The sequence below is a fragment of the Tenacibaculum sediminilitoris genome (genome assembly GCF_964513795.1).
Lineage (GTDB): Bacteria > Bacteroidota > Bacteroidia > Flavobacteriales > Flavobacteriaceae > Polaribacter > Polaribacter sediminilitoris.
The window spans coordinates 230,686-346,028 of record NZ_CAZEQR010000011.1; the positions used below are offsets into that span (position 1 = coordinate 230,686).

Here is a 115,343-nt window from a genome sequence, read left to right on the forward strand (position 1 = left end):
GCTTTTTAACTTTCACATTTAATTGCTCCCATTCGTGTGGTTCTAAGTTACCTTTACGCAACTTTTCAGAAGTTAACCCTGTCTCCGAAGAAATCATACGGGTAATTAACTGTACCGACGACATCTCTAAAGAAAATATTGCTACAGCATGGTTAAAATCAATCGCCATATTTTTAGCCATCGAAATTACAAATGCGGTTTTACCCATACCAGGACGTGCAGCTATAATAATTAAATCGGAAGGTTGCCAACCTGAGGTTAAGGCATCTAACTTGCTAAATCCAGTGGCCAAACCACTCATACCTTCTTTGGTAGAAATTTCTTGAATTTTAGTAATCGATTGTTGTACTAACGAATCGGCTCTTTCTGCTCCTTTTTTAAGATTCCCTTGCGTTACCTCAAATAATTTTCCTTCGGCGTCATCTAATAAATCAAAAACATCAACCGTTTCATCGTATGCGTTTTCAATAATTTCCGAAGAAATAGTTATTAGCTTACGCTGAATGAATTTTTCTAGAATAATTCTAGAGTGAAATTCAATATGTGCAGATGAGGCTACTTTTTGTGTTAAACCAATTAAATAAAAGTCTCCACCTGCCAAATCTAATTTGCCATTTTTCTTTAATTGATTTGATACCGAAAGTAGGTCTATAGGTTCAGAGTTTTGGAAAAGAGCATAAATTGCGGCATAGATTTCTTGATGTCTCTTATCATAAAAAGCATCAGGATGTAAAATGTCAATTACTTCATCAATCCCCTTTTTATCAATCATCATAGCTCCCAAAACAGCTTCTTCTAACTCTAAAGCCTGTGGTGGTAACTTCCCTTTTTCTAAGCTTATAATTCTAGCTTTATCTATTTTTGTTCCTCTGAGAGATTGGGTTCTTTCCATGACAGCAAATGTAATTTTTTAAGATGATATTTGTAGGTACTACACTCAATTTTCTTTATACACATTTTTTGTAAATAAACTGTTATTAACTTGTTGATAACGTTACAACTTTCTTATTTTTGGTGGCATGCATAATCATAAGAAAAATATTTTTATAGCTTTATCATTGCCTGTCCAAATAATTTTAGCGCAATTTTTAAGCCAAAAATCTCTGTGGATTGAATATTATTATAGTAATGGTATTTACCCACACATTTCTAAATTCTTTAGAATTCTTCTTGGTTGGATTCCTTTTTCAGTAGGAGATCTAATTGGTTTTTATTTATTGTTTCTTTTAGTAAAGTCTATCTTTTTTCTAATTAAAAGAAAATTTCAAAATTTCCTTCCTAAGTTAGTAAAATTTATCGCAATACTATCTATTATTTATTTTTGTTTTTATGCTTTTTGGGGATTAAATTACTTTAGAGAACCTTTAGCTAAAAATCTTAAACTAAAGCAAGCTGCTTATACAACTGAAGAACTAATTTCAACTACTAAACAGATTGTTATAGAACTAAACAAAATTCATGTACAAATAACAAAAAATGATTCACTCCCTGTAATAGTTCCATATTCTCAAAGAGAAATTTATAATTTGGCTCCTAACGGATTCCAAGAACTTTCGAAAAGGTATCCCCAACTTACCTATCAAACTTCCTCGGTTAAAAGCTCATTAGTTAGTTTATTTCAATCATACAATGGAACATCAGGATATTTAAATCCAATAACAGGAGAAGCGCAAGTAAATAATATGATTCCTAAAACGGGGTATCCAGCAACTACATGTCATGAAATGGCACATCAGATTGGTTGGGCAGCTGAAAATGATGCCAATTTTGTGAGTTTCTTAGCCTCAATAGCTAATAAGGACCTGTATTTTAAGTATTCTGGGTACCGAATGGCTTATAACTATTGTATTGGTCAAGTTTACAAAAGAGATAAAGCATTAGGTAAAGAAATTGCTAAAACAGTAAATAAAGGTATCTATAAAGACTACAAGGCTACTTATTTACATTGGAAACAGTTTAAAAACCCTATTGAACCTTATTTAAAAAAAGGATACAACTCTTACCTTAAAGCTAATAATCAATCTAAAGGAATTCAATCATATAGTTATGTTGTTGATTTATTAATTGCTTATTTTAAAAAGAAAGACTCCTGAAAATTTCATTGTTGTTCAATTGACATAATACATTTGAAATAGCTATTTTTGATGCTTTAAAAATACTACGATGAACAAACAACATATAATCGACCGATTTATAAAGTATGTAACTATTGATACTGAAAGTGACCCTAATAACCCTGCGTTTCCTAGTACTGAAAAACAATGGGATTTAGCCAAGGTTCTTGAAAAGGAACTAAAGGAAATAGGAATGGAAGATGTTGAGTTAGATGAGAACTGCTATTTAATGGCAACCTTGCCTAGTAATTTGGATTACGAAGTACCAACTATTGGTTTTGTTGCTCATATTGATACTAGTCCAGATTTTACTGGTGCTAATGTAAAACCTCAAATTCATGAGAATTACGACGGAAAAGACATCTTGCTAAATAAAGAAGAGAACATCGTTTTATCTCCTGATTATTTTGAAGATTTACTACAATATAAAGGACAAACAATCATTACTACCGATGGCACTACTTTATTAGGTGCTGATGATAAAGCGGGAGTTACTGAGATTGTTTCTGCAATGGAATATTTAATACAAAATCCAGAAATTAAACATGGAGAAATCCGAATTTGTTTTACTCCTGATGAAGAAGTGGGTAAAGGTGCTCATATGTTTGATGTAGAAAAATTTGGAGCTGAATGGGCTTATACCATGGATGGAAGCCAAATAGGTGAATTAGAATATGAAAACTTTAACGCCGCTGGCGCTACAGTTACTATTAATGGTAAAATTGTACATCCAGGATATGCAAAAGGTAAAATGATTAATTCAATGCTTATTGCTAGTGAATTTATCAATGCCTTACCTGAAGATGAAGTTCCAGAAAGAACAACTGGTTATGAAGGTTTCTTTCACTTACACCATATGGAAGGAAAAGTTGAACAAACTACGTTGAACTATATTATTAGAGATCATGATATGGATCAGTTTAACAACCGTAAAAAAGCAATATTAGATTTAGCAGAAGTATTAAACGCTAAGCGTGGACAAAAATTAGTTTCTGTTGAAATTAAAGATCAATATTTTAATATGAAGGAAAAGGTAACTCCTGTAATGCATATTGTTGATATTGCTGAAGAAGTGATGAAAGATATGGGAATTACTCCTTTAATTAAACCTATTCGAGGTGGAACTGATGGTTCTCAATTATCATATAAAGGCTTACCATGCCCTAACATTTTTGCTGGTGGACACAACTTCCATGGACGTTATGAATACGTTCCTGCTGAAAGTATAGTAAGGGCTAGTGAAGTAATTGTTGGTATTACACAAAAAGTTGCGGTAAAATTTAAGTAACCTTATACGCCCTTTTATAAAATCAAAAACTCTAGCAAAAGCTAGAGTTTTTTTCTGATATTTTACCCCTTAAAAAATATCATTCTGTTTGAAATAAATCCCCTTAACTTTATTTCGTCGCAAATATGACTCTTTTTAAAAGATTATGTTATAGGAAAATTCCCTTTTACCTAGACGTAAAACCCCTAATTTTACAAAAAAACACAAATTTGTGAATTTCTTTCATTTTATTTTTTGTAATCATTCACCTCTATACTTTTGCCTGCAAATATTAAAGTAAATGAATAGACAAGACCTTTTAAAGCTAGCTGATAAGTATCAGTCACCTTTGTATGTTTACGACACTGAAAAAATTATATCTCAGTATAAAAAAATAACATCTGCTTTTTCTAAAGTTAAAAATGTAAAAATTAATTACGCAGTTAAAGCATTATCAAACATTAATATATTAAAGGTTTTCAATAAGCTTAACAGTGGTTTGGATACGGTTTCTATTCAAGAGGTTAAACTTGGATTATTAGCAGGTTTTGAGCCTCATGAGATTATATATACACCCAACGGAGTTTCTCTACAGGAAATTGAAAAGGTAGCTAAGTTAGGTGTTCAAATTAATATTGATAACTTATCAATTTTAGAGTTGTTTGGACAAAAGCATCCTAAAATCCCTGTTTGTATTCGTATTAATCCACATGTAATGGCAGGCGGAAATAGTAAAATTTCTGTTGGTCACATAGATTCTAAATTTGGAATTTCAATTCATCAAGTACCGCATATAAAAAGGGTGGTTGAAAATACAGGAATGCATATTAACGGAATACATATGCATACAGGTTCTGATATTTTAGATATTGATACTTTTATAAGAGCTACAGAAATTTTATTTGATGTTGCAAGACAATTTAAAAATATTGATTTTATTGATTTTGGTAGTGGATTTAAAGTTCCTTACAAAAAAGATGATATTTCAACAGACATCAATGAATTAGGTAAGAAGTTAACTACACGATTTAATGAATTTTGTAAAAATTATGGAAAGGAAGTTACTCTTATGTTTGAGCCTGGAAAGTTTTTAGTGAGTGAAGCGGGTTATTTTTTGGCAAAAGTAAATGTAATAAAACAAACAACATCTACTGTTTTTGCAGGTATTGATAGTGGTTTAAATCATTTAATACGTCCTATGTTTTACAATTCGTATCATTATATTGAAAACCTGTCTAACCCTAAAGGTAGGGAGCGATTTTATAGCATCGTTGGTTATATTTGTGAAAATGATACTTTTGGTTCTAATAGGCGAATTAGTGAAATATCTGAAGAAGACATTTTATGTTTCCATAATGCAGGTGCTTATTGCTTCTCTATGGCTTCGAATTATAATTCAAGGTTTAGACCTGCAGAAGTTATGATTTACAAAGGAAAAGATTACTTAATTAGAAAGAGAGAAACAATGGAAGACCTTGTTAAAAATCAAATGAACATTACCTTATAGTAGTACACATACAATTATCACTCGTTTATTTTAAAGAAACATAGGAAAATTACCTTTTCTCTAAGTATATTTAACTACAAAAAAACCGTTCAATATTGAACGGTTTTTAAGTTTTTTATTTACACTTTTATTTAAAATATATAACGCAAACCTACTTGCATCTGCCAACGAGAAAGTAAACTTGAATCGAAACCAAACGTTTTTGTTGAGTTTGGAGTGAATGAATATGTAGGTGCCTGAGAATAATCTGGCACATAATTCGCTGGGTTAGTGTTTGCAGGATCTACATCAGGGAATCTAATACCTAAAGGTTGTAAATTATTAGGTTGTTGTACTACTCCCCAATCAGAATTGATTAAGTTTCCTACATTTAGAATATCAAGACTTAACTGTATTGTATTTTGCTTTTCAGCAGATACATTAAAATTAAAATCTTGTAATATTTTTAAATCCCATTTTCCTCTCCATGGTGCTAAAGCTCCATAACGATCTACATATTGTCCTCTTCTTTCACTCAAATAATCATCTTGTTGTATATAGCTTTCAAAAGCAGCTGTATGAGCAGGATCACTAAATTGCATTTGATTAAGTTCTGAACTAGTTGGAACGTATAATAAATCATTTACAGCTGATCCATCATTATTTATATCACCTCCATAAGTGTAGTTAAAACGTCCACCTTGTGCATATTCAAAAAATGTAGAAATAGTAGTGGCAAACTTATCTCCTCCATAAGTAAATTTCTTAGACGCTATACCAATAATTCTATGAGTATCTCCATATTTAGAATATGATAAAACATCATTATTAGCATTTCCAACTACTGGATTAAAAGCAAAAGCATCTCCAGTAATTTCTGCTTCAATAGAGTTTACATCTTTAGCGTTTAAGTAATTATAAGCAACACTTGTATATAATCCATTATCAAAAGTTTTTTGAAGCTTTAAAGAAGCATTCAATACACGACCTTTGTCTGAATTTGTAAACACATAAGCATTATTTCCTTTATCACTTCCGTCATATATTTCTCTAGTATCAAATGGTGTATTTAAAGTAGCACTAGGCTCTCTTAATCCCCAGTTTTGTACATGGGCTCCATTAATGTCTTTTGTGTACGAAACATCTGTAGTTGCTATAATTCCATTTTCAAATTTCCAGTCTAAACCTAAGTTTGTTCTCCATACTTGAGGAAATTTAAAATCTGGGTCAACTAATTGGAAGAAACCATCATCAGCTCCACTTACCTGATTTCCAATCCATACGAAAGGTAAACGTCCTGTAAATACACCTGAACCTCCACGAAGTTGCATTGTATTATTTCCTTTTACATCCCAGTTAAAACCTACTCTTGGTGAAATTAACCATTGGTTTGTAGGCATCTTGGTTGAAAGTAATTGCTGTTCTTCACCTGTGTTTGGATTGTAGTATAATACAGAATTATCTCTGGTTGCTCCATTATCAGTATCTATAAATTTCTGAATCAAACTAGAAGTATTAAAATACAATGGTTTATCAAAACGAACTCCATACGTTAGTTTAAACTTATCATTCATTTCCCATTCATCTTGTACATAAAATGCTAATTGTCCTACATTTAATTCAGATAACTTCCATCCACCATCTTTACCATCTCCATTTGCATTAAATGAATTGTAAGCATTTTGAGTAGCTGCTAAATACTGTTCTACCACCCCACCTGGTTGTGCAGCAGATAAAAAAGTTGCAACATCTGGGTACGGACTAAACAATCCATAGTATGGGAAAATTCCAAAATTAAAGGACTCGTAATTTGTTAAATTGAATGAATTTTCAAATTCAAATTGTTCAAATGAAAAACCAACAGTAAATGTATGATCTCCTTTATAAAAGTTCATATTATTTGTTAACTGAAAAACTCGTTGATCTAACTTGTTATTAATAGAAAAGGGTTCATGACCTGCTATAATATAGTTACTACCACTACCATCTTGTATAGCAATAACCGGAGCTGGTGTAGATAACGGGTTTCTAAAATCGTCAAAATGTGTATAACCTATTTGTAATTTATTAGTTGTCGTTTCTGACAAATTAGAATTTAACTCTAATTGAAAAGAGTTTAAGTTATTATTAATTTCGTATCCAGAGTTTTCAAATTGTAATGTAGAAAAACTTGGTCCTCTATTACCTAAAGCTGTTGGGTGTGCCGGTGTTTCTTTTGACGCTCTTAAAAAATTATAAATTAACGCTAATCTATTTTTATCATTAATATTCCAGTCTAGTTTAAAAATTCCTTTAGTAGACTCAGAACCATAGGTAAAACCTTCATATGCTCCTGTATTGTACCCCAAAACATCTAAAGCATTACGAACAGCTATCATATCAGATTCTAATACTCTTGACTCATTAACTGCTCCGCTACCTGTATTTGGCACCCAACCTGCTGTACCTAAATCTTCTCTATCATCTTTTTCAAAATTCGCAAAGAAAAATAACTTATCTTTAATTAAAGGACCTCCTAAACTTACACCATATTGGTTTTGACTTAACTTAGGTTTTACAACTTTTTGACCTTTGATTGTACCTCCAGTCATATCTTGATTTCTGTAAAAACCATAAACTGTTCCAGTAAATTCATTAGTCCCACTTTTTGTTACAGCATTTACAGATGCTCCTGTAAACCCTGATAAAGTAACATCATAAGGTGCGGTAGAAACTGAAATTTGTTCAATTGCATCTAATGAAATTGGCTGAGAGCCTGTTTGTCCTCCTGGTGTTGGAGAATCTAATCCGAATGGATTGTTAAAAATAGATCCGTCTAAAGAGAAATTATTAAACTGGTCATTTCTTCCTCCAAAAGAGTTTCCACTTGCTGTTGGTTCTAAACGTGTAAAATCTGCAGCTGAACGTGAAATAGTTGGTAAAGTTTTTAATTGAACAGCACTCACACTAGTTTGTGCCCCTGTTCTATCATTATTAAAAACTTTACTTCTTGTTGTTGATATAACAACTTCTTCTAGTTGCTCTCCATCCTCAGACAAAACTCCATCAATATTAGTTGTTTTACCTAAAGTTAAATAGACATTGGTTACTTCTTGTGATTCAAACCCAATATAGCTAAACGTTACTTTATAAGGCCCTCCTACTCTTAAGTTAGGTATGGTATATCTTCCATTATCTTGAGCTACGGCTCCAGATATGGTACCTGTTGGCTCGTGTAAAACGACAATGTTAGCACCAAACAAAGGTTCTCCCTGATTGTCTGTTACAGTTCCTTTTATTTTTGATGTGGTTACCTGAGAATAGATGGATAAATTCAAAAAAACAAAAGAAAAAATTATTAATTTCTTCATAATAGTTCTGATTTTGTTTATGTTACACCTCAAATTTATGAAATAAAAAAATCCGCTCGACTGAGCGGATTTATACTTTATTAACAGGTATTTAACAATTTAGTTACTATTCAGCAACTACTTCAAATACGATGTCAGCTACAACAGCTCTATGTAAACGTACAGCAGCGTTGTATTTTCCTAATCTTTTTACGTTACCTCCAGTAACTTTGATAAATTTCTTATCTACTTCAGTACCAGCTTTAGCTAAAGCTGCAGCAACATCAATGTTGTTTACTGATCCAAATAATTTATCTCCTGAACCTACTTTAGAAGCTATTTTAATTTCATATCCTTTAATAGTTTCAGCTACTTTGTTAGCATCTTCTATTAATTTAGCTTCTTTATAAGCACGTTGCTTTAAGTTTTCTGCTAATACTTTTTTAGCTGAAGAAGTAGCTAAAATTGCATATCCTTGAGGTATTAGGTAGTTACGTCCATAACCATTCTTAACGGTTACAACATCGTCTTTAAAACCTAAGTTTTCTACGTCTTGTTTTAATATCAATTCCATGTTTCTACTTCTTTATTATTTTAACATATCTCCAACGTAAGGCATTAAAGCTAAGTGACGAGCTCTTTTGATAGCTTGTGCCACTTTACGTTGATATTTTAATGATGTTCCTGTTAAACGTCTTGGTAAAATTTTACCTTGTTCGTTTACTAAATACATTAAGAAGTCTGCATCTTTGTAATCGATGTACTTAATACCATTTTTTTTGAAACGACAGTATTTAGCTTCCTTTTTAGTTTCAATATCAAGCGGGGTTAAGTAACGTACTTCTCCTTGCTTGTTTCCTTTTGCTTGTTGTTCTATAGATGCCATTTCTTACTTTTTTGCAGATTTAACACGGTTTCTTCTCTTTTCAGCCCAAGCTGCAGCATGCTTATCTAACTTTACAGTTAAATAACGCATAATGCTATCGTCACGTCTAAACTCTAGTTCAAACGGAGCAATTGCATCACCTGCTACTTTGTACTCAAATAAGTGGTAAAATCCACTTTTTTTCTTCTCGATTGGATACGCTAATTTTTTTAAGCCCCAATCTTCTTTAGAAATCATTTCTGCACCTTTAGAAAGTAAATAGTCCTCAAACTTCTTTACTGCTTCCTTTATCTGAGTTTCAGATAAAACGGGATTCAAAATGAAAACAGTTTCGTAATGATTCATAATTAAATTATTTAAAATTTATTTTTAAGCCTGCAAATATACTGCTTTTTAATCCATAAACAAACTCTACAGCTTAAATAGTTTAATGATTTTCTGTAAGTTTGTAACTAAACACTCTTTTTTATGCAAATCCCTGAAATACCTAATCTAGTCCATTATGCTATTCCCCTTTTTGTCCTAACAGTTATTATAGAGGTAATATTAACTGTTAAAGTAAAATTAGAGGATTATGAGTTTAAAGATGCTGCGACATCTATTACCATGGGGTTAGGTAATGTTTTTATAGGGCTACTTACCAAAGGACTAGTTTTCGGAGTCTTTTTCTTTTTATATCAATACCGTCTTTTTACTATTCCGTTTACTTGGTGGACTTGGTTTATTTTGTTATTTGCTGAAGATTTTGCCTATTACTGGAATCATAGAATTGCACACGAAAGTAGACTGTTTTGGGCTAGCCATGTGGTACATCATTCTTCTACAAGATACAATTTAAGTACTGCTTTACGACAAACTTGGTCTGGTAGTTTTTATACATTTATATTTTGGGCTCCCTTGGCTATTATAGGCTTTCATCCATTAATGATCGTAACTCAAATGAGTATTAGTTTATTATATCAATTTTGGATTCATACCGAACTTATTGATAAAATGCCTAAATGGTTTGAGGCAGTTTTTAACACTCCAAGTCATCATAGAGTTCACCATGCAACCAATCCGCAATATTTAGATAGAAACCATACTGGGATTTTTATTATTTGGGATAAACTTTTTGGTACTTTTGAACCTGAAGTTGAAAAACCAGTATATGGTTTGGTTAAGAATATAGATACTTACAATCCTATTAAAGTAGCTTTTATTGAATGGTATACTATGTTTAATGATGTTTTTACCAGTAAAACCACGCTTGGTAAAAGGTTTCTATATCTTTTTAAACCTCCTGGTTGGAAACATGATGGCACTGGAAAGCTTTCAATGGATTTACGTAAAGAATGGGAAGAAAATAAAAAAGGAGAAGTTTAAACTTCTCCTTTTTATTAATTAATATCAAATCGAAGACCTAATGAGATGTTCCTAGTGTTAGTATTTTTAAACAAAGGGTTTAAATCATATTTAGCATATAATCCAATACCTTGGTAAGCAACATAAGCACTTAACCCGTAATTAAATGTATTCATATAAAAGTTATTCTTCTGAACTTCTTCAACAGTAACTTCTTGTGCATTTTTGTACTCTAAGTATTGACGAGTTCCTAGTTTGAAACCAAAGAAGCCACCTAGTCCAACCTGAAAGCTTTGATGTGTTCTATCAACAATTTCTCCATCAGAATACTTCTTGTTTTTAGAAAAATCGAATTCTAGATGCATTGGAAATGTCATTTGTACATGTCGTAACCTACTTTCAGAGAGTTGTTCAGGATGAATACTCAAGCTTGTTTCATTTCCATTTACAACGTGATATTGATTGTTTTTGGCTCTTAAATTATTCCACAGAAAAGAGAAACCGTATTTAAAATATGTTTTAGATGGTTGTTTTGATAAACGTGTTTTCCAAGTAAAACCTAACTCATAAAAATGTGATTGCCAAAATTTGTAACCTGAACCGTCTAAAGAACTTAGTTCATTATTTGTTAACGTATTATTTGCCCCTAAAGCAAAAACAAACTGTGTAGTGGTTCTTTTTCTTCTTCTTTTCTTTTCCTTTTCTACTTCATCTTTTTCATCTTCAGAAAAATTTAGCTTAAACTTAAACTTCGCTATTTCAAAAGTTTTTTCTCGCGATTCTTTTTCATTGCTAAATATTTTACCGTCAATTTTGTCTTGTACCAATTGTTGTAGTTTTTGTTCTTGAAAACTAACTTTTTTCTCTATTTGAGCTGCATGGTATGCTGCTGCTTCTTTTTTTAATGCTGTTGCTTCATCAAACGATATTTTACTCTTTTCTAATTTCTCATTAATCTCTTTTACTTTTATTTTTAAAGAGTCTTTTTGCTGCTTGGTAATACTATCAATACTTATTGATATTTTCTTTACTTCTTTTTCAAATACTTTTTCTTGAGATTGGGCAATAGTTGTTACAAACAACACTAATAATAGTATTCTTTTCATTTTTATAATTTTAAATTAAACTGATAATAAATTGGAATGGTTAATTATCGATAATTAAATAGGCGCTTTTATTTATTTCTATCAACAATTGCTATAGCAATGTCAGATATTTTCGATTTTAATTTTTGCATAAAGTCTCCTTTAAACTCTTCATCATCAATCGTTCTTTCAACTTCTGCTAAAATAGTATTAGGATCTATTTTTAAGTTTGACTTTTTTAGCTCGTCTTCAATAGTTTTTAGCACATCTTCTCTTTTTAACTTATGCTTTGCATAGTATTCTTTAACTTCATTTGGAGTATGTGTTACTGAAAACAATAAATCATCACTATTTACTTTTATTCTTGAAATTGAATTTTTCTTTTTTTGTATTACTGGTTTATTCAATTTTGCTACTACCTCTTCTTCTGGTAGTTTTTCATTCTGAATATTTTTAAAAGCTATTTCTTCTTTTAATATGGGTTTCTTTGTTTCTGTAATTGTTTTCTTTTTGTTTTGTAACTGTTTCTCTTGCTTATTTTCTTCTAACTCCACCACAGCTTCATCTGTATTCTTAATAAATTCCTCTATACCTTGATTATTAATTTTAAGTGTATCAATAGGAGTATGAACTATAACTTCTTTAATTGGCGTTTTTGAATTTGAATCAATAAAATAGATTACTCCAAAACTTATTAATAAAGCTAAACCAGCTGCATACCCTACATATAAAAACCAATTTCTTTTCTTTATAGCTTCTTGACTATCTAAACGAATCTCTAACCTTTCCCATGCTGAGTTGGATGGTTTAAGCTCTCTATTTTTTAGTTTTTCTGCTATATGTTTATCTATATTATTGCTTGACATTTCTTACTTGATTAATTTTCTCGTAACTAACTTGTAAGCATTTACGAGCTTTAAATAATTGTGACTTAGAGGTACTTTCAGAAATTTGTAATTTTTCTGCTATTTCTGAATGCTTATATCCTTCAATAGCATATAAGTTAAAAACTAACTTATACCCTTCAGGTAATTCATCTATTAACTTTTGTATATCTTCTACAGATGTGTTTTCTAGGTTTTCAGTTGCTTCATTATTAAAAACAAAATCTTCATCTGATACTTGAACTGGATTCTTTTTTCGCAAATAGCTAATACATGTATTTACCATAATTCTACGAATCCAACCTTCAAAACTTCCTTCTCCTTTAAATTTTTCAATATTGGTAAAAACTTTAAAAAAACCTTGCAACATTAAATCCTCTGCATGATGTAAATCTTTGACATACTGCCTACAAACTCCTAACATTTTTGGAGAATGTTCTTCAAATATTTGTCGCTGAGCTTCTCTACTCTGTCTTTTTGCTTTTTTTACAAGCAAAACTTCTTTATTATGTAATGAGATAATTTTCAAATCAATAGTTACATTTCTTATAGCCTTACAAATATAAAGACTACTAAAGTTGAAAAAAGGTTGCCTCAAGAATAAAAAAACCTCCAATCTTGGTAATTAAGACTGGAGGTTCAAATATCATTTTAAAATGATATTACAGGGGGCTAATACTTTTTGTTATTTTCTCTGAATCATATCTACAAAAATACATTATATATCCGTACAATTTATAAGGAAAAACGCTTAATATTTAACATAAACTACAGTAAAATCGTTTTTAAAACATTTGTAATCAAAACTTGCTCAATATAATTCTTTGTACTACTTTTATTATAAACCTAATATAAGCAAAAGAGTTTTATTGTATGAGTTATAATGCAACGATCGAAGAAGAGAATAAAGAAATAGCCAATAGGTATAAGAACTTATTAAAAGGTACGTATCAAACATTATCTGAAGATGATAAAAAGCTAATTCGAAAAGCTTTTGGCATTGCCGTTGAAGCACATTCTGAACAACGTAGAAAATCGGGTGAGCCTTATATTTATCATCCAATCTCCGTGGCAAAAATTGTTGCAGACGAAATAGGTTTAGGAGCCACTTCTATTGCTGCTGCCTTATTGCATGATGTTGTTGAAGACACATATTATACTTTAGATGATATTGAGCGTTTATTTGGTGAAAATATTGCCCGCATTGTTAGTGGGCTTACCAAAATATCGAACTTAAAACAAGAACAAGACTATTCTATTCAGGCAGAGAATTTTAGAAAAATGTTGCTCACATTACATGATGATGTTAGGGTAATACTTATCAAAATAGCAGATAGATTGCATAATATGCAAACAATGGATTCTATGCCACCTCATAAGCAAGTAAAAATAGCATCTGAAACCTTGTATATTTATGCACCACTCGCACATCGATTAGGTCTTTATAATATTAAAACAGAACTTGAAGACCTTGGCTTAAAATACACTGAACCAGATGTATATAGAGATATTGCAAATAAAATAAAAGAAAGTAAAGAAGATCAACAAAGGTATATTGATAGTTTTACAAGTGTTTTAAAAGAAGCCTTAAATAAAGAAGGCTTTGTTTATGAAATAAAAGGTCGTTTTAAATCTATTTTTTCTATTCGGAGAAAAATGCGCAAGCAAAATGTAACTTTTGATGAAGTCTACGACAAATTTGCGATTCGAATTATATATAAGCCAACATCTGGTGATGAAAAGTTTGATGCTTGGAAAATCTACTCTATAGTTACCGATTTTTTTAAACCCAATCCTTCTAGATTAAGAGACTGGATTTCTCAACCAAAATCAACAGGTTATGAAGCTTTACACATAACTGTAATAGGGCCTCAATCTAAGTGGGTAGAAGTTCAAATTCGTTCTGAAAGAATGGACGAAATAGCTGAAAAAGGGTATGCTGCTCATTTTAAATATAAACAAGGCGCTGTTAAAGAAAATGGTTTAGAAGGATGGTTAAATCGTTTAAAAGAAAGTTTAGAAAACCAAAGTTTAGATGCGGTAGATTTTGTTGAAGATTTTAAACTAAACCTTTATGCTAAAGAAATTTATGTATTTACTCCAAAAGGAGACTTAAAATCACTTCCTAAAGGAGCTTCCGCATTAGATTTTGCCTTTTCTGTACATACTGATGTTGGATTAAAATGTCGCGGCGCAAAAGTAAACGGTAAACTTGTTCCTCTAAGTCATGAATTGAAAAGTGGAGATCAAGTAGAAGTACTTACAGCCTCTAATAACAAACCTAATGTACGTTGGTTAGACTTTGTAATTACAGCCAGGGCACGTGCTAAAATTAAATCAGCTTTAAAAGCAGAAGAAAAGAAAATAGCAGTAGAAGGAAAAGCTATTTTACAACGAAAACTACGTCATTTAAAAATTAATTCTAGTGAAAAAGTAATTCATGAATTAGCGAGTTATTTTGGACTAAAAACTAGCTTCGATTTATTTTATCGAATTGGTAATGGAGCTATAGACAATACACAACTTAAAGATTTTGTTGCTCAGAGAAGTAATCGCATTATGGGCTTTATTAAAAGTACATTTAGGCGTTCCCCTTCCAAAGAAATATCCGAAAAAGAAGAAGTTACTAACAAATATGATGCCTTAGTTTTTGGAAAAGAAGAGCAAACATTAGATTATACTTTAGCCAAATGTTGCTCCCCTATTCCTGGCGATAAAGTCTTTGGTTTTGTAACAATAAATGAAGGAATTAAAGTGCATAAAAACGATTGCCCAAATGCCATTTCGTTACAATCAAATTATGCATATAGAATTATGCCTGCAAAATGGATTGATTCTACAAAGCAAGAATTCACCGCTATTCTACGCCTTTCTGGAATTGATAATAAAGGAATTGTAAATAATATTACCAAAATTATTTCTAGTAGTATGGATGTATTTATACATAGTATTAATATCTCTGGAGATAGTGGTGTATTTGAAGGAAAACTATCGTTAAGTGTAAAAAATAAAACTCAACTTAATAAATTAATTAATAATATGAAACAAGTAGAAGGTGTTCAAAAAGTTGAGCGTGTTAATACTTTGTAAATTTCGTTTTTAACATCCTTGTATTTTATCAAGAAATAAACGTAAATTTGTCCTTTCGTAAAATTTAAAAATAAATGAGTAATTCAGCCGAAAATCAAGAAATTGTAAAAAAAGTGTTTACTTCTTTTTTAGAAGAAAACAAGCACCGCAAAACACCCGAACGTTATGCTATTTTACAAGAGATTTATGATGCTGATGAGCATTTTGATATTGAATCTTTATATATTAAAATGAAAAATAAAAACTACCGTGTTAGTAGAGCTACATTATACAACACGATGGATTTATTGTTAGATTGTGGCTTGGTTCGTAAACATCAGTTTGACGGACAATCTATGGCTCGTTACGAAAAAAGTTACTTCGACAAAAATCACGATCATGTCATACTTACTGATAGTGGTGAAGTAAAAGAGTTTTGTGATCCTCGAATTCAAATTATAAAAAAAACAATTGAAGATGTTTTTGATATAGATATTCACAACCACTCACTTTATTTCTACGGAACAAAAAGAAACAACAAATAAAAACACAACACTTAACAACACACTAAATGGCAGTAGATTTATTACTCGGGCTACAATGGGGAGACGAGGGAAAAGGTAAGATTGTAGACGTTTTAACAAAAAACTACGATATAATTGCTCGTTTTCAAGGAGGTCCAAATGCTGGTCACACGTTAATTTTTGACGGTAACAAACATGTATTACACACCATTCCTTCAGGAATATTTCATAAAACAGCTTTAAATGTAGTAGGTAATGGAGTGGTTATTGACCCTGTTATCTTTAAAAGAGAATTAGAAAATTTAGATACGCACAAGATTGATTATACTTCTAAATTATTAATTTCTCGTAAAGCACACTTAATTTTACCAACACACCGATTATTAGATGCAGCTTCTGAAACTTCGAAAGGAAAAGCTAAAATCGGATCTACTCTAAAAGGTATTGGCCCAACTTATATGGACAAAACTGGTAGAAATGGAATGCGCGTTGGTGATTTAGAACTTGATAACTGGAAAGAAAAATATAGAGCTTTAACTGAAAAACATTTGAGTATGTTAGCATACTTTGATGTTCAAATCGATTATGATTTAGACGAATTAGAAGCTGAATTCTCTAGAGGAATTAAAAAATTAAAAACATTACAATTTATTGATTCTGAAGAATTTTTAAATAATGCTATTAAAGAAGGTAAAACTATTTTAGCCGAAGGGGCACAAGGATCATTATTAGACATTGATTTTGGTACGTATCCTTTCGTAACTTCATCAAATACCACAGCTGCTGGTGCTTGTACTGGTTTAGGAGTTGCTCCTAACAGAATTGGTGACGTTTTTGGTATTTTTAAAGCATATACCACTCGTGTAGGTTCTGGACCATTCCCTACAGAATTATTTGACGAAGATGGAGCTACCATGGCAGAAGTAGGACATGAATTTGGAGCGACTACTGGTCGCCCTCGTCGCTGTGGATGGTTAGATTTAGTTGCATTAAAATACGCTGTTGATGTAAACGGTGTTACACAATTAATGATGATGAAAGGCGATGTTTTATCTGGTTTTAACACTTTAAAAGTTTGTACTTCATACAATTATAAAGGAGAAGAAATTTCTCACTTACCATATAATATAGAACCTGAAAACGTAACTGTTAACTATACTGAGTTTAAAGGTTGGGAAGATGATTTAACAAAAATGACTTCTGCAGATGAATTGCCGCAAAACTTATTAAACTACATCGCGTTTATTGAAGAAAAAACTGGTGTGCCTGTAAAAATAGTTTCAGTAGGGCCTGATAGAAAACAAACAATTAATAGATAAAAATTTAAAGGAGCTCAATTGAGCTCCTTTTTTATGATGGTAAAAGAATATTTAAACAATATCTCTACCCAATTTAAATCGTATAAAGAGGTAGCTGACAAAACGATTACACAACTAGAAGAAAACGATTTGCACTGGAAATACAATCAAGAAAGTAATAGTATCGCTGCTATTATAGTTCATGTATCTGAAAATATGTTGTCGAGATGGACCGATTTTTTTACTTCTGATGGAGAAAAAGATTGGAGAGATAGGGATGCAGAATTTGAAACTCACAACTTATCCAAAAATGAATTAATAAATAAATGGGAAAAGGGTTGGAATTGTCTTTTTTCTGCTTTAGACTCATTAAATGAAGAGAATTTCAATCAACCTGTTCTTATCAGAAATAAACAAGTTAAACTGATTGAGAGTATCACAAGACAAATAGCTCATTTTCCTTATCATATTGGTCAAATAGCTTATGTAGGTAAAATGATTTTGAACGATAAATGGGAAACAGCTTCTATAGCTAAAGGAAAATCAAAAGAATTTATACAAGGTCAATTTGAAAAAAACTCAAAATAAAGAGGGAAGTTGATAAACTTCCCTCTTTATTATTATTTCTTATTATTTAAAATTTCTTTTCCAAATTCATGACACAACTGCAAGGTTTGTTTAATATCTTCCATGGTTGTCTTAGGATTAATTAAACACATTCTTAGCACTACTTGTTTGTTCAATATAGTAGTTACTAAAAATGCCTCTCTTGAATCCATTATTTTTTGAGAAATTTTTTGGTTCAATTCATCAATCTCTTTTTCAGATAAATTGAGCCCTATAGGATTATACCTAAAATTAATAACCGCTAAGGTTGCTGGAGAAATGATTTCCCAATTTCTACTTTTACGCAACATCTTCTCAACATCATCAGCTAATTGAATATTGTAGGTAACAGCATCCTTAAAAGCATCTAATCCATATGTTTTTATAGACATGTAAAATTTTAATGCTCTAAAACGTCTTGTTAACTGAATACCGTAATCATAAAAATTAATTTCAGATTCGTTTCCTTCAATATCTCGTAAATATTCTGGTTTCTCACTAAAAGTACCGCTTAACCAAGAAGCATCTTTTACTAATAAACATCCTATTTCATAAGGCTGAAAAAACCATTTATGTGGATCAACTGTTAACGAATCGGCACGTTCTATACCACGCAAAGCTTTTGCTCCTTTCTTCGATAATATGGCAGCTCCACCATAGGCACCATCTACATGAAACCATAAGCTCTCCTCTTCACATATATCTGCTATTTCATCTAAAGGATCTACAGTACCTGTATTCGTAGTTCCCGCAGAAGCAATATAACAAAACGGTTGTAAACCTTCTAATCGATCTTTTGCAATAGCATTTTTTAACTTGTTAATGCTAATTCTAAACTCTAAATCAGTTGGTAAAATTCTTATTTGTTCTTTTTTAAACCCTAAAACACGAATTGCTTTAATGTTTGAAGAGTGTGCCTGATCTGATAAATAAATTACAGCTTTAGAAAAATCGTCTCCACACTTTAAGCGTCTAGCGGTAACCAAAGCTGTTAAATTTGCCATAGAACCACCACTGGTAAAAATACCTCCTCCTTTTTCAATAGGAAAATTATACATTTTTAGCAACCAGTTCATCGTTACAATTTCTAGCTCAGCTGCTGCAGGAGAAACCATCCATCCCCCAGAAAAAATATTAAATCCAGTTGCTAAACTATCTGCCATTGTACTAATAAAGTTACTAGGTCCAGGTACAAATGAATAAGCCTTTGGGTGTGAAATAACTGTACTATTAGGTATTACATTGTCCATCACAAAATCTAATACCTTTTCAGCAGGCATGCCTTCGTTTGGAGCTTCTTGTAAGAAAATACTATCCATTTCTTTTCTAGAAGCACTAGCTACCGGTTTTTTTTGTTTTAACGTAGCCCAATGCTCCGCAATTATATCAACAATTTTATATCCGTAAGACTTCATCTCTTCTTTTGATAAATCAAAATGAGCGCTCATATCTTTATAATTTTTTAATTTGCTACAAAATTAACCATTTAGTAAACGACAGCCTTTTATTTATCTTAATAATTTTATTTCTTTATTAAGATTTTGGCATATTCTTTTCATTATTTTTGTGCATTAAATCGTATTATTTTGAAAAAACTATTTCTACTAATTTTTATATTATTCTCTGTTGTAAGTTTTTCTCAAACAAAAAAAATTAAAATACTTTCTACTGAATTAAGTACTGCTGACGAAAGCAAATACCCTGGTGCTACCTTACTTATAGGAAAAGTTAAAATGTCACATGAAGGAGCTACATTAGAGTGTAAAAGAGCCTTACTTTATAAAGATGAAAACTTATTTAAAGCTATTGGAGAAGTAATTGTAGAACAAGGAGATAGTATTATTCAATATAGCGATTTCGCTACCTATAACGGAAATACGAAAAAGGCAAAATCTTGGGGAAATGTAGAAATTAACGATAAAGAAATGACGCTAAAAACAGATACGCTTCATTTTGACAGGATTAATCAAGTTTTATACTATACCAACGGGGGGACTATTCGCGATACCAAAAACACCCTTACTAGTGTAAAAGGCACCTATCATTTAGAAGAAAAAAAGTTTACGGCAAAATCTAAAGTAACCGTTGTTAATCCTGATAACCACTTAGAATCCAATCATTTAGATTATTACACCAATACTAACTTAGCCTACTTATACGGACCAAGTACGATTACGAACTTAAAAGATAGTACCAAAGTGTACTCAGAAAGGGGGTTTTACGATACTAATACTGATATTTCTTATTTTGTAAAACGGGCTAAACTTTTTTTAAAAGAACGAACTGTTTCTGCTGATAGTTTGTACTATGATAAGCGTAATGGTTTTGCTTCTGCCACCAACAATATAAAAGTGGTAGACACTGTTCAAAATATGGTAACTAAAGGAAACTATGCTGAACTATACGAACAGAAAGACTCTTTATTTATTATTGATAAAGCCGTTGCTATCTCTGTACTTGACAAAGATTCTATGTACGTTGCTGGCGATAAAATTTTATTAACAGGAAAACCCGAAAAACGTATTGCTCGCATTTTTAACAATGTAAAAATATTTAAATCAGATTTACAAGGCAAATGTGATTCTATTCACACAAGTCAAGAAACAGGGTTAACCAGAATGTTTAACAAGCCTATTTTATGGTCAAATAATAGCCAGATAACTGGTGACAGTATTCAGCTACTCACCAATAAAGAGAATAATAAACTAGACTCTTTAAAGGTATTACAAAATGCGTTTATGGTTCAACAAGACTCTATAAATACAGAAAATTATAATCAAATAAAAGGAAGAAACATTTATGGTAAGTTTGAAAATGACGACTTACGAACCATGATGGTCAAAGGAAATGCTGAATCATTATACTATAATAATAATGAAGATACTTACAAACTCGAAACCATTACAAAAGAAATTGCTAGTGATATTGATTTTATTTTAGAAGAAGGAGAAATAACCCAAACTACGTATTTTAAAAAGTCAGAAGGTAAAACTTATCCTCCTTCCAAATTTCCTTCTGATGAGAAAAAATTTAAAGGTTTTTTATGGCGTGGTAACGAACAACCCAAAACAGTAGAAGATATTTTTATAAAAGATACTACAGCTATTACTACTTCAAAAACAAAAAAACAACCAAAAGTAGTCAAAGAAGCTAAGGAAAAATTTATCGAGGAAACTACTAAGAAAAAGAAAGCTAAACCTAGAGAGTTTAAGTAATATTATGAAAGACGATTTTTTAAAATACCAAGGACAAACCTCTCCTCACCCTTTGGCTATTGAAATTTCACATGCAAAAGGAAGTTATATTTATGATAGCAATGGAAAAGCTATGTTAGACTTTGTAGCTGGAGTTTCTGCAAATAGTTTAGGACATAATCATCCTAAGGTTAATGGAGCCATAAAAAATCAGTTAGAGCAATATACACATGTAATGGTGTATGGTGAGTTTATACAAAAACCTCAGTTAGCATTGTGCAAAGCTTTAGCGGCTACCTTACCTCCTAACCTATCATCTGTTTATTTGGTAAACTCTGGTACCGAAGCCACCGAAGGTGCTCTAAAATTAGCCAAACGTTTTACAGGTAAAAGTGAAATTATTGCTGCTAAAAATTCCTATCACGGAAATACACAAGGAGCAATGAGTGTTTGTGGTGCAGAACAACAAAATCGTGCATTTAGACCTTTAATTCCAGGAAATAAATTTATACAATATAATAACGAACAAGATTTAGAAAAAATAACTTCAAAAACAGCAGGAGTTATTCTTGAAACTATTCAAGGAGGGGCTGGTTTTATTGAACCTAAAAACGATTACCTAGCAAAAGTTAAACAACGATGTGAAGAAGTTGGTGCCTTATTAATTTTAGATGAAATCCAATCTGGAATTGGGAGAACAGGAAAATTTTGGGGTTTTGAAAATTACAATGTAACTCCAAATATTATTATTACGGGCAAAGGTTTGGGCGGAGGAATGCCAATTGGAGCCTTTATTACCTCTTTCGAAGTAATGGATTGCTTAAAAGAAAACCCAAAATTAGGACATATCACCACATTTGGCGGACATCCTGTAATTGCGAGTGCTGGTTTAGCTACAGTGCAAGAAATTATTGCTGCTAACTTAACAGAAGAAGCCTTACGAAAAGAAATGTTAATTCGTAATAAATTTAGAAATCATCCTAAGGTTAAAGAAATTAGAGGAAAAGGACTAATGTTAGCTTTATTAGTGGATACTCCTGAAGCAGCCTCACAAGTTATTTTAAACTGTTTAGAGAAAGGGTTGATTTTATTCTGGTTACTTTTTGAAGGAAGAGCGATTCGTATTACGCCTCCACTCATCATTTCTGACAAAGAACTAAAAAAAGGATGCGATCTTATTTTAAGTGAGTTGGATAAGTTGTAGGTAAATGAGTATATATTAGAATCTACCGTAATAGTGGTTATACATTGTCGCAAATAGTTTTTTATTTTCTTTGGTAGTAAGTATCTCACCAAATGTGTAAAGTTTAAAATATCGAGGGTTGCAACCCTCGATATTTTTTATTTAATTTTAAATTTTACAATTATATGTTATGTTAACATACCTCCATCAACCGATAATGTTTGTCCCGTAATATATGAACTCATATCTGATGCTAAGAATACACACGCATTTGCAATATCTTTAGGTGAACCTCCTCTTTTTAAAGGGATTTCATTTCTCCAGCCTTCAACAACTTTTTCATCTAATTTTGCAGTCATTTCAGTTTCAATAAAACCAGGCGCAACTACATTACTACGAATATTACGTGAACCTAATTCTAATGCTACCGATTTTGAAAAACCTAAAATCCCTGCTTTTGAAGCTGCATAATTTGCTTGACCAGCATTTCCTTTTAATCCAACTACAGAACTCATGTTAATAATTGATCCTGCTCGTTGTTTCATCATCGGGCGAATTACCGCTTTTGTTAAATTGAAAACAGATTTTAAATTTACTTCAATTACTTTATCAAAATCGTCTTCAGAAATACGCATTAATAAATTATCTTTAGTAATACCTGCATTATTTACCAATACATCTATTGTTCCAAATTCTTCTAAAACATTTTTTGCCAATTCTTGTGCCGCATCAAACTCTGCTGCGTTAGATTGATATCCTTTTGCTTTTACTCCTAATTCTTTTAATTCATTTTCTAAAGCAGTGGCTGCTTCAACAGAAGAATTATACGTAAATGCAACATTACATCCTTGATTTGCAAACTCTAACGCAATACCTCTACCTATACCTCTAGTGGCTCCAGTAATAATTGCGGTTTTATTTTCTAAAAGTTTCATTTATTAGTTGTTTTTAATGAGCCAAATATAAAAATAAAATCCTGCTAAAAATTAACTTTAGCAGGATTTTAAATTATGAGAAAATAATTTATTATGATTTTATCTTCTTTTCATTAACATAGTTAAATAAGTAGTCAACATCTAATTCTTTAATCTTACCTAACTTTTGTAAAGACTTTACATCTAAATCTTTTTTATTACCAATAACCATAACATTGTACGACTCTCCTTTTACATTCTTATCAAAGAATGATTTTAAATCTTCCATCGTCATGTTTTTAATAGTATTATACATAGCCTCCCTATTATCATTATCAATACCTAATTTTTTTAATCTTTCATAAGACCAAAAAATATTAGATTTTGTAATTCTTTCAGCAGCTATTTTTTTCAAAGTAGCATTTTTTGCTGCTTTGAATTGTTTTTCAGCTTCAGGCATGTTATTCATTAATTCCATCATGGCATCAACGGCTTGTTCTAATTTATTTGCTTGGGTACCTACATAAGCCATTACATAATTAGAGTCCTCTTTTTTTCTTGCATTACTATACGAAGCAAATGCAGAATATGCCAATGATTTACTCTCTCTAATTTCTTGAAAAACTATAGATGATAATCCACTACCAAAATACGTATTAAATAAAGTAGATGCAGCTAAATTTTCTGGTTTAAAAGGTTCTCCTTTTGCTAAAAACAACATTTCTGTTTGTACCATGTCATAATTAGTATAAAAAACATTTCCTCCTGTTTCCGTTTCTAAATATTCTTTAGCTGCAGGATAGTCTTTTAATTCTCCGTAAATTTTATGATGATTGTTAAGTGCTTCAACCGCTGCTTCTACATCTTTACCATAATAGAAAATACGTTGCTTATAATTTTTCATTTCTTTAATGACATTTACAAGCTCTTCTGGATTAATTGTTTTTAACTCGTCAATCTGCATAATATCTCTTAAGCGAGAATTTTCTCCATACTTTCCGAAACTATACAATCCATCCCAAAGAATATTTCCTTTTTGAGTTTTTTCATCCTGACGACCTTTGTAAATTTTTTCAACATACTTGTCATATGCTTCTTGGTCAGCTTTTGCATTATCCCATAAATGTTCTAACAATTCTAATCCTTTAGGTAAATTTTCCTTTAAACCACGTAAACCTACATAAGTTTTATCATCTTGAGCACTTACATAGTAGTCTACACCTAACTTGTAAAACTCTTTTTTAATTTCTTCTGCCGAGTATTTATCTGTTCCGATGTATTCTAAATAACCAGCGGCAAGACTTATTTTTTTGTCATTGTCTTTACCCATATCAAAAATGATATTCAAATCGAATAAATCATTGTTTTTATTTAAAACATAAGAAACATTAATATTATTAGCCATTTTTGTTTCTTTAATTGCTTTTTTATAATCAATAAAATTAGGTTCTAAAGGGGCAGATTCTTTCTGATTAAACACTTTTAAATAGTCTGAACTTTTCCCTCGGTTTAAATTTACTGGTGTAATACCTGGGTTTTGAACCTTTACTATATTTTTATCTTCTCCTTTACGCTTGTATGTAACAACGTAGTTGTTCTTATAAAATTGATTTGCAAAATCAACTAATTCAGTTTTTGTTATTTTCTTTAAATCACTTAGAAACTTTATTCGGTCTTCCCAATTTTGTTTATAAATAAATGCATCAACATAAGCATCGGCTAAAGCTGAATTATTCTCATACTGACGTGTTCTACTTAGCTTAAGGTCATTTACAACCGCTTCTATCATCCACTCTTCAAACTCTCCTTTCTTAAGTTTTTCTATTTGCTCCAATAACAGGTCTTTTACTTCATCTAATGTTTGACCTGACTTTGGTCTTCCTGTAAAGGTATGGTATCCATAATCATTTAAAAACGTAGGGTAACAACTAGCTCGTTGTACCACTTGATTTTGATTTAGATTTAAATCAATTAAACCTGCATTACCATTAGCCATTATCATATCACAAAGCGTAACAAATTTTTCTTCTTTACTATTGATTTTATCAGAACGATAAGCTACCGAAATAAATTCTGAAGTTGGTCCATAAACCTCTTTAACTACAGGTTTTGTAATAGGTTCCTCTTTTGGTAACTCCGGATGAGTTAATTCTTTTTTCTCAAACTTACCAAACGTTTCGTTTATCTTCTTTATTGTAGTGTCATAATTTAAATCACCTACTAATACCACAGCCATATTATTTGGTATGTAATATTTATGAAAGTAATTATTTATATCTACCATTGAAGGGTTTTTTAAATGTTCAGCCGAACCAATAGTGGTTTGTTGCCCATAAGGATGTGTTGGAAATAAGCCGTCTAAACTTGCAAAATAAATTTTCCATCTATCATTATCCTGTCCTCGATTAAACTCTTCAAAAACAGCTTCTAACTCTGTATGAAATAAACGTAAAACTAATGTGCTAAAACGCTCTGATTCTAGATCTAACCATTTATCCAGTTCATTAGAAGGTATTTTATTTGTATAAACAGTTTGCTCAAAAGAGGTATAAGCATTAGTTCCTGTAGCACCTAGAGAAGCAGTCATTTTATCGTACTCATTTGCTATAGAGTAATTTGAAGCTTCTAGAGAAACTTTATCTATTTCTTTATAAATAGCTAACTTTTTATCTACATTTTTCTCTGCTCTATGTTGTTCATATAATTCTGAAATCCTATCTATATATTCTTTCTCTTTTTGCCAGTCAGCGGTACCAATTTTATGTGTTCCTTTAAATACCATATGCTCTAAATAATGAGCTAAACCTGTTGAGTTCTTTGGGTCATAATTTGAACCCGCTCTTACAGCAATGTAAGTTTGGATTTTTGGTTCATCTGTATTTTTACTTAAATATACCTTGAGTCCATTATCTAAAGTATACAATCGTAAGCCTGTAGGGTCATTTGTTACGGTTTCATAACTAAAACCATTTACATCTTTTTTTTGCTCTGTTTTTACTACTTGTTTTTCTGAAGTAATTGTTTGCTTACATCCGATAGTGATAAAAAGCAACATGCTAATGCAGAGCATTTTAATTTTTTTCATGAATAGTTTTTTTAATTAAAATAAAAATCCGTCGAATTTGTAAATTCAACGGATTTTACGATAAAATATTATAAAACTTTAACAGTAAATTTTTTATACTAAAACCTTAGCTACCATTTCTCCAATTTTAGCAGGAGACTCTACAACGTGTACTCCGTTTTCAGCTAAAATTTTCATTTTTGCTTGTGCTGTATCATCAGCACCTCCAACGATAGCACCCGCATGTCCCATGGTTCTTCCTGCTGGAGCAGTTTGTCCTGCGATAAAACCAATAACTGGCTTTCTGTTTCCATCAGCTTTAATCCAACGAGCAGCTTCTGCTTCTAGGTTACCACCTATTTCACCAATCATTACGATTGCTTCAGTTGCATCATCATTCATTAATAACTCAACTGCTTCCTTTGTCGTTGTTCCAATAATTGGATCTCCACCAATACCGATAGCAGTAGTAATTCCGTATCCTTGCTTTACAACTTGATCTGCAGCTTCGTATGTTAACGTTCCTGATTTAGAAACAATACCTACTTTACCTTTTTTAAAGATAAATCCAGGCATGATTCCAACTTTTGCTTCTTCAGGAGTAATTACACCTGGGCAGTTAGGACCTACTAAAGTACAATCTAACTGATCGATATATGCTTTTACTTTTACCATGTCAGCTGTAGGAATTCCTTCAGTAATACAAATTATTACCTTAATTCCTGCTTCGGCAGCTTCCATAATAGCATCAGCAGCAAATGCTGGTGGTACAAAAATAATTGAAGTGTCGGCTCCTGCTTTTTGTACAGCTTCATCAACTGTGTTAAAAACTGGTTTACCTAAATGCTCTTGACCTCCTTTTCCTGGAGTTACACCTCCAACTACGTTTGTTCCGTAATCGATCATTTGACCTGCATGGAAAGTTCCTTCACTTCCTGTAAAACCTTGAACTATAATTTTTGAATCTTTATTTACTAAAACACTCATTGGTTTATTTTTATTTTATTTTAAGCTTCACAAAAGTAACTTTTTGTAATTGATTTGTGAAACTTTTACTTCTTTTTTTGCTCTTTTAAAAATTGTTTTATTTCAGCTAGTTCTTTTAACTTTTCTCTAGACTCTGAAATTGGAGTTCCGAAATATGATTTACCTCCTGGCACTGATTTTGTAACTCCTGTTTGACCAAGTATAACTGCACCTTTACCAATAGTAATTCCGCTATTTGTTCCTACTTGCCCCCAAATAGTAACTTCATCTTCAATAACAACACATCCTGCAATTCCTGTTTGTGATGCTATTAAACATTTTTTACCAATAATTGTATCATGCCCTACTTGTACTTGGTTGTCAATTTTTGTTCCTTCACCAATAGTAGTATCTCCTGTAACCCCTCTATCAATAGTGCAAGATGCTCCTAAATCTACATTATCTTTTAGCACTACTTTTCCTCCTGAAAGTAGTTTATCGAAACCTTCTGGTCTGTTTTTATAATAAAAAGCATCAGCTCCTAATACTGTATTAGCATGAATCGTTACATTGTTTCCAATAACTGTATTGCTATAAATTGTTACGTTTGGATGTATTACACAGTTTTCTCCAATTACTACATTATCTCCAATAAAAACATTAGGTTGTATAATTGTGTTTTGACCTACAATAGCGGTTTCTGAAATACTTTTTTTAGAGGCTATAAAAGGATTAAAGTATTTGGTTATTTTATTAAAATCTCTAAAAGGGTCTTCAGAAATTAATAATGTTTTTCCTTCTGGACAATCTACTTTTTTGTTTATCAATATTGTAGTAGCAGCTGAATTTAATGCTTTTTCATAATATTTAGGGTGATCTACAAAAACAATGTCGCCTTTTTCAACGACATGAATTTCATTTATTCCTGTAATGGGAAAACTATTCTCTCCAACAAATTCAACATTTAATAACTCTGCTATTTGCCCTAAAGTTTGAGGTTGTTTAAATTTCATCTTTAAAAAGAAATTCCCGCATAAAGCGGGAATATTAAATTTATTCTTTGATACGCTCTGTGTATGCGCCTTTTTCTGTATCTATTTTAATCTTGTCTCCTTCATTAATAAATAAAGGTACATTAATTCTTGCTCCAGTTTCTACGGTAGCTGGTTTTGTTGCATTCGTCGCTGTATTTCCTTTTACCCCTGGCTCAGTATGAGTTACTTCTAATATAACGTGTGATGGCATTTCTACTGATAATGGTATTCCGTCTTCTGTATTTATTAAGACAGTAACTACTTCTCCTTCTTTCATTAAATCTGGTGCATCTAATACTGATTTCTGAAGTGTAATTTGGTTATAATCTTCCGTATTCATAAAGTGGTACAAATCTCCTTCAGGGTATAAATACTGAAACTTATGTGTTTCTACACGAACGTCTTCAATTTTATGACCTGCAGAAAAAGTATTATCTATCACTTTACCAGAAGTAACACTTTTAAGTTTTGTTCGAACGAAAGCTGGACCTTTACCTGGTTTTACGTGTAAAAACTCAATGATTTTAAATATATCGTGATTATATTTTATACATAATCCTTTTTTAATATCTGATGTTGATGCCATTTATTTGATCTTTATTGTTGCTCTTATAAGTGCAATTTAAATAATTAATTTGCTTTAAAATATCCTTTCATTATTCCGCGATGCGAATCTTTTATAAACTGAATAATTTCATCTCTTTCTGAAGTCGCTTCCATTTCAGCTTCTATAATATCTATCGCCTGAGAATTGTTATAGTTCTTTTGAAATAAGATTCGGTAAACATCTTGAATTTCTCTAATTTTTTCAGTTGTAAACCCCCTTCTCCTTAAGCCAACCGAGTTAATTCCTACATACGATAGTGGTTCTCTTGCTGCTTTTACAAAAGGAGGAACATCTTTACGTACCAAAGACCCACCTGTTACAAAAGCATGATTACCAACTGAAGCAAATTGATGTACTGCTACCATACCTGCAAGTACTACATTATCTCCTACAGTAACATGACCTGCTAAAGTTGAGTTATTGGAAAAAATACAGTTTTGTCCTACTTTACAATCATGAGCAATATGACAATATGCCATAATCAAGCAATTATCACCTATTACTGTTCTCATTCTATCAGAAGTCCCTCTATTTATTGTAACACATTCTCTAATAGTAACATTGTCTCCTATTTCAACAGTTGTTTCTTCATCATTAAACTTTAAATCTTGAGGAATTGCTGAAATAATAGCCCCTGGGAAAATTCGACAATTTTTACCTATACGCGCACCTTCCATAATAGTTACATTAGATCCTATCCAGGTTCCTGAACCTATTTCTACATTTGCGTGAATTGTAGTAAAGGGTTCTATAACTACATTACGAGCTATTTTTGCTTGAGGATGTACGTACGCAAGTGGTTGATTCATATTATTTTACTTTTGAAATTTGCGCCATTAGCTCTGCTTCACAAACTAATTTTCCATTAGCATAAGCATAGGCTTGCATATGACAGATACCCCTGCGAATTGGCGCTATTAATTCTGCTTTAAATATTAAGGTGTCTCCTGGTAATACTTTTTGTTTAAATTTAACATTATCCATTTTCATGAAATACGTTAAGTAATTTTCAGGGTCTGGAACTGTACTCAATACTAAAATCCCACCGCATTGTGCCATTGCCTCTACTTGAAGTACTCCAGGCATGACAGGTGCTCCTGGAAAATGTCCTACAAAAAAATCTTCATTCATAGTGACGTTTTTCATTCCTACGACATGTGTATCAGAGAGCTCTATAATTCTGTCAATTAATAAAAACGGGGGTCTATGGGGTAAAATATCCATTATTTTGTGGATATCCATCAATGGTGGTTGATTTAAATCATAAGAAGGAATGTTATTTCTTTTTTCCATCTTTATGATTTTAGATAGCTTTTTTGCAAATGCTGTATTTACTGAGTGCCCTGGTTTATTTGCGATGACTTTACCTCTAATTCGAGTACCTGCTAACGCTAAATCTCCTATTACATCTAATAACTTATGACGTGCTGCTTCGTTAGCCCAGTGTAGCGTTAAATTATCTAATACACCATTAGGTTTTACAGTGATGTTATCTTTATTAAAGGCTTTTTTAAGTTTAGCCATTGTACTATCAGACAATTCTTTGTCTACATAAACTATAGCATTGTTTAAGTCTCCTCCTTTAATTAAATCATTTTCCAACAACATTTCAATTTCATGTAAAAAACTAAATGTTCTTGCTGCTGATATTTCTTCTTTAAAATCAGAAATTGTATTTAATGTTGCATTTTGAGTTCCTAGGATTTTAGTTCCAAAATCTACCATAGTGGTTACTTGGTACTCTTCTGCTGGCATTAAAATAATTTCACTTCCTGTTACTTCATCTTTGTATGAGATAATTTCTTTTACCACATACTCTTCTATTTCTGCTTCTTGTTCAATAATACCAGCTTTTTCTATAGCTTCAATAAAAAACTTAGAAGAACCATCCATAATTGGGGGTTCTGAAGCATTCATTTCTATTAATAAATTATCTAAGTCTAAACCAACTGCCGCTGCTAAAACATGCTCAGATGTTTGTATTTGGACTCCGTTTTTCTCAAGGTTTGTTCCTCTTTGAGTGTTCGTTACATATTCGGCTTTTGCCTCTATTACTGGTTCTCCTTCTAAATCAATTCGCTTAAAAGCAAATCCGTGATTTTCTGGTGCAGGTTTAAAAACCATTGTAACTTCATTACCAGTGTGTAACCCAACACCTGATAATATAACTTCGCTTTGTATTGTTTTTTGTTTCTTACTCATTTTTTATTTTTTGAGCATTCAACTCTTTTTCTATTTTATGTATTGTAGTTGCTAATTTTGGTAAATTTTTAAAGTGTACGTAAGATTTACTATAATCTGAATATCCAAATGCAGGAGACCCTTGTACTACTTCTTCATCTTTCAAACTTTTTCCTATTCCTGATTGAGCTTGGATTTTCACATTATTTCCTATAGTTATATGTCCAACAATACCTACTTGCCCTCCAATCATACAGTTCTCTCCTATTTTGGTCGATCCTGCAATTCCTGTTTGAGAAGCTATCACGGTGTTTTTACCTATCTCAACATTATGAGCTATTTGTATTTGATTGTCTAACTTTACTCCTTTACGAATTATTGTTGATCCTAAAGTAGCTCTATCAATGGTTGAATTAGACCCAATGTCTACATTATCTTCTATTATGACATTTCCTATTTGAGGTATTGCTTTATATTCTCCATTTTCATCTGGTGCAAAACCAAAGCCATCAGATCCAATTACTGTTCCTGAATGAATCTTACAATTCTTTCCTACGATAGTTTCTGAATATATCTTTACTCCTGCAAAAACAACTGTATCATCTCCTATGGTTACATTATCTCCAATGTAGCAATTAGGGTATATTTTTACGTTATTACCTACTTCTACATTTTCTCCTATATAAGCATAAGCACCAATATATTCATTATCACCAATAGTTGCCGAATCAGTTATAAAATGTGGGTTTTCTCTCCCTATTTTAGTATTCTTTACCTGATTATAGAACTCTAAAAGTTTTGAAAATGATTTGTAAGCATCTTCAACCTTAATTAAAGTTATTTCAATTTCCTTCTCAGGTACAAAACTCTTATTTACAATAGCTATAGAGGCTTGGGTTGTGTATATATATGAGTTATACTTTGGATTAGATAAAAAGGTTAACGAACCTGTTGTTCCTTCTTCTATCTTAGAAAGTGTAGATACTTCAGCTTCTGGATTTCCTTCAATCTCTCCTTCTAAAATATCGGCTATTTGTTTTGCTGTAAATTTCATTATTTGCAAAAGTAATTATTTTTGTTTAAATACCTCTTGATTGGAGTTTGTTTCTAAATATAAACCTACTTTAGTTTCTTAGGATAACACAAATAATATTTTACGACAGGCTTCGTTAATGCTCTAAGATTTAATTGATCAGAGGCTTTTGCTATATCTTCTAATTTCCCTTTTTTTGTATAAATTTTTATAGGCTTCTTCGTGTTGTATGCCTGATGCTTTATTTCATTAGAAAAAACAAAATATTCTAGCTCTTTTTCACTTAAATCTACAAGCTTTGTAAGCTTTTTACGTCTCTTTTCAATATAATCCTCAGTAAATGGTTTTTCTTGGATTTCAATTTTTAACAAGTTCCTATTTATAATTTTTGTTGCTAATGTAGATAATATAAAATCTTCGTTATTTTTCCATTCTTTAATTGCTGACAAAACATCATAATCATCTAATTCAGAAAATATTTGTAATGTTTTTTCTGAAAAATTTTCTCTGTTTATAGGGTTGTATAAAAAGTATTTTAACGCTTTACTTGATGGAAGTTCTACTCCTTTTGTAGCTAATTCTTTTGCTCTTTTTAAAATACTTACCAAAAGGTTTTCTGCAACCAATCCTGTTTTATGTAAATACACTTGCCAATACATAAGGCGACGTGCTATAATAAATTTCTCTACTGAGTAAATTCCTTTTTGTTCAATAACCAATTCATTATCTACAACATTCATCATAGCTATTAAACGGTCTGATGAAATATTTCCTTCTGCAACTCCCGTAAAAAAACTATCTCTTTTTAAGTAATCTAATCGATCTATATCTAATTGACTTGATATCAATTGATATAAGAATTTTCTATCATATTTTCCTTCAAACACTTGAATTGCTAAACTCAACTTTCCTTTAAATTCATCATTTAATGCTTTCATAAATTTTAGTGAAATCTCTTCGTGAGTGATTTCATTTACTATGCTATGTTCTAAAGCGTGTGAATATGCTCCATGACCTATATCATGCAACAAAATAGCTATATACAAAGCATTAGCTTCTTCTTCTGAAATTTCAACATCTTTCATTCGCAAAACTCGTACCGCTTTTTGCATTAAATGCATGCAACCTATTGCATGATGAAAACGTGTATGATTAGCTCCAGGATATACTAAATTTGATAATCCCATCTGCGTTATTCTACGTAACCTTTGAAAATATGGATGCTCAATAATATCAAAAATTAGTGAATTTGATATAGAGATAAATCCATAAATTGGATCGTTAATTATCTTTAATTTGTTGGTCTTTGATTTTTTCAAAATGTATAAATCCTTCAATTTTAAACAAAAAAATCATAATTAATCTACAAAACCAAATTAACAAGAGCTTAATTAACGTATTTTTAGCTTTTAGAAAACAACAAAACTATTTTTTATCGTTATTTAAGTAGAAATAAGTTAAAAATTATGATGAAAAACATACACATTCTTTGGGTTGATGATGAAATTGATTTATTAAAACCACATATATTATTTTTAGAAAAAAAAGACTATAAAGTTACTACCTGTACAAACGGAACAGATGCTATTGATTTAGTAGATGATTATAATTTTGATATTGTTTTTTTAGATGAAAACATGCCAGGTATTACAGGATTAGAAACATTATCAGATATTAAACAAAAAAATTCAAATCTTCCTGTGGTAATGATTACCAAAAGCGAAGAAGAATATATTATGGAAGAGGCTATCGGTTCAAAAATTGCCGATTATTTAATAAAACCTGTAAATCCGAATCAAATATTATTAAGTTTAAAAAAGAATTTAGATCACTCTCGATTAATTTCAGAAAAAACAACATCAAACTACCAACAAGAATTCCGAAAAATATCTATGGATTTAGCTATGGTTAATTCTTATGAAGAGTGGGCTGAACTTTACAAAAAACTCGTTCACTGGGAACTTGAATTAGAGGACATTAACGATACGGGGATGTTGGAAATTTTAGAATCTCAAAAATCTGAAGCTAACTCTCAGTTTTTTAAATTTATTAAGAAAAACTATCAACATTGGTTAACTGATGGTAATAAACCTACATTTTCACATACATTATTTAAAGATTATGTTGTACCCAATTTATCAAAAGACCAAGGTGTTTTATGGGTAATAATAGATAATCTACGCTATGATCAGTATCGAGTTTTAGAACCATTTATTAACAATTATTTTAAAAAGGAAGAAGAGTTTTCTTACTATAGCATCTTACCTACAGCAACTCAATATGCACGTAATGCTATATTTTCTGGACTTATGCCTTCAGAGATGGAAAAAAGGCATCCAAATTACTGGAAAAACGATACTGATGAAGGTGGAAAGAACTTACATGAAGCTGATTTCCTGGAGGATCAAATTAAACGACTAGGCTTAAACATTACTCATGAATATTATAAGATAGTTTCTTTAAAAAGTGGAAAAGATTTAGCCGATAATTATAATGGTACACGACAAAATAACCTTACTGCAGTCGTTTACAATTTTGTTGACATGATTTCTCACGCTAAAACAGAGATGGAAGTTATAAAAGAACTGGCTGGTGATGACAAAGCATATCGTTCTTTAACTGTTAGCTGGTTTAAAAACTCTCCACTTTATGATATTATTCAAAAAGCACAGAAATTAGGACAAAAACTAATAATCACAACTGATCATGGAACCATAAACTGTAAACATCCTACCAAAGTTATAGGTGATAAAAACATTAGCTCCAATTTACGATACAAAACTGGTAGAAGTTTAAGTTATGAAAACAAAGATGTGTATGCTGTTAAAAACCCGAAAGACATTTTTTTGCCAACCATGGCTATTAATAGTCCTTTTATTTTTACTAAAGAAGACTTGTTTTTTGCCTACCCAAACAATTATAATCACTTTGTTAAGTACTACAAAAACACATACCAACACGGAGGAGTTTCTTTAGAAGAAATGATAATCCCCTGTGCTATTTATAATCCTAAATAATTTTTAGTTTATTTTAAAAATATGTGAAAATAAAAATTAAGTGTATCCTATTTTGGACATTTCTTATTTGTTTTTATTCTTAACAAGCTCAAGAAAATAAACTTTCAGCTGCTGCTTTAGAACTAATAAAAAATGAAGTTACTTATGATTCGAGTTACTTCTCTATACCTTACCCTAAAGGAGAGGTTCCAAAAGACAAAGGAGTTTTGTACTGATGTTATTATTCGCGCTTATCGCAAATTGGGAATAGATTTGTAACAAGAAGTATATAAAAGCTAATTTTTCATTGTACCCTAAAACATAGGGCTTAAAAAAATGATACTAATATAGATCATAGAAGAATACTTAATTTAGTGGCTTTTTTTTAAAGAAGATAAATTACTAAAGAAATATCTTTAGATTCTAATAATTATTTACTAAAAAGATATTGTTTGTTGGAGTTTAGGAAGTGGGCTTACTCATATAGGTATCGTTTCTTGTAAAAAGTCACTAACCAATAATCCAGCAAAACTTGATTTTATATAGCATTGGATCGGGACAAGTTTTAGAAGATTGTTTATTTAATTTTAAAATTATTGGTCATTACAGATATAAGAATAAATAAACTATAGTAATTTATCATCTTCTTTCCTATTTTTGTCACTTATGAACAAAAATTATTCATTAGACAAATTAACAGCTGTAGCTGAAGAAGTCATTGCTACTTCCCAACATAAAATATTACTTTTTTATGGAGAAATGGGAGTTGGAAAAACAACTTTAATTAAAGAAATATGTAAAGTTCTGGGGGTAGAAGACATTGCTCACTCTCCTACTTTTTCGTTGGTTAACGAATACAAAACTAACTCAAACAATACAGTTTATCATTTTGATTTTTATCGTATTAAAGATGAAGAAGAAGCCTATGATATGGGAATTGAAGATTATTTATACAGTAATAATTGGTGTTTGATTGAGTGGCCAGAAAATGTTGAAAATTTATTACCTTTAGATACTGTTTCAATATCAATAAGCTTATTAGAAAACGGGCAACGTAACATTCAATTAAAAACTAACTAAACTACATGGGGTCAATTTCACCTTTTACCAAAGAGCAATTAATGCCACAAACTGAAATGCTTGAGATTAAAAAGCGAAAGGGAGAGTTATTTATCGGCTTACCTAAAGAAACTTACTTTGAAGAAAAAAGAATTAGTCTGTCTCCTGATGCTGTAGCTGCTTTAGTTGCCCACGGACATAGAATTGTGATTGAAACTGGTGCTGGTGATGGGGCTAATTACAGTGATAAAGAATACTCTGATGCTGGTGCTAAAATATCGTACGACATAAAAGAAGCCTTTGCTTGTAACATTGTACTAAAAGTTGAACCACCTTCGCTAGAGGAAATTAAAATGTTAAACCCCCAAACAGTTTTAATTTCTGCACTACAATTAAAAACACAAGATAAAAAGTATTTTGAAGCATTGGCTAAAAAAAGAATAACTGCCATTGCTTTTGATTATATAAAAGACGATCACGGAGTCTTTCCTATTGTAAAATCATTAAGTGAAATTGCAGGAATTGCCTCTATGCATATTGCTGCTGAACTCATGACTGCTTCAAATGGAGGTAATGGTTTATTATTAGGAAATATAGGTGGAGTTCCTCCTACTGATGTAGTTATATTAGGAGCTGGAAGTGTAGGTGAATTTGCTGCAAAAACAGCTATTGGTCTTGGCGCTCGTGTAAAAGTTTTTGATAACTCAATAACAAAGCTTCGAAACCTACAATCATGTGTTCAAGCTCCAATTTATACATCAACCATTCAACCAAAAACGCTTCATAAAGCCTTAATGAGATGTGATGTTGTTATTGGTGCTATAAGAGGTAAAGACCGATCACCTGTAGTAGTAACCGAAGATATGATAGAGCAAATGAAAGATGGTGCTGTTATTGTAGATGTAAGTATAGATAGAGGTGGTTGTTTTGAGACTTCACAAGTTACCACACACAGCAGACCTACTTTTACAAGCCATGGAGTAATTCATTATTGTGTTCCTAATATACCCTCAAGGTATTCAAGAACAGCATCTGTATCTATTAGTAATATTTTTACTCCTTATCTTTTAGAAATTGCTGAAGAAGGAGGTTTTGAAAATGCAGCTCGCTTTGATAAAAGTTTACGTAATGGAATGTATTTTTACCATGGAATTTTAACTAATAAAACGGTAGCTGACTGGTTTGACCTTCCTTATAGGGATATTAATTTATTGATTTTATAACCCTATTTTACTTACTTTTGCACTTCAATTTTTAAATTATGCAGTGGTTAAAACGTTTTGGGTATTATTTAGTAGGAATTACTTTAGGAAGCTTAGTTGTACTTTTTATTTGGAAAGGTAAAGATGTTTCTTTTGATTATGGAATGGATGCTCGCACTTTAAAAACTATTAGAATAAAAAAACGTTTGTTTTCTGATAACGCTCAACAAATATTAGCTACTTCAAAAATTGATACTACTACCATTTCTACTATTTTAAATAACGGAGATGTTGATTTTGGAAAAAGCAAACCACGTTTAAAACCTTGTGCTGAGTATTTTATTACAGGCAAAGATAGCTTAAATCATATCAATTTATACATTATACGCTGTGACTCAACCGCTACAATTGATAAAATCATAATTAACTAACTGTTTTCATTTTTGTCATACAAGCCTATTCCCTTTAGTGTTATTGGGGTTATTTTTTCAAGCCACTTTTGTTGGGTAGTATCGTTTTTGGCTTTAGAAATATAATTAGTATATTCTCTTTTTTACTTAATGTAAATTTGTTGGAAATTTCTTTTAAACTTCAACTCTTTTCCTTCTTCAGAATTTTTAATAGCTTTCAAAACGTATTGCTTAACTATTCTCTAGATTAATTTCATTGATTAAATTGCCATTGACGCATCGCATTTGTTTTTCTCTCTTGAGTATTTACTAATACTCTTTCTTTATCAATTAAAAAAGCTCCTTGAAAAAACCATAAGCCACAATAACTTTTAAAAGCTAATAAAGGCTACTATATTTTTCTTTTTATATACATAAACAGGTACGCCTCACTTAATAGTTTCTTCTAAAGGTAGTTCTAGAAAAAAATGCAAGAGATTTAACTCTTGCGTACAATTACTTTTATCATGTATGTATGTGTTACCTTAACGTTGATTATGCAATCTGTTCTTCTACAGATATCATCCAGTTTACACCATATTTATCTCTTAACATTCCAAATTTACCTCCCCAAAAAGCTTCTTCAATTGGCATCATTACAAAAGCCCCGTCAGAAGAAAGTCCATTAAAAATAGCGATTGCTTCATCCTCATCTTCGGTATTTATACTTACTGCAAAATTATTTCCTTTGGCAAAAGCTTCATTTTCGTTAAAAAAATCAGATCCCATAATAGAAAAATCTCCTGCTTCTACAGTGCAATGCATTGTTAATTCCATTGCTTCTTCAGGAATATTTTTACAAACCTCTTCTGGAGCATCTTTAAATTGCATCAACATGGTCATTTCTCCTCCTAAAACATCCGCATAAAAAGTCATCGCTTCTTTACAGTTTCCGTTAAAATGTAAATAAGTACTTGCTTGCATATTTATTATCTAATTAGCTATTTCGCTTGTGAACTTAATACGCATTAAACGTAATTCATCCTCGTCATAGTCTCCATCAAATTCGTCTAAAGCTTCTTGAATTTTGTCTGTTTCTGCTTCCATAAAATACTCATGGATTTCTTCTTGTTGATCTTCATCCAACAAGTCTTCCACTGCATAATCGATATTTAGTTTAGTTCCTGAAAAAACAATCGCTTCCATTTCTTTTATCAGTTCAGACATTTCTAAACCTTTTGATTTTGCTATATCCTCTAAAGGCAATTTCCTATCTGTATTTTGAATGATGTAAAGTTTTAACCCAGAATTAACTCCTGTGCTCTTAACTATTAAATCATCTGGACGCATGATATCGTTGTCTTCTACGTATTTTGAAATAAGTGCAACAAAATCTTTCCCGTATTTTCCTGCCTTACCTTCTCCAACACCATGAACCTTTGCCAATTCATCTAATGTAACTGGGTATTTAAGTGCCATATCATCTAGCGATGGATCTTGAAAAACCGCAAATGGAGGAACCTCTAGACGTTTTCCTACTTTTTTTCTAAGGTCTTTTAACATTGCTACTAACTTATCATCTACTCCTCCTGCTGATTTTTCAATCGTTAAGATTGTACCATCGTCTGCAGTTTTGTATACATGATTTTCAGTCATCATAAATGATAATGGATTTTTTATAAACTCTTTACCTTCTCTTGTTAGTTTTAAAACTCCATACTGTTCTATTTCTTTCTTGATTAAATCCGCCACTAAAACTTGACGGATTAAAGCCATCCAGTAATGATTGTCTTTAGCTTTACCAATACCAAAAAAAGGTTGAACATTTGTTTTATGAGATTTTAACAATGCATTTTCTTTACCAATAATAGTGTTTACAATTTCTTTTGGTTTATACATTTCACTAGTATCTCTAATAACAGATAGTAAGGTTACTACTTCATCTTTAGCTTCATGCTTTTTCTTAGGGTTCCGCATATTATCATCCATGTCAGCACCATCTCCATTGACTTCATCAAATTCTTCTCCAAAATAATGTAGTAAATATTTACGCCTGTTCATTGAAGTTTCAGCATATCCTACAACTTCTTGTAATAGAGCATGTCCAACTTCTTGTTCTGCAACAGGCTTGTTAGCCATGAACTTCTCAAGCTTTTCAATATCTTTATAAGAATAGAAAGTTAAACAGTAACCTTCTCCTCCATCACGTCCTGCTCTACCAGTTTCTTGATAATAACTCTCTAAACTTTTAGGAATATCATGGTGTATTACAAAACGTACATCTGGTTTGTCAATCCCCATACCAAAAGCAATCGTAGCTACTACAACATCGCAATCTTCCATCAAAAACATATCTTGATGTTTTACACGTGTTTTTGCATCTAAACCTGCATGGTAAGGAACCGCATTAATTCCGTTAACTTGTAAGATTTGAGCTATTTCTTCTACTTTCTTACGACTCAAGCAGTAAATAATTCCTGATTTTCCTAGTCGCTGTTTTATAAAACGAATAATGTCTTTTTCTACCTCTTTTGTTTTTGGTCTAACTTCGTAAAATAAGTTAGCTCTGTTAAAAGATGCTTTAAAAACATTCGCATCAGTCATTCCAAGAGTTTTAAGAATGTCCTCTTGTACTTTTTCTGTAGCAGTTGCGGTTAAACCTATAATTGGCACATTATCAATTTGCTTAATAATATTTCGTAGGTTTCTGTATTCAGGTCTAAAATCATGTCCCCACTCAGAAATACAGTGCGCTTCATCAATTGCTACAAACGATATTTTTTGCCTTCTTAAAAACTCGGCATACTCTTCTTTTATTAAAGATTCAGGTGCTACGTACAATAATTTAGTAATTCCTGCTTCAATATCTGATTTTACTTGGGCAATCTCCGACTTATTTAAAGAAGAATTTAACACATGGGCTATTCCGTGATTTTCCGAAATACCTCTTATGGCATCTACTTGGTTTTTCATCAATGCAATTAATGGCGAAACCACAATTGCTGTACCTTCCTTCATCAAGGCTGGTAATTGATAACATAGCGATTTACCACCACCTGTAGGCATAATAACAAATGTGTTTTTGTTTTCTAAAACACTGTTAACTACATCTTCTTGTAACCCTTTAAACTGGTTAAAACCGAAGATTTTTTTTAATGATCCATATAAATCCGTCTGCTCTTTATTCATCTTCTAGTACCAAAAATTAAAAACGAGAACTAATTTACAAAAATTCCCTATAATATTTAACGTAAACTTTCTTTTTATTAAAAAAGATTTTCTTCTTAAATATTGTTATTTTTACACTTTAAAATTACTTAAAACTTTTTTTAACTTGAAAGACGCAAATGCTATTCTCTCAACTGCAAAAGAAACAATCCTTTTAGAAAGTAACGCTATTGCTAATTTAGCAAAATTATTAAATAGCTCGTTTACGGAAGCAGTTAATTTTATTTTTAATTCTAAGGGACGTGTTATTGTTACTGGTATTGGAAAAAGTGCCAATATTGCTGCCAAAATGGTAGCTACTTTTAATTCAACAGGCACACCTGCTGTTTTTATGCACGCTGCTGATGCTATTCACGGTGATTTAGGAAACGTTCAAAAAGACGATATAGTAATTTGTATTTCTAAGAGCGGAAATACTCCCGAAATTAAGGTTTTGGTGCCTCTAATTAAGAATTCTAAAAATAAAATTATAGCTATAACAGGAAATCCTGATTCTTTCTTAGGAAAAAATGCCGATTTTTTACTGAATTCTTATGTCGATAAAGAAGCATGTCCTAACAATTTAGCGCCTACAACTAGTACCACTGCTCAGTTAGTTTTAGGAGATGCTTTAGCTGTTTGTTTATTAGAATTAAGAGGATTTACTAGTAACGACTTTGCTAAATATCACCCTGGGGGTGCTTTAGGGAAACGTTTATATTTAAGAGTTGCTGACCTCGTTAAAAATAACGAGTTACCGAAAGTAAAAAGTACCGATAAGGTTACGCAAGTAATTGTTGAAATTTCTGAAAAACGTTTAGGTGTCACTGCCGTTGTTAATGATAACAATAAAATTACAGGGATTATTACTGATGGAGATATTCGTAGAATGTTAAGTAAAACAACTAAAATAGATGAGCTAACTGCTGCTGATATTATGAGTACTTCTCCAAAAACAATTGACGTAGATGCTATGGCCGTTGAAGCTTTAAATACTTTAGAAAATAACAATATCACTCAAATTTTAGTTATTGATACAAATAATAATTATGTAGGTGTAGTACACTTACACGATTTAATTAAAGAAGGAATATTTTAAGATGGCAGATAAAGAAATGTCTTTTTTAGATCATCTTGAAGAGTTAAGGTGGCACTTAGTAAGAAGTTTTGCAGCAATTTTTATTATTGCAATTGTAATTTTTGCAAACATTAATTTTGTTTTTAATGAGATACTTTTAGCTCATTTAAAACCAGATTTTGCTACTTATCAATTCTTTTGTAATGTCTTTTCTTCTATTGGAATTGACAGTAGCTTTTGTACTATTAAGTTTAAACAAACACTACAAGCTTTAAATCCTACTCAACAATTAATGACTGGAATTTGGTCTTCTTTAATTTTAGGGTTTGTAGTAGCTTTTCCTTATATTTTGTGGGAATTTTGGAGGTTTATAGCTCCTGGCTTACTTGATAGTGAAAAGAAAAAATCAAGAGGGTTTATCTTCACTTCTTCATTTTTATTCTTTTTAGGAATTTTGTTTAGTTATTACGTTATTTTACCAATGTCTGTATATTTCTTTTATAATTTTGAAATATCTGATGCCATAGAAAATAACTTTAAGCTAGAAGCTTATATTAGTCTTATAACTAATACACTATTAGGTGTTGCTATATTTTTTGAGCTTCCTGTAGTAATTTTTTTCCTTTCAAAAATAGGTTTGATTACACCAGAGTTTCTTAGAAAATATCGTAAACATGCATTAGTGGTGGTATTGGTATTATCAGCAATTATTACCCCACCAGATGTGGCTAGTCAGGTAATTGTATCTGTACCAATAATGATTTTATATGAAATGAGTATTTATGTTTCAAAATTTGTTATAAAAAAACAACAAAAGAATGTCGCAAAAAGTCCAAGAATTTAACAACTACCGTGCTAAGATGAATGAAAAGATTTTAGCATCAGATAATAAAGTAATTAAACGTATTTTTAACTTAGACACCAATGCTTTTACAGAAGGGCATTTACCAGTTAAAACTAAAGAATTATTAGGTTTGGTAGCATCTGCTGTGTTGCGCTGTGATGATTGTATTGCTTATCATTTAAAAACGGCATACGAAAATGGGGTAACCAAAGAAGAAATGATGGAAGCTATGAGTATCGCTACATTGGTTGGCGGAACCATTTTAATTCCTCATTTACGAAGAGCTGTAGCCTTTTGGGAAGCATTAGAAGAAGCTTAATTTACACTTATATTATTTAAGAAGTTTTTAAGAAATAGTTTAGTTATTTTTATACTTTAAATAGTTCCATTTTTAACAACAATAAATGAAGTTAAGAGCAGATAACATACAAAAAACATACGGTAGCAGAAAAGTAGTAAAAGGAATCTCTTTAGAAGTCGAACAAGGAGAGATTATTGGGTTACTAGGACCTAACGGTGCTGGTAAAACCACCTCTTTCTATATGATTGTAGGTATGATTAAACCTAACGATGGTCATATTTTTTTAGACGATCAAGAAATTACTACTGATGCAATGTACAAACGTGCTCAAAAAGGAATTGGCTATTTAGCACAAGAAGCTTCTGTTTTTAGAAAACTTTCTGTTGAAGATAATATTATGTCTGTTCTTGAATTTACGGATAGAACTAAAACTGAAAGAAAACAGCGTTTAGAAGAGTTAATTGATGAGTTTAGTTTAGGGCATGTACGTAAAAACCGTGGTGATTTATTATCAGGTGGAGAACGACGTAGAACAGAAATTGCACGTTGTTTAGCTTCTGACCCTAAATTTATTTTATTAGACGAACCTTTTGCAGGTGTAGATCCTATTGCTGTTGAAGATATTCAAGGAATTGTAGCTCAACTAAAAAATAAAAATATTGGTATTTTAATTACCGATCATGATGTACAAGCTACTTTAGCTATTACCGATAGAACTTACTTAATGTACAATGGAGGAATTTTAAAAGAAGGAACTCCTGAAGAATTAGCTGCCGACGAAACTGTTCGTCGTGTATATCTTGGAAAAGATTTTGAATTAAAGAAAAAGAGATTTTAATTAAAATATTTTTTATTTAAGTAAGTATATAAACCCTTTTATAAATTCTATTTTGATAAAGTTCTTTTATCTGAATTATTTACTATAGACAATACTACATACGAAAGAATAATCATAGGAACTGCTACTATTTTTAAGGTTATAATTAGTAGTATTGATAAAGCTAAAAACACATATTTAATCACGTTATCTTTAAAATAATAGTTTTTAAATTTTAAAGAGAATAACTGAATTTCAGCATTCATTAAATAGGTAAGCAATAAAGTAATTGATATCAATATATATTGATTCTCAATTAACCCTATTAAAAAAGACTCTTTATCAAACTGAGCAATTAAAGGTAGAGAGATTACAAACAAACTCATTGCTGGTGTAGGCACTCCTATAAAACTATCCGACTGGCGTTCATCTATATTAAATTTCGCTAAGCGATATGCAGCACCCAGTGTTAGTAATAAGCCTAAGTATGGTAAATTACTTCCTGTTACTCCATATTCATCAACTCCAAAATATCCAACAGCATCCATATCTAAAGCATTAACTAGCATTTGCATCATTACAATCCCCGGTACTACTCCGCTTGTTACCATATCGGCCAAACTATCTAACTGTTTACCTAATTCACCTTGTACTTTTAACATACGTGCAGCAAACCCATCAAAAAAGTCAAAAAGAACCCCTAGCATTACCAAAATAGCTGTTGCAAAAAAATCGCCTTTAATAGCAAAAACAGTTGCAATAGTACCACATAATAAGTTTCCTAAAGTTAATAAATTGGGGATATATTTTTTGATATTCATAGTATTGATAATTTATAGCGAAAATAAGAAATCATTTAATCAGTTTTACATTTTAGTCTTTTTTTATCATATTTGTTAAAATACTCTAGCCAAAAAACATGCCTATAATTACCAAAATATTCTCACCTCGGTTACCCTTTAGAAGTGCACATTTTAATACGGTGTATCGTCCTTTATTTATGAAAGATATAATTAATTATGAACGAAAAAGAATCACCACTTGGGATGCTGATTTTATCGATTTAGACTTTTCTTTCATAGGTTCTAAAACTTTGGTTTTACTAATTCATGGATTAGAAGGTAGTTCAGAGTCAAATTATATGATTACAACATCTAATCATTTAAATAATAGAGGTTTTGATACAGTTTGTATGAACTTAAGAGGTTGTAGTGGAGAAGATAATTTACTTTTAGAAACTTATCATAGTGGAAAAACAGATGATGTCGATTTTGTTATTAAACACTTAAATAGTAATTATAATTACGAAAACATTGTAATTATTGGGTTTAGTTTAGGCGGAAACTTAACCTTAAAGTATTTAGGAGAATATAGCGATATACCTTCAAGTGTTAAAGGAGGAATAACTGTATCTGTTCCCGTTGATTTAACTTCTTCTCAAGCAGAACTAAACAAACTAAAAAACAAAATTTACCTCAGTGAGTTTTTGCGCACTATGAAATTGAAACTGTTACAAAAAGCAGAAAAGTTTCCTAATTTTGAGCTGAACAAGGAATTACTATTTAAGGCTAGTAAATTTAGACATTTAGAAAAACAGTATACTGTACCTGTTTTTGGTTTTAAGAGTTCCGAAGACTATTGGCAAAAAGCAAGTGCCAAACCTTTTATTCCAGAAATTAAAGTTCCTACATTACTTATAAATGCCTTAGATGATAGTTTTTTATCACAAGAATGTTACCCTATAAAAGAAGCAAAAGAGATGAAAAACTTTCATCTGATAACTCCTAATTATGGTGGTCATGTTGGATTTATGTCATCCTTCTCTAATACAGAAAATAGATGGTTAGAAAAACAAATTGCACAATTTATTAAAGAAAATATTGGGATAACATACTAAAACAATAACCTTAAAAAGTCTTAGTTATGTTAATTGTATTTATGATATTTGTAAAACATCAATACTTATCTTGTTAGGATTTATGACAATAAAAAAATACACTTTTTCCCTTTTAATTTTACTTACTTTAAATACTGTTTATGCTCAAAGGGTAAGTACACTTGCATTATCTAAATTCTCTCAAATAAGTATTATTACGTCTGGCCCTGGAAAAGAATTATACGAAAAATTTGGTCATACCGCTATTCGGGTAAAAGACCCCGTACTACAATTAGATTTACTTTACAATTATGGTATTTTTGATTTTGATGACCCTAACTTTTATGTAAACTTTACAAAAGGTTTTATGAAGTATAAATTAGCTCGTTATCCGTTTCATCTATCATTAAAAAGTTCACAACAAGATAAACGTTGGGTTAAAGAACAAATCTTAAATTTAACACAACAACAAAAAAATGAGTTTTTTCAGTTTTTAGAAACAAATGCATTACCTGAAAATGCAAGCTATTTTTATGATCCTTATTTTGATAATTGTGCTACCAGACCTCGTGATATTATTCAAAAAGTTACAGGTGATAAATTAGTTTTTAAAGATAATTTTGTTACAGAAAACTTATCATTAAGGCAATTGATGAATAAAGAAATCAATCCGAATACCTGGGGTAGTTTAGGAATCAATATTGCTTTAGGTAATAGGTTAGATAAGGTGGCTACACCAATAGAATACTTATACTTACCTGATTATGTTTTTGAAGCTTTAAAGTCTTCGAAAATAATGAAAGATGGAAAAGAAGAAAATTTAGTCCAAAAAACAAATATTTTACTCGACTTTAAAGAAAAAGAATCAAAAAGTAACACGTTTAATCCTTTTTTAATAATTCTATTATTCTCTTTATTAGGTCTTTTTATAACGTATAAAGATCTTAAAAAGTTAAAAAGAACCAAATGGTTAGATTTTATATTATTTTTTACAACGGGAGTTTTAGGCTTATTAATTGTTTTTTTATGGTTCTTTACAAATCATTCAACAGCACCGAATAATTTTAATTTTTTATGGGCTTTTGCTCCTAACCTTTTCATCGCTTTCTTTTTATTAAAAAAAAACACATTAAGATGGATTCATATTTATTGTAAAGTTATGTTCTTTTTTATGCTTCTAATTCCTATTGTATGGCTCACTAAAATACAATTATATACTTACCCTATAATTCCATTGTTTATATTGTTGGGAATTCGTTATTGGTATTTACAAAAAGCTTTGAATCGCTAGTTCATATCCTTGCAAACCAAATCCGAAAATAACACCTTTAGCATTCGGAGCTATGTAACTTACATGACGAAACTCTTCACGAGCATGAATATTAGAAATATGCACTTCAACTACAGGAGTTTCTATACCTTTTACAGCATCACCAATACCAACAGAAGTATGTGTATAAGCTGCTGCATTTAGAATAATTCCATCAAAATTAAAACCAACCTCATGTAGTTTTTCTATTATTTCTCCTTCTATATTAGATTGATAATACTCTAACTGAATATCTACATGTTTATTTTTTAATTCTTTCAAATAGTCTTCAAAAGTACTTGCCCCATAAATAGTTGGTTCACGTTTTCCCAATAAATTCAAGTTAGGCCCGTTAATTATGATTATTTTTTTCATTCTTAATATTTTCTAAAGTAAAAATACTCTTTTTAACTTTTAAGCATAAAAAAAGGAAGCAATTTTGCTTCCTTTTTTACTTATTGTAAAGTTTCTTATTATAAAGAAAAAGAATAAGTTCCTCCAATTCCGATTGTAGCAGGAGTAAAATTACCATAATCAGTATCTAATACAACACTTGTATAATCTACGTGTAAGTTAATTTTTTCAGTTACTTGGTAACCAACGATTGGTCTGAAGTAAAAACCACTTTCAGTATTTCCTGAAGGTCTTACACCAATACCATAACCTAAATCAGCTCCAACTGAAAATTTATCAGCAAAACTATATCGACCTGCTACAGATACTGGAATAAAAGCAGCATCAGCTCCATCCTGTTGGAAGTGTAAATAAGATACAGATGGTCCTACTTTAAAGTTTTCTCCTGCATTGAATAAATAATTCGCTTCAATTGCTCCTGTTACATTAGCTTCATCAGCATCACCTACAGGTAATCCGATTGTTCCACCAACGTTTAATTGTCCGTCTTGTGCATTAACAGCTAAACCAAAAGCCATCATAGCAACTACTAAAATTTTTTTCATAATTTTTGTTTATAATAGGTTGTTTTAAAAGAACAAATATATCTCTTAGTTATGTTTTTAAAAAGCTTTTCTTTACAAAAAAACACTAAATTCAACTCTTTTTTATTTTTAACCTAAACTACTCAAAATAAAAAAGTTACCTGCATATTTCAGGCTTAGTTGACTACTATAATCTTTTGACAAAAAAAAAGGAAGCTATATAGCTTCCTTTTTTTAAACTTTTTTTCAGTTTAGAACTTATAAGTTAATCCGAAATTAACATCTGATAAATTTAAGTTCAAACCAAAAGTATTAGTTGATGAAGATGACCCATCTGCACTAGTGCTAGAATAAGATAAAGCTCCTACTAACGCTCTTAATGCAAGCCTCTCTGAAATAAAATAGTTTACTCCAGGAGCAACAGCTATAGCAAAAGTACTAGAGTCTGGTTGTTCATTTCCGTTAATTTCATTTCCTGTAGAAATGTAAGACAAACCTGCTCCTACAACAAAAGAAAAATCACTTTGTGGTGTAAAAAAATAATTTCCTGCTAAAGTTACTCCAAACTGACTAGCCTCAATAGTGTCTCCAAAAAACTCCGTAGTAGATTCTCCTAAAATAAGCCCCATTTCTAAAGCTATATTATCAGACACAAAATATCCTACAGAAGGAGAGAATGTAAATGAACTAACATCAGAATCTATCCCTTCAACAGAAATATTATTATAGCCAGCTGTACCAGAAACGTACCAATCTTGTTTTTCAAAACCTCCTTTAGCATTTTCTTGTGCTGTTGCAGTAAACCCTACAGCTACCATAGCAATTGTAAACAATATTTTTTTCATAATTTTTAATTTTTTTAATTTTGAGCAGCGAAAATAGTTTGATTTTAGCTATTCAACAAGCTTTTTTTTGCTCTTAATCTAATTATTAAATATTTAAAAAAAAGAAGCAATTTATTGCTTCTTTTTATATTTTATTAAATAAACCTGATGATTACCAAGCATACCCTAAAGATACACCTAATCTTGGTAAAAATCCATCAATACTAACTGTAGAACCTCCTTTAGCAGAAGCTGAAATATATTGAGCCCCAAAGTTTAAATCTAAAGCAAAACCTGAATCTCCTCCACCAAATACCCATTGGTATCCAGCTAAAGCTCCTCCTGAAAAAGCAGAAAAACCTACATCTTCACCAGAATTATTTTCTGCAGAAGCAGAAGAATAGTTTACAAACGGAGCAGCATACCAACCTCTTGGTGCATCTTTTTCAGAAGAAAAGTAGAATTTATACTTACCTTCAGCACCAATAGCACTCGTGCTAATTGTTTCTGATCCTGATGTTACATCAGCACCAGCATAAGATATCCCAATCTCAAAAGAACCTTTATCAGATACAGCTCTTTCATAAGATAAATCTGCAACTCCAAATGCTAATCCTAATGGGTTTGCCTTAATTACATTCTTTTGTGCATTTGCAGTAAAACCTACAGCTACCATAGCAATTACTAATAATAATTTTTTCATTAATTTTTAATTTTATAATTTTAATTTTGAGCTGCGAAAATAATTCTATTTTTTATTTTCTTATAGCTTTTTTTTCTAAAAAGAACACCTTTTTTATAATGAACTGGAAACAAACCACATATGATTACGTTAATTTTTTAAAAATTGAAAGAGGTCTTTCTAAAAACTCTATTGATAGTTATAAGAGAGATATTAACAAACTTGCTTTATTTGTGGAGAGTACAGGTTTTCCCATTTCTCCTATAAATATTAGTCAAGAAACAGTACAACAATTTATTTATGAATCTAGCAAAAAGATAAATGCTCGTACACAGGCTCGTTTAATATCTGGGCTTAGAGGTTTTTTTAACTATTTAGTTTTTGAAGATTACCGAAAAGATAATCCAACTGATTTAATTGAGAGTCCTAATATTGTTAGAAAGTTACCTGACACCTTAGAAAAAGAAGAAATAGATGCCTTAATTACTGCTATAGATTTAAGTCATCCGCAAGGAGAACGCAACAAAACGATTATTGAAACTATATATAGTTGCGGACTTCGTGTAAGCGAACTTATTAACTTACAATTATCTGACTTATTTTTTGAGGAGGGTTATATACAAGTGTTAGGTAAAGGAAATAAATATCGTTTTGTACCTATTCATATCACTACAATTCATAGGCTTAATTTTTACATTAATGAAATCAGGTCTCTAATTACCTCTAAAAAGGAAGATGAGGATACTGTTTTCTTAAATAGAAGAGGAAAACGATTAACACGACAAATGATTTTTATCATCTTAAAAGAGTTAGCTCAAAAAATCAATCTAAAAAAAAGTATTGGACCACATACATTAAGACATTCTTTTGCTACACATTTACTTAAAAATGGTGCTGATTTACGTGTTATTCAACAATTGTTAGGACATGAAAGTATTACTACCACAGAAATTTATGTCCATTTAGACAATAGTTACCTTAAAGAGGTTGTTGATTTACATCATCCAAGAAGTAACTTTAATTTAAACGAGGAATAGAAATAAAGGAAACTATCGGGTACAAAAAAAGGCAAGCTACCTACATCACACCGCTACGACCTAATACCCTTGCTGCGTTCCCGCCCTGGGGGATTCAAAGGGAGCTGGTTGTGTAGAACTTGCCCATGCAAATTTACAACCATTTTTTCGTAAAAAACAACAAAATTTGTATAAAAAATTTGTAACATTTCTAAGTTTTTGAATACTAATAATTTGTTAGCAATATTTTTTGCTTTTAGTAGTAAAAAATAAGCATAACTATAAAAAAGAATATATTTGTATCACTAACTAAATTCACACAATGGAAAATCAAGCAAACAGTAAAAACATTATTTTAAATTACGGATTATACTTAGGTATTATTGGTGTATTTATTCATTTAGCATTTTATGCAACAGGAAACCTAATTGAACATGGAATGCTCTCTGGAATTATAGGTTTTATAGTCATGATAGCTTTAATTATTTTAGGTATTAAAAAATTTAAAGCTGATAATGGAGGAATTTTAACTTTTGGGCAAGCTTTAAAAGTAGGTGTAGGTATAGCAGTAATTAGTGCTGTAATTTCAACTATCTATACATTAATCTTTACAAACGTTATAGAGCCTGACTTCCAAGCACAAATGATGGAAATACAGAAGCAAGGTTGGATAGATGCTGGTATGACAGACGAGCAAATAGAAGCTTCTGAAACCATGGCTGAAAAGTTTAATAGCCCTTTAATAACAGCACCACTAGCTTTAGTTGTTTCAGCTTTCTTTGGGTTTATTATTTCTGCCATAGGAGGAGCTATAATGAAAAAAACAGAAGAAGAACAATATTAAACATAGTTTTAAATAGGTAAAAGTTTTACGTATAATGAATACTTTGTAACTTTACCTTTTTAAATTTTGAATAAAACATATGGATATATCGGTAGTAATACCACTTCTTAACGAAGAGGAATCTTTACCTGAGTTGTACGATTGGATTGCAAAAGTTATGCAATCCAATCGATTTTTATACGAAGTTATCTTTATTGATGATGGCAGTACTGATGATTCTTGGAAAATAATAGAAGGCTTATCACAAAAACATCAAGAAGTAAAAGGATTACGATTTCAAAGAAACTATGGTAAATCTCAAGCCCTAGATGCTGGCTTTGGCTTAGCTCAAGGACGTGTAGTAATTACCATGGATGCTGATTTACAAGATAGTCCTGATGAAATTCCTGAACTATATCGTTTAATCATTGAAGATAATTTCGATTTAATTTCTGGATGGAAAAAGAAACGTTATGACAATGTCATGACTAAAAACATTCCATCTAAACTATTCAACTGGGCAGCTCGAAAAACATCAGGATTAAAATTACACGACTTTAATTGCGGTTTAAAAGCCTACAAAAATGAAGTTGTTAAAGCAGTTAGAGTCAGTGGAGAAATGCATCGATATATTCCTGTATTAGCTAAAAATGAAGGGTTCAATCGTATTGATGAAAAAATAGTACAACACCAAGCTCGTAAATATGGAATTACTAAGTTTGGTATGGATCGTTTTATTAATGGTTTTCTTGATTTAATTACTATTTCCTTTCTTTCAAAATTCGGAAAACGACCTATGCACTTTTTTGGTCTATGGGGGACTTTAATGTTTATTTTTGGTTTTTTATCTGCTTTCTACATTGGTGTTATGAAAATATACCATCTTTCAACAGGTGTTAAAACAATATTGGTTACTAGTAATCCTTGGTTTTTCATAGCTCTAACCTCTATGATTTTAGGTACTTTATTGTTTTTAGCTGGTTTTTTAGGCGAATTAATTATCAAAAGCAATCCGCAACAAAAACATTACATAATCAAAGAAAAGCTGAATTTTTAAACCCGTATCTTTATGCGTTTTTTAATTTGATATATGGAAGAGATCTTAAACAAAGCAAAACAATGGCTTTCTGACACGTTTGATTCAGAAACACAACAAGAAATTCAACAATTAATCAATACCAAAGCTGAAGATTTAGCTGATCGTTTTTATAAAAATTTGGAATTTGGAACAGGTGGAATGCGCGGAATTGTAGGTGCAGGCACCAATCGAATCAATAAATACACCTTAGGTAAAGCTACCCAAGGGTTAAGCAATTACCTACATAAAACACATCCAAACAAAACTTTAAAAGTAGCTATCGGTTACGATTGTCGTCACGACAGTGAATGGTTAGCTAAAGTAGTTACCAACGTACTATCAGCCAATAATATTCAAGTATTTTTGTTTGATGATTTACGCCCAACTCCAGAGCTATCATTTGCAGTAAACTATTTAGGTTGCGATGCAGGAATTGTGTTAACAGCTTCACATAACCCACCAGAATATAATGGTTATAAAGTGTATTGGAATGATGGAGGACAAATAGTACCTCCACAGGATGCAGAAATTATCAACGAAGTAAATTCATTAGATTTTTCTGAAATCAATTTCAATACTAAAAATAATTTAATTACTTCTATCGGAAGTGAAATTGACGAAGCTTTTTGGAAAGCTTCTTTAGCGAATGGAACTTTCGATGTAAAAGGACGTGAAAGTTTAAAAATTGTTTTTACTTCTTTGCACGGAACGTCTATCAAGTTAATTCCTGAGGTTTTAAAACGTGCTGGCTATACACAAGTACATATTGTTCAGGAACAAGCAACTCCTGATGGAGATTTTCCAACTGTAAAATCTCCTAATCCTGAAGAACCTGAAGCACTTAAAATAGCTGTTGACTTAGCCAATAAAATTGATGCAGACATTGTTTTAGGAACCGATCCTGATTCCGATAGAATTGGAATTGCTGTTAGAGATTTGGATGGGAACATGACCTTGTTAAACGGAAATCAAGCCATGAGCATGATGACCGATTTTTTAATCAACGATTGGAAAAAACAAGGTAAACTAAACGGAAATCAATTTGTTGGCTCTACCATAGTATCCACCAATCTAGTGAATGAAATTGCCGATTCTTACGGTGTTGAAACCAAAGTAAGCTTAACTGGTTTCAAATGGATTGCTAAGATGATTAAAGACTACCCTGAACTTAATTTCATTGGTGGTGGTGAAGAAAGTTTTGGTTATATGGTAGGTGATTTTGTACGTGATAAAGATGCGGTTACCTCTGCCCTACTTGCTTGCGAAATGGCTGCTGATGCGAAAACTAATAACAGTTCTTTATATAAAGAACTATTAAACTTATACAAACGTCATCATCTATACAAAGAACATCTAATTTCTTTAGTAAAAAAAGGAATGGATGGTGCTCAACAAATCAAACAAATGATGGCTGATTTACGCAGCATACCATTGACTGAAATTGATGGATCGAAAGTGAAGTTTCTATACGATTATCAATCTTCAATTAGAAAAAACTTATTAACTGGTGATGAAAGCACCATTGATATCCCTAAATCAAACGTATTAATTTACCAAACCGAAGATGGAACCAAAGTTGCTGCTAGGCCTAGTGGTACAGAACCTAAAATAAAATTCTATTTTAGTGTAAAAACCAAATTAGACACTGTTGATAAAATAACTGAAACAGAAACTCTTTTAAACACTAAAATTCAACGCATTATAAAAGAACTAAACCTGTAATGGATTATTTTAAAAAGATTATTAAATATGCTATTCCATATAAGAAATATGGATACCTAAATGTATTATTTAACATCTTATATGCTTTTTTTTCTACCCTTTCATTTTTGGTACTAATGCCAATGTTAGAAGTAATTTTTAAACCAGATGCTCCTAAAGTAACTACAAAGCCAATTTTTGAAGGGATTACTGACACTATAAATTACTTTAAAGGGTTTGTTTCTTATCACATCACAGAAATAGCTGGTGATGATAAGTCTAAAGCTTTAATGATTGTTGTAGGCTTAGTAATTATAACTTTTTTCTTTAAAAACATCTTTAACTACTTAGCTATGTATTTTATTACATTTTTAAGAAATGGTGTTTTAAAGGATATTAGAAATGATTTATATAAAAAAACGGTAGAGCTTCCTATTTCTTATTTTTCAGAAAAAAGAAAAGGAGACACTATGGCACGTATTGGTACTGATGTATTGGAAATTCAACACTCTTTTTTATCCATATTAGTAATGATTGTTAGAGAGCCCTTAACAATTATTTTTACAATTGTTGCTATGGTTTTAATTAGTGTTAAGTTAACCATATTTGTCTTTATTTTTATCCCTATTTCTGGTTATATAATTTCATTAATTGGAAAAAGTTTAAAAAGAAAATCTGATAGTGTTCAAAAAGAACAAGGATATTTTTTATCGTTATTAGAAGAAACATTAGGAGGATTAAAAGTAATTAAAGGTTTTACTGCCGAAAAAGAGTTTCAAAGAAAGTTTGAAGCTTCTACCAGTCGATTTTATCATTTTTCAAATACATTAGTTAATCGTACTAATTTATCTAGTCCTGCCAGTGAGTTTTTAGGTATTGGAGTTATTGCTGTATTGCTTTGGTATGGAGGACAACTAGTTATAACCGATGGATCTTTAGATGGAGAAGACTTTATCGCTTATATGGGATTAGCATATAATATTCTAACACCTGCCAAAGCTATTTCGAAAGCAAGTTATAGCGTTAAAAAAGGAAATGCTGCTGCAGAACGTGTTTTAGAGATTCTGGAAACTGATAATCCTTTAAAGGATGTTTCTAACGCTATTGATAAAAAGACTTTTGATACTGAAATTTCTGTAGAGAATATTTCTTTTAAATACGAAGACAATTATGTTTTAAAAGATTTTTCTTTAACTATTCCTAAAGGTAAAATGGTTGCTTTGGTTGGACAATCAGGAAGTGGTAAGTCAACCATAGCTAACTTACTAACCCGTTTTTACGATGTAAATAAAGGAAATATAAAAATTGATGGAGTTGATATAAAAACTATCAAAAAGCATTCTTTACGACAATTAGAAGGATTGGTAACTCAAGATTCTATTTTGTTTAATGACACTGTAAAGAACAATATCACATTAGGTATTGAAGGTAAGAGTGATGAGGACATTATAGAGGCTGCTAAAATTGCCAATGCACATGAGTTTATAAAAGATTTACCAAACGGTTATGACACCAATATTGGTGATAGCGGAAATAAATTGTCTGGTGGGCAAAAACAACGTTTAAGTATTGCTCGTGCTGTTCTTAAAAATCCACCAATTATGATTTTAGACGAAGCAACTTCTGCTTTAGACACAGAATCTGAAAAACTAGTACAAGATGCTTTAGAAAAAATGATGCAAAATAGAACTTCTGTCGTTATTGCACATCGTTTATCAACCATTCAAAAAGCAGATATGATTATAGTGATGCAAAAAGGTAAAATTGTTGAGCAAGGAACTCACGAAGAATTAATTTCCAAAAGTGGAACATATAAAAAACTAGTAGACATGCAAAGTCTAGCATAAAAAAAAGAGAAGTTAATGCTTCTCTTTTTTTATATTAATTTCTCTATTGTGTTTTTAATCCAAGTTGCTCTCCTTTTTTAATCATAAATTGATAAGAAGCTTCATATTCATTAGGAATTTTCCCATCCAAAATAGCTTCTTTTATAGCTTCTTTTATTTGTCCTATTTCTCTACAGGGTTGTAAATTAAAAGTTTTCATAATTTCTTCACCTGTTATAGGTGGTTGGAAATTACGTACTCTATCACGTTCTTCTACCTCTTTAATTTTATCTCTAACAATTTCAAAGTTCTTATGGTAGCGTTTAAATTTCTTCAGATTTTTTGTTGTAATATCTGCTTCACACAAGATCATTAATGACTCTACATCATCACCTGCATCAAAAATTAAACGTCTCACAGCTGAGTCTGTTACTTCACTCGCCAAAACTATAGGTCGAGAGCTTAATAAGACCATTTTCTGAACAAATTTCATCTTGTTATTCAATGGCATTTTTAAGCGTTTAAAAAGCTTGTATACCATTTTAGATCCTACAAATTCATGTGCATGAAAAGTCCAACCTATTTTTTTATGGTAACGTTTCGTAGGTGCTTTACCAATATCATGCAACAATGCGGCCCAACGAAGCCAAACATCATCCGTGTTTTTGGAAATATTATCAACTACCTCTAATGTATGATAAAAATTGTCCTTGTGTTTTTGACCTTCTACTTCTTCTACTCCTTTTAAAGCTGTTAATTCAGGAATAATTCGATCTAATAAACCTGTTCTTTCAAGTAGTAAAAAACCAGTTGATGGAACAGGGGCTTCTAAAATTTTATTCAACTCAACCACTACACGTTCACGAGTAATAATATCAATTCTCTGAGCATTTTTTGTGATAGCGTTTAACGATTCCTCTTCGATTTTAAAATTTAATTGTGTAGCAAATCGAATGGCGCGCATCATACGCAATGGATCATCAGAATAAGTTATATCTGGATCTAAAGGAGTTCTAATAATTCTAGCTTCTAAATCAGCTATACCTCCAAAAGAATCTAGTAACAAACCGAAATCATCTTCATTTAAACTTAATGCCAGTGCATTAATTGTAAAGTCTCTTCGATTTTGGTCATCCTGTAAAGTACCTTCAGAAACTTTAGGGTTTCTACTCTCTTCTGAATATGATTCTTTACGTGCCCCTACAAACTCAATTTCAACATCTTTAAAACGTAACATCGCTGTTCCGTAGGTTTTGAACACCTGAACTTTAGGCCTATTCGGCAATAACTCAGCTACTTTTTGAGCTAATTCTATTCCGCTACCAACAGCCACGACATCAATATCTTTGGCTGTTCCTCGTTTTAAAATAAAATCACGTACAAAACCACCAATTACGTAACTTTCTAGTTGTAACTCTTTAGCTGCTTTGGATATATATTGAAATATTTCTGCGGAAATTGCTTCCTTAAAATATTGTTTCTGCATACAATTATTCTCTAATCACTATAATAGCTTCACCTTCAACTTTTAAAATAGTTGAAGACTTTTCTGCTACTTTCTCTTGATGCAAATTTACCACATAATCTACATTCTTTAAAATTGCTTGGCTTATTTCTGAAAATGATTTAGGAGTTGGTTCTCCACTCACATTTGCTGAAGTAGAAACAATAGGCTTACCAAACTCTTTAATTAGCTGAATACAAAACTCATCTTGTGGAATCCGTATAGCAATCGTATTATCAGATGCAATGGTATTGGGTGCTAATCTTATTGGGTTATTGTAAATAATAGTTGTTGGTTTTTTTGTCTCTTTTAAAATTTTTAAAGCTTTTTCAGGAATATTACCAACATGATTCTGTAACATTTCAATAGAATCTACTAAAATGATTAAGCTTTTAGATTCTTTTCGATTCTTTATTTTATAGATTTTTTTTACGGCTTCTTCATTTGTAGCATCACAACCTAATCCCCAAACTGTATCAGTTGGGTACAAAATTGTGTTACCTTGTCGTAAATTATCTAATATCTGGTTTAACATAATTTATAATGAATACCTGTCTTCTAACCAATTTAACACATAGTCTAGCTTTTCTTTTGGACATTGATCTAAACTCTGCATATTTAAAAATAATTTACTTTCTTTTTTAGTAATAACATTCAACTTATACTTTAACCAAGCAAATGATTTTTTATAGTTCTGAATATACACCAATTGATAGTCATTTTTTAAAATAGCTGTATTATTTTTAATTTCAATATGATTGGCTAACCCTTGAGGAGTATACTGCTCAGCATTTCTAAATTTATGTTTTATATTGAGAGTTTCAACTTCTTTATGATTTTTAAAAAATTCTTTAAATGTTGATTTTCTTAAAGGGTAAGGTGTATGATGGAATTTGTAATATTTGTTAAACCCAACCAATTTAGCACTCATTTCTTGAGCTTTCTTATGCCCTGCTCGTTTCCTTTTCTTTTCAGAATTAAATAAGCGTTTATAAAAAATATCTTCGTTAAACTTTAACCACTTTCCTCTAATAACTGGTTTACCTTCTATAAAAAAGTCTGATATATTTACTTCTTTCAACAAAAATATATCATCATTAAAATAGATAAAATATTCTGATAAATTCGGAATATCATACAGTTTTGTTTCTATAGGACGGCAATTAAAAACTGGTAAAAATTGAACATCTTCTTTAAAAACGTCTTGATGATCTACAACAAAAACATTTTCATACGTTCCTTCTTTCTTGTTTTTAAGAAACTTTGGAGTTTGATTGTCGGTTACTATAAAGATATTTCTAATAAAAGGGGCAAACTTAAGAATTGAATTAACAGTGTATTTAATCTCTTCTACTTGATCAAATCTTGTTCTAAAGTTTTTATTGCTTATTATCTCTTTATTTTCTAAATAAGGTAACATTTTTTGTTGATGAGCTTCATCTTTACCATCAACCCAAGTAATTACAGCGTCTATATGCATATATTTCATTGTAAGCAATAGTTGTTTAACTGAGTATAGTTATGATTTTTCAGCCCCTTACCCTTAATTCGGGTAATTTAATCATATCTCCTAATCTTCTATTATACTCTTCAGGATAAAAATCTTTTCTACCATCTGCTGGATAAAAAGTCATTTCTCCAAAGATTATTTTATCGGAAGCTGAATAAAAATCAACCCTAACAAAAGGAAAATCAGCTGCTAAAACTTTAGAAAGTGTTATCATTTTTTCAAAATTCAATGGCTTTTCAAAATTACTTTCAATTTCTCCTTTCAAATATTCTTTTTTTGTAAAAGGTAATTTTTTAAACTCTAAATCATAAAAAGAAACTTTTGGAGTATCTTCTTTATCTAAATTTACCAATACAAATTCAGGTTCTCCATTAAAGCAATAAAACTTATAATCGGTTAGAGACTCACTCTTATCATCTTTTATAAATTTTTCAGCAATTAACTTAGGAGCAACATCTTTATATGCCCATTCTTGTCCTGTTCTATAATACTGGTTGGTAGATAACCATTTTTCAACCTTTCTCTTTACTTTAGAAAGATTAAGCTTAGTTTTATCTCTACAAATAAGATTATAACTGCTGGCATGAACAGCTTTTAAAACAAATTTATTGGGTAACTCTTTAAAATTAATTTCAGAAAATGAGTTATACACACCGTATAACTCATTTAAATATTCATTACCTATTTTTTCAGAAACATATTCTCTTACAGCATATTTATCTACCAATTGATTCAGTATTTTTGGCTGATAATATGCTTTTAACCATTGTATCTTCTGGTTAAACTCTATTGGGTTATCTAAATCTAGTTTTTTACCTGTATAATATTCATACATGTATGGTAAATATACTTTTTGTGGTAAAAAAGTTAGTTTTTTTAAGAAGCGTAGAATAGTTCTATTCATTTGTTATAACTTAAACCGCTACATCATACTCTCTAAGAGCATCGTTTAGCGAAGTCTTCTTATTTGTACTCTCTTTACGTTTACCAATAATTAAAGCACAAGGGACTTGATATTCGCCAGCAGCAAACTTCTTTGTATAGCTTCCTGGAATTACCACAGAACGAGCAGGAACAACTCCTTTCATTTCTACTGGTTCATCACCTGTTACATCGATAATTTTAGTACTCATTGTTAATACCACATTCGCTCCTAAAACTGCTTCTTTCTCCACTCTAACCCCTTCTACAACGATACAACGAGAACCAATAAAAGCGCCATCTTCAATAATAACAGGTGCAGCTTGTAAAGGTTCTAAAACTCCACCTATTCCTACTCCACCAGATAAGTGTACATTTTTACCAATTTGAGCACAAGAACCTACTGTTGCCCATGTGTCTACCATGGTTCCTTCATCAACATAAGCTCCAATATTCACATAGCTAGGCATTAAAATAGTTCCTGCTGAAATATACGCTCCGTGACGAGCAACTGCATTCGGAACCACACGGATTCCTTTCGCTTCATATCCTCTTTTTAATGGGATTTTATCGTGATATTCAAAAATACCTGCTTCTAAGGTTTCCATTTTTTGAATAGGAAAGTATAACACTACGGCCTTTTTTACCCACTCATTTACTTGCCACCCGTCCTCTGTTGGTTCAGCAACACGTAAATCTCCTGCATCTAATAAATCTACTACTTTTCTAATAGCATTAATTGTAGTTTCTTCCTTCAATAAATCACGGTTATCCCACGCTTTTTCTATAATTGATTGTAATTCTGTCATTTTTAAAAAATATTTTTCAGCAAAAATAAAATTGCTTTCAAGAATATACTGCGAAGATACATTTTTTAAACAGATATTTCTTCCTTGTTTAATTTAGCTACCTTTGCAAAAACTTATAAAATGGGCAGAATAGTAGCCATAGATTTTGGAAAAAAAAGAACAGGTATTGCTGTAACCGATGAACTTCAGATTATTGCTTCCGGGTTAACAACAGTAAGCACTCCAGAGCTTATTACGTTTTTAAAAAATTATACAAAAAAAGAAAATGTTGAACTCTTTTTAGTAGGGAAACCGAAGCAAATGGATAATTCTGATAGTGAAAGTGAAGCTCTTATTCTTCCTTTTCTTGAAAAGCTTGAAAAAGTTATTCCTTCTATCCCTATAAAGCGTGTTGATGAAAGATTTACCTCTAAAATGGCTTTTCAAACAATGATTGATAGTGGTTTGAAGAAAAAGCAACGTCAAAACAAAGTTTTGGTAGACGAAATCAGCGCTACAATCATCCTACAATCGTATTTATACAATAAATAATTTTCTACCAAAAGCATTCTTTTGTATTTTTGCATTCCTTAAAATTAAAAAGTAAATGATTTTACCCATTGTAGCATACGGAGATCCCGTTTTACGTAAAGTAGGAAAAGAAATCGATAAAGATTATCCGCAGTTAGAAAAACTAATTGCCGATATGAGAGAAACCATGTACAATGCTAATGGGCTTGGTTTAGCGGCTCCACAAATAGGAAAAGACATTCGTTTGTTTATTATTGATGCTTCTCCTTTTGCTGAGGATGAAGATTTAAGTGAAGAAGAGAAAAATTTCTTTAAAGACTTTAATCGTGTTTTTATCAATGCGAAAATCATTAAAGAAGAAGGAGATGAGTGGGCTTTTAATGAAGGATGTTTAAGCATTCCTACCATTAATGAAGATGTTTTTCGTCAAAAATTGGTTACGATTGAGTACCAAGACGAAAACTTTAAAAAATACACAGAAACTTTAAGCGGATTACCTGCTCGTGTTTTTCAACATGAATATGATCATATAGAAGGAGTTTTGTTTACCGATAAACTTTCTTCTTTAAAGAAACGTTTAATTAAAAAGAAATTAGAGAATATTTCGAAAGGAAAAGTAAATGCAGGATATCGCATGCGTTTTCCTAATGTTAAGAGATAATAGTTATACACTAAAAAATTAAAACATGGAATTTAACAAAATTATAGCTGTAACTGGTAAGCCAGGTTTATATGAAATCTTATCACAAACCAAAACAGGAGTTATCGTAAAATCTATCATTGATGGTAAACGTTTTCCTATTACAGCTACACACAATGTAAGCTTATTAGAAAATATTGCTATTTACACCTACGAAGAAGAGGTGCCTTTAGCTCAAGTACTTAAAAATATTGCTGATAAAGAAGATAGTAAAGAAGCAATTTCTCACAAAGAAAGCGCAAATAAATTAACTACTTATTTTAGCGAAGTATTACCTGGTTATGACGAGGAACGTGTATATGCTTCAAACATAAAAAAAGTAATTCAGTGGTACAATATCTTAGCGAAGGCTAATTTTGACTTTAGTACCTTAACTGAAACTGAAGAGACAACTACAGAAGAAGCTTAAATCGTGAATACTCGTAAGCAACAGTTAGCGGCCTTTAATCGTTTGTTAAATATCATGGACGACCTTCGTGAGAAATGTCCGTGGGATAAAAAACAAACCTTGGAAAGCTTACGCCATTTAACTATTGAAGAAACGTATGAGCTTGCTGATGCGATTTTAGACGACGATTTAGAAGAAATAAAAAAAGAATTAGGCGATGTGCTTTTGCACATCGTCTTTTATGCCAAAATTGGTAGCGAAAAACAGGCTTTTGATATTGCTGACGTTGCCAATGCAATCTCAGACAAACTTATTGACCGTCACCCTCATATTTATGGTGATGTAGTGGTTGAAAATGAAGAGGACGTTAAGAAAAACTGGGAGAAAATAAAACTGAAAGAAGGGAAAAAGTCAGTTTTAGAAGGTGTTCCTAAAAGTTTACCCGCTGTGGTAAAAGCGAATCGTATTCAAGATAAAGTTGCAGGTGTTGGTTTTGATTGGGAAGAACCACATCAAGTGTGGGAAAAGGTTCAAGAAGAGCTTTCTGAATTGAACGAAGAAATCAAAAATAACAATCAAAAGCAAATAGAAAAAGAGTTTGGAGATGTTTTATTCTCTATGATTAATTATGCTCGATTTATTGGGGTAAATCCTGAAAATGCATTAGAAAAAACCAACAAAAAATTCATCAATCGCTTTCAGTACTTAGAAAAAGTGGCTAAAAAGGAAGGTAAACAACTTTCTGAAATGACCCTCGCTGAAATGGATGTGCATTGGGAGAATTCAAAAAAGTTTTTCAAATAATCTATCGTCATTGCGAGCCCAGCAAAGCTATCTTTTTATTTAAAATCATAATACTCTTCTAAGTAACTAATCCTCGATTAAGAGATTACTCCATCATTGTTCCCCGTAATTGCAAAGGTGAATCGTCATTACGAACAAAGTGAAGCAATCTTTATATCGACTAAAGTTTATTACTTTTTATTTAGTTTTATTCATAGAATGAGGTAAATAACATATCTTTTTGATATATTTTCACATAAGTAATATCACCTACTAAATATTGTTCAGACCTTTTTGGTTTCAACTCTTTTAATAAATGTAGGCTGTTTCCTTAACCAATATTGAGAATTTGATTATTGAGTTTCTCATCCTTAAGCTCTCGTTCTAATCGTTTAATTTTTTGTGCTAGTGTTTCTTTGGATTTTGGCATAAAATGTATTGAAGAGTTATTTCAGTTTAAGTTACCATGTTTTTGTAACCAAACCAAAACAATACTTCTTCCTTGGATATCGTAAACCTTTTGTGCTTGTTTAAAGCTTAAGTTATAACTTCGTTGAGTCCGTTTTTTTCTTTGATTTTCTGAGTCGTTCATAAATAAGTCGATTTTGTGTCAACTTATTTCAGGGCGTAACAGCTATATAAAAAAGATAAGTCTTAAATTCCACCTTTTTTTCTTAATTTTATAGTTTAGCATTTATGATAACCATGTGTTATTTTTTATAAATAATCCTTTATTCCAAAGTCCACTCTATCAATCGTTATGGAAAATAAAAACAAAAAAAACATAAACAAACAAGCTTCTGCTGAACCTCCTTATAAATTATTAAGTTTAAGAACTGGTAAACCTAAAGATTGGGCAGCTGGTATTCCTGGTGTTACCAATGCTATTAAAAGTTTAATTAATGATAAAGCATTGATTAGAGGAGGAAAAGCATTATTTAAAATGAATCAGTTTGATGGTTTTGATTGTCCTAGTTGTGGTTGGCCTGACCCCGATGACAGACGCTCTACAATTGCAGAATATTGTGAAAATGGTGCCAAAGCTTTAGCTGAAGAAGCTACAAGTAAAAGAATTACAGCTAATTTTTTCAAACAAAATTCTGTATATGAGTTATCTCAATTAAGTGATTATGAAATTGGTCATTTAGGGCGACTTTCAGAACCTATGTATTTACCCAAAAATGGTACCCATTACGAATCTATTAGTTGGAATAGTGCTTTTGATAAAATTGCGAAACATTTAAACAAGCTTGAATCTCCAGACAATGCTGCTTTTTATACTTCTGGAAGAACAAGTAATGAAGCTTCTTTTGTATATCAACTTTTTGTTCGTGAATTTGGAACCAACAATTTTCCTGACTGTTCTAATATGTGTCATGAAACATCAGGCTTTACCTTAGCTTCTATAACAGGTGTTGGTAAAGGTACTGCTACTTTAAAAGACTTCTACGATACCGATATCATCATGATTATTGGTCAAAACCCTGGAACTAACTCACCAAGAATGTTAAGTGCCTTAGAAAAAGGGAAAAAGAACGGAGCTAAAATTATTGCAGTTAACCCTCTTCCTGAAGCTGGTTTAATGGGATTCCGAGATCCTCAAAAAATAAGTGGTATTTTAGGGAAAGGAACAGATCTTGCCGATTTATACCTTCCTGTGAAAATAAATGGTGATTTAGCATTACTGAAAGCAATACAAGGAATACTAGCTAATTTTGAAAAAGAAACCCCAGGTAAGGTCTTTGACCAAGAATTTATCAAAAATAAAACGGTTGGTTATGAAGACTTAATAAAGCAAATAGAAAATTATGAGCTAAACGAACTGGCAAAGGCCTCTGGTGTATCAAAAGATGATATTCATAAGGCGGCAGAAATGTTAGCTCATAAAAAACGTATTATTATTTGTTGGGGAATGGGACTTACCCAACAACCCAACGGTGTTGATATTTTAAAAGAAGTTCTCAATTTACTCTTCTTAAAAGGAAGCATTGGTAAACCAGGAACAGGCTCTTGTCCTGTACGTGGTCATAGCAATGTGCAAGGAAACAGAACCATGCTTATCAACAATCATCCTTCTCAAGAGCAATTAGACAAACTAGAAGAAGTTTTCGGTTTTAATCCGCCAAGAAATAGCGGATATGATGTCGTAGATACCATAAAAGCAATGAACGAAGGAAAAGTAAAAGTACACTTTAGCATGGGTGGAAATTTTTTATCTGCTACTCCTGACACTAATTATACAGCCAATGGTTTAAGACAATTAGATCTATCAGTTTGTGTTTCTACCAAATTAAATCGAAGTCATTTAGTTCATGGTAAAGAAGCTTTAATTTTACCTACTATTTCTAAGAGTGAAATTGATATGGTTAACGGTGAGCATCAGTACACAAGTGCAGAAAATGCAATGGGAATTGTTGAATGGTCTAAAGGAGTATTAAAACCAATTTCTGACAAGCTGATCAACGAAACACATATTGTTTGTAGAATGGCAAAAGCTACTTTAGGAAACAAAAGTGTTGTTGACTGGGATTACTATATGAATAGTTATGATGCTGTAAGAGATGATATTGAAAAATGTATTCCTGGTTTTGAAAACTACAATGTTCGTGTAAAACAAAAAGGTGGCTTTTACCTTCCTAACAATGCTCGTGAAGGAAATTTTAAAACTAAAGAGTTTGGTAATCGTGTTCCTTTTTCTATAACCTCGCTTCCTGAAAACAACTTGGCAGATGATGAATATTTAATGGCAACGGTAAGAACACATGATCAGTTTAATACTACTATTTATGGATTAAATGATCGTTATCGTGGTGTTTATAATGAACGTCGTGTTATTTTTATGAATAAAAACGATATAGAAAAAGCCGGTTTTAAATCTGGTGATAAGGTAGATTTATACAATTATGACGACAATACAGAGCGTATTGCTCCACTATTTATTATTGTTGAATATCCTATCCCTGAAAAAAACACAGTTACTTACTTCCCTGAAACCAATGTATTAGTTTCAATTCATAATACTGTAAAAGGAAGTAACATGCCCGCTTCAAAACATATCAAAATTAAAATTAAAAAGCACAATCCTGACATCTATGATAAAATAGACGGAACTCTTTATAAGAAATCGAACTCATAAACGAGTTTACTCGTATAATTTTAATTTATTTTCTAGTTGTTGAATCGTTTTATGCATAGAATCCATTCTATCAAGCATATTATTAATCACGTCTATACCTTGCATATTTACCTCTAAATCGTAATGCAATCTGATTATTTTCTCTAAAATCGGCAACTGTTCTTTGTGTAAATACTTGTTCGAATCTTTTACTATAAACTCTATGAGCTGAAAAGATTCGATACTTTCTATAAATTGTTCATCTAAATTATGATGAACAATAACTTTTTGTACACTTATTAATTCTTTATCGCTCATATTTATTTCAATTTAGAAAGTTTTGTAAATAACTCTCGTTGTTCATCTGTTAAATTGGTAGGGATATTTACTTTATAAGTAACATACAAATCACCATATTGATCTTCTTTTTTATATTTTGGAAATCCTTTTCCTTTTAATCGGATTTTAGTTCCATTTTGAGTTCCTGATTTTACTTTGAGCTTAACCTTATCAACAAAAGTATTAATCACCACTTCTCCACCTAATACTGCCGAGTATAAATCAATGTTTTGCTCCGTATATAAATTAGCCCCATCACGTTTAAAATTAGCGTCAGGTTTAATATCAAAAGTGATGTATAAATCTCCTTTTGGACCTCCATTTATACCTTCACCTCCATGTCCTTTTATTTTAATTGTTTGTCCATTTTCTACTCCAGCAGGAATGGTTATTCTTATTTTTTTACCATTTACTGTCAATACTTGTTTTTGTGAGGTATAAACATCTCTTAAGTTTAATTGTAATGAAGCATTGAAGTCTTGACCTCTAAATTGTGCTGTCCTCCTTCCTGAACTTCTACCACCACCAAATGCTGCATTAAAAAAGTCAGAAAAATCGGTTCCATCAAAATCTGAGGATGAATATTGTTGGTAAGAGCCTCCGCCACCAAATCCGCTTTGATAACCTCGTTGTTTTTTTGCTTCCTCATAAGCTTCTGCGTGTTCCCAATTTTCCCCGTACTCATCGTACTTTTTACGATTTTCAGGATTACTCAACACTTCATTTGCTTCATTAATTTGCTGAAACTTCTTTTTAGCTTCTTCATTATTTGGATTCGTATCTGGGTGATACTTTCTCGCTAACTTTCGATAGGCTTTTTTTATATCAATAACAGTCGCATTTTTACTTACCCCTAAAACTTTGTAATAATCTATAAATTCCATATCAATTAAAACTGATGTATCTCCTTTAAAAATACAAAATATAACTACACAAAACCAACGCTTTAGTTCAGCGTAATTTTTAATGTATTTTTGCTTTAAATTAAAAGATTAAATGACGGTAGAAGATTTAGTAGGCAGATACAATATTATTGGTAGTAATCAAGATGAAAGTAAAAACACCTATAAAGGAACGCTTTCTTTAACACTTGATGAAAACAATAGAATTGTTGCAAAATGGCTTATTAACAAAGAACAAGAACAATTTGGTGTTGGCTTTTTTAAAAACAACATTCTTGTTATTAATTTTAACTATACAAGCGATGATAACACTATCTATAAAGGAGTGGTTGTTTACACTTGTATTTCCAAAAATATTTTAGATGGATTTTGGTCTGAAAAGTATGGAAATCCATTATTTCTGGGAGAAGAACGTTGTTTTAGAATACAAGAACAACCAGAATTAATCAATTAAAAAAAACTACCTATGCAATGTCCTTGCAACCCTCAAAAAAAGTACACAGATTGTTGCCAAAAAGCACATCAAAACATTCATTCAGTTACCTCAGCTGAAGCTTTAATGCGTTCAAGATATAGTGCTTTTGTGCTAGCTAACATTGACTACCTACAAAAAAGTCATCATAGTAGTACTAGACCTTCTAAACGTGAGAAAAAAGAAATTTTAGCTTGGACAAAAACTGTTATTTGGCTAAAACTAGAAGTTTTAAACGTTACCGAAACCACGGTGGAATTCAAGACTTTTTTCATGGAAAATGGAAGTTTAGACATAATTCACGAAAATTCTGCTTTTTGTAAAGAAAATGACCATTGGGTATATCTTGATAAAAAATAAGACTGTCTAAAATAATATCATTCCGAACAAAATATGAGGAAGAATCTCATACAAATGAGAAACAAATATTTAAAAGATTTCTCCCTTAGGTCGAAATGACGTTCTAGACAGTCTCATTAATATTACACCAAAAACTCAAATAAATTAGGCTTATCATTTAGGTATTCTCCATAAAAGTTACGCTCTTTCATTCTTTGAATTAACGGTTGTAAGTCTTCTTTTTTCTCCAGTTCTATTCCTACAACAGCTGGTCCATTTTCTCTATTGGTTTTTTTAGAATATTCAAAAAAAGTAATATCATCATTTTCTCCTAACACCTCAGCTACAAACTCTTTTAAAGCTCCAGCTCGTTGCGGAAAACGAACAATAAAGTAATGTTTAAGTCCACCAAATAACAGCGCACGTTCTTTTATCTCTGCTGTACGGGTTATATCGTTATTACTTCCGCTAATAACACATACTACATTTTTACCTTTTAATTCTTCTTTATAAAAATCTAATGCACTCAAGGTTAATGCTCCTGCCGGTTCTACTACAATAGCTTCTTTATTATACATTTCTAAAATCGTCTGACATACTTTCCCTTCAGGAACTGTAATCATGTCTGATAAATTTTCTTTACAAATTTTGTAGGTCAACTCCCCTACTTGCTGTACTGCCGCTCCATCAACAAATTTATCTATGTTTTCTAGTATAACGTTTTTGTTTTCTTCTAAGGATTTTTTCATTGATGGTGCCCCCGCAGGCTCTACTCCTATAATCTTTGTTTTTGGAGACAACAATTTAAAAACACTTGATAAACCAGAAGCCAATCCACCACCACCTACAGGTACAAAAACATAATCGATAGGTTGTTGTGCTTGTTCTAAAACCTCCAAGCCTACTGTAGCTTGCCCTTCAATAATTTTTTCGTCATCAAATGGATGTACAAATGTTTTTTTCAAACTATCCGATAAGAGTTTAGCTGCTTTATAAGCATCGTCAAACGTATCTCCTATCAATTGAATATTTACAAAATCACCACCAAACATTTTTACTTGTTCTACTTTTTGTTTGGGTGTTGGTGCTGGCATATAAATGGTTCCGTAGATTTCTTTTTTTCTACATGCTAAAGCTACTCCTTGTGCATGATTTCCTGCACTAGCACACACAATTCCATTTACTAACTCCTCTTCTGTTAAAGAGCTAATTTTGTTATAGGCTCCTCTAATTTTGTACGAACGAACTTGTTGCAAATCTTCTCTTTTTAAAAATATATTTGCATGAAACTGTTGTGATAGATTGAAATTTTCTTGCAGCGGAGTAACAGCTACGACTTCTTGTAAAGTCGCAGCAGCTTGCAGTATGTCTTCTAATTTAGGAAAATAAGTTTTGTTTTTAACGTCCATAATATTACGCTAAAACAGGTTCTTCTTGATTCACGCTTGTTTTGATTGCTTTCATCGCTGTCATTGCTTCACGTAACTCTGCTCCTACTTTTTCAATCGGGTGATTTCGGATTGCTTTGTTCACTATAATTAATTCAAGATTATCTGCTTCATTAGAAGTACTGTACTTTTTTCCAATAACATCTGTATTTACCGATTTCATAAAATCAGTTAATAAGGGTTTTGCTGCATGGTCAAATAAATAGCATCCGTATTCAGCCGTATCAGAAATAATCCTATTCATTTCAAACAGTTTCTTGCGTGCTACTGTATTTGCTATTAATGGTAATTCATGTAATGATTCGTAGTAAGCAGACGCTGAAATAATTCCTGATTTCACCATTGTTTCGAATGCTAACTCTACTCCTGCTTTTACAAAAGCCACTAACAAAGTACCTTTATCAAAATAGGTTTGTTCTGAAATTTCTTCGGAAGTTGCTGCTGTTTTTTCAAACTTAGTTTCTCCTGTAGCCGCTCGCCATGTTAATAAATTAACATCGTCGTTTGCCCAATCTTGCATCATCGTTTTTGAAAAATGTCCCGACATGATATCATCCATATGTTTGCTAAACAACGGAGCCAATACTTCTTTTAATTCTTCAGAAAGTTGGTAGGCTTTAATTTTTGCAGGATTCGATAAGCGATCCATCATATTGGTAATACCTCCATGTTTTAAAGCCTCGGTAATGGTTTCCCATCCATATTGAATTAGTTTAGATGCATATGCTGGTTCGACTCCTTCTTCAACCATTTTATTAAACGATAAAATTGACCCTGTTTGTAACACTCCACATAAAATGGTTTGTTCGCCCATTAAGTCTGATTTTACCTCAGCCACAAATGACGATTCTAATACCCCTGCTCTATGACCACCTGTTGCATACGCATAGGCTTTTGCTTGTGCTAAACCTTTATTTTCTGGGTCATTTTCAGGGTGTACAGCGATTAACGTTGGTACTCCAAATCCACGTTTATACTCTTCTCTAACTTCTGTTCCTGGGCATTTGGGTGCTACCATAATTACGGTTAAATCTTTACGCACTTGCATCCCCTCTTCAACAATATTAAATCCGTGAGAATATGATAACGTTGCTCCTGATTTCATTAATGGCATTACTGCATTTACTACTTGGGTATGTTGTTTGTCTGGCGTTAAATTACACACCAAATCAGCAGTTGGAATCAACTCTTCGTAAGTTCCAACTTCAAAATTGTTTTCAGTTGCGTTTTTATAAGATTGACGTTGTTCTTTTATGGCTGCTTCTCGTAATGCGTATGAAATATCTAAACCAGAATCGCGCATGTTTAGTCCTTGATTCAATCCTTGTGCCCCACATCCTACAATTACTACTTTTTTTCCTTCTAATGCTGTTGCTCCTTCTAAAAACTCATCAGCATTCATAAATCGACATTTTCCTAATTGTTCTAATTGTTCTCTTAATGATAATTGGTTGAAATAATTTTTCATTTTAATTTGTGTTGTTTATTTATGCTGTGATTAATTGTAATAATTTTGATACGGGCATTTCTTCTTTTGTGATGGCAATTCTCCCTGAACGAACAAATTGCTTAATACCGTGTTTATCTAAAATGTGGTAGAGTTCTTCTACTTCTTCTTTACTTCCTGATTTTTCAAGAACAAAGAAGTTTTTATTTACATTAATGACTCTTGATTTGCTTTGATTGATAATCGTTTGAATTTCATCATTATCAGTTAATAAGTTGGTACTTAGTTTAAATAAGCATGACTCCTGATATACTGTTTCTTCGTCAGTATGATAAAAAGCCTTAATTACTTCTACTTGTTTTTCTATCTGACCTATGATTTTTTTCATTTGTTCTTCTGTAATCTTTACTAAAAGCGTAATTCTTGATACGCTTTTAATTTCTGATGACGAACTATTAATACTCTCAATGTTAATATGTCTTCGTTGAAATATTGCTGATATTCTGTTCAGCAGTCCAATATTATTTTCTGTATATATTGAAATTGTATAAGTGTTTTTTGTACTCATGTTTTCTTATTTTAATCGAACTTCTGATACTGATGCTCCTGTTGGAATCATTGGAAATACATTATCTTCTTTTTCTACACAAACCTCTAAGAAGTATGCTTCTTTACTTTGCATCATTTCTTGTACAGTATTGGCTAACTCTTCACGTTTTGTAACCCTATTAGCAGCCATATGATATCCTTTAGCAATTGCTACAAAATCAGGATTCGTCATTACTGTAGAAGCATATCGCTTGTTAAAAAATAACTGTTGCCATTGGCGTACCATACCTAAAAACCCATTGTTTAGTACCACAATTTTAACTGCTGCTTTGGTTTGTAAAATCGTTCCAAGTTCTTGTATGGTCATTTGGTAACCTCCATCACCAATTACTGCTACTACTTCTCGTTCTGGTTTTCCCATTTTAGCACCAATTGCTGCAGGTAAAGCAAACCCCATAGTACCCAATCCGCCAGAAGTAATACTACTTTTAGATTGATTAAATTCAGCATAACGACTTGCGATCATTTGATGTTGCCCTACATCGGTAACTACAATCGCTTTTCCTTCCGAGGCTTCATTTATTTGTTTGATAACCTCTCCCATAGTTAGTCCTTCCCTTGTTGGAAACAAATCATTTTTAATGACTTTATCAAACTCTACTGCATCTAAATCTCTAAACTCTTGCAACCACTCTTTATGTTTTTTTTCTTTTAAAAGAGGAAGTGCCGCCGCCAAGGTTTCTTTTACATTTCCTAACACAGCTACAGCTGTTTTTACATTTTTATCAACTTCAGCAGGATCTATTTCAAAATGAATCACTTTTGCTTGTTTTGCATAACGATTTAAATCACCTGTAACACGATCATCAAAACGCATTCCAATAGCAATTAATACATCGCACTCATTCGTTAATTTATTAGGACTATAATTACCGTGCATTCCAACCATACCAACATGCAAATGATGTTTTGTTGGTAAAGCTGACAAGCCTAACAAAGTACTTGCTGAAGGAATTTCTGCTTTTTCTATAACAGCTTTAAACTCTTCTTCTGCCTCTCCTAGAATTACACCTTGCCCCCAAATAACAAATGGTTTTTCAGCGTTATTAATTAGCTCTACAGCTGCTTTCACACTTTGTATATCCATCGTTGGAACAGGTTGATAACTTCGTACCGAGGTACATTTTTTATATTCAAAATCAAACTCTTCAAACTGTGCATTTTTAGTGACATCAACTAACACAGGTCCTGGTCTTCCTGAGCGAGCAATGTAAAATGCTTTAGCCATCACCTCTGGTATTTCACTTGCTTTGGTTATCTGATAATTCCACTTAGTTACTGGAGTTGAAATTCCCACAATATCTGTTTCTTGAAAAGCATCAGAACCCAATAAATGTGTTCCTACTTGTCCTGTAATACATACCATTGGAGTAGAATCTATCTGTGCATCGGCAATACCTGTAATTAAGTTGGTTGCTCCTGGACCTGAAGTTGCTATCGCTACTCCTACTTTACCTGTAGCTCTAGCATATCCTTGTGCCGCATGTGTAGCTCCTTGTTCGTGACGTGTTAATACATGATTCAATTTATCTTGATATTTATACAACTCATCATATACAGGCATAATAGCACCTCCTGGATACCCATACAATAAATCGACTCCTTCTGCTAATAAACATTTTACTACAGCTTCTGCTCCTGTAATGGTTACTTTCTGTTTTTTCTCTAATTCTGTTTGTTGTTTCGTTTTTGTTTCCATAGTACAAGTGTTAAAATTCGTCGGTTACACATCCATTAGATGCTGATGCTACTGTTCTTGCATATTTATATAGTACTCCTCTTTTTACTTTTAAAGGTGGAGCAATCCATTCTTGTTTTCTCTTTGTTAATTCTCCTTCTGAAACATCAACATGAATCGTATTAGTTTCAGCATTAATGGTTATGGTATCTCCGTCTTTTACCAAAGCGATTACCCCACCTTCTTGTGCTTCAGGTGTAATGTGACCTACCACAAAACCGTGAGTTCCTCCTGAGAAACGACCATCCGTAATTAAAGCAACCTCTTTACCTAGTCCTGCTCCCATAATAGCAGCTGTTGGTTTTAGCATTTCTGGCATTCCAGGTCCTCCTTTAGGACCTTCATAGCGAATTACCACTACGTCTCCTTTTTCTACCTTTCCATCTCGTATTCCATCATTTGCCTCATATTCTCCTTCAAAAACTTTTGCCTTTCCTGAAAAATACAATCCTTCCTTTCCTGTTATTTTTGCTACGGAACCTTCTTTTGCTAAATTCCCATAAAGCATTCGTAGATGTCCTGTAGCTTTGATAGGTTGTTCTGTCGGCTTAATTACTTCCTGCCCTTCTGTTAAACTTGGAACTGCTACTAAATTTTCCTCCAATGTTTTTCCTGTTACAGTTAAACAATCTCCATGTAACAATCCTTTTTCTAGTAAATATTTTAAAACTGCTGGTGTACCTCCTACTTTATGTACATCTTCCATTAAGTATTTTCCACTAGGTTTTAAATCGGCTAAGAATGGGGTTTCATCAGAAATACGTTGAAAGTCTTCTAAAGTAAACTGCACATCTGCTGCTTTTGCTATAGCTAAAAAGTGTAATACTGCATTGGTAGAACCTCCCATAACCGTTACCAACCGTACTGCATTTTCTAAGGACTTTTTTGTTACAATATCAGAAGGTTTGATATCTTTTTCTAATAAAGCACGAAGTGCTTCCCCTGCCTTAACACATTCTTGTTCTTTATCATTACTAATTGCTGGGTTAGATGAATTGTAAGGCAAACTCATTCCCAAGGCTTCTATGGCTGACGCCATAGTATTTGCGGTGTACATTCCTCCACAAGCTCCTGCTCCTGGACACGCTTTTTCTATGACACTTTGATATTCTTTTTTTGTAATAGTTCCGGCAACTTTCTCTCCCCATGCTTCAAAAGCTGATACCACATCTAACTTTTTTCCTTCATGACATCCTGAGGCAATGGTTCCTCCATATACTAAAACTGAAGGACGGTTTAAACGCAACATCGCCATTAATGCTCCCGGCATGTTTTTATCACAACCCACTACAGTTACCAAACCGTCATATGACATCGCTTGTACCACCGTTTCCATAGAGTCGGCAATTACATCACGAGAAGGTAAAGAATAGCGCATCCCCGGTGTTCCCATAGAAATTCCGTCGGAAACGCCTATGGTATTAAATATCAACCCTACTAAATCTGCCTTTTCAGTTCCTTCTTTTACCAATTTTGCTAAATCGTTTAGGTGCATGTTACACGGATTTCCTTCGTACCCTGTACTTGCAATTCCAACCAACGGTTTTTCTAAATCTGATTTTGACAATCCTATGGCGTGCAACATGGCTTGTGCTGCCGGTTGCGTATCATCTTGCGTTACTTGTTTACTAAATTTGTTTAGTTCCATGTTAGCTTGCTTTTCGTTTTTGACGTAAGCCTAATACTTCGTCTTTATATAATTTCATTAGTTTGTGTCCGTGTGATTTTTCCCACGCTAGAGGAAATTGATAATCGTCTAGCGACTGTAATCCAACTACTTCGGCTGCAGTTCCTGTAAAAAAGCAAGCGTCTGCATTTTTTAATTCTTCTAACGTAAAATGCTTTTCTTCAACAGATATTCCTTCTTCTTTACATAAATCGATAACTGTAGCACGGGTAATTCCTGCCATAATATGACCTCTTGGTGGTGTGTATAACTTCCCATCTTTCTGCATAAAAACATTTGCCCCAGAACATTCAGCTACATTACCGTTCATATCTAATAACAATGCTTCGTCATAACCGTTATTTTTTGCTTCATTAGTTGATAGTATTGAGTTAGTATAGTGACCTGTTACTTTGGCTTCTACAAAACATGATTTTGGATTCGGACGTTGGAACGAAGACGTTTTTACACGTAGTAATTTATCTCCCATATATTTTCCCCATTCCCAGCATTGGATAACTAGATTTGTCTCTTTAGAAGTTAACAGACTCATATTTGCTCCAGTAGTAACTAACGGACGAATGTATGCATCTTTCAATCCATTACGTTCCAATAATTCATACGTAATTTGTGTTAATTCTTCTTCTGAGTAATTCAATTGAATATTCATTACCTCTGCTCCAAATTTTAGTCTTTTATAGTGTTCATAAGACTTAAAAACTCTGGTACCTTCGTTTGTATTATAAGCTCTTATTCCTTCGAAAACCCCGTTTCCGTAGTGCAAACTTTGGCTATATAAATTAGCTCTAGCATCTTTTGCCTTGATAAACTGTCCGTTATAAAAAATTACTGTTTCCTCGTTATAGTACATTTCTAGTTGTTTTTACTGTTCAAAATTATTTTTCGCTTTTAACTTACTTTCTTCTCTTTTCAGGTTTTAATGATTTTCATTTATCTACAAAAACATATAAACCTATATAAATCAAATACTTAACACAAACATGTTATGATATTCACAGGCATAAAAAAAGCCTGTATCTTGAGTTAGATACAGGCTTTCTTATAGGCAAAACTATCTGTATCAACTCGGTGGGGAGCTAATAATGACAATAATAATTACCACGATGTTAAAAATTTGACTCATATTTCTTGAAACTAAAAAAGGCTTCCTAAATTTAGGAAGCCTTTTTATAATTTATATTTTTAAACTATTAAATATCGCTTCCCTATCCTTGTGAAATAATCACAATGACAATAATAGAAATGATATTTAAAATTTGTTTTTTCATTTGATGTGACAAATGTTTGATTTTTTTTTTAGTTATCCTAATATTTTTTTGACTTTTTTATTTTTTATATAAAAAAAGCATCTCTTAACCTCTTGTTTTACTATAACTTATAAAGTTTTTTATTTTTAAATAGTAATTATCAAAAATTATTTTATAGATTTGCCCATTATGCAAACAAATAAAATATACAATAACATACCCAGTTTTTTAGTGCGGTCTTTCAACCGACGCTAGTCTTCGCTTTTACCCTAAACTGAGTATTGTATCATTTTATTTTTTACCTTTTGATTTTTATCATTTACATTTTTATACCGTTACTAACTTTAGTTATTGTTTTAAATAACACAGTTATTGTACGACCTATTTTTACCCGACGTCGCCCGTAAGGGTATTACTTCTTTTGGGAACCTAGGTGCGTCCGGTTCTTCTTTTCAAACCACCGGATTTTTAACAAAATGTTTATCTAAAATCAATTTCAATGAGAGTTGTTATTGCTGATCAATCGCATAGTAAGTATGCTGAAATTATTTGTCAAACTATTGACGAAGCTGCCCTGGTTAGAGGCACAGGAATTGCCAAAAGAAAACCAGAATACATCATTACAAAACTAGAAAATGGTAACGCAGTTATCGCTTTAGATGGTAATCAATTTGCAGGCTTTTGCTATATCGAGGCTTGGAGTCATGGCAAATTTGTAGCCAACTCTGGATTGATTGTTCACCCAAATTATAGAGGTATTGGTTTAGCCAAACAAATTAAGAAAGTAGTTTTTGAACATTCTAGAGCTAAATTTCCTAATGCTAAAATATTTAGTATTACTACTGGTTTGGCGGTTATGAAACTCAATAGTGAATTGGGTTATAAACCTGTAACCTTTTCTGAGCTTACTGAAGATCAATCTTTTTGGAATGGATGTAAGACCTGCAAAAACTATGATGTTTTACAACGTACACAACAAAAAATGTGTTTGTGTACTGGTATGTTATACGATTCTAACAAAAAAACTCAGAACATAAAAGTAAAAGAGAAAGTCTTTCAAAGACTAAAAAGAATTAAGGAAACCATCTTTCTAAAAAAAGACAAAAAATGAAAAAATTAGTAATTGCTTATAGTGGCGGATTAGATACTTCGTACTGTGCGGTAAGCTTATCAAAACAAGGATATGAAGTTCACGCTGTTAGTGTGAATACTGGCGGGTTTTCTTCCGAAGAAATTAAAAAAATTGAAGAAAATGCCTACACGATGGGTGTGGCTACCTATAAAAACATTAATGCAGTAACTGATTATTATAGCAAAGTAATTAAATATTTAATTTTTGGTAACGTGTTAAAAAACAACACGTATCCACTTTCTGTAAGTGCTGAAAGAATTGTACAAGCTATCGAAATTGTTAACTATGCCAAAAGTATAGGTGCTGACTGTATAGCTCATGGTAGTACAGGTGCAGGAAACGATCAGGTGAGGTTTGATATGATTTTTCAAACCATTGCTCCTGAAATTGAAATCATCACGCCTATTAGAGATTTACAGCTTTCAAGACAGGAGGAAATTGAGTACTTAAAAAGCAACAACATTGATTTGTCTTGGGAAAAAGCTAAATATTCTGTAAACAAAGGTTTATGGGGAACTAGTGTGGGTGGTGAAGAAACCTTGACTTCTGAACAACCATTACCTGAACATGCCTATCCTTCTCAAGTAACTAAAACAGTGCCTGAACAAGTAAAACTTTCATTTGTAAAAGGAGAACTAGTAGCCATCAATGATGATGAAAAAACTCCCGTGCAAAACATTGAGCAATTAAATACCCTAGCGTCTAAATTCGGAATTGGTAGAGACATTCATGTGGGTGATACTATTGTTGGAATTAAAGGTAGAGTTGGTTTTGAAGCCGCTGCAGCTTTAATTATTATCAAAACACATCACTTGTTAGAAAAGCACACCTTAACTAAATGGCAATTGCAGCACAAAGAATATTTGGCTAGTTTTTACGGGATGCACTTACATGAGGGTCAGTATTTAGACCCTGTGATGAGAGACATGGAAGCTTTTTTAGAGAGTAGTCAGTCAAAAGTTACGGGTGATGTTTTTGTTACCCTAAAACCCTATCATTTTACACTAGATGGAATTGATTCTCTACACGATTTAATGAATGCCAAATTTGGAAGTTATGGAGAGCTTAATAAGGGTTGGACTGCCAACGAAGCTAAAGGTTTCATTAAACTCTTAGGAAATCAGAACAAAATATATCAACAGGTTAATCAATAAATAGTTATCAGTGAGCAATTATTAATGAACAAGAAACAGATTGCCACTCCCAAAGTCTCGAAAACGCAATAATAACAAAACGTCATTCCGAACGAGGTACGAGGAGGAATCTTATTACAGTGAGTAAAAACCAGTATGAGACCTCTCACATTCGTTCGAGGTGACAATCAGAATAAAAACATCATTATGAGGAGTGATAACGACGTGATGAGCTCTAAAAAAATAACTGATAACAATACAAACAATATGATACAAGTAGGAATTATAGGAGGTGCAGGATATACTGCTGGGGAATTAATCAGGCTTTTATTACAACATCCAAAAGCTGCAATCAATTTTGTGTACAGCACTTCTAATGCTGGGAATAAAATAGCGAATGTCCATCAGGATTTGGTAGGGAGTACCAATTTATTATTCACCAATAAAATCAACGCGGCTGTAGATGTATTATTCTTATGCCTAGGGCATGGAAATTCTAAACAATTTTTAGAAGTGCATACCTTTTCTAATCACACAAAGATTATTGATTTAGGAAATGATTTCAGACTAAAAGCAGATAGTAATTTTCAAGGAAAAGAGTTTGTGTATGGTTTACCTGAACTTCAAAAAACAGCAATACAAGGAGCTTCATATATAGCAAATCCAGGTTGTTTTGCTACGGCTATTCAACTAGGGTTACTACCACTAGCTAATACTGATTTGTTACAAAATGATGTACATGTCAATGCGGTTACTGGCGCTACTGGTGCGGGAACTTCACTATCAGCAACTACTCATTTTACATGGAGAGATAATAACTTTTCGTACTACAAACCTTTTACACATCAGCATTTAGGAGAAATCAATCAAACTATACATACACTTCAGTCAAATTTTGAATCAGAGGTATTGTTTCTTCCTAACAGAGGAGATTTTTCAAGAGGTATTTATGCAACGTTATACACAGATTTTGAAGGAAGTTTAGAAGAAGCACAACAACTGTATTCAGACTACTATAAAGGTGCTATTTTTACACACGTAGCTAATAATGAACTACACTTAAAACAGGTAGTAAACACCAATAAGTGTTTAATTCATTTGCATAAACACGAAGATAAACTTTTAATAACAAGCATTATTGATAATCTATTAAAAGGGGCTTCTGGGCAAGCAGTCCAAAACATGAACCTGATGTTTGGCTTTCAAGAAGACACAGGATTACAACTAAAAGCCAACTATTTTTAACCCTCACAGAGGGATTAGGTAAACCAAGATGAATTGTCTTAATACAACAAGAAGTGAATAATACAAAATATATAATCTAAACTAAACTTTCTCAAATGAAAATAGCAATTATAGGAACAGGTAACTTAGGAAAATCGATTGCTAAAGGATTGATACAAAATAATTCCTTTTCTCAACTCTTCTTAACCAAGAGAAATATTGATGAATTAAATGAATTTAAAGATTTACCAAACATTTTTATTAGTTCAAATAATAAAGAAGTAATCGCACAATCTAATGTGTTAATCTTTGCCGTACAACCTGCACATTTTGAAGAAGTTTTAAAAGAAACTGCTCCATTATTATCTAATAATCATATAGTAATTTCTACTGTTACTGGTTTTTCTATTCAAAAAATGGAAAACCTTATTGGTTCAGATACTTCCATTATTAGAGCCATGCCTAATACTGCTATTGCCGTTGGAAAATCGATGACCTGTCTTAGTGGTAATACTCAAAAGAAGGAAGATTTGGAAATAGCTTCAACTATTTTCAATCAACTAGGAACTTCAATGATTATTCCTGAAAGTCAAATGCAAGCAGCCACCGTAGTGTGTGCCAGCGGTATTGCTTTTTGGATGCGTTTGATACGAGCTACCACACAGGCAGCCATTCAATTAGGTTTTGACGCCAAAGAGGCACAAGAACTTGCGATGCATACTAGTGAAGGTGCTGCCAGCCTGTTAATCGCTACAGGAAATCACCCTGAAGAAGAAATAGACAAAGTAACCACTCCAAAAGGCTGTACCATTGAAGGTTTGAATGAAATGGAACACAAAGGTTTAAGTGCCGCTTTAATACAAGGAATGGTTGCCTCATTCAACAAAATTAACACCATAAAAAAAGAAAACTAATGAGTTTATTTAATGTATATCCTTTATATGATATAACCCCAGTAACTGCCAACGACGTATATGTATATGACGATAAAGGAACTAAATATTTGGATTTATATGGCGGACATGCTGTAATATCTATTGGGCACTCACACCCAACTTATGTTAAAAATATTAGTGAGCAAGTAAGCAAACTAGGCTTTTATAGCAACGCTATCCAAAATCCGTTACAAGTTGAATTAGCTGACCAATTAGAAGAATTATCGGGTTGTAAAGACTATCAGTTATTCTTGTGCAATTCTGGAGCCGAAGCTAATGAAAATGCATTAAAATTAGCGTCTTTTCATACTGATAAGAAAAAGATAGTCGCTTTTAAGAATGCTTTTCACGGACGTACTTCTGCGGCGGTAGCTGCAACCGATAATCCTAAGATTGTAGCGCCTATCAATGCACAACAAGAGGTTATCTTTTTAGAATTTGAAGATTTAGCAGGCGTTGAAAAAGCTTTACAAGGCAACGATGTTTGCGCTATTATTATTGAGGTCATTCAAGGTATTGGAGGGTTAGACGAAGCTTCAACAAATTTTTACCAAGGGTTAGAAAAACTATGCAACCAATACAACACCATACTTATTGTAGATGAAATTCAGTGTGGTTTTGGTAGAACGGGTGATTTCTTTGCCTTTCAAAAACACGGCATTACTCCGCATATCATTTCTATGGCAAAAGGAATGGGGAACGGATTTCCTGTGGGCGGAATTTTAATTCATCCTAGTATTCAAGCTTCTTATGGTTTGTTAGGAACTACCTTTGGTGGTAATCACTTAGCTTGTGCCGCTTCCTTAGCTGTTCTTAAAACCATCCAAAAAGAACAATTGATGGAAAATGCATTGCAAATTACTGAATATTTTATGGAGCAAGCAGCTGCTATTCTACAGATAACAACTGTAAAAGGAAGAGGCTTAATGTTAGGTTTGGAATTCGATTTTCCTATTGCTGACCTAAGAAAAAACCTAATATTCAAACATCACATTTTCACTGGAAGCGCCAAGAATCCAAATTTATTAAGAATTCTTCCTCCATTAACTATTCAAAAACAGCACATCGATGTGTTTTTTGAGGCTTTAAAAAAGGAACTGTCATGAAGAAATACACCAGCCTAAACGACATTGAAAACCTTTCAGAAACTATTCAAAAGGCAATTCATTTAAAAAAGAACCCTTATCAGTTTACTGATTTGGGAAAACACAAAACCTTAGTTATGCTTTTTTTCAATGCTAGTTTACGTACTAGGTTAAGTACCGAAAAAGCGGCTAAAAACTTAGGTATGGAAGTAAGTGTGTTAAACATTACCAACGCTTGGAATATGGAATTTGAAGACGGTACTGTAATGAATTTAAGTACCTCAGAACATATTAAAGAGGCTGCCATGGTAATTTCTCAGTATGCTGATATCATTGCGGTAAGAGCTTTTCCTACCTTGAAGGACAAGGAAAAGGACAGTTCTGAAATTGTACTCAACAGTTTTGTAAAATATGCTACTGTACCTGTTATCAATATGGAAAGTGCTACTGACCATCCGTTACAAGCTTTGGCAGATGCGATTACTATTACAGAAACTAAAAAAGTTGACAAACCTAAAGTAGTATTGTCTTGGGCTCCACACCCCAAAGCGTTACCACATTCGGTTGCCAATGCTTTTGTACACCTCATGCACAACATGGATGTAGAATTTGTTATAACGCATCCCGAAGGGTATGAGTTAAACTCTGAAATTACAAAAGAGTTTCCTATAGAGTACAATCAAGAGAAAGCTTTTGAGAATGCCGACTTTATCTATGCCAAAAACTGGAGTTCTTTTAATGAGTATGGCAACATACTAAATGAAGACCCCAACTGGGTGATTACCAAAGAAAAACTAGGCAATGCTAAATTCATGCACTGCTTACCTATCAGAAGAAATGTAGTAGCAGAAGACGCTGTTTTAGATGGTGAAAATTCTATTGTGATTGAACAAGCCAACAACAGAACCTTTGCTGCACAGATCGTATTAAAGGAAATATTGAAAACAATGAACAGGAGTAATTAACTAATGAAAACTGTCTGTAAAAAGAAATAACGAATGAAAAAGCGGAAGTGCAAAGCGTAGCTTTAAGCACGAAGCTTTGAAAATGAGTGATGCGTAGCAATTTCCTCTTTACTGACTTGATTTTTTGGTTCATTTTTTATCAAGAAAAAATGAACAGATTATTAATATAAATAACAATAATTGAAGAGATGGTAAAAGGTAACCTTAATAAGATAACCACGTCGTTCATTTCGACTTTGCTCAATGACTTCCTCGTTATGACATCATTGCGAGCCTTTCGACTGTCGCTCAAGACAAGCTCAAGCGTGGGAATCTCTTTGTAAATACCGATTACTAAAAACTAAAAAATGAAAACCATAAAGATTGTTAAAATAGGCGGGAACATCATTAATAATGAAAAAGCCTTACATAGTTTCTTAGCTAATTTCGCTCAGTTAAAAGACCCGAAAGTGTTAGTTCATGGTGGCGGAAAACTAGCTTCTGAATTGGCTAAGCAACTCAACATTCCCGTAACTATGATAGATGGGAGACGTGTTACCGATGCACAAACATTAGACTTGATTACTATGGTATATGCAGGTAAAATAAATAAGCAAATTGTTGCGCAATTACAAGCAAATAATGCCAATGCTGTGGGATTTACAGGTGCTGACGGTAACACAATTGTATCAACCAAACGTCCTGCTGAACCTATTGATTATGGATTTGCTGGAGATGTGGTAAAAGTAAACCCTCAAGTAGTAACGGTATTAATTAATAACGAAGTAACTCCAGTATTTTGTGCTATTACACATGATACAAACGGACAATTGCTTAATACCAATGCCGATACTATTGCTGCTGAAATTGCCATAGGATTATCTGCTAACTTTAACACTGAACTGTATTACTGTTTCGAAAAACCAGGGGTATTAAGTGATATTACCGATGATACTTCTGTTATCGAACAAATCAAGTTAGAAACCTATACTCAGCTAAAAACCGACGGAGTCATTTTTGAAGGAATGCTTCCAAAGTTAGACAATTGCTTTCATGCTCTAAAAAACAACGTTCAAAAAGTACACATAGGCAATACAGCTATGGTATTCAATCCAACTATTAAACACACCTTATTAACATTATGACAATACAAGAACTTACTATAAAAGCCATTAACTTATTAAAAAACCTGATAGAAATACCTTCTTTTTCTTCGGAAGAAGAGCAAACCGCGCAACTATTAGAAAACTGGTTTCAAGAGTACAACATTCCGTATACCAGAACCCAAAACAATGTATGGTCAAAAAACAAACATTTTGATGATAACAAACCTACGCTGTTACTCAACTCACACCACGACACGGTAAAACCTAATAACGGCTATACCAAAGACCCTTTTAAAGCGATTGTAGAAGATGGTAAACTCTACGGATTAGGAAGTAACGATGCTGGTGGATGTTTAGTTTCGTTGTTGGCGACCTACACCCATTTCTACCAGAAAGAAAACTTGACTTATAACCTTGTTTTTGCAGGAACTGCTGAAGAAGAAAGCAGTGGTTCTAACGGTTTAAACGGATTACTAAAAACTTTACCAAACATTGATGTAGCTATTGTAGGAGAGCCTACTTTAATGAATTTAGCTATTGCTGAAAAAGGGTTGGTCGTTTTTGATGCTGAGGTTGCAGGTACACCGAGTCATGCAGCACATCCGAATCACGACAATGCTATTTATAACACTATTGAAGTATTGCAGTGGTTTAAAGATGTTGAATTTGAAAAAACATCAGAAACTTTAGGAGACGTAAAACTCACGGTAACACAAATCAATGCTGGGAAACAACACAATGCTGTTCCTTCCGAAGTAAAATTAGTGGTAGATGTTCGTGTAAACGACCAATATACCAATCAGGAAATCAGTGCCTTTTTACAAGAACACGCACCTTGTAAAATTCAACCACGCAGCTTGAATTTGAACTCATCATCAATACTAAAAGAACATCCTTTGGTACAAGCAGGTATTACTTTAGGAAGAAAAACCTATGGTTCTCCTACCCTATCTGACCAAGCAGTATTGAGCTGTCCATCGTTAAAATTAGGCCCTGGAGACAGCACACGTTCACACACCGCTGATGAATTTATTTATCTTCAAGAAATTGAGGAAGGAATTAAGTTGTATATAAAATTATTGAATAAAGTATTATAACAAGAATTGAGAAAAATGCAAGAATAAAGACTCTCTAAAGTCTTTATTCTAAAATAACCGTCATTCCGAACGAGGTACGAGGAGGAATCTCAAAAAAATGAGTTCCTAATAACTTTAAGACCTCTCACATACGTTCGAGGTGACATAATAAAATATAAAAAAATGAAACTTTGGGACAAAGGATTATCTATCGATAAAAAAATAGAACATTTCACCGTTGGAAACGACAGAGAAATAGACATACACATCGCACCGTATGATTTGCAAGCCTCGTTAGCACATGCAAAAATGCTAGCTTCCATCGGTATTATAACTACGGAAGAATTAGCACAAGTAACTACTGGAATTGCTACGCTACAACAACAAGTTGCAGACGGTACTTTTGTAATTGATACTCAATTTGAAGATGTACATTCTAAAATTGAATTCGAATTGACTAAAATGTGCGGTGATGTTGGTAAGAAAATTCATACCGCACGTTCAAGAAACGATCAGGTTTTAGTAGCGTTACAATTGTATTATAAAGATAGTTTACAGTTGATTTCAGATAAGACAAAAACGCTATTTAATACATTATTACAGTTAGCAGAACAACACAAAACCAAATTATTACCAGGGTACACCCACTTACAGGTAGCCATGCCTTCTTCATTCGGGTTGTGGTTTGCTGCTTATGCCGAATTGTTAATTGACGATTTACACCTAGTAAACGCAGCCCTAAAAACGGTAAATCAAAATCCGTTAGGTTCTGCGGCTGGATATGGTAGCTCATTCCCTATTGATAGAGAGCTTACTACCAAAGAGTTAGGTTTTTCCACTTTAAAGTACAATGTGGTAGCTGCACAAATGAGCAGAGGGAAAAGTGAACGAACCCTTACGATGGCATTAGGAAGTGTGAGTAATACCTTAGCTCGTTTTGCGATGGACATTTGCCTGTATATGAGTCAGAATTTTGACTTTATTTCTTTTCCTGATGAGTTAACCACAGGTAGTAGCATTATGCCTCATAAAAAGAATCCTGATGTTTTTGAACTCATTAGAGGAAAATGTAATAAGATTCAAGCGTTGTACACTGAAACCTTATTAATTACTAATAATTTACCAAGCGGGTATCATAGAGATTATCAGTTATTAAAAGAAAATATCATCAATGCTTTTGAAGAGCTAAAAGATGTGCTAGATATTTTTGATTATGCTATTCAGCAAGTTATTGTGAAGGATATTAACCTAAAAGATGAAAAATATAAATACTTATTTACGGTAGATAATATTAATACTTTAGTAGAAAAAGGTATGAGTTTTAGAGAGGCTTACCAAAAAATTGGTAATGAAGTTGTCAACGGTACGTATACACCTGATACTACTAAAAAACATACGCATGTGGGTAGTATTGATAATTTATGTTTGGATAAAATACGTGAGAAGCTTATACAGTAATTAGGGAACAATGGACAGTTATCAGTGAGTAGTAAACAATTCATTTTTTTACCGTCATTCCGAATGAAATGAGGAGTCTCATTAAATGAAACTACTGGTATTACCTATATTTTCTTACTTTTACTCTATGGATATAATCATCATCACCGGAGGAAGTAAAGGAATTGGTAGAGCCTTAGCCGAAAAATACGCACAAGAAAATTACAGAGTATACTCACTATCTAGAAGCATTGTTGACTTGGAAAATGTAGTACAGCTTTCTGTAGATTTATCAGATACCAAAGCCACACACAACACGTTTAAAATGTTATTAGATGAAATTCAGAAATTGGAGGTTTCATCGATTACCTTGGTGAATAATGCCGGTAGACTTGGTACCATAGCAAACCTAGAAAATATTCCTTCGGAAGATATTGCACAAAGTATGCAACTCAACGCCACTACTCCACTGATTTTATCGAGTTTGTTTATCAAAGCCACACAACCGCTGACCTGTAAAAAACAGATTATTAGTATTTCTTCAGGTGCAGCCGTAAAACCGTATGAAGGTTGGAGTATTTACTGTACGTCTAAAGCAGGTATTGACATGATGACCAAAACCATTGCTGCGGAACAAAACGAGCTTAAAAATGGTGTGAAATGCAATGCTATTTACCCTGGTGTGGTAGATACCAATATGCAAACTGATATTAGAAGTACCAATGAAAAAGATTTTAAAAATGTACAACGCTTTATCGATTTAAAAGAAAGCAACCAGTTGTACACTCCTGAGTACGTTGCAGAAACCATTTTTACCATAGACACCCAAAACAAACTACAAAATGGGGATATTGTGGATATTCGGAATTTTGAAAAATAATTTAACTTGATTCTTAACCTAAATTCTACTATCTTTCAGTAACGTTGAATATAAATCATTAAAACGGATTCATATTCTCAAACGAGTTGGCAAATATTTCCAAAAACTCGCCAAAAAGAATCGTTCATATTTATCATATATTCACTAAATGACAACCATATTAATTATTACCACAATACAAGCATGGTTCTTTTTAACCTTAATAATTAGCACAAAGAAATTAAAGCAAAGTTTTGACTACCTTTTAGCTACTTGGCTTTTCGTTATTGGTTTACATACTCTCATCTATTATTTAATGTATTCAAGTAATACAATTAATGTATATGGTGCTATTATAAATGCTGCTATTCCTTTTCTTCAAGGCCCATTTTTGTTTTTATATGTAAGAACCAAGTCCCTTTATAAAATAAGATTATCACTGATTGATGCGGTCCACTTTATACCCTTTTTTGCATTTATAATATTCCAAATAATTAATTCACAAGTCCTTTTCGGCAAACCTAGTAATGATCAACATCATATATTCATTGGATTTTTCCAAGACTTTAATCCATTCGGAATTTTCTTTCTTCTATCCCTCCCAATTTATATAGGATTGAGTTATTGGGTTTCTATAAAGGCCAGATCTCTAAATCCTGATAAAAGTATCTGGATTAAAATGTTGATTTTGTTTGTTGGTGGTATTTGGATATCTTCTGTATTATCTCTCTTAGTACCTAATTTAATTAATCATACCTTACAAGTTGGATTTAATTCTTTAATATTTATTTCACTTACAGGTTTTGTTTATTTCATAAGTTACTTTGGTATTAAGCAAAATATTTTCAGTACCGACATCCCTAAAATTGGTGCAATTAAGTACAGTAAATCTAAAATCCTTGACGACGAAGCCGAGTTAATATGGTCTAACCTTAATCAACATCTTAAGACAAAAAAGCCTTATTTAGATCCGAATATTAACCTCAATCAACTGTCCTCTCAAATGGGCGTTACTACGCATAAGTTATCGCAGGTTATTAATGCTAAATCCAACTTGAGTTTTAACGAGCTAATTAATAAGCAGAGAGTTGATGAAGTAAAAAATATGATAAATTCGAATGAATATAAAAATCTTTCCTTACTAGGAATGGCTTTAGAAGCAGGGTTTAATTCAAAGGCAACTTTCAATAGGGCATTTAAAAAAATCGAAAATTGTACTCCTTCAGAATATATGAAGCAACATTCCTCATAAAAAAAGATGATTTTTGGTCTCATCCAATAGGATGAGTCGATACTTTTAGCTCACTAAAATACATTTGAGTAAAAAATAAAAAATCATGAAACATCTATTATTACTTTTAATGACTTTGACATTTTCGATTTCGGCATGTCAATCAAAACAATCAAACAGCAAGCAAACAATAAATGAAACCCTAGAGCATCTAACACTTGCCGTTAACAGTAGAAACTATGACGCTATATCTAATTATTTAAGCGAAGATTATCAATATGAGGGCATGGCACGACCTAGATCTATCACTACTTTAAAACAGGTTATACAACAGTTTCCTAAAATTGAATCCTTGGTTATCGATAAGACCTCTATAAAAGAGGATGAGGTTCTTGTTGATGTAACTATTAAAACGGCCCAAAACTCTACTAAAAAGACAATTATTTTAGATAATGACTATAAAATTATACGTGCCGATATCGCAGCCATCTCTATGCAAGGACATAGTGCTTCCTCGAATAGTAAGACTAAAAAAGCAAATAAAAATACCACCTATAACTCTCTTTTTAAATCAATGCCTTTCCATATATCTGAAAATCAAATTGTTGTTGAGGCTACAATAAATGGAAAAAAGGGGAATTTAGTTGTGGATAGTGGTACCCCAATGGCTCTGATGCTAAACTCCAAATTTCAATCCTATAATCGTTCTAAATCAAAAAAGAATCCGATGGATGTATCAGGTGAAATGAGCAATACATATAAGGTAAATATTGAATCCTTTGAATGGAATGGACTTGTCTTTAATAATGTTGAGAGCATATCAACAAATTTAGATGATCTTGGCAGAAGGTTAAAGGTAAAATCATTTGCCGGAACAATAGGTTATGCACTTCTTAAACAATTCATTATTGATTTTGATTATGAAAATAATCAACTTAAATTATGGACAGATAGGGATTTAATAAAAAAACACTATGATATAAAACCTGAACAAATAGTTCCATTTACAATGGCTCACCATCTACCTGTAATCAAAGCTAAAATTGGTGATAAAGAATTTAGATTCGGTTTAGATAGTGGTGCCGAAACCAATATGATTGACCCTAGATGGAAAGATGATTTAGAGGGTAAGTATGAAATTATTGGTATGACAGAATTATACGGTGCAAGTACGAGTCAACGTAAAGTATTGAAAGTCTCTATGAGTAATTTTATTCTTAATAAAGAGTCTTATACAATGAATTTTATGTTTGCCGAACTATATGGTGGACAGCATGAGGCAACTATGATAGACGGATTAATTGGAAGCCAATTTTTAGCACATAGAAAAACAATAGTTAATTATATAGATAATGAGCTATACATTATTAATTGATGTAATGAAACTCTAAAGTAGTTATAACCAAACACAATAAAAATTTGTTGAGCCTGTAAAATATCAACATTTGCCTACAATGTATAACCGCAATTACACAGAAGATTTGGCTATGTCCAAATTCTCTTGGAATTGCTAGTGACAATGTTAAACCGAAAAAAAACGCTAATTTAACTCGTAACTGACGGTTATGCGAACCGTTGGCACACATTTTGATGCGTCCTGAAATAAGGCTACATAATTTAACACAATTATGTAGCCTTATTTCAGGACAAGACAGTAAAAAATTGCAGGAGGTCATAAATAATAAACCCTTTAAAATTGACAAAATTGACGCTATATGAAAATATATTAACAAATGTGAATCGTCATATTGAACTAGATGATGATGAAAGTGCTTTCTTTGTTTCCCTAATCCAAAAGAAAATTATTAAAAAAAAGGATTTTCTTTTGAAAAAAGGTCAAATTTGTGGAGCAGTCACTTTTGTTAACTCAGGATGTTTAAGGTCTTACTATGAAGACCATTCAGGCACTCATATCATTCAATTTGCAGAAGCCAATTGGTGGATAGGAGACCTAAAAAGTTATGTTAATGGTACTTCAGCACAATTGTATATTGACGCTTTACTAAAAACAGAAGTATTCCAAATTTCAAAGTCAAAAGTAGAAGATCTTTACAAACGTGTTCCAAAATTTGAACGCTTTTTTAGAATACAAATGGAAAATTCCTTAATAAATCATCAAGATAGAATTTTACAAAGTCAAACATTAAAAACAAAAACGAGATACGAAAATTTCGTAAAGACATACCCTTCTTTTCACCAACATATTCCATTGAAAGATATTGCAAGTTATTTGGGAGTGACACCAGAACATTTGAGTACTATACGAGCTAGATATTAAAATATCTTTTCTTAAGATTTCTTATTTTTTTTATATAATTATAGCGATAATTTTACTTTAACAATTATTTATTAAAAATACATCTTATGACATCTTTTAAACAAAATGAAATGAAACCAGCCTATTGTCTATTCGAAAATGTAAATATTACAGATTCAGCTAAACTTGAAGAGTACAAAAAAAATGTATTTCCCGTTGTAGAAAAATTTGGAGGAAAATACATTGTTGCAAGTGGGCAGATAAGAAATGTTGAAGGAGATTGGAATCCTCAAGTTTTGGTAATGATTCAATTTTCTACTTTTGAACAAGCCAACAAATGGTATGATTCTGAAGACTATAAAGAGTTAAAAACACTAAGACGTTCATCAGGAGAATTCAATGCCGTTATAATGGAGGCACTATAAAAGTAACAAAGTATAAAAATAATAGCGGTTTGGGTAAAAACCCAAACCGCTATTATTTTAATTAAATATATTTACAATCGAAAAGTATCGATATTTTATACGCTACTGCTCTTATACTAAATGTTAGCTACAATAAAAATTCACTCCTAAATCTTAAAAGATGAATTTTATCTTGACCAAATCTTTGATAACGTGGCACACCCAAAAAGAACTGCAAAAAATGTAATTAATTTATACAACGAAATAAGATTACATGTATCTTTAGATTATAAAACACCTAATATGCTATACAAATTATCAGCATAAATTGGAGGTTTCATCAATTACCTTGGTGAATAATGCCGGAAGACTTTGCACCATAGCAAACCTAGAAAATATTCACTCGGAAGATATTGCCAAAAGCATACACCTAAACACTACTACGCCGCTTATTTTATCGAGTTTGTTTATCAAAGCCACACAACAGTTAACCTGTAAAAAACAAATAATTAGTATCTCATCTGGAGCAGCCGTAAAACTGTATGAAGGTTGGAGTATTTACTGCACGTCTAAAGCAGCCATTGATATGATGACCAAAACCATTGCTGCGGAACAAAACGAGCTTGAACATGGTGTACAATGCAATGCTATTTACCCTGGTGTGGTAGATACCAATATGCAAACTGATATTAGAAGTACCGATGAAAAAGATTTTAAAAACGTACAACGTTTTATCGATTTAAAAGAAAACGACCAACTCTATACACCTGAATATGTTGCGGAAATCATTTTTACCATAGACACCCAAAACAAACTACAAAATGGTGTGGATATTCGGAATTTTTAAAAATAATTTAACTTGATTCTTATCCTAAATTCAACTACCTTTCGCTAACGTTGAATATAAATCATTAAAACGGATACATATTCTCAAACGAGTTGGCGGTAATTAAAAAAGATAGAAATGGGACTGTACGTGCAATCATTAGAAAATATTCCAGAAGTAATACATAAAGAGTACTTCATCTACCTGTTAGATTATGGTTGGAATGAACCATTAGGAGAAACGTTAATGAAGAACTCTGAAAATATGGCAAGAATTGCTGCTGAAAATGAGGCTGTAGTTATTCGAGGAATAAGAGGAATAAATAGAGTACATTTTGAAGATGAGGTTCTATCGTGGCACAATGTAAATGGAGAAAATGCCGAAGAGATTCTTCCTGCTATTTTGATTACAAATCGGCATCCAAGAAAGTTCAAAGAAAGTTACTCTTCAAATGGTAGAGATGAAATTGAAAAGAACTTAAAACTAATTTTAATACCTTTAAAAAAGTTCTGCAAATCAACATCTGAAGTGGCTACTCTAATTGAAAAATTATTTAATGACGTTAAGGAACAGAAAGATTTAGATGACTTTAGAGTATCAAAAGAAATAAGAAAAGGAACTGGCAGAGCGCTTGCTGATGCCATAATCTTGGAGCCCAATTTTGCAGGTATGGGATTTAATTTTAATAAAATGATAGAATATTTTAAGAATAAATAATTACCGCCAACATGGTGTATATGCTATACTCTTCGGGATACGGCACATACACCATGTTGGCGAAACTTTTAATACGCATCCACATCCACAATAAAGCGGATCTGTCTAAAATCTTTGACCGCTTCAAACGTATTTTTAATTTTTTGTAGTTGCTCTTTGGTTTTTCCTAATGATTGTTTCGGTGGAATTTTAATCACTAAATTCTTAATATACTGGTTTCGAATACGAGAAACCGCAGGTGCTGTAGGTCCTAATACATTTTCATGAAACACATTTTGTAACGCTTTTGCTAACCAGTTGATACCGTTATCAACACGCGTGTAATCTTTATGTTTTAGGGTAATTTTTATTAAACGATAGTATGGCGGATAATGAAACTGCCAACGATCTTGCAATTGTTCTTTATACATTTCTGTATAATTGGTCGTAGATACCTGCTGTAAAATTTGATGATACGGGTTGTAAGTTTGTATGGCTACATTCCCTTGTTTTTTAGTACGTCCTGCCCTACCCGATACTTGTACCATTAGCTGAAAAGCGCGCTCATGGGCTCTAAAATCAGGGAAGTTGAGCATAGAATCTGCATTCAGGATTCCTACCAGCGATACATTTTCAAAGTCCAATCCTTTAGAAAGCATTTGCGTTCCTACCAAAATATCAATTTCTTGGGCTTCAAAAGCCCCAATAATCTTTTGATACCCATATTTACCGCGTGTAGTATCCAAGTCCATTCGTCCAATGGTATGGTTTGGAAATAGCTCTTTGAGCTCCAACTCTATTTGCTCCGTTCCAAAACCTTTGGTGTCTAAAGTAGCACTTCCACAAGCTCCACAACTGTTCGGCATCGCACGTTGATAATGGCAATAGTGACATTTTAATTCCTTACGGAATTTATGATAGGTTAAACTCACATCACAATTCGGACATTGAGGAGAAACACCACAAGTTGTACACTCTACCACAGGCGAAAATCCACGTCGGTTTTGAAATAAAATAACCTGTTCTTTTTCCTCCAAGGCTTCGGTAATCATTTTTAACAAGCGATCAGAAAAATGACCATTCATTTCCTTTTTTCGATGCTTTTCTTTAATGTCTATCAGCTCGATTTTAGGCAGTTGAATGTTTCCAAAACGACGCGTTAATTCTATAAATCCGTATTTGTTTTGCTCAGCATTAAAATAACTTTCTATCGATGGTGTTGCAGAACCTAACAATACTTTTGCTTGGTGTAAATGTCCTAATACTACTGAAGCATCACGTGCGTTGTAACGTGGTGACGGTTCAAATTGCTTGTACGACGTTTCGTGTTCTTCATCTACTACAATCAACCCTAAGTTTGAAAACGGTAAAAACAACGAAGAACGCGCTCCTAAAACAATTTGTGCTTTTGGTTTATTTTCTAATACATTATTCCATACCTCTACCCGTTCGTTCATCGAATATTTAGAGTGGAATACTGATATAAAGTTTCCAAAATAGTTTTGTAAGCGGGTAATAATTTGGGTTGTTAAGGCGATTTCTGGTAGTAAAAACAATACTTGTTTTCCTTCAGCAATCACTTCTTTAATCAGTTTTACATAAATTTCTGTTTTACCAGACCCTGTAACCCCGTGCAATAAGCTTACTTGTTGTGTTTCAAAAGAAGTTTTTATTTGCGTAAACGCTTCCTGTTGAAACTCATTGAGTTCTTTTATCTGATTCGTATCTCCTTGATAATTGATACGATCGGTTTGAATATGATAAAACTCAAAAATATCTTTCTCTACCAACGCTTTTAAAACTGTAGAAGAAGCTCCTGATTGTTCTTCTAAATTCTTAGCTTTTATCGGCTTTTTAGAAGCTGCTAACTGAAAATACGTCAATACAGCTTCTCGTTGTTTTTTTGCTCTTGAAAGTTCCTCTAAAAGCGTTTGTAAGCCCTCATTCGAAGCATAATTGTTATGTAACCGAACATACTTAACCAACTTAGGTTTGTAGGTTTCGTAAATTTCTTCTTTAATGTAAATCGCACTCTTCTCAATCAATCCATTAATAATGGGTAGCACAGTTTTCTTTCCTAAAATATCAGCAACTTGATGAATGGTTAGTTGCGATTGATGCTGTAAAGCTTCAAAAATTAAAAACTCTTCATCGGTTAATATAGGTTCTTCTTCAAAGTTTTCGTTTTTATAGATAATCGTTTCACTTTCTAACAAAAATGCTGACGGTAAGGCTGCTCTGTACACATCGCCTAACGAACACATATAATAGCTCGAAATCCACTGCCAATGTTTTAATTGGTGTTCATTTACAATAGGGCAGTCATCTAATATTTGATGAATGTCTTTGGCTTCATATGCTTCGGGTGCATTTTGGTGAATATTGAACACCAATGCGGTATATATTTTACTTTTTCCGAAAGAAACTGCTACACGCATTCCTTTTTTTAAAAAAGAAGCTTCTGCTTTGGTTACCGAGTAGGTAAACGTTTTTTGCAACGGAATGGGCAATATGACGTCGATGAAGTGAATAAAATTTTCTTTTTAAATTAAATCAAAACTACACAAAAATGAGTACATAGCTTCTATATTTATGACTTCTCTAGAATGGAAAAATAAGAATAGTTTTTAAGGAGTTTAACAGGTCTATAATTAATCACTTATCATTTCTAAGTACATTTTTTCTACTTTTTCTCTTGCCCAAGGGGTTGTTCTTAAAAATTTTAAGCTCGATTTATAGGTTGGGTTGTTTTTAAAAGCATTAATATTCAACATTTCTCCCATTTCCTCCCAACCATACTCTAAGTATAGCTCTTCTAACATGGTGGCTAATTTTATTCCGTGAAGCGGATTATTTGGTTGTTCTTGACTCATAGCGCAAAGGTAAAGATTCTACTGTAGTAATTCGTCTAACAAAATTCTAATTTTATTACTATTCCAATCAGCTGGTCCTCTTTTATCAACCATAATAGTTCCATTCTTATCTAAAATAAATGTAGCTGGAATGGTATTACTTACTAATTGATCTGGAACTTTTGATAAAATGTTATAGGTTGGTAAATCGTAGCCTTTGTTTTTATAAAAAACATCAATTGTTGTCCAATCTTCATTACTCACAAATATAAATTGAACCTTGTCTTTGTAATCTTCGTATAGTTTTTGAATACTTGGCATTTCTGCAATACATGGTGGACACCAAGTTGCCCAAAAATTCACAAAAACTACTTTATTTTTTGTTTCATTAAAATCTATATTCGTAGTATTTAACCCTTTTAATTTCCAGTTATAGTCTACTAGCTCTTCTCTTTGTTCTTCAGTAGTGGTAGAAGGTGAAAACGAAACCAACCTAATAAAATATACTTTGGTTGGCGGATATAGTAACAAGCCTATAATAACGACAAATACAATGTTTGAGATTGTTTTTCTGTTGAATTTCATTAAGTTTCTTTTAGATTAAACGTTGTTATCTGTCGTTATGAGTATTATTCTATTACAAAGTGTGGGTGCTTTCTTTATTAATCTAAATCAGGCAGTAAAAAATCATTTAGAACGCTTTTTTTAGCCATCGTTTTCTCAATATTTTTAACAGTTCTTGGGGCTTCTGCTGATAGGTTTACAGGGCCGTTTTTTGTAATTAAAATATCATCTTCAATTCTAACTGCAATTCCCCACCATTTTTTATCGCAAGGGCTTCCTTCAGGGATATAAATACCAGGTTCTACTGTAATAACCATATTTTCTTTAAAAGCACCATATGTTCCTGGATCATGAACATCTAAGCCTATGTGATGAGAAGTACCATGTGGAAAATAGCTATGTTTTGCTGAAGGAGAACTAATAATACCCAAAGCTGCTAATCCTTCATTAATAATCTGCTTTGTTGCTTCCCCTGGTTTCCAAAATTGATTTCCAGGTTTACATACTTTGATTCCTGCGTCTTGTGCTTTTAAAACTAATTCGTAAATAGCTTTTTGTTCTGGTGAAAACTTACCGTTTGCTGGTATGGTTCTGGTTACGTCTGCTGTGTACCCTCTGTATTCAGCTCCTAAATCCATTAAAACTAATTCATTTCCTAATTTGGTTTTGTTATTTTCTATGTAATGTAAAACACAACCATTGTTTCCTGCGCCTACTATAGACGGATAGCCTTCATACTCTGCTCCGTATTTTTTATACACAAACTCATGAACTCCTTGAATTTCTGTTTCAGACATGTGTGGTTTCATTGCTTTCATCACTTCTATTTGTCCAATAGCTGAAATTCGTATTGCCTTAGTTAACAGTTTTAATTCTTCTTGTGTTTTTACTTCACGCATTTCAGCAAGTGCTGTAGGTAAAAACTTAATATCTATATTTGATTCATTATTTTGAAGCTTTATTTTTATTTTTTGTTTGAGTTCTCTTCTTAATCCATCATCTGTAGCATTTATATACTCTTTTATTATTGGGTCTTTTTTATATTCTGGATAATTCTCTAAGTTTTTAGATAATTCCTTAGCCACTTCTTCTAATTTCGCATCCGGCACATTTGCTATAGCCTTATGAATATACGCTATATTTGGGTCTTTTAACACACTATCATTATATCTAGATTGCTTTTTAAACGCTTTTACTAAATCGTAAATTTCTCCTTTATCCCTTTCTGAGTTTCTATAATCATCATTAAACTTTAATATGTTTACTTTATTGAAACTTTTAAAATTAATAGGATCTGTAACAAATTCTTCTGATGTTTTTGCCATCGCAAAACCTAATTCTTTTTTTGCTCCTTCTACTCCTAAACGTTTTCCATTCCACATTTCAAATCGAGGGTCTTTTTTTGGTACATATAATAATTCATTATAACTATTTCCTTCAGCGTCTTTTTGATTTTCAGAAAATAGTACCAAAACTGCATTGGGTTCTTTAAATCCGGTTAAATAATAAAAGTTAGGGTCTTGATGAAATACATAATCTACATCATTTGCTCTATTCCGGGTTGGATTCGCAAAAACAACAGCTATAGAATTTTTAGGCATTTTTGATCGTAAAATTGCTCTTCGTTCTTTATGAAAATCAGCTGGCAAATAATCTGTTGGAATTTGTGCTGATACAACAACACATATATTTAGTAAGAAAAGGGTAGATAATAGTTTTTTAAACATCGTGATAAAATTTGTTACTCTCAAATGTAGTATTCTATTATAGAATAAGGAAAATATTAACAAACATTTAGGTAATATTGTCTTATAATATTACACAGATTCACCCATATTGTTTGCTAATTTTTCAATACTTTAGCATCACTTTTTTAAAACAAACAATACACAATAATGAAACCTACATAAATAAAACATATCATACTTATGATTGTTTTATTCATCAAAGGTTACATGCGTTAATAAAAACAATAAAAAACAAACACATGAAAAATACAGCTTTATCACATGTACATGAAGCTTTAGGAGCAAAAATGGTTCCTTTTGCAGGTTATAATATGCCTGTACAATACGAAGGAGTAACTGCTGAACACGAAACTGTTAGAAAAGGAGTTGGTGTTTTTGATGTAAGTCATATGGGAGAATTCTTTTTAAAAGGAGAAAATGCGTTGGCTTTAATTCAAAAAATTTCTTCTAATGACGCTTCTAAATTAGTTCCTGGAAAAGCGCAATATAGCTGTATGCCTAATGCAGATGGAGGAATTGTAGATGATTTAATTATTTACATGATTGCTGAGAATGAGTATATGTTAGTAGTAAATGCTTCTAATATTGAAAAAGATTGGAATTGGATTTCTCAACATAACGATTTGAATGTTACTATGGAAAATCGTTCTGAAAACTGGTCACTTTTAGCTATTCAAGGACCTAAGGCTGCGGAAGCAATGCAATCGTTGACCAGTGTAGATTTATCGAATATAAAATTTTATACTTTTGAAATTACTAATTTTGCTGGAATACCAAATGTTGTGGTTTCTGCTACTGGGTATACTGGCTCTGGTGGATTTGAGGTGTATGTAAAGAATGAAGATGTTGAACAACTATGGAACAATGTTTTTGAAGCTGGTAAAGACTGGGGAATTAAACCTATCGGATTAGCTGCTCGTGATACCTTACGTTTAGAGATGGGGTATTGTTTATATGGTAACGATATTGATGATACTACTTCTCCTTTAGAAGCTGGCTTAGGTTGGATTACTAAGTTTACAAAAGACTTTGTAAATGCTGAAGCTTTAAAAGCTCAAAAAGAAGCTGGTGTTACTCGCAAATTAGTTGCTTTTGAATTAACAGAGCGTGGTGTTCCTCGTCATGATTATGAAATTGTTGATGCTGACGGAAACAATATTGGTCGTGTTACATCTGGTACTATGAGTCCTTCATTAGGTAAAGGAATTGGATTAGGGTATGTTACGAAAGAGAACTCTAAGGTTGATAGTGATATTTTTATTCAAGTTCGAAAAAAACAAATTCCTGCTAAGGTAGTTAAACTTCCTTTCTATAAAGGTTAATAATACTTCTAAAAAAAAAGCAGCTTTTTTTTAAAGCTGCTTTCTACTCAGTAATTAAAATATGACTGTTAATTAGTTATTTTTATCTTCTTCTTTAGATACTTTATTCCAAATTTTCACTTCGTCATCAGCGGTAATTCCTTCTAAAATTTCAACATTAACTCCGTCTGAAATACCTAATTTAACATCTCTTCTTTCAAATTCTTGATCTCCTTTCTTTACTTCTACATATGGCTCTTCTGTTTTTCTATCAAACTGTAATAAAGCCTCTTTTATAGACAAAACACTATCTTTTTTATTTAGAACAATTTCTGCATTAGCACTATATCCTGCTCTAATAAAATGTTCTTTATCTAAAGAAACATCTGCTTTAATTTTAAATTGTACTGCTCCTCCTTCGTCTGTACCTTTTGGTGCAATAAAATTTAGTATTGCAGGGAATTTCTTGTCTTCTATAGCTCCTAAAGCTACTTCTATATTCGTTCCTTTTTTTAATTTACCTACTTCAGATTCATCAACTTGACCTTCAAAAATCATTTTTGTCATATCAGCAATAGTAGCAATCGTGGTTCCTGCGTTGAAGTTATTAGATTGAATAACTTGATATCCTTTTTTTACAGGAATCTCTACTACCATACCAGAAGTTGTTGCTCTAATATTAGTATTTGCTCCAGAAGAACCAGCAGATCCTCTTTTTATGATTTGATAATCATTTTGAGCATTTTTTAAGTCATTCTTTGCTTGATTATACGATAACTGTGATGCTTCAAACTCTTGGCTAGAAATAACACCTTTATCGAAAAGTTTTTTATTTCTATCGTATTGAGTTTTTGCATTTTTTAGTTGAATTTCTACTGAATTAATTCTTCCTCTTGCACTTTGTAATGATTGTTCATTGGGTACCACTCTAACAGTTGCTAATAAATCTCCTGCTTTTACTATAGCTCCTTCTTCTACAACAATTTTATCTATAATACCTGCTATTTGAGGTTTAATTTCAACCTCTTCTAAAGGAACTACTTTTCCTGTAGCTACGCTCTTTTTTACAATAGTAGCTTTAAAAGGTTTTTCTGTTTCATATTCAATTGGAGATGCGCTGTTTTTCTTGCCAAACCATATTAACACTGCAATTAATGCTAACGCTATTCCTCCGAAAATGATAATTCTTTTCATTTGTATCTATTTATATTCTTGTTAATTGATTTTTTATTCTTCTCTTAATGCTTCTATTGGTTGAATTATTGTTGCCATGTAGGCAGGAATAAAACCTATTAAAGTTCCTAATGCGATTAATACAGCATAGGCTATTAGTACTATGGGGATATCTACCGTTGGATTCGTTAATAAATCAGCTGCATCTATTGCCATTAATATCAAACCTCCTGCTATGATTCCTAGAGACCCTGCTAACAAGGTTAAGAAAACCGACTCTAAAATAATTTGTTGTCTTATTTTCCCTGGTGTAGCTCCTAAGGCTCTTCTAATTCCAATTTCCTTGGTTCGTTCTTTTACCGTTATTAATAAGATATTACCAATAGCAAAAACTCCTGCTATTAAGGTTGCAATCCCTACAAACCACGTTAAAAACTGCATTCCTGTTAAAAAGCCTGTTACTTTAGCTATTTCTTTTCCTAAATTAAACCCTCTAAAGGCTCTATTATCATCAGGATGAATTTTATGTAAGCTACTTAACAACACTTTTACATCTGATTCTACTTGCTCTATATTATATTCTGGTTTTCCTGTTATAACCATCCAACGAAATTTATCTCCTTGGTTATAAACAAGTCGAAATGTGCTAAATGGTATATGAATATTATTGGTACCTTCAAATCTACTAGGTTTATATACTCCAATTACCATATAACCAATATTATTAATTTTAATGTAAGAACCTAAGGCTTCTTCATCTTTATCAAATAATTGTTTATAAACTTCATCACTTATTACACAAACTTTTTTATTTTCATTTATGTCTTGTTGGTTTATAAATCTTCCTACTGTTAATTTTTTTTTCTGTACTTTGTCTAATAAAGGGTAATCTCCAAAAACTGTTAAATTAGCTGTTTTAAGACCATATATAACTTGGCTAGAGGTTACATTTCTAGGCACAACAAATTCTACACCTTCTATTTCGCTTCTTATTTTTTCTACATCACCTGTTGTTAAGTTGATCTGTCTTCCTTCTTGAAATCCTTTAAACGGTTTAGATGTTTTGCTTCCAGACATAAAAACACTATTCGTTGCAAAATCACCAAACATGCTATTAAACCCGTTTTCAATTCCTTTAGCGGCACCTAAAAGACCTACCAATAAAAGTATTCCCCAAAAAGCACCAAATATTGTGATGGCTGTTCTTGTTTTGTTTTTACGAATACTTCCGTAAATTTCTTGCCAAGTATCTTTATCAAATAAAAACTTCATAATTAATCTGCTCTTAGTGCTACAATTGGTTTAATTCTTGCCGCTTTCTTTGCTGGTAAATATCCTGCTATCATTCCTGCTAAAATTAAGGTAATAGTAGCTCCAACAACTACTGGTGTTGATACTCCTGGGTTTAGTATAAAGTATTTTTCTAAGCTAGGACCTGCTAATTCTAATATCCCTACCCCTAACATTAAACCAAAATACCCTGATATTGCGGTGATTAAAATGGCTTCTAGCATAATCATTGATACTATAGATTTTGGTGTTGCTCCAATTGCTTTTCTTATTCCTATTTCTTTAGTACGTTCTTTAACAATATATACCATAATATTACTTATACCTACCACTCCAGCTATTAAGGTTCCGAATCCTATAATTAAAATTAGAATACTTAATCCTACCATCATACTCGAAACTTCTTTATTACCTGAAGCATAGTTATTAATTCCTATTCCTCTTTGATCATTAGGTGAAACTTCGTGTTTCTTCTTTAATTCTCTATGCATTTTACTACTAAAGGCAAGAGCTTCATCTATACTCATTTCAGGATTATAAGTCATACCTAACTGATCTACATAATCATTATTACCATAAATTTGCTGCATGGTTGTAAATGGGATGTATATATAACGTTCATCACTATCTCCTCCAGGGTCAGAAAACACTCCTATAATTTTATAGATAATTCCCCCAATGTTTAGTTGTTTTCCATAAGCACTTATTTGACCAAATAAATCTTTCTCAACCATTCGACCAATAACAACTACTTTTGCTTTTTCATTAATATCACGAATGTTTAAAAAACGTCCTTCGGTAACTTCAGCTGACTCTAATAAATCATATTTTGGGTATACACCTCTTATCGTATAGTTATCTTCTTCTGTTTTATAAACTACTTTTGCTGTTCTTTGTAGTCGAGGACTAATCATTTGAATTTTATCAGCATATTTTTCTTTTAAAAACTCAAAATCATCATTTTTAAACTGAATTCTTCTACCTATTTGATGTCCTTTATAAGCTTTTGTTGTTGTATTAGTCCATATGTATATAGAATTAATAGCATCTTTTGCAAATTCGTTTTTAAACGTGTTTTGAAGTCCATTACCTATTCCAAACAATAAGGTAAATAGTAAAATTGCAAAAGCTACTGTAAAACCTGATAAAGCAGAACGCAATTTGTTTTTACTTATACTTTGAAATATTTCTCTCCAGCGATCTAAATCAAACATAATTAAATTGCTTTTGCTTTGTTTATTGCTACCTCTGTTAATTCATCACTTATAATGACTCCGTCTTTTAAACGAACAACTCTATTGGTTTGTTCTGCCACTTCTTCTTCGTGTGTAATTACGAAAACCGTCATTCCTTCATCGTTAATTTCTTTTAACAAGTCCATAACCGAATCTGTAGTCGTTGAATCTAAGGCACCTGTTGGTTCGTCAGCTAATACAACTTTGGGTTTTGTTACCAAAGCTCTTGCTATTGCTACACGTTGCTTTTGACCACCTGAAAGTTCATTTGGTAAATGATTTGCCCATTCTTTTAACCCTACTTTCTCAAGATATTCTAGAGCCGTTTCTAATCGTTCTTTTCTAGGAATTCCTTTGTAATATAATGGTAACGCTACATTTTCTAAGGCTGTTTTGTACGATATTAAATTAAATGACTGAAAAACAAACCCTAAAAACTTATTACGTAATACAGCTGCTTTCTTTTCATTTAGATTCTCAATTAGCTGTCCGTTTAAGTAATACTTTCCTTCATCATGCGTATCTAATAAGCCTACAATATTTAGTAATGTAGATTTTCCTGATCCTGAAGATCCCATAATAGATACAAATTCACCTTCTTTTATATGCAAGTTTAATCCTTTTAAAACATGAAGTGAATCTTTTCCTATAGGATAGGATTTGTGAAGATTTTCTATTCGAATCATAGTGTTAGTTAATTTTTAAACAAAATAAATACTGACCTTTATAAACTACTTAAATTATTGTTAAATCATTATTTACTTTCTTACAAGACGCTTAATTTTGGTTTATGTTACAAATTTATCTTTTAATTTTTATAAAAAACTAAATATGAACAACTTGCCTACCAATAAAAAAGTAATTTTGTTTGATGGTGTCTGTAATTTTTGTAGTGATAGTGTATTAAAAGTTATAAAATATGATACTAAAAACAAGTTTTTATTCACTTCTTTACAGTCTGATACTGGTAAAGAAATTACACAGTATTTGGGTGTAGACACTTCTAAGGTTGATTCTATTATTTTATACGAACCAAATGTATCTTATGATATTAAATCGAACGCTGCTTTGAAAATAATGAATTCCTTTGGAGGTGTTTGGAAACTTACTCAGGCTTTTTGGGTACTTCCTGAAGGGTTTAGAAATTTAGTATATGATTTTATTGCTAAAAATCGTTATAAATGGTTTGGTAAAAAAGAAGCCTGTATGACTCCTTCTAAAGAAATACAAGAAAAATTTTTATAAAAAACAAGCTCACCGTATTGGTAAGCTTGTTAGGTAAAGGAACTTTTCCTTAGTTAGTGATTTCCTCAATACTTGAGATTAAAATAAAAAATGGGGGGACTTTATAATTTAAAAAAATAAACGAACTCCTAACTTATAATTTCTTCCTAGGGTTGTATATCCTAAAGTTTCTTGATAATCTTCATTTAAAATGTTAGTTACTCCTAAAAATAACTTTACATTATCGTTTAACTTATGATTAGCTAAAAAATCCAACAACGAATATGACTCTAATGAAACATTCTCATAAGGGAATCCTCTAAAATCTGTATCATCTCTATCACTAACATATTGGTAATTTAACGACAAGTTAGTAGCTTTGATTTCATAATTTACTCCTGCGTTAATTTTATGCTTTGGAATTCTAATTGCTGTTTCTTCATTATTTGTGTAGGTATAATTAGTATTCAAACCTAAACTTTCTAATAATTTATAATTTACATTAAACTCAACCCCATTTACAACAGCATCACCAATATTGTCCATTGTATAAGTTGTAGGATTGTATGCAATTATATTTTCTATATCTCTATTAAAATAAACAGCATTAAGTACTAATGAATTTAGCTTATACTCTACTCCTCCTTCATAAGTTACACTCTCTTGTGGTTCTAAATCAACATTCCCCCAAGAAGCATATAAATCTTGAACAGAAGGAGCTATAAAAGCTGTACTGTATGATGCTAAGAACTTAACATACCCATTTTCTTGTTTTATTCTATAAGATGGATTCATGTTATATACAAAATGGTTACCATATTTATTATGGTTGTTCAACCTAACTCCTGCATTTACGTTCAAACCAAAATCTGATACATAAACAGCGTTCACATATGGGTCTATCAATTTTGTTGTTGGTTCCTCTGAATACTCAGTCTTCGTTAACTCAGTTTCTCCATAAGGAATTGAATACGTTTCAATTGTATTATGTTGAAAGTTAACCCCAGCTAAAAAGTATATTTTATCAAATTCATGCTTTAAAAACGCATCAGCTATATAGTTTTCACCTTTGCTTATTCCTGGATATTGAGTATTAACTCTATCTGAATCATACTTACTATAGGCCATGTTTATTTGTACACTTCCATTTCCGTATTCATATTTAGGAGATAAACTTACTCTATAACTTTTGTCTAATGAAACGTTATCAGCATCTGCGAAAGAGCCTCCATCATAACTATTCGTAAATTCACTATAACTTCCTAGAGTATTGATAGAAAATTTGTCATTAAACTTGTACCCTAACTTCACATTTGTAGAAATGCGTTGGAAAGGATCTTTTTTAAAAGTTTCTCCACCTTCTGCTCTTGCTGAAGAGGTTCCTTTTGTATCTAAAGAAGAAAAGCTTACTAAATAGGTAAAATCATTGATTTTCCCATTAACATTTGCTGAACTTTGAATGCTTGTACCACTCCTAGTGTTTTGGTCATTATTTGTTCCACCAAACAGCGATAATGCTACATTTGTTTTATTTGATGTTGCTTCTTTTAACTTAATATTGATAACTGCCGTTGCAGCTCCTGTTCCATATAAAGTACTTGCAGCTCCTTTAATTACCTCTATAGATTCAACATCATTTAAGTCTAACAATCTTAAATCAAAACTTCCAGAGCTACTTGATGGATTAGATACTTGAATTCCATCAATTAAAACGACCACTTCTTTAGTGCTTCCTCCTCTAACAAAAACTCCTAAAGTTTGTCCTGGAGAACTTGTGTTTCCGTTTATTTCAATTCCTGAAATACTATTAATTAAATCAACAACGTTTTTACCACTATTTCTTTCAATAGTTTCTGCTGTTATTTTATGAATAACTTTTCCAGAATTTTCCTTTTTTAAATTGAATTTAGAATCTGAAATTACAACTTCATCTAGTTGTATTGTTTTTTCTTGTTCTTGCGCATTGATATTAAACGCAAAACTTGATGTTAAAACACTTAAGTAAAGTACTTTTTTTTTCATTACTACTTAATCATTAAAGTTTAAAATCAGGAAAAAAATAAGCGTAGAAAAAACCACACCCAAACTTTTATCCCGAAAGTTCGAATTACATATTGAGTCTTGGCAGGTCTCCTGGCTTGCGTCTTGTAACTTACCTTCCCATTAAAAAAACAGTGGTTTAAGTGAATGTTACAAGCTTTGTAGCTTACAGTTGCGGGAACAGCTTCGGTTTTACACCGAATTCCCTTTTAATTTTCTTTAAAACGATACTTAAAGAAAAACCAAAAATCAAGGCAAATGTATAGTATTCTTATAAATTAGCAACCATCAAATCTTGATAATTTACGAATTTTGTTTTTAAGTTCTCTGGAAGAGTATAATACGCTGGATGAATCATTTTTGCTAAACATTCTATTCCTCCTACCAAGGTACCGGCAGACGATTGTGTAAACATGGCGAAGTCAGCAATATACACTTGTTTATTTTTTACAGCTCTCAAGGATTTCCATTCCTCTCTTTCTTCTAAAAACTTCATGTCTTCAAAAGTCCTATCAATTCCGTATCCGCAAGGAGCAATGATGAGTACCTCTGGGTCGTATTTTACAATTTTATCCCAAGAAATTACAATACTATCTCCTGAAGGATGCGATAATAAATCAATTCCACCAGCATACCCTATTTGATGAGGAATCCAATGTCCGCAATTAAACAACGGATCAATCCACTCTAATAACAATACACTTTTCGATTGGATTCTATGTTCACGCTGCACATCTACAACATCATAAATACGCTTTTTTAACCCACTCACATATGCCTCTCCTACTGCTTCCTGATTCATAGCTTTTGCAATAGTTAATGCATTCTCAAAAACATCTTCTAAAGAATTTGGTGTAATAGAAATTAACTCTGGAACCTTAGGTAGTTTGTAAGCTGATTTTGCCACAGATTCTGTATCTATCTGGCAAACATCACATACATCTTGTGTAAAAACAATATCTGGAGCTATACTTTCTAAAATAGGTTCATCTACATAATACAAGGTCTTCCCTTCTGCCTTGGTTTTAGAAAAAATAGCCGTTATTTCTTTACTCGTTAACACTTTTCCTTCTAACTTATATCGAACAGCTACGTCTTTTTCTTGTAAAGCAATTTCTGGACACTCAAAAGTAATTCCGTTTAAAAACTCTTGTAACCCCATATCATAAATCATTTGAGTTACTGCCGGCATAAAAGAAGATACTGTCATAATTGGTTGTTTTAGTTCAACAAAAATAAACAGTTCTCTATTTTAATTTGCTTTTTATTAAAAATCTTTCCAATCTTTGTGTCAACATAAAATGCTATTTCATGATCTATTATATCTCAGGAGGTGAACGCTCAGGTAAAAGTAGCTATGCTCAAAAGCTAGCCGAATCTTTATCTGACACCCCTATTTACCTAGCCACTTCTCGTATTTGGGATGAAGATTTTAAACAACGAGTTAATAGACATATTTCTGATAGAGATGAACGCTGGACCACTGTTGAAGAGGAAAAATGGTTGAGTAACGTAATTTCTGAAAAACAAACTGTGGTTGTTGATTGTGTTACGCTATGGCTAACAAACTTCTTTGTAGACACAAAATATGATATTGAAAAAGCACTAGAAATCGCTAAAGAAGAAATCAACAAGTTGGTTAAAATAAACGCCAATATTATTATAATTTCTAATGAAATTGGTATGGGATTACATGCCAATTCCGAATCTGGCAGAAAATTTACGCAACTACAAGGCTGGACGAACCAACACATAGCAAAGTTGGCTGATAAAGCTACTTTTATGGTGTCTGGACTCCCTCTAACTTTAAAATAAAACATGACAACAACAATAACTCCACTATCAAAAGATTTACAGAGCGAACTTCAAGAAGAAATTAACTTTAAAACCAAACCTATTGGTGCTTTGGGTAATTTAGAAAAAGTTGCCATGCAAGTGGGGTTAATTCAAAGTACTACTACACCTGTACTGTCAAAACCTACTATTATGGTTTTTGCAGGGGACCATGGAATTGCTACCACAGGAAAAGTAAGTCCATATCCTCAAGAAGTTACACAACAAATGGTGTTTAACTTTTTGCAAGGAGGTGCTGCCATTAATGTATTTTGTAAACAAAATAACATTCTTTTAAATATTGTAGATGCTGGTGTGAATGCTAATTTTGAAGCACATCCACAACTTACCAATGCCAAAATAGCAAAAGGAACACAAGATTATAGTATTACCAAAGCTATGACCTCAGAACAATGCCAAGAAGCTTTAGAAAAAGGAAGACAGTTGGTAAGAAAGGTGTATAGTGAAGGTTGTAATGTTATTGGTTTTGGTGAAATGGGTATTAGCAATACGTCATCTGCGGCTTTGTTAATGAGTTATTTTACCAATACACCTATTGAAAACTGTGTAGGTAGAGGAACTGGGGTAGATGATAAAGGGTTACAAACAAAAATCGAGACATTATGTGAGGTTTATAAGTTACATGCAGATGCTATTTCAACACCTATGGAAGCGTTGACTGCTTTTGGCGGATTTGAAATTGTAATGATGTGTGGAGCCATGTTAGAAGCTGCTTCCTTAAAAATGACCTTACTTATTGATGGTTTTATTGTTACTGCTGCCCTATTAGCAGCTCATGCCATGGAATCTGATATTCTAGACTATTGTATTTTCTGTCATAATTCAGGTGAACAAGGACATCAAAAAATGTTAGCCTTTTTAAATGCTGAACCTCTTTTAAACTTAGGGTTGCGCTTAGGTGAAGGTACGGGTTGTGCTGTTGCCTTTCCTATTATTCAATCGAGTGTGAACTTTTTAAACGAAATGGCTACTTTTAAAAGTGCTAATGTTAGCGAAGCTTAGTTATGATAAAAAAACAAATCCATTATTTTTTAACTGCTGTATTATTTTTTACACGAATTCCCTGTCCTAAATGGGTAAATCACTCACCCGAAATACTCAATAAAAGCAGTCGTTATTTTTCTTTGGTAGGAATTATAGTCGGGAGTATTGCCGCACTAACCTATTTTGCTTCTTCTTATATTTTTCCTACGGATATTGCTATTGTAATTAGTATGATTAGTTCTATTTGGATTACAGGAGCTTTTCATGAAGATGGATTTGCCGATGTATGTGATGGTTTTGGTGGCGGATGGACCAAAGAAAAGATTTTAACCATTATGAAAGATTCCAGACTAGGAACTTTTGGAGTGAGTGGTTTGGTCTTTATCCTAGCTATAAAGTTTTTAGCTTTATATCATTTACAAAACCTATCCGTTGATCTAATATTAGTTATTATTTCAGGACATAGTATTAGCCGATTTATCGCAACTGTTCTATTATACACACATGACTATGTAAGAGATATTGACAGCTCTAAAATAAAACCAACCACCAAACAAATGAGTAGTAAGTCGCTACTCATATCAGGTATTTTTGGAATAGTACCCTTATTTTTCTTTCAAAAACCAATGGTATTTTTAGTATTACTTCCATTATTACTCACCTATTTGTACATGGGACACTTTTTTAAAAAATGGATTGGTGGTCAAACAGGAGATTGCGCGGGTGCTTTGCAACAAGTATCTGAAATTGTTTTTTATCTAAGCCTACTCGCCTTATGGAAGTTATTTTAGTACGACACACAACACCTAAAATTGCCAAAGGTATATGCTATGGTCAAGCAGATATAGAGGTTACGACTACTTTTGAAGAAGAAGTAAGTAGTATTCTAAAAAAAGTTCCTGTTAACGATGCTGATGTAACGTATTACAGCAGTCCCTTACAACGTTGTAAACTTTTAGCTGAAAAACTTTCAGCTACAGTAATTTTTGACAACCGATTAAAAGAACTTGATTTTGGTGATTGGGAGCTACAAAAATGGAACGATATTGATAAAAAAGAACTCGATGTTTGGATGAATGATTTTGTAAAAACACCTGCTAAAAACGGAGAGTCCTATATCGATTTACATAATAGAACTACCGATTTTCTAACCGAATTAAAAGCCAAAAACCATCAAAAAGTCGTGCTAGTTACCCATGCGGGTATAATGAGAAGTCTTTGGGCTTATACGAACAATATTCCGTTGGAAAAATCATTTGAATTAAAACTAAACTACGGAGATACACTAACCTTCCACCTATAAAAATAGAGTACTATGAAACGTTATTTACTTATTTTTTCTTTATTACTTCTGTTTACACAATGTAAGCAAGAAACTAAAAAAACTACCGAAAAGAAACCTACCAAAAGCACTGTAAAGTATGCCAAGGGATTTGATATCATCTCTGAAAACGGAGAAAAAAAATTAGTGATAAAAAAAGCTTTTCAGAGCTCACACGAATATTTTTCTTACACACTTACTAATAAAACCAACCTTTCTAAAAAAGAAATTAAAGTTCCTGTTGAAAAAATAGTAGTTACCAGTACTACGCATGTTCCGATGTTAGAACTTTTGAATGCTGAAAACACCATTGTTGGTTTTCCTCATACCAAATATATTTCTTCTAAAAGAACAAGAAATAGAATAAAAGAAGGTAAGATTGTTGAATTAGGCTTGGAACAAGACATGAATACCGAAAAGTTGATTGATATTGAACCTGAGTTAGTTATTGGTTTTGCTTTGCATCCAAATACGAAACTATACCAAAACATCAAAAAAACAGGTATTCCTGTAATTTTTAATGGAGATTGGTTGGAAGAAACCCCTTTAGGAAGAGCGGAATGGATTAAACTTTTTGGTGCTTTATACGGAAAAGAAAAGGAAGCAGACAGTATTTTTAACAATATAGAAAAGGAATACCTAAAAGCGAAAGAAATTGCTAAAAGCAGCGATAAACAGCCTACCATTTTATCTGGAAGCATGTTTAAAGATGTTTGGAATGTTCCTGCGGGTGAAAGCTTTATCGCGACATTTTACAACGATGCGAACTTAAATTACTTATGGAAAGACACGAAAGGAACCGGTAGTTTACCACTAAGTTTTGAAAGCGTATTGGAAAAAGGGCAACACGCTGATTTTTGGTTTAACTGTGGCTTGTATGCTACCAAAGAACAGTTAACTACTGCAAACATTCACTACAAAGAGTTTGATGCATTTACCAATAATAAGGTATTTTCTATCGGACACAACAAAGGTGAAACTGGTGGTTTGATTTACTTTGAACTCTCTCCTGTACGACCAGATTTGGTGTTAAAAGATTTGATAAAAATTACACACCCTAATTTGTTACCAGAATACAAATTGACTTTTTATAAGGAAGTGGAGTAACTATTAAATTAATTTTAAATCCATCAACCCCGTTTTCAACTGATAAGAATTATATAAACAAACTCATACCTTTAATAACGTTAATAATATAAAGGGCTAAACCCCAAAAAAAAGACTTTGTTAAAAACTACAAAGGTTTTGTGAATAAGTATAGATTGTGAATACAAAATAAGCTTCATATATTTGACTTAACTTAAAATCAATAAGTTACTCCCCTACCTATTTTCTTAAGAAAACATCTAAATAAGACTTCTTACGTAAAATAAAATATTATTGAAAAGCTAAAAAGTTTAATGAAAACAATTAATAGAGGACACTCTGCAAAGTGTCCTCTATACTGACACGATAGAGAGGCGTGTTAAGTATTACCTCTCTACCAAATACAAATTTTAGTTATGTCTAAAACATCAAGAACTACAACTAAAACTGTTAGAGTTAAAGTAAAAACTTCTCAAGGAATAAAATATGTTCCAATGAAAGTTAAAACTACAACTACTACTTATCGTCGTTAAATCGATAAACAGCAACTAAATAATTGAATAATAGTATTTTATTTAGAATCTCAAAACGTCAATATTTAAATATTGACGTTTTTTTGTGACCGCAAATTAATAAAAATTTAATTATTCTACTTCTTCCGTAATGTTAAAACCTATTGAATATTTTACACTTTCAAGTATTCACTAATAAATTAGCTTTTTAAATATTGGAATTCAAAGAACAATAATTGATTAAAAACTCAAAATACTTAATCGAAAATCTCTGGTTTTCTATTCCTCACAAACCATACAAAAAACTACCTCACAATTGTTCTAAAAGTTAAGTTCACTCGTGGTCGGTGGACTTTTTTTGTAGGTGGTAACCGGTGTAACCAATGGGTTTGGGTTTCGTCTTTCATTACTAATAACGAACCGTGTTCTAATACTTTGTACAGCGTTTCTTTGGTCTGTTTGTGTTTAAAACCAAAGCGTCTTTCTGCTCCAAAACTCAACGAAGCAATCGCTCCATTCTTTTTTAAGTCTTTTTCTCCATCACTATGCCATGCCATTCCTTCAGAACCATCGTGATATAAATTCAATAAACAAGAATTATACGTTTCACCAGTTTCCGTTTCAACTAATTCTTTTAACGCTAATAGTTCTTTCGTAAATGGTAAGGCTGTTTTCGTAATGTTGGAATAGGAATATTCAAAGGGTTGTTCGGCATACCAAGCTACTTTTCGTTTGGTTACCATGCGTTTTCCAAAAATAATAGCTTCGTCGTTACGCCATTCAATAGAATTCAATAAAACCTCGTAATAATGGTCTGCATCCTTTTTTGGCAAAACTATTCCGTAATAGTTTACAGTTCCATCTTTCGGAAGTAAGTTTTTAGGAGTATCGTCAAATTGTGAGAATAAATCCACTTATATAAAAAAATAACCAGAATAAGGAGATGGACACGGAAGCATACAACACCAACCTGGTGTATACTCTCTTTTAAAAACATCTATCAATTCATGTAAAGAATTAAATAAAAAAATCATAATTAAAACTACACTTAACAACTTAAAAAGTAAGCTAGTTTTATTCGTTTTTTGATATTCAAAAGTTATAATATTAAAATCCTTTTCCATAATCAAGTATAATAAAAAAAGCTCCTGCTATTAACAGGAGCTTTTGATCTAATATTAATTATTATAATTTACATACCAGGTTCTCCTCCTGTATCGCAAAAACCAAAAAAATCACCATGAGCTAAGTGCGCTTTTAAAGCTTTTTCACTAATGGTTATCGAATGAACATTGCTAGGATTTCCTGGCGGTACGTGGCAGATAGTAATTTTTGAGTCTTTATCCTTTGAATCTTTACTCGTTAAAGTAGTTTGATTTGTTAACAAAGGAGCTAAAAAAAAGCTAAAGCTAATAACTAACGTTGTAATTTTCATATTTTAATTATTTAGGGATTGATTTTGCAAATATAGAAAAAAACAACTAATAAACAACAAAACTAATTTCTAAACTTATTTCGTGTGATAATATGTTTGAGCTTCTGTTTTAAATCAGTCCCAGTATCGTATACCATTTGTTCGTTGGAAGGAAAATTTACTGATGTTTGGTCTAGTAATTCTATAAATGATTTGTCCAATGCCCTTCTATCTCCATCATAATCAGCATATATATGTTCAAAAATAAACTCACTTTGTATAGGGAATCGTTGTAATAATTGATTCGTTCTATTATCAATATACTTTACAACTCCTGTAACTTTACTACTTTTAAACTGTGTAAACTCATAAAATTTACAACGTACTTTTTTAAACTTATCTATCTTTATCTTATTACCTAAACTATCTTTTACATATTTTCCATCTTTATCTTGAAGATATTTATAGCCATCTTTTACTTGTCTTTCTTTAATAACTTCTTTTTCACGTATTTGCTCTGGGGATATTAAAATATCTCTAAAATCTAATTCCAAATCAAAATCATATTGAATATTTCTATCTTTTTGAGCGTGATACTGTGTCCATAAATCGTCTAATCCATACGTATCAATTGCCAGTAAATCTCTTTCTAATCTTCTCGGAATTATTTGATTTGTTCTATTTCTAACAGAAACAAATACATAATCTATCCCTTTCGCGTGTGCTTCTTCTATTAAGTTTCTTGTATCTTTATAGTTAGGACTAATATTATCTAAATGTCTTAATTCGTCAAAAGCTCTTCTATAGTTAATTTTATTTCGGTCTCCTTCATTTAACAAGGCTACCCCATTTTCGTATAAATAACTAGCATAGTTTTCTTTTGCTTCAAGAATTCTATCAGTATAATCTACAAGTTTAAACTTAGCATTTCTTCCTGAAGACAGGATTCGTAGCGGTAACAATGGTTTTATTTGTTCTTGCCTATTATGAAGACGTTGATATAAATTATAAATTGTTTCAAGATTGTCAGGATTTTTTTCTTTCTCTAAAAAAGAAATTCTATCTAAATTTCTATCTGTAGCTTTTTTAAAAGCTTCTTGAAGCATTGTTACATATGGTTGATTTTTTTCTTTGTTTTTGTTTTTGGCTAATTTTTCAACAGATAATGAAATAGCCTTTTCATAGTTACCAGAATTAATAGCTTTTTCGGTAGTTTTTACACTACTACAAGATGCTAGTACTAGTACTAATAATATAAGTAGTAAAGTAGTTTTTCTCATAAAGTTTAAGTTTCGCAAGAAAATTCAATTATTGTGCCAAAACTAAGTATTCTTTTTAACTTAAACTTTATGAAAGTATACTATTTATTCAATTAACCTAGCCATGGCTATTTGAATGACCTTAAGGTGCTTTTCTTTGTTGGATGGATTGCTCTCTTTTTGCATTTGAACCATTTGGCGTAACAGGTTTATTCCTACTTGATCGAAATTGTATTGTTTGTATTGGGCACCTTTAGCTACAATATCTTCTGACAAGTTTATAATTGCTTCTGTATTATTACTTTTTCCAATCTTATCGAATGCTTTTTTATATAATGATTGAATTTTCTTGTTTGGGCTTAAGAACATTCCAGACATTACATTACTTGCAATAAAACTCAACTCATCATCATCGTTTTCTTCTAGATAAATACGTGTTAATGGTGTTGCTACAATCTTTTTTACCTCTATTGGTAATGTTTTCGATTTTTGAATCGCTAATTGTTTGTCTATGTAATACATCCCTACTAGAGATTTTCCTAAGACCGAATATGATTTACTTTGTAAGCCTTTTTCAAATACTTTTTTTAATGCAGGATCTGTTAACTTTCCTAAGGTTTCAATTGCCGCTGCTTGCAC

Annotated in this window: 109 protein-coding genes, 1 other RNA gene, 1 pseudogene and 1 riboswitch (2 of these 112 only partly in view); of the genes and pseudogenes, 57 read left to right on the forward strand and 54 right to left on the reverse strand. The window is 32.0% G+C overall.

Annotation, left to right across the window (positions count from 1 at the left end; translation table 11 throughout):
* A protein-coding gene (gene dnaB / locus ACKTSW_RS04820; RefSeq protein WP_408024143.1) for a replicative DNA helicase crosses the window boundary here: on the reverse strand, positions 1-892 show its 5' portion. Its footprint begins 623 nt before the window's first position; 892 of the gene's 1,515 nt are visible here — the first part of the coding sequence; its start codon is at positions 890-892; the stop codon falls past the left edge of the window.
* Positions 893-1,019: 127 nt separating this feature from the next.
* On the opposite strand from dnaB, the gene ACKTSW_RS04825 reads away from it, so the two are divergent.
* From ACKTSW_RS04825 to lysA, 3 genes are all read left to right on the forward strand, one after another.
* Positions 1,020-2,093: a DUF3810 domain-containing protein gene (locus tag ACKTSW_RS04825; RefSeq protein ID WP_408024144.1), complete on the forward strand. Its 1,074-nt coding sequence runs from the start codon at positions 1,020-1,022 to the stop codon at positions 2,091-2,093.
* Positions 2,094-2,163: 70 nt separating this feature from the next.
* On the forward strand, positions 2,164-3,402 hold the full coding sequence (pepT, locus tag ACKTSW_RS04830) for a peptidase T (protein WP_408024145.1): 1,239 nt from the start codon (positions 2,164-2,166) through the stop codon (positions 3,400-3,402).
* 280 nt (positions 3,403-3,682) lie between these two features.
* The gene (gene lysA, locus ACKTSW_RS04835; RefSeq protein WP_408024146.1) at positions 3,683-4,888 is read left to right on the forward strand and encodes a diaminopimelate decarboxylase; all 1,206 of its coding nucleotides are present in this window, start codon (positions 3,683-3,685) and stop codon (positions 4,886-4,888) included.
* 131 nt (positions 4,889-5,019) lie between these two features.
* Here lysA and ACKTSW_RS04840 read toward each other — a convergent pair whose 3' ends face one another.
* From ACKTSW_RS04840 to rpsF, 4 genes are all read right to left on the reverse strand, one after another.
* A complete protein-coding gene (locus tag ACKTSW_RS04840; protein WP_408024147.1) occupies positions 5,020-8,217 on the reverse strand; it encodes a TonB-dependent receptor in 3,198 nt (1,065 codons plus the stop codon).
* 106 nt (positions 8,218-8,323) lie between these two features.
* Positions 8,324-8,770, reverse strand: coding sequence for a 50S ribosomal protein L9 (gene rplI / locus ACKTSW_RS04845; protein ID WP_408024148.1), 447 nt, complete (start codon positions 8,768-8,770; stop codon positions 8,324-8,326).
* A 15-nt stretch (positions 8,771-8,785) separates the two neighbouring features.
* Positions 8,786-9,082 carry a 30S ribosomal protein S18 gene (gene rpsR / locus ACKTSW_RS04850; protein WP_028892048.1) on the reverse strand — a complete coding sequence of 99 codons (297 nt, stop codon included), beginning with the start codon at positions 9,080-9,082 and terminating at the stop codon, positions 8,786-8,788.
* 3 nt (positions 9,083-9,085) lie between these two features.
* Positions 9,086-9,427 carry a 30S ribosomal protein S6 gene (gene rpsF / locus ACKTSW_RS04855; RefSeq protein WP_408024149.1) on the reverse strand — a complete coding sequence of 114 codons (342 nt, stop codon included), beginning with the start codon at positions 9,425-9,427 and terminating at the stop codon, positions 9,086-9,088.
* 123 nt (positions 9,428-9,550) lie between these two features.
* Between rpsF and ACKTSW_RS04860 the strand changes: the two genes are divergently transcribed.
* Positions 9,551-10,447, forward strand: a complete 897-nt coding sequence (locus tag ACKTSW_RS04860) for a sterol desaturase family protein (protein ID WP_408024150.1) — start codon at positions 9,551-9,553, stop codon at positions 10,445-10,447.
* A gap of 14 nt (positions 10,448-10,461) precedes the next feature.
* Here ACKTSW_RS04860 and ACKTSW_RS04865 read toward each other — a convergent pair whose 3' ends face one another.
* The 3 genes from ACKTSW_RS04865 to ACKTSW_RS04875 all read right to left on the reverse strand — a co-directional run bounded on the left by ACKTSW_RS04865 (position 10,462) and on the right by ACKTSW_RS04875 (position 12,924).
* Positions 10,462-11,532, reverse strand: a complete 1,071-nt coding sequence (locus tag ACKTSW_RS04865; RefSeq protein WP_408024151.1) for a hypothetical protein — start codon at positions 11,530-11,532, stop codon at positions 10,462-10,464.
* A 68-nt stretch (positions 11,533-11,600) separates the two neighbouring features.
* Positions 11,601-12,377 (reverse strand): hypothetical protein, encoded by a 777-nt coding sequence (locus ACKTSW_RS04870; RefSeq protein ID WP_408024152.1) that lies wholly within the window; start codon positions 12,375-12,377, stop codon positions 11,601-11,603.
* A complete protein-coding gene (locus ACKTSW_RS04875; RefSeq protein WP_408024153.1) occupies positions 12,364-12,924 on the reverse strand; it encodes an RNA polymerase sigma factor in 561 nt (186 codons plus the stop codon). Before ACKTSW_RS04875 ends, ACKTSW_RS04870 begins: the two co-directional genes overlap by 14 nt.
* A 344-nt stretch (positions 12,925-13,268) precedes the next feature.
* Here ACKTSW_RS04875 and ACKTSW_RS04880 point away from each other — a divergent pair, with 344 nt between their 5' ends.
* The 4 genes from ACKTSW_RS04880 (at position 13,269) to ACKTSW_RS04895 (ending at position 17,874) form a co-directional block, all read left to right on the forward strand.
* Positions 13,269-15,485 carry a RelA/SpoT family protein gene (locus tag ACKTSW_RS04880; protein ID WP_408024154.1) on the forward strand — a complete coding sequence of 739 codons (2,217 nt, stop codon included), beginning with the start codon at positions 13,269-13,271 and terminating at the stop codon, positions 15,483-15,485.
* Between the two features lie 74 nt (positions 15,486-15,559).
* Positions 15,560-16,009 carry a Fur family transcriptional regulator gene (locus tag ACKTSW_RS04885; RefSeq protein ID WP_099214482.1) on the forward strand — a complete coding sequence of 150 codons (450 nt, stop codon included), beginning with the start codon at positions 15,560-15,562 and terminating at the stop codon, positions 16,007-16,009.
* 26 nt (positions 16,010-16,035) lie between these two features.
* Entirely contained in the window at positions 16,036-17,307 is a 1,272-nt protein-coding gene (locus tag ACKTSW_RS04890; RefSeq protein ID WP_408024155.1) for an adenylosuccinate synthase, read from the forward strand.
* Positions 17,308-17,340: 33 nt separating this feature from the next.
* Entirely contained in the window at positions 17,341-17,874 is a 534-nt protein-coding gene (locus ACKTSW_RS04895; protein ID WP_408024156.1) for a DUF1572 family protein, read from the forward strand.
* 32 nt (positions 17,875-17,906) lie between these two features.
* Here ACKTSW_RS04895 and ACKTSW_RS04900 read toward each other — a convergent pair whose 3' ends face one another.
* On the reverse strand, positions 17,907-19,340 hold the full coding sequence (locus tag ACKTSW_RS04900) for a pyridoxal phosphate-dependent decarboxylase family protein (RefSeq protein ID WP_408024157.1): 1,434 nt from the start codon (positions 19,338-19,340) through the stop codon (positions 17,907-17,909).
* A gap of 138 nt (positions 19,341-19,478) precedes the next feature.
* Here ACKTSW_RS04900 and ACKTSW_RS04905 point away from each other — a divergent pair, with 138 nt between their 5' ends.
* Together ACKTSW_RS04905 and ACKTSW_RS04910 are read left to right on the forward strand one after the other, a co-directional pair.
* Positions 19,479-21,107, forward strand: coding sequence for an OstA-like protein (locus ACKTSW_RS04905; protein WP_408024158.1), 1,629 nt, complete (start codon positions 19,479-19,481; stop codon positions 21,105-21,107).
* Positions 21,108-21,111: 4 nt separating this feature from the next.
* Complete coding sequence (locus tag ACKTSW_RS04910) at positions 21,112-22,290, forward strand: aspartate aminotransferase family protein (RefSeq protein ID WP_408024159.1); 1,179 nt, start codon at positions 21,112-21,114, stop codon at positions 22,288-22,290.
* 167 nt (positions 22,291-22,457) lie between these two features.
* Here ACKTSW_RS04910 and fabG read toward each other — a convergent pair whose 3' ends face one another.
* The 9 genes from fabG to ACKTSW_RS04955 form a co-directional block, all read right to left on the reverse strand.
* Positions 22,458-23,204, reverse strand: a complete 747-nt coding sequence (gene fabG / locus ACKTSW_RS04915; RefSeq protein WP_408024160.1) for a 3-oxoacyl-[acyl-carrier-protein] reductase — start codon at positions 23,202-23,204, stop codon at positions 22,458-22,460.
* Positions 23,205-23,295: 91 nt separating this feature from the next.
* Complete coding sequence (locus tag ACKTSW_RS04920) at positions 23,296-26,268, reverse strand: M16 family metallopeptidase (RefSeq protein WP_408024161.1); 2,973 nt, start codon at positions 26,266-26,268, stop codon at positions 23,296-23,298.
* 93 nt (positions 26,269-26,361) lie between these two features.
* The gene (gene sucD, locus ACKTSW_RS04925; protein ID WP_408024162.1) at positions 26,362-27,234 is read right to left on the reverse strand and encodes a succinate--CoA ligase subunit alpha; all 873 of its coding nucleotides are present in this window, start codon (positions 27,232-27,234) and stop codon (positions 26,362-26,364) included.
* Between the two features lie 65 nt (positions 27,235-27,299).
* The gene (locus tag ACKTSW_RS04930) at positions 27,300-28,226 is read right to left on the reverse strand and encodes a UDP-3-O-(3-hydroxymyristoyl)glucosamine N-acyltransferase (RefSeq protein WP_408024163.1); all 927 of its coding nucleotides are present in this window, start codon (positions 28,224-28,226) and stop codon (positions 27,300-27,302) included.
* 40 nt (positions 28,227-28,266) lie between these two features.
* Positions 28,267-28,833 carry an elongation factor P gene (efp, locus tag ACKTSW_RS04935; RefSeq protein WP_408024164.1) on the reverse strand — a complete coding sequence of 189 codons (567 nt, stop codon included), beginning with the start codon at positions 28,831-28,833 and terminating at the stop codon, positions 28,267-28,269.
* A gap of 44 nt (positions 28,834-28,877) precedes the next feature.
* A complete protein-coding gene (gene lpxA, locus ACKTSW_RS04940) occupies positions 28,878-29,663 on the reverse strand; it encodes an acyl-ACP--UDP-N-acetylglucosamine O-acyltransferase (RefSeq protein ID WP_408024165.1) in 786 nt (261 codons plus the stop codon).
* 1 nt (position 29,664) lies between these two features.
* On the reverse strand, positions 29,665-31,056 hold the full coding sequence (locus tag ACKTSW_RS04945) for a bifunctional UDP-3-O-[3-hydroxymyristoyl] N-acetylglucosamine deacetylase/3-hydroxyacyl-ACP dehydratase (RefSeq protein WP_408024166.1): 1,392 nt from the start codon (positions 31,054-31,056) through the stop codon (positions 29,665-29,667).
* Positions 31,049-32,089, reverse strand: a complete 1,041-nt coding sequence (gene lpxD / locus ACKTSW_RS04950; protein WP_408024167.1) for a UDP-3-O-(3-hydroxymyristoyl)glucosamine N-acyltransferase — start codon at positions 32,087-32,089, stop codon at positions 31,049-31,051. Before lpxD ends, ACKTSW_RS04945 begins: the two co-directional genes overlap by 8 nt.
* A gap of 65 nt (positions 32,090-32,154) precedes the next feature.
* The gene (locus tag ACKTSW_RS04955) at positions 32,155-33,387 is read right to left on the reverse strand and encodes an HD domain-containing protein (RefSeq protein WP_408024168.1); all 1,233 of its coding nucleotides are present in this window, start codon (positions 33,385-33,387) and stop codon (positions 32,155-32,157) included.
* A gap of 150 nt (positions 33,388-33,537) precedes the next feature.
* Here ACKTSW_RS04955 and porX point away from each other — a divergent pair, with 150 nt between their 5' ends.
* The 5 genes from porX (at position 33,538) to ACKTSW_RS04980 (ending at position 37,756) form a co-directional block, all read left to right on the forward strand.
* Positions 33,538-35,085, forward strand: a complete 1,548-nt coding sequence (porX, locus tag ACKTSW_RS04960; RefSeq protein ID WP_408024273.1) for a T9SS response regulator signal transducer PorX — start codon at positions 33,538-33,540, stop codon at positions 35,083-35,085.
* A 125-nt stretch (positions 35,086-35,210) separates the two neighbouring features.
* The gene (locus ACKTSW_RS04965) at positions 35,211-35,300 is read left to right on the forward strand and encodes a DUF1287 domain-containing protein (protein ID WP_408024274.1); all 90 of its coding nucleotides are present in this window, start codon (positions 35,211-35,213) and stop codon (positions 35,298-35,300) included.
* 430 nt (positions 35,301-35,730) lie between these two features.
* On the forward strand, positions 35,731-36,144 hold the full coding sequence (gene tsaE, locus ACKTSW_RS04970) for a tRNA (adenosine(37)-N6)-threonylcarbamoyltransferase complex ATPase subunit type 1 TsaE (RefSeq protein WP_408024169.1): 414 nt from the start codon (positions 35,731-35,733) through the stop codon (positions 36,142-36,144).
* Between the two features lie 5 nt (positions 36,145-36,149).
* Complete coding sequence (locus ACKTSW_RS04975) at positions 36,150-37,346, forward strand: alanine dehydrogenase (RefSeq protein ID WP_408024170.1); 1,197 nt, start codon at positions 36,150-36,152, stop codon at positions 37,344-37,346.
* 38 nt (positions 37,347-37,384) lie between these two features.
* Positions 37,385-37,756, forward strand: a complete 372-nt coding sequence (locus tag ACKTSW_RS04980) for a DUF4258 domain-containing protein (RefSeq protein ID WP_408024171.1) — start codon at positions 37,385-37,387, stop codon at positions 37,754-37,756.
* Positions 37,757-38,269: 513 nt separating this feature from the next.
* On the opposite strand, the gene ACKTSW_RS04985 is transcribed toward ACKTSW_RS04980, so the two are convergent.
* Together ACKTSW_RS04985 and ACKTSW_RS04990 are read right to left on the reverse strand one after the other, a co-directional pair.
* Positions 38,270-38,698 carry a VOC family protein gene (locus tag ACKTSW_RS04985; protein ID WP_408024172.1) on the reverse strand — a complete coding sequence of 143 codons (429 nt, stop codon included), beginning with the start codon at positions 38,696-38,698 and terminating at the stop codon, positions 38,270-38,272.
* 9 nt (positions 38,699-38,707) lie between these two features.
* Positions 38,708-40,903 (reverse strand): RecQ family ATP-dependent DNA helicase, encoded by a 2,196-nt coding sequence (locus ACKTSW_RS04990; RefSeq protein ID WP_408024173.1) that lies wholly within the window; start codon positions 40,901-40,903, stop codon positions 38,708-38,710.
* 145 nt (positions 40,904-41,048) lie between these two features.
* On the opposite strand from ACKTSW_RS04990, the gene ACKTSW_RS04995 reads away from it, so the two are divergent.
* The 4 genes from ACKTSW_RS04995 (at position 41,049) to lptB (ending at position 43,982) form a co-directional block, all read left to right on the forward strand.
* Positions 41,049-42,020, forward strand: coding sequence for a KpsF/GutQ family sugar-phosphate isomerase (locus ACKTSW_RS04995; protein ID WP_408024174.1), 972 nt, complete (start codon positions 41,049-41,051; stop codon positions 42,018-42,020).
* Between the two features lies 1 nt (position 42,021).
* Positions 42,022-42,843 carry a twin-arginine translocase subunit TatC gene (gene tatC / locus ACKTSW_RS05000; RefSeq protein WP_408024175.1) on the forward strand — a complete coding sequence of 274 codons (822 nt, stop codon included), beginning with the start codon at positions 42,022-42,024 and terminating at the stop codon, positions 42,841-42,843.
* A complete protein-coding gene (locus ACKTSW_RS05005) occupies positions 42,818-43,162 on the forward strand; it encodes a carboxymuconolactone decarboxylase family protein (protein ID WP_408024176.1) in 345 nt (114 codons plus the stop codon). The genes tatC and ACKTSW_RS05005 overlap by 26 nt, the downstream gene beginning before the upstream one ends.
* An 85-nt stretch (positions 43,163-43,247) precedes the next feature.
* On the forward strand, positions 43,248-43,982 hold the full coding sequence (gene lptB, locus ACKTSW_RS05010) for an LPS export ABC transporter ATP-binding protein (protein ID WP_408024177.1): 735 nt from the start codon (positions 43,248-43,250) through the stop codon (positions 43,980-43,982).
* A 47-nt stretch (positions 43,983-44,029) separates the two neighbouring features.
* Here the strand turns inward: lptB and ACKTSW_RS05015 are convergent, their stop codons facing one another.
* Positions 44,030-44,782, reverse strand: a complete 753-nt coding sequence (locus ACKTSW_RS05015; RefSeq protein WP_408024178.1) for a CDP-alcohol phosphatidyltransferase family protein — start codon at positions 44,780-44,782, stop codon at positions 44,030-44,032.
* A gap of 98 nt (positions 44,783-44,880) precedes the next feature.
* Here ACKTSW_RS05015 and ACKTSW_RS05020 point away from each other — a divergent pair, with 98 nt between their 5' ends.
* Positions 44,881-45,858, forward strand: coding sequence for a YheT family hydrolase (locus tag ACKTSW_RS05020; RefSeq protein WP_408024179.1), 978 nt, complete (start codon positions 44,881-44,883; stop codon positions 45,856-45,858).
* Between the two features lie 82 nt (positions 45,859-45,940).
* Positions 45,941-47,128: a lipoprotein N-acyltransferase Lnb domain-containing protein gene (locus ACKTSW_RS05025; RefSeq protein ID WP_408024180.1), complete on the forward strand. Its 1,188-nt coding sequence runs from the start codon at positions 45,941-45,943 to the stop codon at positions 47,126-47,128.
* Here ACKTSW_RS05025 and aroQ read toward each other — a convergent pair.
* The 4 genes from aroQ to ACKTSW_RS05045 all read right to left on the reverse strand — a co-directional run bounded on the left by aroQ (position 47,105) and on the right by ACKTSW_RS05045 (position 49,611).
* Positions 47,105-47,521, reverse strand: coding sequence for a type II 3-dehydroquinate dehydratase (aroQ, locus tag ACKTSW_RS05030; protein WP_408024181.1), 417 nt, complete (start codon positions 47,519-47,521; stop codon positions 47,105-47,107). The two genes, ACKTSW_RS05025 and aroQ, sit on opposite strands and share 24 nt — an antisense overlap.
* A gap of 98 nt (positions 47,522-47,619) precedes the next feature.
* The gene (locus ACKTSW_RS05035) at positions 47,620-48,105 is read right to left on the reverse strand and encodes an outer membrane beta-barrel protein (protein WP_408024182.1); all 486 of its coding nucleotides are present in this window, start codon (positions 48,103-48,105) and stop codon (positions 47,620-47,622) included.
* Between the two features lie 230 nt (positions 48,106-48,335).
* Positions 48,336-48,929, reverse strand: coding sequence for an outer membrane beta-barrel protein (locus tag ACKTSW_RS05040; protein ID WP_408024183.1), 594 nt, complete (start codon positions 48,927-48,929; stop codon positions 48,336-48,338).
* A gap of 151 nt (positions 48,930-49,080) precedes the next feature.
* Positions 49,081-49,611 carry a DUF3575 domain-containing protein gene (locus tag ACKTSW_RS05045; RefSeq protein ID WP_408024184.1) on the reverse strand — a complete coding sequence of 177 codons (531 nt, stop codon included), beginning with the start codon at positions 49,609-49,611 and terminating at the stop codon, positions 49,081-49,083.
* 98 nt (positions 49,612-49,709) lie between these two features.
* On the opposite strand from ACKTSW_RS05045, the gene xerD reads away from it, so the two are divergent.
* The gene (gene xerD, locus ACKTSW_RS05050; protein WP_408024185.1) at positions 49,710-50,627 is read left to right on the forward strand and encodes a site-specific tyrosine recombinase XerD; all 918 of its coding nucleotides are present in this window, start codon (positions 49,710-49,712) and stop codon (positions 50,625-50,627) included.
* 26 nt (positions 50,628-50,653) lie between these two features.
* On the opposite strand, the gene ffs is transcribed toward xerD, so the two are convergent.
* An RNA gene (gene ffs / locus ACKTSW_RS05055) (signal recognition particle sRNA small type) lies at positions 50,654-50,752 on the reverse strand.
* A 176-nt stretch (positions 50,753-50,928) separates the two neighbouring features.
* Between ffs and ACKTSW_RS05060 the strand changes: the two genes are divergently transcribed.
* The 4 genes from ACKTSW_RS05060 (at position 50,929) to ACKTSW_RS05075 (ending at position 56,055) form a co-directional block, all read left to right on the forward strand.
* The gene (locus ACKTSW_RS05060; protein WP_408024186.1) at positions 50,929-51,450 is read left to right on the forward strand and encodes a DUF4199 domain-containing protein; all 522 of its coding nucleotides are present in this window, start codon (positions 50,929-50,931) and stop codon (positions 51,448-51,450) included.
* 79 nt (positions 51,451-51,529) lie between these two features.
* Positions 51,530-52,486, forward strand: a complete 957-nt coding sequence (locus ACKTSW_RS05065; protein WP_408024187.1) for a glycosyltransferase family 2 protein — start codon at positions 51,530-51,532, stop codon at positions 52,484-52,486.
* A gap of 33 nt (positions 52,487-52,519) precedes the next feature.
* A complete protein-coding gene (locus ACKTSW_RS05070) occupies positions 52,520-54,229 on the forward strand; it encodes a phospho-sugar mutase (RefSeq protein WP_408024188.1) in 1,710 nt (569 codons plus the stop codon).
* Positions 54,229-56,055 carry an ABC transporter ATP-binding protein gene (locus tag ACKTSW_RS05075; protein WP_408024189.1) on the forward strand — a complete coding sequence of 609 codons (1,827 nt, stop codon included), beginning with the start codon at positions 54,229-54,231 and terminating at the stop codon, positions 56,053-56,055. The genes ACKTSW_RS05070 and ACKTSW_RS05075 overlap by 1 nt, the downstream gene beginning before the upstream one ends.
* 43 nt (positions 56,056-56,098) lie before the next feature.
* Here the strand turns inward: ACKTSW_RS05075 and ACKTSW_RS05080 are convergent, their stop codons facing one another.
* The 5 genes from ACKTSW_RS05080 to ACKTSW_RS05100 are packed head-to-tail and all read right to left on the reverse strand — an operon-like array spanning position 56,099 to position 60,778.
* Positions 56,099-57,520, reverse strand: a complete 1,422-nt coding sequence (locus ACKTSW_RS05080; RefSeq protein WP_408024190.1) for a CCA tRNA nucleotidyltransferase — start codon at positions 57,518-57,520, stop codon at positions 56,099-56,101.
* Positions 57,521-57,524: 4 nt separating this feature from the next.
* The gene (locus ACKTSW_RS05085) at positions 57,525-58,073 is read right to left on the reverse strand and encodes an L-threonylcarbamoyladenylate synthase (RefSeq protein ID WP_408024191.1); all 549 of its coding nucleotides are present in this window, start codon (positions 58,071-58,073) and stop codon (positions 57,525-57,527) included.
* A 3-nt stretch (positions 58,074-58,076) separates the two neighbouring features.
* Positions 58,077-59,027, reverse strand: coding sequence for a Stealth CR1 domain-containing protein (locus ACKTSW_RS05090; protein WP_408024192.1), 951 nt, complete (start codon positions 59,025-59,027; stop codon positions 58,077-58,079).
* A 40-nt stretch (positions 59,028-59,067) separates the two neighbouring features.
* Positions 59,068-59,952, reverse strand: a complete 885-nt coding sequence (locus ACKTSW_RS05095) for an ATP-grasp fold amidoligase family protein (protein ID WP_408024193.1) — start codon at positions 59,950-59,952, stop codon at positions 59,068-59,070.
* 10 nt (positions 59,953-59,962) lie between these two features.
* Positions 59,963-60,778 (reverse strand): 2,3,4,5-tetrahydropyridine-2,6-dicarboxylate N-succinyltransferase, encoded by an 816-nt coding sequence (locus ACKTSW_RS05100; RefSeq protein ID WP_167713790.1) that lies wholly within the window; start codon positions 60,776-60,778, stop codon positions 59,963-59,965.
* A 120-nt stretch (positions 60,779-60,898) separates the two neighbouring features.
* Between ACKTSW_RS05100 and ruvX the strand changes: the two genes are divergently transcribed.
* From ruvX to mazG, 4 genes are read left to right on the forward strand one after another with little or no spacing between them, the layout of a single operon-like run.
* Entirely contained in the window at positions 60,899-61,309 is a 411-nt protein-coding gene (ruvX, locus tag ACKTSW_RS05105; RefSeq protein ID WP_408024194.1) for a Holliday junction resolvase RuvX, read from the forward strand.
* 55 nt (positions 61,310-61,364) lie between these two features.
* Positions 61,365-61,949 carry a peptide deformylase gene (gene def, locus ACKTSW_RS05110; protein ID WP_408024195.1) on the forward strand — a complete coding sequence of 195 codons (585 nt, stop codon included), beginning with the start codon at positions 61,365-61,367 and terminating at the stop codon, positions 61,947-61,949.
* Between the two features lie 25 nt (positions 61,950-61,974).
* A complete protein-coding gene (locus ACKTSW_RS05115) occupies positions 61,975-62,397 on the forward strand; it encodes a DUF5606 family protein (RefSeq protein ID WP_408024196.1) in 423 nt (140 codons plus the stop codon).
* Positions 62,398-62,400: 3 nt separating this feature from the next.
* Complete coding sequence (mazG, locus tag ACKTSW_RS05120; protein ID WP_408024197.1) at positions 62,401-63,180, forward strand: nucleoside triphosphate pyrophosphohydrolase; 780 nt, start codon at positions 62,401-62,403, stop codon at positions 63,178-63,180.
* Between the two features lie 442 nt (positions 63,181-63,622).
* Here mazG and ACKTSW_RS05125 read toward each other — a convergent pair.
* Positions 63,623-63,751: pseudogene (locus ACKTSW_RS05125) on the reverse strand (IS3 family transposase); the annotation flags it as partial.
* A gap of 168 nt (positions 63,752-63,919) precedes the next feature.
* Here ACKTSW_RS05125 and ACKTSW_RS05130 point away from each other — a divergent pair.
* Positions 63,920-66,295, forward strand: a complete 2,376-nt coding sequence (locus ACKTSW_RS05130; protein WP_408024198.1) for an FdhF/YdeP family oxidoreductase — start codon at positions 63,920-63,922, stop codon at positions 66,293-66,295.
* Positions 66,296-66,301: 6 nt separating this feature from the next.
* Here the strand turns inward: ACKTSW_RS05130 and ACKTSW_RS05135 are convergent, their stop codons facing one another.
* Entirely contained in the window at positions 66,302-66,592 is a 291-nt protein-coding gene (locus ACKTSW_RS05135) for a chaperone modulator CbpM (RefSeq protein WP_408024199.1), read from the reverse strand.
* 2 nt (positions 66,593-66,594) lie between these two features.
* Positions 66,595-67,497: a DnaJ C-terminal domain-containing protein gene (locus ACKTSW_RS05140; protein ID WP_408024200.1), complete on the reverse strand. Its 903-nt coding sequence runs from the start codon at positions 67,495-67,497 to the stop codon at positions 66,595-66,597.
* Positions 67,498-67,609: 112 nt separating this feature from the next.
* On the opposite strand from ACKTSW_RS05140, the gene ACKTSW_RS05145 reads away from it, so the two are divergent.
* Both ACKTSW_RS05145 and ACKTSW_RS05150 read left to right on the forward strand, forming a co-directional pair.
* Positions 67,610-67,969, forward strand: coding sequence for a hypothetical protein (locus ACKTSW_RS05145; protein ID WP_408024201.1), 360 nt, complete (start codon positions 67,610-67,612; stop codon positions 67,967-67,969).
* A 12-nt stretch (positions 67,970-67,981) separates the two neighbouring features.
* Positions 67,982-68,347 (forward strand): YchJ family protein, encoded by a 366-nt coding sequence (locus tag ACKTSW_RS05150; protein WP_408024202.1) that lies wholly within the window; start codon positions 67,982-67,984, stop codon positions 68,345-68,347.
* A 122-nt stretch (positions 68,348-68,469) separates the two neighbouring features.
* Here ACKTSW_RS05150 and ilvA read toward each other — a convergent pair whose 3' ends face one another.
* Genes ilvA through ACKTSW_RS05180 form a run of 6 tightly spaced genes read right to left on the reverse strand, consistent with a single transcriptional unit; the run spans position 68,470 to position 76,105 of the window.
* On the reverse strand, positions 68,470-69,735 hold the full coding sequence (gene ilvA, locus ACKTSW_RS05155) for a threonine ammonia-lyase IlvA (RefSeq protein ID WP_408024203.1): 1,266 nt from the start codon (positions 69,733-69,735) through the stop codon (positions 68,470-68,472).
* A 4-nt stretch (positions 69,736-69,739) separates the two neighbouring features.
* Complete coding sequence (gene ilvC / locus ACKTSW_RS05160) at positions 69,740-71,242, reverse strand: ketol-acid reductoisomerase (protein ID WP_408024204.1); 1,503 nt, start codon at positions 71,240-71,242, stop codon at positions 69,740-69,742.
* 19 nt (positions 71,243-71,261) lie between these two features.
* Positions 71,262-71,789: an acetolactate synthase small subunit gene (gene ilvN, locus ACKTSW_RS05165; RefSeq protein ID WP_408024205.1), complete on the reverse strand. Its 528-nt coding sequence runs from the start codon at positions 71,787-71,789 to the stop codon at positions 71,262-71,264.
* Positions 71,790-71,795: 6 nt separating this feature from the next.
* Complete coding sequence (gene ilvB / locus ACKTSW_RS05170; RefSeq protein ID WP_408024206.1) at positions 71,796-73,529, reverse strand: biosynthetic-type acetolactate synthase large subunit; 1,734 nt, start codon at positions 73,527-73,529, stop codon at positions 71,796-71,798.
* Positions 73,530-73,539: 10 nt separating this feature from the next.
* Complete coding sequence (gene ilvD, locus ACKTSW_RS05175; protein ID WP_408024207.1) at positions 73,540-75,216, reverse strand: dihydroxy-acid dehydratase; 1,677 nt, start codon at positions 75,214-75,216, stop codon at positions 73,540-73,542.
* A 1-nt stretch (position 75,217) separates the two neighbouring features.
* A complete protein-coding gene (locus ACKTSW_RS05180) occupies positions 75,218-76,105 on the reverse strand; it encodes a branched-chain amino acid transaminase (RefSeq protein WP_408024208.1) in 888 nt (295 codons plus the stop codon).
* An 896-nt stretch (positions 76,106-77,001) separates the two neighbouring features.
* On the opposite strand from ACKTSW_RS05180, the gene ACKTSW_RS05185 reads away from it, so the two are divergent.
* The 17 genes from ACKTSW_RS05185 to ACKTSW_RS05265 all read left to right on the forward strand — a co-directional run bounded on the left by ACKTSW_RS05185 (position 77,002) and on the right by ACKTSW_RS05265 (position 92,868).
* Positions 77,002-77,613: a GNAT family N-acetyltransferase gene (locus ACKTSW_RS05185; protein ID WP_408024209.1), complete on the forward strand. Its 612-nt coding sequence runs from the start codon at positions 77,002-77,004 to the stop codon at positions 77,611-77,613.
* A complete protein-coding gene (locus tag ACKTSW_RS05190) occupies positions 77,610-78,788 on the forward strand; it encodes an argininosuccinate synthase (RefSeq protein ID WP_408024210.1) in 1,179 nt (392 codons plus the stop codon). The genes ACKTSW_RS05185 and ACKTSW_RS05190 overlap by 4 nt, the downstream gene beginning before the upstream one ends.
* Before the next feature lie 246 nt (positions 78,789-79,034).
* Positions 79,035-80,012: an N-acetyl-gamma-glutamyl-phosphate reductase gene (argC, locus tag ACKTSW_RS05195; RefSeq protein ID WP_408024275.1), complete on the forward strand. Its 978-nt coding sequence runs from the start codon at positions 79,035-79,037 to the stop codon at positions 80,010-80,012.
* A gap of 95 nt (positions 80,013-80,107) precedes the next feature.
* The gene (gene proC / locus ACKTSW_RS05200; RefSeq protein ID WP_408024211.1) at positions 80,108-80,905 is read left to right on the forward strand and encodes a pyrroline-5-carboxylate reductase; all 798 of its coding nucleotides are present in this window, start codon (positions 80,108-80,110) and stop codon (positions 80,903-80,905) included.
* Positions 80,905-82,032 (forward strand): aspartate aminotransferase family protein, encoded by a 1,128-nt coding sequence (locus tag ACKTSW_RS05205; protein WP_408024212.1) that lies wholly within the window; start codon positions 80,905-80,907, stop codon positions 82,030-82,032. The genes proC and ACKTSW_RS05205 overlap by 1 nt, the downstream gene beginning before the upstream one ends.
* Positions 82,029-82,976 carry a Rossmann-fold NAD(P)-binding domain-containing protein gene (locus tag ACKTSW_RS05210; protein WP_408024213.1) on the forward strand — a complete coding sequence of 316 codons (948 nt, stop codon included), beginning with the start codon at positions 82,029-82,031 and terminating at the stop codon, positions 82,974-82,976. The genes ACKTSW_RS05205 and ACKTSW_RS05210 overlap by 4 nt, the downstream gene beginning before the upstream one ends.
* Positions 82,977-83,323: 347 nt before the next feature.
* Positions 83,324-84,100, forward strand: coding sequence for an acetylglutamate kinase (gene argB / locus ACKTSW_RS05215; protein WP_408024214.1), 777 nt, complete (start codon positions 83,324-83,326; stop codon positions 84,098-84,100).
* A complete protein-coding gene (locus tag ACKTSW_RS05220; RefSeq protein ID WP_408024215.1) occupies positions 84,097-85,158 on the forward strand; it encodes a M20 family metallo-hydrolase in 1,062 nt (353 codons plus the stop codon). Before argB ends, ACKTSW_RS05220 begins: the two co-directional genes overlap by 4 nt.
* A gap of 162 nt (positions 85,159-85,320) precedes the next feature.
* A complete protein-coding gene (gene argH / locus ACKTSW_RS05225) occupies positions 85,321-86,595 on the forward strand; it encodes an argininosuccinate lyase (RefSeq protein ID WP_408024216.1) in 1,275 nt (424 codons plus the stop codon).
* 127 nt (positions 86,596-86,722) lie between these two features.
* Entirely contained in the window at positions 86,723-87,454 is a 732-nt protein-coding gene (locus tag ACKTSW_RS05230; RefSeq protein WP_408024217.1) for a (S)-benzoin forming benzil reductase, read from the forward strand.
* A 148-nt stretch (positions 87,455-87,602) separates the two neighbouring features.
* Complete coding sequence (locus tag ACKTSW_RS05235) at positions 87,603-88,685, forward strand: helix-turn-helix domain-containing protein (protein WP_408024218.1); 1,083 nt, start codon at positions 87,603-87,605, stop codon at positions 88,683-88,685.
* Between the two features lie 85 nt (positions 88,686-88,770).
* The gene (locus tag ACKTSW_RS05240; protein WP_408024219.1) at positions 88,771-90,039 is read left to right on the forward strand and encodes a retropepsin-like aspartic protease; all 1,269 of its coding nucleotides are present in this window, start codon (positions 88,771-88,773) and stop codon (positions 90,037-90,039) included.
* Positions 90,040-90,360: 321 nt separating this feature from the next.
* A complete protein-coding gene (locus ACKTSW_RS05245) occupies positions 90,361-90,942 on the forward strand; it encodes a Crp/Fnr family transcriptional regulator (RefSeq protein WP_408024220.1) in 582 nt (193 codons plus the stop codon).
* An 86-nt stretch (positions 90,943-91,028) separates the two neighbouring features.
* The gene (locus ACKTSW_RS05250) at positions 91,029-91,346 is read left to right on the forward strand and encodes a DUF1330 domain-containing protein (protein WP_408024221.1); all 318 of its coding nucleotides are present in this window, start codon (positions 91,029-91,031) and stop codon (positions 91,344-91,346) included.
* 150 nt (positions 91,347-91,496) lie between these two features.
* Positions 91,497-91,652 (forward strand): IS3 family transposase, encoded by a 156-nt coding sequence (locus ACKTSW_RS05255; protein WP_408024276.1) that lies wholly within the window; start codon positions 91,497-91,499, stop codon positions 91,650-91,652.
* A 1-nt stretch (position 91,653) separates the two neighbouring features.
* Positions 91,654-92,172 carry an SDR family NAD(P)-dependent oxidoreductase gene (locus tag ACKTSW_RS05260; protein WP_408024222.1) on the forward strand — a complete coding sequence of 173 codons (519 nt, stop codon included), beginning with the start codon at positions 91,654-91,656 and terminating at the stop codon, positions 92,170-92,172.
* Between the two features lie 117 nt (positions 92,173-92,289).
* Positions 92,290-92,868, forward strand: a complete 579-nt coding sequence (locus tag ACKTSW_RS05265; protein WP_408024223.1) for a hypothetical protein — start codon at positions 92,290-92,292, stop codon at positions 92,866-92,868.
* Positions 92,869-92,936: 68 nt separating this feature from the next.
* Here ACKTSW_RS05265 and priA read toward each other — a convergent pair whose 3' ends face one another.
* The 4 genes from priA to ACKTSW_RS05285 form a co-directional block, all read right to left on the reverse strand.
* Complete coding sequence (gene priA, locus ACKTSW_RS05270) at positions 92,937-95,378, reverse strand: replication restart helicase PriA (RefSeq protein ID WP_456243517.1); 2,442 nt, start codon at positions 95,376-95,378, stop codon at positions 92,937-92,939.
* A gap of 120 nt (positions 95,379-95,498) precedes the next feature.
* Positions 95,499-95,720, reverse strand: coding sequence for a VF530 family protein (locus ACKTSW_RS05275; RefSeq protein WP_408024225.1), 222 nt, complete (start codon positions 95,718-95,720; stop codon positions 95,499-95,501).
* Positions 95,721-95,738: 18 nt separating this feature from the next.
* Entirely contained in the window at positions 95,739-96,284 is a 546-nt protein-coding gene (locus tag ACKTSW_RS05280; protein ID WP_408024226.1) for a TlpA family protein disulfide reductase, read from the reverse strand.
* A 77-nt stretch (positions 96,285-96,361) separates the two neighbouring features.
* Positions 96,362-97,990, reverse strand: a complete 1,629-nt coding sequence (locus ACKTSW_RS05285) for an aminopeptidase P family protein (protein ID WP_408024227.1) — start codon at positions 97,988-97,990, stop codon at positions 96,362-96,364.
* 260 nt (positions 97,991-98,250) lie between these two features.
* On the opposite strand from ACKTSW_RS05285, the gene gcvT reads away from it, so the two are divergent.
* Positions 98,251-99,333 (forward strand): glycine cleavage system aminomethyltransferase GcvT, encoded by a 1,083-nt coding sequence (gcvT, locus tag ACKTSW_RS05290; RefSeq protein WP_408024228.1) that lies wholly within the window; start codon positions 98,251-98,253, stop codon positions 99,331-99,333.
* Positions 99,334-99,405: 72 nt separating this feature from the next.
* On the opposite strand, the gene ACKTSW_RS05295 is transcribed toward gcvT, so the two are convergent.
* Genes ACKTSW_RS05295 through ACKTSW_RS05310 form a run of 4 tightly spaced genes read right to left on the reverse strand, consistent with a single transcriptional unit; the run spans position 99,406 to position 103,696 of the window.
* A complete protein-coding gene (locus ACKTSW_RS05295) occupies positions 99,406-100,506 on the reverse strand; it encodes an efflux RND transporter periplasmic adaptor subunit (RefSeq protein WP_408024229.1) in 1,101 nt (366 codons plus the stop codon).
* Positions 100,507-100,539: 33 nt separating this feature from the next.
* Complete coding sequence (locus tag ACKTSW_RS05300; protein WP_408024230.1) at positions 100,540-101,757, reverse strand: ABC transporter permease; 1,218 nt, start codon at positions 101,755-101,757, stop codon at positions 100,540-100,542.
* A gap of 2 nt (positions 101,758-101,759) precedes the next feature.
* Complete coding sequence (locus tag ACKTSW_RS05305) at positions 101,760-102,989, reverse strand: ABC transporter permease (protein ID WP_408024231.1); 1,230 nt, start codon at positions 102,987-102,989, stop codon at positions 101,760-101,762.
* 2 nt (positions 102,990-102,991) lie between these two features.
* On the reverse strand, positions 102,992-103,696 hold the full coding sequence (locus ACKTSW_RS05310) for an ABC transporter ATP-binding protein (protein WP_408024232.1): 705 nt from the start codon (positions 103,694-103,696) through the stop codon (positions 102,992-102,994).
* A gap of 145 nt (positions 103,697-103,841) precedes the next feature.
* Between ACKTSW_RS05310 and ACKTSW_RS05315 the strand changes: the two genes are divergently transcribed.
* Positions 103,842-104,255: a thiol-disulfide oxidoreductase DCC family protein gene (locus ACKTSW_RS05315; protein WP_408024233.1), complete on the forward strand. Its 414-nt coding sequence runs from the start codon at positions 103,842-103,844 to the stop codon at positions 104,253-104,255.
* Positions 104,256-104,363: 108 nt separating this feature from the next.
* On the opposite strand, the gene ACKTSW_RS05320 is transcribed toward ACKTSW_RS05315, so the two are convergent.
* Together ACKTSW_RS05320 and ACKTSW_RS05325 are read right to left on the reverse strand one after the other, a co-directional pair.
* Positions 104,364-106,256 carry a TonB-dependent receptor plug domain-containing protein gene (locus ACKTSW_RS05320; RefSeq protein ID WP_408024234.1) on the reverse strand — a complete coding sequence of 631 codons (1,893 nt, stop codon included), beginning with the start codon at positions 106,254-106,256 and terminating at the stop codon, positions 104,364-104,366.
* A gap of 84 nt (positions 106,257-106,340) precedes the next feature.
* Positions 106,341-106,536, reverse strand: a riboswitch (cobalamin riboswitch).
* A gap of 9 nt (positions 106,537-106,545) precedes the next feature.
* The gene (locus ACKTSW_RS05325) at positions 106,546-107,484 is read right to left on the reverse strand and encodes an ABC transporter substrate-binding protein (RefSeq protein ID WP_408024235.1); all 939 of its coding nucleotides are present in this window, start codon (positions 107,482-107,484) and stop codon (positions 106,546-106,548) included.
* Between the two features lie 101 nt (positions 107,485-107,585).
* On the opposite strand from ACKTSW_RS05325, the gene ACKTSW_RS05330 reads away from it, so the two are divergent.
* Genes ACKTSW_RS05330 through ACKTSW_RS05350 form a run of 5 tightly spaced genes read left to right on the forward strand, consistent with a single transcriptional unit; the run spans position 107,586 to position 111,540 of the window.
* Complete coding sequence (locus ACKTSW_RS05330) at positions 107,586-108,089, forward strand: bifunctional adenosylcobinamide kinase/adenosylcobinamide-phosphate guanylyltransferase (RefSeq protein WP_408024236.1); 504 nt, start codon at positions 107,586-107,588, stop codon at positions 108,087-108,089.
* A gap of 3 nt (positions 108,090-108,092) precedes the next feature.
* Positions 108,093-109,130 carry a nicotinate-nucleotide--dimethylbenzimidazole phosphoribosyltransferase gene (cobT, locus tag ACKTSW_RS05335; protein ID WP_408024237.1) on the forward strand — a complete coding sequence of 346 codons (1,038 nt, stop codon included), beginning with the start codon at positions 108,093-108,095 and terminating at the stop codon, positions 109,128-109,130.
* A 2-nt stretch (positions 109,131-109,132) separates the two neighbouring features.
* Complete coding sequence (locus tag ACKTSW_RS05340; RefSeq protein WP_408024238.1) at positions 109,133-109,903, forward strand: adenosylcobinamide-GDP ribazoletransferase; 771 nt, start codon at positions 109,133-109,135, stop codon at positions 109,901-109,903.
* On the forward strand, positions 109,888-110,415 hold the full coding sequence (gene cobC / locus ACKTSW_RS05345; RefSeq protein WP_408024239.1) for an alpha-ribazole phosphatase: 528 nt from the start codon (positions 109,888-109,890) through the stop codon (positions 110,413-110,415). The genes ACKTSW_RS05340 and cobC overlap by 16 nt, the downstream gene beginning before the upstream one ends.
* Before the next feature lie 12 nt (positions 110,416-110,427).
* Positions 110,428-111,540 carry an ABC transporter substrate-binding protein gene (locus ACKTSW_RS05350; protein WP_408024240.1) on the forward strand — a complete coding sequence of 371 codons (1,113 nt, stop codon included), beginning with the start codon at positions 110,428-110,430 and terminating at the stop codon, positions 111,538-111,540.
* 796 nt (positions 111,541-112,336) lie between these two features.
* Here ACKTSW_RS05350 and ACKTSW_RS05355 read toward each other — a convergent pair.
* The 4 genes from ACKTSW_RS05355 to ACKTSW_RS05370 form a co-directional block, all read right to left on the reverse strand.
* Positions 112,337-112,945 carry an alpha-ketoglutarate-dependent dioxygenase AlkB family protein gene (locus ACKTSW_RS05355; protein ID WP_408024241.1) on the reverse strand — a complete coding sequence of 203 codons (609 nt, stop codon included), beginning with the start codon at positions 112,943-112,945 and terminating at the stop codon, positions 112,337-112,339.
* A 278-nt stretch (positions 112,946-113,223) separates the two neighbouring features.
* Positions 113,224-113,466: a hypothetical protein gene (locus ACKTSW_RS05360; protein ID WP_408024242.1), complete on the reverse strand. Its 243-nt coding sequence runs from the start codon at positions 113,464-113,466 to the stop codon at positions 113,224-113,226.
* 62 nt (positions 113,467-113,528) lie between these two features.
* Positions 113,529-114,725 carry a hypothetical protein gene (locus ACKTSW_RS05365; RefSeq protein WP_408024243.1) on the reverse strand — a complete coding sequence of 399 codons (1,197 nt, stop codon included), beginning with the start codon at positions 114,723-114,725 and terminating at the stop codon, positions 113,529-113,531.
* Positions 114,726-114,809: 84 nt separating this feature from the next.
* On the reverse strand, positions 114,810-115,343 hold the end of the coding sequence (locus tag ACKTSW_RS05370) for a M1 family aminopeptidase (RefSeq protein WP_408024244.1). 1,914 nt of this gene lie beyond the right edge of the window; the window shows 534 of its 2,448 coding nt (coding positions 1,915-2,448); its start codon lies beyond the right edge, outside the window; its stop codon occupies positions 114,810-114,812.

Coding starts and splice junctions, on each gene's coding strand:
- ACKTSW_RS04825 (WP_408024144.1), top strand. CDS start 1,020: ATGCATAATCATAAGAAAAATATTTTTATAGCTTTATCATTGCCTGTC.
- pepT (WP_408024145.1), top strand. CDS start 2,164: ATGAACAAACAACATATAATCGACCGATTTATAAAGTATGTAACTATT.
- lysA (WP_408024146.1), top strand. CDS start 3,683: ATGAATAGACAAGACCTTTTAAAGCTAGCTGATAAGTATCAGTCACCT.
- ACKTSW_RS04840 (WP_408024147.1), bottom strand. CDS start 8,217: ATGAAGAAATTAATAATTTTTTCTTTTGTTTTTTTGAATTTATCCATC.
- rplI (WP_408024148.1), bottom strand. CDS start 8,770: ATGGAATTGATATTAAAACAAGACGTAGAAAACTTAGGTTTTAAAGAC.
- rpsR (WP_028892048.1), bottom strand. CDS start 9,082: ATGGCATCTATAGAACAACAAGCAAAAGGAAACAAGCAAGGAGAAGTA.
- rpsF (WP_408024149.1), bottom strand. CDS start 9,427: ATGAATCATTACGAAACTGTTTTCATTTTGAATCCCGTTTTATCTGAA.
- ACKTSW_RS04860 (WP_408024150.1), top strand. CDS start 9,551: ATGCAAATCCCTGAAATACCTAATCTAGTCCATTATGCTATTCCCCTT.
- ACKTSW_RS04865 (WP_408024151.1), bottom strand. CDS start 11,532: ATGAAAAGAATACTATTATTAGTGTTGTTTGTAACAACTATTGCCCAA.
- ACKTSW_RS04870 (WP_408024152.1), bottom strand. CDS start 12,377: ATGTCAAGCAATAATATAGATAAACATATAGCAGAAAAACTAAAAAAT.
- ACKTSW_RS04880 (WP_408024154.1), top strand. CDS start 13,269: ATGAGTTATAATGCAACGATCGAAGAAGAGAATAAAGAAATAGCCAAT.
- ACKTSW_RS04885 (WP_099214482.1), top strand. CDS start 15,560: ATGAGTAATTCAGCCGAAAATCAAGAAATTGTAAAAAAAGTGTTTACT.
- ACKTSW_RS04890 (WP_408024155.1), top strand. CDS start 16,036: ATGGCAGTAGATTTATTACTCGGGCTACAATGGGGAGACGAGGGAAAA.
- ACKTSW_RS04895 (WP_408024156.1), top strand. CDS start 17,341: ATGATGGTAAAAGAATATTTAAACAATATCTCTACCCAATTTAAATCG.
- ACKTSW_RS04900 (WP_408024157.1), bottom strand. CDS start 19,340: ATGAGCGCTCATTTTGATTTATCAAAAGAAGAGATGAAGTCTTACGGA.
- ACKTSW_RS04910 (WP_408024159.1), top strand. CDS start 21,112: ATGAAAGACGATTTTTTAAAATACCAAGGACAAACCTCTCCTCACCCT.
- fabG (WP_408024160.1), bottom strand. CDS start 23,204: ATGAAACTTTTAGAAAATAAAACCGCAATTATTACTGGAGCCACTAGA.
- ACKTSW_RS04920 (WP_408024161.1), bottom strand. CDS start 26,268: ATGAAAAAAATTAAAATGCTCTGCATTAGCATGTTGCTTTTTATCACT.
- sucD (WP_408024162.1), bottom strand. CDS start 27,234: ATGAGTGTTTTAGTAAATAAAGATTCAAAAATTATAGTTCAAGGTTTT.
- ACKTSW_RS04930 (WP_408024163.1), bottom strand. CDS start 28,226: ATGAAATTTAAACAACCTCAAACTTTAGGGCAAATAGCAGAGTTATTA.
- efp (WP_408024164.1), bottom strand. CDS start 28,833: ATGGCATCAACATCAGATATTAAAAAAGGATTATGTATAAAATATAAT.
- lpxA (WP_408024165.1), bottom strand. CDS start 29,663: ATGAATCAACCACTTGCGTACGTACATCCTCAAGCAAAAATAGCTCGT.
- ACKTSW_RS04945 (WP_408024166.1), bottom strand. CDS start 31,056: ATGAGTAAGAAACAAAAAACAATACAAAGCGAAGTTATATTATCAGGT.
- lpxD (WP_408024167.1), bottom strand. CDS start 32,089: ATGAAATTTACAGCAAAACAAATAGCCGATATTTTAGAAGGAGAGATT.
- porX (WP_408024273.1), top strand. CDS start 33,538: ATGAAAAACATACACATTCTTTGGGTTGATGATGAAATTGATTTATTA.
- tsaE (WP_408024169.1), top strand. CDS start 35,731: ATGAACAAAAATTATTCATTAGACAAATTAACAGCTGTAGCTGAAGAA.
- ACKTSW_RS04975 (WP_408024170.1), top strand. CDS start 36,150: ATGGGGTCAATTTCACCTTTTACCAAAGAGCAATTAATGCCACAAACT.
- ACKTSW_RS04980 (WP_408024171.1), top strand. CDS start 37,385: ATGCAGTGGTTAAAACGTTTTGGGTATTATTTAGTAGGAATTACTTTA.
- ACKTSW_RS04985 (WP_408024172.1), bottom strand. CDS start 38,698: ATGCAAGCAAGTACTTATTTACATTTTAACGGAAACTGTAAAGAAGCG.
- ACKTSW_RS04990 (WP_408024173.1), bottom strand. CDS start 40,903: ATGAATAAAGAGCAGACGGATTTATATGGATCATTAAAAAAAATCTTC.
- tatC (WP_408024175.1), top strand. CDS start 42,022: ATGGCAGATAAAGAAATGTCTTTTTTAGATCATCTTGAAGAGTTAAGG.
- ACKTSW_RS05005 (WP_408024176.1), top strand. CDS start 42,818: ATGTCGCAAAAAGTCCAAGAATTTAACAACTACCGTGCTAAGATGAAT.
- lptB (WP_408024177.1), top strand. CDS start 43,248: ATGAAGTTAAGAGCAGATAACATACAAAAAACATACGGTAGCAGAAAA.
- ACKTSW_RS05015 (WP_408024178.1), bottom strand. CDS start 44,782: ATGAATATCAAAAAATATATCCCCAATTTATTAACTTTAGGAAACTTA.
- ACKTSW_RS05020 (WP_408024179.1), top strand. CDS start 44,881: ATGCCTATAATTACCAAAATATTCTCACCTCGGTTACCCTTTAGAAGT.
- ACKTSW_RS05025 (WP_408024180.1), top strand. CDS start 45,941: ATGACAATAAAAAAATACACTTTTTCCCTTTTAATTTTACTTACTTTA.
- aroQ (WP_408024181.1), bottom strand. CDS start 47,521: ATGAAAAAAATAATCATAATTAACGGGCCTAACTTGAATTTATTGGGA.
- ACKTSW_RS05035 (WP_408024182.1), bottom strand. CDS start 48,105: ATGAAAAAAATTTTAGTAGTTGCTATGATGGCTTTTGGTTTAGCTGTT.
- ACKTSW_RS05040 (WP_408024183.1), bottom strand. CDS start 48,929: ATGAAAAAAATATTGTTTACAATTGCTATGGTAGCTGTAGGGTTTACT.
- ACKTSW_RS05045 (WP_408024184.1), bottom strand. CDS start 49,611: ATGAAAAAATTATTATTAGTAATTGCTATGGTAGCTGTAGGTTTTACT.
- xerD (WP_408024185.1), top strand. CDS start 49,710: ATGAACTGGAAACAAACCACATATGATTACGTTAATTTTTTAAAAATT.
- ACKTSW_RS05060 (WP_408024186.1), top strand. CDS start 50,929: ATGGAAAATCAAGCAAACAGTAAAAACATTATTTTAAATTACGGATTA.
- ACKTSW_RS05065 (WP_408024187.1), top strand. CDS start 51,530: ATGGATATATCGGTAGTAATACCACTTCTTAACGAAGAGGAATCTTTA.
- ACKTSW_RS05070 (WP_408024188.1), top strand. CDS start 52,520: ATGGAAGAGATCTTAAACAAAGCAAAACAATGGCTTTCTGACACGTTT.
- ACKTSW_RS05075 (WP_408024189.1), top strand. CDS start 54,229: ATGGATTATTTTAAAAAGATTATTAAATATGCTATTCCATATAAGAAA.
- ACKTSW_RS05080 (WP_408024190.1), bottom strand. CDS start 57,520: ATGCAGAAACAATATTTTAAGGAAGCAATTTCCGCAGAAATATTTCAA.
- ACKTSW_RS05085 (WP_408024191.1), bottom strand. CDS start 58,073: ATGTTAAACCAGATATTAGATAATTTACGACAAGGTAACACAATTTTG.
- ACKTSW_RS05090 (WP_408024192.1), bottom strand. CDS start 59,027: ATGAAATATATGCATATAGACGCTGTAATTACTTGGGTTGATGGTAAA.
- ACKTSW_RS05095 (WP_408024193.1), bottom strand. CDS start 59,952: ATGAATAGAACTATTCTACGCTTCTTAAAAAAACTAACTTTTTTACCA.
- ACKTSW_RS05100 (WP_167713790.1), bottom strand. CDS start 60,778: ATGACAGAATTACAATCAATTATAGAAAAAGCGTGGGATAACCGTGAT.
- ruvX (WP_408024194.1), top strand. CDS start 60,899: ATGGGCAGAATAGTAGCCATAGATTTTGGAAAAAAAAGAACAGGTATT.
- def (WP_408024195.1), top strand. CDS start 61,365: ATGATTTTACCCATTGTAGCATACGGAGATCCCGTTTTACGTAAAGTA.
- ACKTSW_RS05115 (WP_408024196.1), top strand. CDS start 61,975: ATGGAATTTAACAAAATTATAGCTGTAACTGGTAAGCCAGGTTTATAT.
- ACKTSW_RS05130 (WP_408024198.1), top strand. CDS start 63,920: ATGGAAAATAAAAACAAAAAAAACATAAACAAACAAGCTTCTGCTGAA.
- ACKTSW_RS05135 (WP_408024199.1), bottom strand. CDS start 66,592: ATGAGCGATAAAGAATTAATAAGTGTACAAAAAGTTATTGTTCATCAT.
- ACKTSW_RS05140 (WP_408024200.1), bottom strand. CDS start 67,497: ATGGAATTTATAGATTATTACAAAGTTTTAGGGGTAAGTAAAAATGCG.
- ACKTSW_RS05145 (WP_408024201.1), top strand. CDS start 67,610: ATGACGGTAGAAGATTTAGTAGGCAGATACAATATTATTGGTAGTAAT.
- ACKTSW_RS05150 (WP_408024202.1), top strand. CDS start 67,982: ATGCAATGTCCTTGCAACCCTCAAAAAAAGTACACAGATTGTTGCCAA.
- ilvA (WP_408024203.1), bottom strand. CDS start 69,735: ATGGACGTTAAAAACAAAACTTATTTTCCTAAATTAGAAGACATACTG.
- ilvC (WP_408024204.1), bottom strand. CDS start 71,242: ATGAAAAATTATTTCAACCAATTATCATTAAGAGAACAATTAGAACAA.
- ilvN (WP_408024205.1), bottom strand. CDS start 71,789: ATGAGTACAAAAAACACTTATACAATTTCAATATATACAGAAAATAAT.
- ilvB (WP_408024206.1), bottom strand. CDS start 73,529: ATGGAAACAAAAACGAAACAACAAACAGAATTAGAGAAAAAACAGAAA.
- ilvD (WP_408024207.1), bottom strand. CDS start 75,216: ATGGAACTAAACAAATTTAGTAAACAAGTAACGCAAGATGATACGCAA.
- ACKTSW_RS05180 (WP_408024208.1), bottom strand. CDS start 76,105: ATGTACTATAACGAGGAAACAGTAATTTTTTATAACGGACAGTTTATC.
- ACKTSW_RS05185 (WP_408024209.1), top strand. CDS start 77,002: ATGAGAGTTGTTATTGCTGATCAATCGCATAGTAAGTATGCTGAAATT.
- ACKTSW_RS05190 (WP_408024210.1), top strand. CDS start 77,610: ATGAAAAAATTAGTAATTGCTTATAGTGGCGGATTAGATACTTCGTAC.
- argC (WP_408024275.1), top strand. CDS start 79,035: ATGATACAAGTAGGAATTATAGGAGGTGCAGGATATACTGCTGGGGAA.
- proC (WP_408024211.1), top strand. CDS start 80,108: ATGAAAATAGCAATTATAGGAACAGGTAACTTAGGAAAATCGATTGCT.
- ACKTSW_RS05205 (WP_408024212.1), top strand. CDS start 80,905: ATGAGTTTATTTAATGTATATCCTTTATATGATATAACCCCAGTAACT.
- ACKTSW_RS05210 (WP_408024213.1), top strand. CDS start 82,029: ATGAAGAAATACACCAGCCTAAACGACATTGAAAACCTTTCAGAAACT.
- argB (WP_408024214.1), top strand. CDS start 83,324: ATGAAAACCATAAAGATTGTTAAAATAGGCGGGAACATCATTAATAAT.
- ACKTSW_RS05220 (WP_408024215.1), top strand. CDS start 84,097: ATGACAATACAAGAACTTACTATAAAAGCCATTAACTTATTAAAAAAC.
- argH (WP_408024216.1), top strand. CDS start 85,321: ATGAAACTTTGGGACAAAGGATTATCTATCGATAAAAAAATAGAACAT.
- ACKTSW_RS05230 (WP_408024217.1), top strand. CDS start 86,723: ATGGATATAATCATCATCACCGGAGGAAGTAAAGGAATTGGTAGAGCC.
- ACKTSW_RS05235 (WP_408024218.1), top strand. CDS start 87,603: ATGACAACCATATTAATTATTACCACAATACAAGCATGGTTCTTTTTA.
- ACKTSW_RS05240 (WP_408024219.1), top strand. CDS start 88,771: ATGAAACATCTATTATTACTTTTAATGACTTTGACATTTTCGATTTCG.
- ACKTSW_RS05250 (WP_408024221.1), top strand. CDS start 91,029: ATGACATCTTTTAAACAAAATGAAATGAAACCAGCCTATTGTCTATTC.
- ACKTSW_RS05265 (WP_408024223.1), top strand. CDS start 92,290: ATGGGACTGTACGTGCAATCATTAGAAAATATTCCAGAAGTAATACAT.
- ACKTSW_RS05275 (WP_408024225.1), bottom strand. CDS start 95,720: ATGAGTCAAGAACAACCAAATAATCCGCTTCACGGAATAAAATTAGCC.
- ACKTSW_RS05280 (WP_408024226.1), bottom strand. CDS start 96,284: ATGAAATTCAACAGAAAAACAATCTCAAACATTGTATTTGTCGTTATT.
- ACKTSW_RS05285 (WP_408024227.1), bottom strand. CDS start 97,990: ATGTTTAAAAAACTATTATCTACCCTTTTCTTACTAAATATATGTGTT.
- gcvT (WP_408024228.1), top strand. CDS start 98,251: ATGAAAAATACAGCTTTATCACATGTACATGAAGCTTTAGGAGCAAAA.
- ACKTSW_RS05295 (WP_408024229.1), bottom strand. CDS start 100,506: ATGAAAAGAATTATCATTTTCGGAGGAATAGCGTTAGCATTAATTGCA.
- ACKTSW_RS05300 (WP_408024230.1), bottom strand. CDS start 101,757: ATGAAGTTTTTATTTGATAAAGATACTTGGCAAGAAATTTACGGAAGT.
- ACKTSW_RS05305 (WP_408024231.1), bottom strand. CDS start 102,989: ATGTTTGATTTAGATCGCTGGAGAGAAATATTTCAAAGTATAAGTAAA.
- ACKTSW_RS05310 (WP_408024232.1), bottom strand. CDS start 103,696: ATGATTCGAATAGAAAATCTTCACAAATCCTATCCTATAGGAAAAGAT.
- ACKTSW_RS05315 (WP_408024233.1), top strand. CDS start 103,842: ATGAACAACTTGCCTACCAATAAAAAAGTAATTTTGTTTGATGGTGTC.
- ACKTSW_RS05320 (WP_408024234.1), bottom strand. CDS start 106,256: ATGAAAAAAAAAGTACTTTACTTAAGTGTTTTAACATCAAGTTTTGCG.
- ACKTSW_RS05325 (WP_408024235.1), bottom strand. CDS start 107,484: ATGACAGTATCTTCTTTTATGCCGGCAGTAACTCAAATGATTTATGAT.
- ACKTSW_RS05330 (WP_408024236.1), top strand. CDS start 107,586: ATGATCTATTATATCTCAGGAGGTGAACGCTCAGGTAAAAGTAGCTAT.
- cobT (WP_408024237.1), top strand. CDS start 108,093: ATGACAACAACAATAACTCCACTATCAAAAGATTTACAGAGCGAACTT.
- ACKTSW_RS05340 (WP_408024238.1), top strand. CDS start 109,133: ATGATAAAAAAACAAATCCATTATTTTTTAACTGCTGTATTATTTTTT.
- cobC (WP_408024239.1), top strand. CDS start 109,888: ATGGAAGTTATTTTAGTACGACACACAACACCTAAAATTGCCAAAGGT.
- ACKTSW_RS05350 (WP_408024240.1), top strand. CDS start 110,428: ATGAAACGTTATTTACTTATTTTTTCTTTATTACTTCTGTTTACACAA.
- ACKTSW_RS05360 (WP_408024242.1), bottom strand. CDS start 113,466: ATGAAAATTACAACGTTAGTTATTAGCTTTAGCTTTTTTTTAGCTCCT.
- ACKTSW_RS05365 (WP_408024243.1), bottom strand. CDS start 114,725: ATGAGAAAAACTACTTTACTACTTATATTATTAGTACTAGTACTAGCA.